Origin of the sequence: Gryllotalpicola koreensis (assembly GCF_039538185.1) — a bacterium.
In the GTDB taxonomy this organism is placed as follows: Bacteria; Actinomycetota; Actinomycetes; order Actinomycetales; family Microbacteriaceae; genus Gryllotalpicola; species Gryllotalpicola koreensis.
The window spans coordinates 227,120-340,699 of the sequence record NZ_BAABBW010000002.1; the positions used below are offsets into that span (position 1 = coordinate 227,120).

Genomic DNA, 113,580 nt, shown 5'->3' on the forward strand with positions numbered 1-113,580 from the left:
GCGCCGATCGCGGGCACCGCCGCGGCGATCATCCCGGCGAGCACGGCGTAGCCGAGGACCGCGGCATGCGCCCACCAGACCAGGTGGTAGCCGGCGTAGTGCCGAATGGTGCCGTCGGCGGTGAGCGCCAACCACGCCGACCCGGCCGCTATGCCGAGCCCGACGCCGATCGCACCGGCGACGGCCCCGACGATGGCGCCGGTGCATAGCATGAGGGCGAACAGCAGTCGCCGAGAAGCGCCGGTCGCCGCGACCACGGCCAGCGCGCGCTGCCGGGATCTTGCGCCGATGCTGAAGGCCGACCCTGCCAGCAGAGCGATGATGAACGCCACCAGGGCTGCGGCGAAGCCGAACTCCATCAGGTAGATGCCGGCGTTGAGCGTCCAGTCGCTGTCCGGCGGCCCGAAATGCGCGACGAGAGCTCGGGACCAGACGGTGACGCCGGCGTGATTGAAGCGGGCGGACTGCGCCCAGCTCACATCGACGTCGGGAAGGAAGAACCGCTCGTCCCGCAGGCTCGGCTGCGCGGTGGTGCCGTCATAGCTGCCCGTGGGCAGATACAGGGCGGCGCGCGACGAGGGCTGGCGGTGATCGGCGAGCACTCCGACGACCGTGAACGACCGGTTGACCGGCTGGGTGAGGTCAACGCTGTCGCCGAGACGTACGCCGAGCCTGTCGAGTGCGGCCTGTGTCGCCGTGATCTCCTGGGCCGTCCGAGGCGCCCGCCCCGCCGTGAGGTCGAAGAGGCCGTGGAATGAGCGGTCGGATGTCGGGCCGAGGGTGACCGGCAGGCTGAGCTGCCCGGCGCTCGACTGCACGCGGGCCGTCGAGTCCGCGATGCCGAGCACCCGGGTGCCCGGCGGCAGCAGCGTGTGCGGGTCGATCAGCTTCCCCGTGTCCGGGTGCAGCAGGTTTCCCTTGTCGTCGGTCGCGCCGTTGAGGTCGAGCAGGTCGAACTGGTACTGCCGTGCCGTGGGGTCGGGCGAGCGCACCACGGTCAGCACGCTCTGCGTCTGCCCGAGGCGGCTCACGATCGACTCGTGAACGGTGGGCAGCTGGCTCTGGAAACGCAGCACGAAGGCGGAGAGCCCGGCGACCGGGAGCGCGACGATCAGCACGATCAGCACCGCATGCCGCAGCGAGAGCGTGGTGCCGCGACGCGCCAGCTTGAATGCGACGGATGCCGCGCTCACAGGTGCCGCCCGGAGGCGGCGAGCAGCTGCTCAGGGGTGTCCCGGCGCACAGCGTCGGTGATCCGCCCATCGCGCAGGAAGACGATGCGGTCGGCCCAGGCGGCGTGGCGAGAGTCGTGGGTGACGAGGATGCCGCCTGCCCCGGCGTCGATGCGCCGACGCAGCATGCGCATCACGAGCTCGCCGGTCGTCGAGTCGAGCGCGCCCGTCGGCTCGTCGGCGAGGATCAGGCGGCGCTGCCCGACGATCGCCCGGGCGATCGCGACGCGCTGCTGCTGCCCTCCCGAGAGATCGTCGGGAAAGGCATCCGCCCGATCATCGAGCTCGACGGAGCGCAGCGCGTCATGCCCGGCCGAGCGCGCCTTGGTGCCGCGCCAGCCGTCGAGCTCGAGCGGCAGCGTCACGTTCTCGAGCGCGGTCAGCGACGGCACGAGGTTGAAGTCCTGGAACACGAAGCCGAGCGAGCGCCGGCGCAGCTGGGCGAGCCCGTGAACTGCGAGCGTCGACAGGTAGGTGCCGCCGACGATGACCTCACCCGCCGTCGGCGTCGTGAGGCCGCCCGCGATCGTGAGCAGCGTCGACTTGCCCGAGCCCGAGGCACCCATCACCGCGACCAGTTCGCCGGCATTCACCTCGAGATCGATGCCGGAGAGTGCGGTGACGGATGCCTCGCCCTTGCCGTACTGCATGGCGATGCCCTCCAGGCACAGCAGGGGAGTGCTCACGACTGCACCGCCTTCGCCGGGCGGCCGCGCTTCGGCACCTCGGTGTTGAGGGGCAGCGGCCCGGCCACGCCCGCGGCGACGGCGCGCGCCAGGCGGCCCTCCGCGTGGTCGAGCCAGCGCAGCTCGCCGTCGACCTGGAAGATCTGGGCGTCGACGAGCAGCAGGTACGCGAGATCCTCCGGCGACGTGGGCTCATCGATGGAGTCCTTGGTGCGGGTGAGGTCCCGCAGCAGCGCGAGCGCCGCCGTGCGCTGCACCTGGATGACATCGGCGAGCTCGACGCCGGGAAGGGTGGCAGCCACCGCCAGCTTGATCGCCAGTTCGTCACGTGCCGCGGTCTGGCGCTCGACGGGGGAGGAGAGCCAGCTCGCGACGGCCTCGTGCCCGGCATCCGTGATCTCGTAATAGGCGCGGCCCTCGCGGTCGCTCGCGCCCTTCGAGACGAGGCCGTCACGCTCAAGGCGCTCGAGGGTCTGGTAGATCTGGCCGACGTTGAGCGGCCAGGTGCCGCCGGTGCGCCGGTCGAACTCTGCACGAAGCTGATACCCGTAGCACGGGCCCTGATCGAGGATGGCGAGCAGGCTCTGACGAACTGACATGGAGTATGTATATACCGAGTAATTGCATACTGACAATGTCGACACGCGCGCCGCTCGAATTACGCGCTTGGAATTCGAAGCCGTGCTATGTGAGAATTCCCCTGTCGACATCGACGCCGTTCATCGGTCGGAGGGGAAGCCGCACCGGAACGAACGGAGGAGCGATGATGGCCACAACTGCACAGCCACAACCTTCGCTGGCCAGCGCTGCACGGGCCCGCGGGGTGCTTTTCGTGCACTCCTCACCGCGCGCGATCTGCCCGCATCTCGAGTGGGCGGTCGGCGGGGTGCTCGGTCGCGCCGTGAACTTCGAGTGGGCCCCGCAGCCTGTGCTGCGCGGCACCATGCGTGCTGAGTTCTACTGGGAGGGCGACCCCGGCACCGGCGCCGCCCTGGCGAGCGCGCTGCGCGGCTGGGACGACGTGCGCTACGAGATCACGCAGGATCCGACAGCCTCGACCGACGGCGCCCGCTACCTGCACACGCCGACGCTCGGCATCCACGTCGCGCAGACCGACACGGCAGGCAACATCGTCATCTCAGAGGACCGCATGCGCTACGCGATGGAGCTCGCGGGCAGCGACGCGCTCGCCCTGCACCGCGAGCTGCACGCGGCCCTCGGCCAACCGTGGGACGACGAGCTCGAGGCATTCCGGCACGCGAGCGATGACAACCCGGTGATCTGGCTGCACTCGTTCGCGGGGTGAGCCTGCGGTGTCTAGACCGTCTTGAACGCGACCACCGCGTTGTGCCCGCCGAAGCCGAAGGAGTTGCTCACGGCCGCGAGATCCCCGGCCGGCAGCTGGCGCGGCGACGTCACGACGTCGAGCGCGATGTCGGGGTCCTGGTTCTCGAGGTTGATCGTGGGCGGCGCCGTGCGCTCGTGCAGCGCCAGGACCGTGAACATGGCCTCGAGGGCGCCCGTGCCGCCGAGCAGGTGCCCGGTCGACGCCTTGGTCGCGGTGACCGCGATCTGGTCGAGGTGGTCGCCGAAGATCGCGCGCAGCGCCTTGTACTCGGCGATGTCGCCGACGCCGGTCGACGTGGCGTGCGCGTTCACGTGGACGATGTCGGATGCCGCGAGGCCGGCCTGCTCCAGCGCGATGTTCGTAGCGCGGGTGGCGCCGAGTCCCTCGGGGTCGGGCGCGGTGATGTGGTACGAGTCGCTCGTGATGCCGCCGCCGGCGACCTCGGCGTAGATCTTCGCGCCGCGCGCCTTCGCGTGCTCCTCGGTCTCGAGGATCAGCGCCGCGGCGCCCTCGCCCATGACGAATCCGTCACGGTCCCTGTCGTAGGGGCGCGAGGCGCGGGCCGGGTCGTCGTTGCGCTTCGAGAGCGCCTGCATGCTCGAGAAGGCCGCGACCGTGATGGGGTGGATGCAGGACTCCGAGCCGCCCGTGATGACGATGTCGGCGAGACCGGCCTGCAGGTGGTCGTACGCGTTGGCGAGCGACTCGGTGCTCGACGCGCAGGCCGAGACGACGGTGCGGGCTCCGGCCCGGGCGTTGAGGTTCATCGACACCGCGGCTGCCGGGCTGTTCGGCATGATCATCGGGACGGTCATGGGCAGCACGCGGCGCGGGCCGCGGTCGCGCAGGGTGTCCCACGCGTCGAGCAGCGTCCACACCCCGCCGATGCCGGTGGCCCAGTCGACGAGCAGGCGGTCGGGATCGAAGTCGGTCACGCCGGCATCCGCCCAGGCCTCACGTGCCGCGATCAGAGCGAACTGCGCAGCCGGGTCGAGGCGCTTCAGCTCGACGCGCTCCATGACCTCCTCGGGGCGCACCAGCGCCTCTGCCGCGAAGGTCACGGGGATCTCGTACTGCGCGACCCACTCGTGCGTGAAGCTGCGGGCGCCCGACTCGCCGGCGAGCAGCGCCTTCCAGGTGTCCTGAGCGGTGCCGCCGAGCGGCGTGGTCGCGCCGATTCCGGTGACGACGATCTTCTTCGGTCCCACGATGTTCCTTACTGCGTTGCTGACGAACTGCCCACCCCGCGCGGAGCGCAAACGACGACGCGGTCGACTCTGACGTCAGTCAGACGCCGACCGCGTGCGACGGAAAGGGTCAGGCTCCGGCCTTGACGATGTAGTCGACGGCGTCGCCGACGGTCTTGAGGTTCTTCACCTCGTCGTCGGGGATCTTCACGTCGAACTTGTCCTCGGCGTTGACCACGATCGTCATCATCGAGATCGAGTCGATGTCGAGGTCGTCGGTGAAGGACTTGTCCAGCTGAACGGAGTCGGTGGCGATGCCGGTCTCGTCATTGATCAGCTCGGCCAGGCCGGCGAGGACTTCTTCGGTGGACAGTGCCATGTGGATTCTCCTTGATGGTGTCGTGTGACCGCCCACAAGCTTAGTGAACGGCGCATTCCGTGCGTGGTAGGTCAGGCGCCTGCCGTGAGCTCGACCGCCGCGGCAAGGTCGTCCGGCGTCTTGATGGCGACGGCGGGCACACCCTTGAGACCGCGCTTGGCGAGCCCGACCAGGGCGCCGGCCGGGGCGAACTCGATGATGCCCGAGACGCCTGCTGCGGCGAACGCCTCCATGTCGAGGTCCCAGCGCACGGGGCTCGCGACCTGCCCGACGACGAGATCGAGGAACGCCGAGCCTGAGGCGACGGCTGAGCCGTCCTTGTTGGTCCAGAGCGTGATCGCCGGGTCGGCGGGGGAGTAGTCGGATGCCGCGGCGCGCAGCGTCTTGCGCGCGGGCGCCATGAAGCGGGTGTGGAACGCGCCGGCGACCTGCAGCGGGATCACCCGGGTGCCGCGCAGGGGCTCCTCGCTGAGCTTCGCGAGCGCGTCGAGCTCGCCGGCGACGACGATCTGGCCGCCGCCGTTGTAGTTGGCGGGCTCGAGGCCGAGGGCCGTGATGTGCTCGACCACCGCGTCGGGTTCGCCGCCGAGCACGGCGCTCATGCCGGTGGGGACCGCGGCGGCGGCATCCGCCATCGCGAGGGCGCGGGTGCGCACGAAGGCGAGCGCCTCTTCTTCGGTGAGCACGCCGGCGACGGCCGCGGCCGTGATCTCACCCACGGAGTGGCCTGCGACCGCGCCGATCTCGACGCCTTCCGCGCGCAGGGCGCGGGCCGTCAGGAGGCCTGCTGCGACGATGAGCGGCTGGGCGATCGCCGTGTCGCGGATCGTGTCGGCATCGCTCACCGTGCCGTGCGTGATGAGGTCGATGCCGATGGCGCTCGACCAACCCGCGACGACCTCGCGCGCGGCGGGGTCGGCGATCCAGGGCTCGAGGAAACCGGGGGTCTGGGAGCCCTGGCCGGGCGCGACGAAGACGATCACGTTGTCCATCCTTTCGGAAGACCTCGACCCGGTCTTGTGGAACAACCAGATCAAGAATCCCCGGATCCTTTGTCTGGGTTCTACTACCTCAGGCCCCTGCGGCGGCTGTTGCCATCGGGTTCGGCGATCGCGCCGATGATCAGCGCCGACTGCAGGATGAGCGCCTCTCGCGCCCCCGTCGCGTCCCAGCCGATCACGTCGCCGACGCGCTTGAGCCGGTAGCGCACGGTGTTCGGGTGCACGAACAGCTCGCGGGCGGTCGCCTCGAGGCTGCGGCCGTTGTCGAGGTAGCTCCACAGCGTGTTCAGCAGCTCGGGGGAATGCGCCTTGAGCGGCTGGTAGATGCGGTTGACCAGCGTCGAGCGGGCGAGCGGGTCGCCCGCGAAGGCGCGCTCGGGCAGCAGGTCGTCGGCGTGCACCGGCCGCGGGCAGTTGCGCCACGCCTTCGCGACGGCGAAGCCCGCGAGGGCGGCCTTGGCGCTCTTCGACGCGTCGACGATGCTCGGCACAGCATGGCCCAGTACGAGGAAGCCCTGGCCGAAGTTCGGCTCGAGCTGCGTCGCGATCTCGAGGAATCCGATGGGCGCTGGCGCGGTCGCGGCCTCATCGTCTTCCGCCTGGTGGGCAGGGCCCGCCCGGCCGATCACGACCACGAGCCGGCTGCCCTGGACGCCGATCAGAACGTCGGCCTTGAGGTGGCGCGCCGTGCGGCGGATCTGGTCGACGTCGAGCATGCGGGGCGCCGTGCCGACGAGCACGGAGACCTCGCCGCGGCCGTGCCAGCCGAGGGCGGCGATGCGGCTCGGCAGCTCGTCGTCGTACTCGCCGGTGAGGATCGAGTCGACGACGAGCGCCTCGAGCCGGGCATCCCACAGTCCGCGTGATTCTGCGGCCCGCGCGTACACGTCCGCGGAAGCGAACGCGATCTCGCGCGAGTAGATCAGGATCGCGTCGCGCACGAGCTCGCCGCCGTCTTTCGCGCGGTCCTCGACGACGGAGACGACCACGCGGATCAGCTGGAGCGTCTGCTGCAGGCTGATCGAGCGCAGCAGCTCACGCGGCGCGGCGCCGAACACATCGGAGGCGACCCAGGGTGTCGCCGTCGGGTCCTCGAACCACTGGATGAACGAGGTGATGCCGGCCTGGGCCACGAGCCCGACCGCCGAGCGGCGGCCGGGGGGCATTTCGCTGAACCAGGGGAGGGTGTCCTCCAGTCGCTTCAGCGTCGCGCTGGAGAGCTCGCCCGAGATCTTGCGGAGCCAGGCGAGCGTCTCGTCCTTGGTGCGGCGCGGCGCCACCCTAGGCGTCACCGCCGGCGTTGCCCGACGTCCCGGCGTTCACGTTGAACAGCTCGTAGCGCTGGATGGCCTGGAGCGGGGCCGACGGGTCGACCTTGCCTTCGGCGACCAGCTGCTCGAGGGTGCGGACGACGATCGAGTGGCTGTCGATGTAGAAGTACCGCCGGGCCGCCGCGCGCGTGTCCGAGAAGCCGAAGTCGTCGGCGCCGAGCGTCGCGAAGCGGTTCGGCACGAACTGGCGGATCTGGTCGGGCACCGCGTGGGTGAAGTCGGTGACGGCCACGATCGGGCCCTCGGCCTCGGCGAGCTTCGCCGTGACATAGGGCTTCCAGGCCGGCTCTTCGGGGTGCAGGAAGTTGTGCTCCTCGGCCTTGAGACCGTCGCGGCGCAGCTCGTTCCAGCTCGTCACCGACCACACGTCGGCCGAGACGCCCCACTCGTCGGCGAGGATCTGCTGCGCCTCGAGGGCCCAGGGCAGGGCGACGCCCGAGGCGAGGATCTGCGACTTCACGGCCTTGTCGGCGGGGCCGTCCTGAAGTTTGTAGATGCCCTTGACGACGCCGTCGACGTCGAGGTTCTCGGGCTCCGCAGGCTGCACGATCGGCTCGTTGTAGACCGTCAGGTAGTACATGACGTTCGGCTCGGGGTGTGTGCCGCCGTACATGCGCTCGAGGCCGGCGCGCACGATGTGGCCGATCTCGTAACCGTATGCCGGGTCATACGCGACCACGGCCGGGTTGGTCGCCGCGATCATCGGCGAGTGCCCGTCCATGTGCTGCGTGCCCTCGCCGGTCAGCGTGGTGCGGCCGGCGGTCGCGCCGATCAGGAAGCCGCGCGCCAGCTGGTCGCCCGCCGCCCACAACGCGTCGGCGGTGCGCTGGAATCCGAACATCGAGTAGAAGATGTAGACCGGGATGAACGGCTCGCCGTGCGTCGCGTAGGACGTGGCGAGGGCGGTGAACGCCGCCGTCGCTCCGGCCTCGTTGATGCCGACGTGGAACAGCTGGCCCTGCGGGCTCTCCTTGTAGGAGAGCAGCAGCTCGCGGTCGACCGAGGTGTAGTGCTGGCCGCGCGGGTTGTAGATCTTCGCGTTCGGGAAGAACGCGTCCATGCCGAAGGTGCGCGCCTCGTCGGGGATGACCGGCACGATGCGCGGGCCCCAGCTCTTGTCGCGCAGCAGGTCCTTCAGCAGGCGGACGAACGCCATCGTGGTGGCGACCTCCTGCTGGCCGGAACCGCGCTTCGCGATCGCGTAGGCCTTGTCGTCGGGCAGCTCGAGCTGGGTGTACTTCGAGCGACGCTCGGGCAGGAAGCCGCCGAGCGCCCGGCGGCGCTCGAGCAGATACTGGATGGCCTCGTCCTCGGGACCGGGGTTGTAGTAGGGCGGCAGCCAGTGATCGCCGTTGTTCAGCTGCTCGTCCGTCACGGGGATGTCGAGCGTGTCGCGGAAGAGCTTCAGGTCCTCGAGGGTCAGCTTCTTCATCTGGTGGGTCGCGTTGCGGCCCTCGAAGTGCGGCCCGAGGCCGTAGCCCTTGATGGTGTGCGCGAGGATGACCGTCGGCTGGCCCTTGTGCTCGACCGCAGCCTTGTAAGCCGCGTAGATCTTGCGGTAGTCGTGACCGCCGCGCTTGAGCGCCCAGATCTGGTCGTCGCTGTAGTCCTTGACGAGCTCGAGCGCGCGCGGGTCGCGGCCGAAGAAGTTCTCGCGCACATAGGCGCCGTTCTCGGCCTTGTAGGTCTGGAAGTCCCCATCGGGCGTGTTGTTGAACAGGTTCAGCAGCGCGCCGTCGGTGTCGCGGGCGATCAGGTCGTCCCACTCGCGGCCCCAGATCAGCTTGATGACATTCCAGCCGGCGCCACGGAAGAAGCTCTCGAGCTCCTGGATGATCTTGCCGTTGCCGCGCACCGGGCCGTCGAGACGCTGCAGGTTGCAGTTGACGACGAAGGTGAGGTTGTCGAGGCCCTCGTTGGCGGCGAGCTGAAGCGCACCGCGCGACTCGACCTCGTCCATCTCGCCGTCGCCGAGGAACGCCCAGACGTGCGAGTCGTTGTCCTTGATGCCGCGGTTCGCGATGTAGCGGTTGAAGGATGCCTGGTAGATCGCGTTGATCGGCCCGAGACCCATCGACACGGTCGGGAACTGCCAGAACTCGCTGAGCATGCGCGGGTGCGGGTAGGAGGGCAGGCCGTGCGGGGCGCGCGACTTCTCCTGCCGGAATCCGTCGAGGTCCTGCTCGGTCATGCGGCCCTCGAGGAACGCACGGGCATATGCGCCGGGGCTCGAGTGGCCCTGCAGGAACAGCTGGTCGCCGCCGGACGGGTGGTCCTGGCCGCGGAAGAAGTGGTTGAAGCCGACCTCCCACAGCGACGCGTAGGACGCGTAACTCGAGATGTGGCCGCCGACGCCGACGCCCGGGCGCTGCGCGCGGTGCACGGTGATCGCGGCGTTCCAGCGCAGCCAGCGGCGGTAGCGGCGCTCGAGCTCCTCATCGCCGGGGAAGTCGGGTTCGTCCTCGGCCGAGATGGTGTTGATGTAGTCGGTGGTGGGCACCTGGGGCACGCCGAGGTGGAGTTCCTTGGAGCGGCCGAGCAGGCTGATCATGATCTCGCGGGCGCGCTCGGGGCCCGCGCTCTTCACCAGTCCATCGAGGGAATCACGCCATTCGGCGGTCTCCTCGGGGTCCGAATCGACGGGAGTCACCGAATACGGATCCTGGTGGTTAACAGTCACTTCGACCTCTTCCTTGTGCCGGTCAGTACCTGTGTGGGGCGCAGCGTTGTCGGGTTGCGACACGGCACCGGCATTCAGCCTAGTAGTGCGCACGACATGCTGGCGCCCACCGGCGGGGCCGGGCATAGGCTTACGCGCATGGCGTTGGAGAACGACACCCAGGCCCCCGATTTCGAGCTTCCCAACCAGTTCGGCGAGCCTGTTCGCTTGAGTGATTTCCGCGGACGGAAAGCTGTGGCGCTCGTCTTCTTTCCGCTGGCCTTCTCGGGAACGTGCACCGGCGAGCTGTGCGAGCTGCGCGACAATCTGAGCCTCTTCGACGATGCGTCGGTCGAGCTGATCGGCATCTCGGTCGACTCGAAGTGGGCGCTGCGCGCCTGGGCGGAGACGCAGTGCTACGGATTCCAGCTGCTGGCCGACTTCTGGCCGCACGGCGCCGTCGCGAAGGACTACGGGGTGTTCCTCGCCGAGGCGGGCTTCGCCAACCGCGCGACCTTCGTCATCGACGAGCAGGGCGTGATCAGGGCGAGCTTCATCTCGGCCCCGGGGGAGGCCCGGCCGCTGGCCGCCTACCGCGCCGCGCTTGAGCAGCTGGCCGCGCGCCGCGCCCTGTCCTAGCCCACTAGCCCAGGCGCTCGAGCGCGTCGCTCAGGAAGGCGTCCCGCCTCTTCATCATCACCTCGCGGGTGAGGTCGGGGCGATCGATGGCCTCGATGGTCGTCTCGACGAACCACCCCAGATCCGGCGGTGTGTTGACGCCCGCCACGGCGTCCCAGTAGGCGACGTCCTGCGCGGGCTCTGCGGCTTCGCGCTCCCACCCGGCGAGGACGTGATCGGATGCCTCAGGCCCCCAGCTCAACGCGGCATCGAGGCGCAGCGACGCGAGGTCGACGCCCGCCGGTCCCCGGCCAGCGCAGTCCCAGTCGATGACCGCGACGATCTCACCGTCGCGCCAGAGTGTGTTGCCCGGCCACAGGTCGCCGTGCACGAGTCCGGTGGGGCTCTCCGGATGCATGCCATCGAGCCGCCGGGCCGCGCGCTCGAGAAGCGGGTGCGGTGACGCGGTGCGCAGCGCGTCGAAGTCGACGCCGTCGATGGGCCGTGACACGTGGGGCAGCTCGATGTCGCCGAGGTCCGCGCGGAAGATCACGGCAGCCATGGCGCCCAGCGCCTCGAGCCGCGCCGGGTCGGGCTCGACCGGCTGCGAGCTCGACCCGTCGATCCACTCGATGAGCAGCAGGGACTCCTCATCCGAGATACGCGAGCCGAGCACATCCGGCACCGGCACCCCGTGCTCGTCGGCGATCGGCATCGCGGTCTCGGCGCGTGCCTGCACCCGAGCCTCCGCAGCGGTGCCGACGCGCAGCACGGCTCGGCCGCCCGCAGACGCATCGCCCCAGCCGATCAGCCACGGCGAACCGCCGGCTTTGAGCGGTCTGATCTCGGTCACCGCATCGCCGCCGACGAGCTGGAGGACCCACATGAGCTGGTCCCGCGTCGGGCCGGCGCCTCGTGCACTGGCATCCGTCATGCCATCGACGCTACGCAAGGATGGAGGGATGAGCTACGACGCGCAGGAACGGATCACCGAATACACGGCCCGTCGCATCGAGCTCGTCACGAATGCCCGCTTCGAGGCGCTCGTCGCCGCCTTCGAGGGCGCGGTGCCGGAGTTGACGGATGCCGCGGCGCTCGCCCGCCTCGCCGAGGACGGCGACTGGCAGTCGTTCACCCGCGCTCTGGCGTGGGAGTCGCCGAGCGGCTTCGTGCGCGTGTGGTCGTCCCGGCCCGGCGAACTGCTGGCCGCGGCGGGCAGCGGCCGCCCGAGCGCGGTGTGGCTCATCGTCAACCATGCGATCGGCGCCCGGCTGTTCCGGCACGACCCGGCGACCGTGCTCTACAGCCCGCTGCGCCTCGAGGCGCACGCTGCGGCCGACGCGGGCACGGTGCTCGCCTTCGAGCTGCCGAGCGCTCGGCTGCGCAGCTTCGGAACCAACAAGGTCACCCAGGCCGGTGCCGAACTGGACCGGGCGCTGGGTGACCTTGTCGAGGACCTCGGATTCCCGAGGCCGGGTGCCTTGCGGCGCTAAGGGCTAGACCGCCTCTGCGATGGAGAAGCGGACGTTGCCCTGCTCGCTCACGTCGGCGTCGAGCACCTTGTCGTCGAGCGACAGTGCGGCGTTCGGCTCGAGGAAGACGCGCGCACCGCCCGCCTCCACGACGGTGTCGGCCTCGGCGGGCTGGGGAGCCACCTCGACGGCGTATTCACGGGACTCGGGCGCCGCCGCGCTGATGCGCAGCCCCGCCTCTTCACTGGTGCCCCCGCGCGAGGCGAGGGACTTGACCACGGTGCTGGCGTTCTCGGTCAGGGTGAGCATGGAGCTTCCTTCCGCTGGCGTTCAGGAGACAGCCACGTTTCCGCCTCTCGCGCTCTGCCTCAACCCCATTCGGGGGACATTGCGGAGATTGCCAGGTCGAGAATGGTTCACGATGACCGAACGGGATGAGATCGAACGGATGCTGCGCAGCCGGCTCTCGGAGCTCGAGTCGCGGGCATCCGCGCTCGATGACGCACTGGCCGCCCTCGGCGGCCTGCGCGATGCCAGCACCGACGACGAGCACGATCCCGACGGCGCTCCCGTCTCCGGCGAGTGGTCGCGGCTCACCGGCATCCGTCACGAGATCGAGGCGGAGATCGCGGCGACGAATGCCGCACTGACGCGCCTCGCCGCGGGAGGTTACGGCGTGTGCGCGAGGTGCGGGAGCCCCATCGCGCCGGCCCGCCTCGCGGCGAGGCCGACCGCGACGCTCTGCATCGCCTGCGCCGAGCTCGCCGGCCGTCGCCCGTAGAATCGAGCCGAGGGCCTTTAGCTCAGTTGGTAGAGCACTGCGTTTACACCGCAGGTGTCGTCGGTTCGAGCCCGGCAGGGCCCACCTCAGCGGGCAAGCAGGCGCTGCAGCCGCGCCTTCCTGCGGTTCTCGGCGACGATCCATACGAGGTCGACGTCGCTTGCGGCGCGGGTCTCGAGCTCGCGCCATTCGGCCAGGCCGCGCTCCGGCGCGGCCGCGATCGCGACGCTCCAGCAGTAGCCCAGTGCCTGCCGCAGGGTGCGCACGTCCTCGTGCCGGCGCTCGTCGAACGGCACCGCCTGCAGGCGGTCGGTCGCGCGCAGGCAGGCGTCGAGTGCGGCATCCGCCATCTCCGGCGTGCGCAGCAGACGCGGCTCGCAGATGCCCGCCACGGCGGCACGTACGACACGCGGGTGCCCTGCCAGGAATCCGTCGACCAGATCCCTCAGCAGCTCGGGCGACGCGTCGCCGATGCGCTGCAATGCCATCGCCGCGCCCTCGCGAACCCGCCAGTTGTCATCGGACGCGAGCTCGGTCAGACGCGCGAGCACCGCAGGATCGTCAGGACGCTCGACGTAGAGCCGCCCGAGGGCCGCGGCAGCGCACAGCCGTCGGAACTCGTCGGGGGAGCCGGTCAGCTGCCACACGATCTCCTCGGGCGCGACGTCCGCGAACGCGTCGACGAGGGTCAGATTCGCGCGCGGCCCCGGCAACCCCGAATTCTCATCGAGGTACTTGAGCAGGTGCAGTGGCTTGTGCCGCATCGACAGGAGGTCCTCCTGCGCATCGGTGCGGGCGGTCATGACGGGCTACTTGTTCGGAACGACGATGGTCGGCCCTTCGAGGTTGAGCACGACCGTGTGACTGACCGAACCGAGGAAGAAACGCTGGATGCCGCGCGACGAGCGCGTGCCGACGACGAGCAGCGAGCCGCGGGCCGCCTGGTCGAGCAGCCCCCACGGGGCGAGGCCGTGCACGAGCTTCTTGGTGATGACGAGCTCGGGCCAGTCCTCGGCGAACTGTGCCACCGACTCGTCGAGCACGTCCTGATGCACCTTCTGCAGCGACTCGAGGAAGCCGTCGTCCGGCGGCAGATAGGCGTCCTGCCACGGGGTAGGCTCCTGCCAGACGTGCACGATGACGAGCTCCTCGCCGCCGCGTGCGAGCGCGATGCGCGCCGCCACCCGCGCTGCGGCGAGTGATGCCGGCGTGCCATCGACGCCCACCACGACGCCCGTGCCGAGTTCGCTTTCACCATGGGGGATGAGCGCGACCGGCCCGTTCGCGCGCGCCGCGAGGCGGGCGCCGAAGGAGAACGCGTAGCGCAGCGACAGCCCGCGCCGCCGGTCGGTGCCGACCACGACGAGCTTCTCCGGGCTCGTGAGCCCCGCGAGCACCTGCGGAGGATCGCCCTCCACGATCCGGGTGGTGACGGTGATCGAGGGATGCTTCTTCTCGATCTCGCCTGCGACGGCCTCGGCGTCCCGTTGGATCTGCGCCCGCTGCTCGTCGTCGTAGCTCTTCTTCGCGTCCAGCACCGTCAGCAGCGTCAGCGGCGCGGCGAGCCGATCGATGCGCTGCAGCACCCACTCGAGCGCGGCGTCTGCCGACTCCGCGGGCTTCCAGCCCAGAACGACCTCATCTACCTCGTAAACGCGCTTCCCTGCGGCATCCGTCATGTCGTCACTCAACCGCCGTGCGCCTGCGTTCGTCAAGGTGTCTGAGATACTGAGGTCATGGTCGAAGCTGTGCTCTGGTCCGTCGTCGGTCTCATCGCCCTGGTGGGCACCGTGATCGGCATCGCCGCCGCCGTGTCGCTGGGCTCGTCCGCTTACCGCAAGTAGCTCACATACCGGTAGCGCAGGCCCTCCGGGCTTTCATGCCAGCCCGATTCCGGGTCGACGGATGCCTGCCGCCAGTCGTCGCCGATCGGGGGAGCGAACGCGTCGCCCGGTGCGTCGATGTCGACCTCGGTGACCTCGAGCCGGTCGGCGAGCCCGATCATCTGCGCGTAGATCTCGCCGCCCCCGATGCACCACAGCTGCTTCGCCGGGTCGGCGGCGGCCAGCGCCTGCTCGACCGAGCCGACGACGAGAGCCCCGGGCGCGTCGTACGCCGCGTTGCGCGTCACGACGATGTTGTCGCGCCCCGGCATCGGCCGGATGCGCGCGGGGAACGATTCCCATGTCTTGCGGCCCATGATGACCGTGCCGCCGAGGGTGAACTCCTTGAAGCGCCGCTGCTCGCCGGGGATGTGCCACGGGATGTCGCCCTCGCCGCCGATGACGCCCGTCGTGGTCTGCGCCCAGATCAGCGCGAGCGAAGTGCTCACACCGCGACCGCGGCGCGGATCGTCGGGTGGTGCTGGTAGCCGACGACCTCGAAGTCCTCGTAGGCGTAGTCGAAGATCGACTCCGGCTTCCGGTTCAGTTTCAGCGTCGGGTACGGGTACGGGTCGCGCGTCAGCTGCTCGGCGACCTGCTCGACGTGGTTGTCGTAGATGTGGCAGTCGCCGCCAGTCCACACGAAGTCGCCGAGCTCGAGGCCGGTCTGCTGGGCGACCAGGTGCGTGAGCAGCGCATAGCTCGCGATGTTGAACGGCACGCCGAGGAACAGGTCGGCGCTGCGCTGGTAGAGCTGGCAGCTCAGCTTGCCGTCGGCAACGTAGAACTGGAACAGCGCGTGGCACGGCATGAGCGCCATCTGGTCGAGCTCGCCGACGTTCCAGGCGCTCACGATGATGCGGCGCGAGTCGGGCGTGGTCTTCAGCTGCTCGATCACCTGGCTGATCTGGTCGATGTGACGGCCGTCAGGGGTGGGCCATGAGCGCCACTGCACCCCGTACACCGGGCCGAGCTCGCCTGCGGCATCCGCCCATTCGTCCCAGATGGTGACCCCGTTGTCGCGCAACCACTGCACATTGCTCTCGCCCCTGAGGAACCAGAGCAGCTCGTAGGCGATCGACTTGAAGTGCACGCGCTTCGTGGTGATGAGCGGGAAGCCCTCAGCGAGATCGAAGCGCAGCTGTCGCCCGAACACGCTGCGCGTGCCCGTTCCGGTGCGGTCGCTCTTGTGCGCTCCCGTCGCCATGACGTCGCGCAGCAGGTCTTCGTACGGAGTCTCGATCAGCGCACCCACGACACCAAGGTTACGGCGCAGGCGCGGCTGCGGGCGCGCGGGTTCCAAGGGAGTACGGATGCCCGGCCGATAGGCTGATCACGTGGAAAAAGGCGGCAATGGGGACGGCGTGTCGCGATCCGGCGACCCCGGCATGGGCGATGACCCGGAGGTCACCGCGATCACGCGACGCCTCGACCGCACCGGCGACACCCTGGGGGCGATGAACGAGCTCGAGCAGCTGCTCATCGAGCGCACGGGGCAGATCCCGGTCATCTCGCCGGAGCTGCTCGCCGCTCACTCGGCGCGCATCGAACGGACGGAGGCACTGCAGGCGTCAGCCGAGCCAGAGCAGGAACAGCCGTCAGACCCGGTCCTCATCGACTGGGCGCTGCCTGCCCGCGCCCCGCTCGACCCGGCGCCGGTCTTCGACCCTTGGGTCGACCCTGAAGCGATCGCCGCGGCGTTCGACGCCGACGCCGGCCAGGAATTCACCGACGTCTCGACGAAGGTCTTCGCCGTGTTCTCTGCCGAGCGGCTTGAGGCCGAGAGGTCAGAGCCCGAGCCTGCACCTGAGCCGCAACCGGTTCCGGTTCCTGCGCTCGAATCCGAGGACCTCGACGAGCTCGACGGCATCGACGACCTCGTCAGCGCCCCACCACCCCCGCCTGCCCCACTCGCCGCAGAGCCGCCGCCGAACGAGCCCGCGCCCGCGGAGGAGGAGCCCGCGCCGAAGCCGAAGCGCCGGTTCTGGCCGTTCGGCCGCCGCTAGGCTGGCAGGCATGCCGTACGCCCTCTCCGACGTGCTCGCCGTCACCGAGCGGCTCTGGCCGGCCGATGGCGCGGAGAGCTGGGATGCCCCCGGCCTCGTCGCCGGCGCCCCGGGCCAGAGCGTGTCGTCGATCCACCTCGTCGTCGACGCCGTCACCGAGTCCCTCGACGAGGCGATCGCAAGCGGCGCCGACCTGGTCATCGCTCATCACCCGCTTCTGCTGTTCGGGGTGAAGTCGGTCGCCGAGACGCACTACAAGGGCTCCGTGCTCGCGAAGCTGATCCGCTCGCAGACCGCCCTGCTTTCCGCCCACACGAACGCCGATGTCGTCGCCGACGGCACGAGCGCCGTCCTCGCGGAGCGGCTCGGGCTCGCCGGCATCCGCCCCATCGCCCCGTCGGCGGCGCCCGGCACCGGCATCGGCCGCGTCGGTGAACTGCCCGAAGCCGTCAGCCTCGGCCGTCTCGCCCGCACGCTGGCCGACGTGCTGCCGCCGACCGCAGGCGGCATCCGTGTCGCCGGCTCCTACGACCAGCCCGTGCGCACCGTCGCCGTCTGCGGGGGAGCGGGCGACTCGTTGCTCGCGCACCCCGAGGTGCTGGCCGCCGACGTCTACATCACCGCCGATCTGCGTCACCACCCCGCCTCGGAGGCCCGCGAGCAGCACCTGCTCGGCGCCGGCCCCGCCCTCATCGACGTGTCGCACTGGGCCAGCGAGTGGCTCTGGCTCGACACGGCGGCCGCCCAGCTGCGGCACGAGCTGCCCGAGGCATCCGTCACCGTCAGCGAAGTCCGGACGGACCCGTGGGACTTCGCGATCGTCCGCTGAGAAAAGAGATACATGAAAGCGTCCCCCGCGCATCAGAAGGAGCTGTTGCGCCTGCAGGAGCAGGACAACCGGTTGGCCCGCATCGCCCACAGCCTGAAGAATCTGCCGCAGGACAAGCAGCTCGACGAGCTGAAGCCGCAGGCGGAGCAGCTGAGGGCGCGCCTCGTCGAAGTGACGGGACGGCTTGAGGATGCCAAGGCCGAGCAGCAGCGCCTGGAGTCGGACGTCGCGGTGGTCGAGCAGCGCCTCGCGCGGGACGCCGAGCGTCTGCAGGTCTCGGTGTCGCCGAAGGACATCGAGGGCCTCGAGGCCGAGATCGCGTCGCTGAACCGTCGCCGTTCGACCCTCGAGGACGCCGAGCTCGAGGTGATGGAGCGCGCCGAGACCGCAGAGCAGGAACTCGCGGCGGTCAAGGCCGAGCAGGAGCAGCTGGCGGCATCCGTCGACTCGCTCACGACCGCGCGCGACGCCGAGATCGCCAGATTCCAGCGCGAGCGCGATGACGCGGCCGCCGACCGCATGGTGGTGGCGCAGGGGATTCCGCAGGAGCTGCTCGACCTCTACGAGCGGCAGCGCTCGCGCTACGGCGTCGGGGCCGCCGCAGTGCGCGGGGGAGTGAATCTCGGCACCAACCTCACCATCTCGCCGAGCGACCTCAACGCGGTGCGCGCCGCAGCGCCTGACGAGGTCATCATCGACAGCGACTCGGGAGCGATCCTCGTGAGGGACGAGAACTCGTAGAATCAGTCCCTAGGAATGGGTCGGCAAGACGGCCGCGTCAGTCCGGTGCTCGCATCGGCTGCCGAGGAACGTCCGGGCTCCGCAGAGCAGGGCGGTGGGTAACACCCACCCGGGGCAACCCGCGAGACAGTGCCACAGAGAACAGACCGCCGTGCGGCTGAGGTCGTGCGGTAAGGGTGAAACGGTGGGGTAAGAGCCCACCAGCGACCGGGGCGACCCGGCCGGCTCGGCAAACCTCGCCCGGAGCAAGGTCAGACAGGGGACCATGAGGCTGCTCGTCTCGTCCCCGGGTAGACCGCTGGAGCGGCACGGCAACGTGTCGCCGAGAGAGATGGCCGTCCAGGAATCCGCTTGATCGCGATTTCGAACAGAACCCGGCGTATCAGCCGGCCCATTCCGCCCGTTTCGCTCCGCGCTCTTCGGCCCTTTCGGAGCGGAACGGGGCGTCGCTTCTCGCGCATTCTCCGAACGGAGGACGGTGGAAGCGGTTCACCGCCCTGCGCTCCCCGCTGCGCGCTACGTCGACAACGATCCTCCGTTCGGAGAATGCGGCACACGCAACTCCAGGCCGGTGCAGAGACGAGCCTGCTCGAGCGCGTCCGCGAGCATCACCTGTGCCCGTGACGGCACGGGCTTGTGGTCGTGCACGGCCCTCGCCGCAGCCGCACGCGAGGGCAGCGGCCATCGAAGCGGAGCCCAGTGACGCGCCACTTCACGGCCATCGGCCACGGCGGCGAGCGTTCGACCGGCGTGGCGTGGCACTCTGACGTGCAGGCGCCCGTCCTGCGGGGCGTCAATTCCGTGGATCCGCAGCAGACTCACGCAGTCCAGAAGTCCGCCCACGCGAAGCGCATCGAGTTCGTCCTCCGTCAGGTGATTGCACGCCTGAAGTCCGCGCCGTACGCGGACGATGTCGCGGCTCAACTGATACACATCGACCACAGAGTGCTGGCCGTGAACGGATGCCACGAGCTGCGCCGTCGTGGCAACGTGTCCGAATTCGCAGAGAGTCAAAGCCATGCAGAGAGCATCGCGGAGGCACGACAGGCGCGTGCTCTGCTCTCCACAGGGCTACGCGTGCTTCTTTGCGGCGAGGGCTGCGGCGCCGAGGATGCCGGCGTTGTTGAGGAACTGCGCCGGGACCATCTCCGTCTCGATGTCCACGAACTCGCCCCATTCGTCGAAGTGCTTGCTGACGCCGCCGCCGACGATGAAGACGTCGGGGGAGAACAGCTTCTCGAGCGTGCGGTAGTACTTGGTGAGGCGCTTGCCCCAGCGCTCCCAGGAGAGGTCGTCACGCTCCTTCGCGGAGAACGCCGCCTTCGACTCCGCGTCGTGGCCGTCGATCTCGAGGTGGCCGAGCTCGGTGTTCGGCACCAGCATGCCGTCGACGATGAGCGCCGACCCGATGCCGGTGCCGAGGGTCGTCAGCATGACGACGCCCTTGCGGCCCTTCGCTGCGCCGTACTCCGTCTCGGCGAAGCCCGCGGCGTCGGCGTCGTTCACGAACAGGATCGGCCGGCCGATCGCCTGCTCGAAGAACTTCTCGGCCTCGAAGCCGATCCACTTCTTCGACACGTTCGCGGCTGACATCGTCTTGCCGTGTCGCACGACGGCCGGGAAGTCGACGCCGATCGGCAGTGACGGGTCCGCCTTGAGCTGCTCGAGGACCTTCTTGGTCGTCTCGACGATGTCGTCGGGCTTGCCGCCTTCGGGGGTGGGGAGCTTCACGCGGGGCGACACCAGGGCGCCGGTCGCGAGATCGACGATCCCGCCCTTGATGCCTGTTCCGCCGATGTCGATGCCGATCGCCGTGGTCGTCATGGCGACAGGTTATCGTGCGCCCGCGGCCCCTATGGAAGCGTCAGGACTTCCGCGCCGCGCTCGGTGACGACGAGGGTGTGCTCGAACTGGGCGGTGATCGACCTGTCGCGCGTCGTGACGGTCCAGTCGTCGTCCCACATGTCCCACGCGATGCCGCCGAGCGTGAGCATCGGCTCGATCGTGAACACCATGCCGGGCTCCATCACGGTGTCATAGAGGGGCGCGGAGTCGTAGTGGGGGATGATCAGCCCCGAATGGAACGACCGCCCGACACCGTGCCCCGTGAAGTCGCGCACCACGCCATAGCCGAAGCGCTTGGCATAAGCCTCGATCGCGCGGCCGATGACGTTCACCTGACGCCCGGGGGCCACGGCCTTGATGCCGCGGTTCAGCGCCTCGCGGGTGCGGTCGACGAGGTCGACGACCTCCTGCTTCGGCGTGCCGACCAGGAAGGTCTGGTTGCTGTCGCCGTGGAATCCGTTCTTATATGCCGTGATGTCGATGTTGACGATGTCGCCGTCCTCGAGAATGGTGTCGTCGGGGATGCCGTGGCAGATCACCTCGTTGAGCGACGAGCACAGCGACTTCGGGTAGCCGCGGTAGCCGAGCGTCGACGGGTAGGCGCCGTTGGCGACGAGGAACTCGTGACCGATGCGGTCGAGCTCGTCGGTCGTCACGCCCGGAACCGCATGTTGCCCGACCAGTTCGATCGCCTGCGCGGCGATGCGGCCGGACTCGCGGATGAGCGCGACCTCCTCCGCCGAGTAGATATCGCCCGCGGTGTTCTTCTCAGGCGACGGCTTCCCGACATATTCCGGTCGGGGAATGTCGGACGGAACCGGGCGGCGCGGGGAGATGCGGCCCGGGGTCAGGTGACCGGCGGAATCCTTGGGCATACGATCAAGCTTATGAGCGATGACGCGGTGCCCGACCTCGAGCACAAGTGGTGGTACAACGACAAGACCGGCGCCGTCGAGCAGGGCTTCGTCTCCCCTGCGTTGCAGCGCATCGGGCCGTTCGACACGAAGGAAGAGGCCGAGCACGCGCTCGAGAAGCTCCGCGAGAACAGCGCGAAGTGGGCGGAAGAGGACGCCGAAGAGGACTACTGACCTCGCCTCAGTAACTGTTCTCCGGCCCGGGGTAGACGCCGTTCTCGACATCGCCCTTCCATGCCACCGCCGCGTCGCGCAGGGTTTGGCCGATCTGCGCGTACTGCTTGACGAACTTCGGGATGCGGCCCTGCGTGAGCCCGGCCCAATCCGTCCAGACGAGCAGCTGGCCGTCACAGTGCGGCCCGGCGCCGACACTGATCGTCGGGATCGACAGCGCCGCGGTGACCTTCGCCGCGGCATCCGCCGGCACCATCTCGAGCACGACGGCGAAGGCGCCGGCCTCTTCGATCGCCTTCGCGTCGGCGAGCAGCTGCTCCTCACCGCTGCCTCGGCCCTGGATCACGTGGCCGCCGAGCTGGTGCTCGCTCTGCGGCGTGAAGCCGATGTGCGCCATCACCGGGATGCCCGCGTCGACGATGCGGCGGATCTGATCGGCCGATCGGATGCCGCCCTCGAGCTTCACGGCGTGCGCGCCGGTCTCCTTCATCATGCGGATCGCGGTGTGCACGGCATCCCTGGTGTTCGCCTCGTACGATCCGAACGGCATGTCCGCGATCACGAAGGCGCGGGTGACCGCCCCGGCCACGGCGCGTACGAGCGGAATGAGCTCGTCCACCGTGACCGGAAGGGTGGTGTCATAGCCGAAGACGTTGTTGCCGGCCGAGTCGCCGACGAGCAGGAAGTCGATACCTGCCTCGTCGAAGATGTGGGCGGTGAGCTGGTCGTAGCTCGTCAAGCCCGTGATCTTGATGCCGTTCTTCTTGGCGTTGAGGAAATGCCTGGTGCGGACGCGCTTGAGGTTCTGCGGTGCCCCGCCGTATGGCGCTTCTTCGCGCATGGCGGACGACCCGGAGTTCTCCTGTGTCATGGCGCCAGTCTAGGGAGCACCATCCACTAGCCTGAGGACAGAAGGGAAGGGGCCCAATGTCCATGGACAAGCAGCGGGACTTCGTACTGCGCACCATCGAGGAGCGCGGCGTCAAGTTCGTGCGCCTCTGGTTCACCGACGTCGTCGGCACGCTCAAGTCGGTCGCTCTCGCACCCGCCGAGGTCGAGGGAGCGTTCACGGAGGGCCTCGGCTTCGACGGCTCGGCGATCGAGGGGCTGACGCGCGCCTATGAATCCGATCTGCTCGCCCACCCTGACCCCACGACGTTCCAGATCCTGCCGTGGCGCGGCGAGATCGACCCGACCGCGCGCATGTTCTGCGACATCACGACGCCCGACGGCGAGCCCGCGGTCGCCGACCCGCGCAATGTGCTCAAGCGCACGCTAGAGAAGGCGGCCGAGGCCGGCTTCACCTTCTACACGCACCCCGAGATCGAGTTCTACCTGCTCAAGTCCGCGCGCTTCGGCGAGGGCGGCCCCGAGCCTGTCGACGCCGCCGGCTACTTCGACAACGTGCCGGGCGGCACCGCGCACGACTTCCGCCGCCGGGCGGTGCGCATGCTCGAGGACCTCGGCATCTCGGTCGAGTTCAGCCACCACGAGGCGGGCCCCGGCCAGAACGAGATCGATCTGCGCTACGCCGACGCGCTGACGATGGCCGACAACATCATGACGTTCCGCACGGTCGTCAAAGAGGTCGCGATCGAACAAGGCGTCTATGCCACCTTCATGCCGAAGCCGCTCGCCGGCCACCCCGGCAGCGGCATGCACACGCACATGTCGCTGTTCGAGGGCGACACGAACGCGTTCTACGAGGCAGGCGCGCAGTACCAGCTGTCGAAGACGGCGCGGAAGTTCATCGCGGGCCTGCTGCGGCACGCGCCCGAGATCAGCGCCGTCACCAACCAGTTCGTGAACTCGTACAAGCGGCTGTGGTCGGGCGATGAGGCGCCGAGCTATGTCAGCTGGGGCCACAACAACCGCTCGGCGCTCGTGCGCGTGCCGCTGTACAAGCCGAACAAGGGCCAGAGCGCACGCATCGAGTACCGCGCGATCGACTCCGCCGCGAACCCGTATCTCGCGTACTCGCTCATGCTCGCTGCCGGTCTCACGGGCATCCAGGAGGACTACGAGCTTCCGGAGGAGGCCACGGAGGACGTCTGGTCGCTGACGGATGCCGAGCGCAAGGCCCTCGGATACGAGGCGCTGCCCTCGAACCTCGACGAGGCGATCCGCCTCATGGAGAACTCCGAGCTGGTCGCAGAGACCCTCGGCGAGCAGGTCTTCGAGAACGTGCTGCGCAACAAGCGGCAGGAGTGGGTGGGCTACCGCGCCCAGGTCACCCCGTGGGAGCTGCGCTCGAACCTTGAGCTGCTCTAGATCCCTTCGGCCACCTGATTCATGCGCGTCCCCGAGCCGCTGTCGCTGACCGCGCTCGCGCGGGCAGGCTTCACCGAGCTCTCTGCGGCGCGCGAGCGCCTCATCGAGCTTCCGGAGCTGGTCGGCGTGCCGGCCGAGGCGACGCTGGCGCTGTTCCGTCGCGTCGCGGACCCCGATGCGGCACTCGACCGCCTGATCGCGATGGCACGACGGTCACCAGACCAGGTGCACGCGCATGTCTCCGACCCTGCCCGCGCCGTGCGGGTCGCACGCGTCGTCGGTGCCAGCGAGGGGCTGTTCGACTTCCTCATGCGCCACACGGCCGAGCTCGAGGCCCTCGACGCCCCCATGCGCGCGCTTCCGGGGCCCGAGGAACTGCGGGTGGACCTGCTCGAATCCGTCGGGGCCGATGCCCAGGCATCCGCGCCCATCGCCGCGCTCACCGAGGAGGAGGGTTGGTCGGCGTTCCGCCGACGCTATCGGCGTCGACTGCTGCAGCTCGCGAGCTTCGACCTGGAGCAGGCAGACCCGGTCGCGGGACTCGACGCAGTCGCCGCCTGCCTCTCCGACCTCGCAGGTGCCGCGATCGAGGCGTCGCTCGCCGTCGCGCGCGCCAGTGCGATCGGCACCGGCCCCGGGAAGTACCCACGCGAGCAGGTCGAAGCGACCCGGCTCGCCGTCATCGGCATGGGCAAGGCGGGCGCGCGCGAGCTCAACTACGTGAGCGACGTCGATGTCATCTTCGTCTCGGAGGGCGCGATCGATGTCGCGACCCGGCTCGCCGTGCTGACGATGAGGGGCACGGATGCCCCGGCGATAGAGCCCGGTCTGTGGCAGCTCGACGCGAACCTGCGCCCCGAGGGCAAGGACGGGGTGCTCGTGCGCTCGCTCGACTCTCACCTCGCCTATTACGAGCGCTGGGCGAAGACGTGGGAGTTCCAAGCCCTGCTCAAGGCGCGACCGCTCGCCGGCGACCTCGAGCTGGGCGGCCGCTACACCGCGGCGCTCCTGCCGCAGGTGTGGAACAGCTCGGAGCGCGACGGCTTCGTCGAGTCGGTGCAGCGCATGCGCGAGCGCGTCGTCGAGCACATCGTGCCGGAGGACGTCGATTGGGAGCTCAAGCTCGGCCCAGGCGGCCTGCGCGACATCGAGTTCACGGTGCAGCTGCTCCAGCTGGTGCACGGCCACGTGGACGCATCCGTTCACCAGTCCGCCACACTGCCCGCTCTCGCCGCGCTCGTCGCCGGCGGCTACGTCGGCCGCGGCGCCGGCGCCGAGTTCGCCGACGACTACCGCACGCTGCGCCTCATCGAGCATCGCGTGCAGCTCACCCGCCTGCGGCGCACGCACCTGATGCCACGCGACGAGGGCGCGCAGCGCACTCTCGCCCGCTCGACGGGGCTCGCACCGAGTGCGGCCGGCCTCGTTGAGCGGTGGGCCGACATCAAGCGGCGGGTGCGCGGTCTGCACGAGCAGCTGTTCTACCGCCCGCTGCTCTCCGCAGTGGCCGCCTTGCCCGCCGAGGACGTCATGATGGGCGCCAGGGCGCTGTCGCCGGAGCAGGCGCAGGCGCGTCTCGCCGCCATCGGGTTCCGCGACCCGCGCGGGGCGCTCGCGCACATCGGCGCGCTCACGGAGGGTGTCTCGCGTGCCGCGACCATCCAGCGCACCCTGCTGCCCGTCATGCTGCAGTGGTTCGCCGACGGCGCCGACCCCGACTACGGCCTGCTGACCTTCCGCCGACTCTCCGACGATCTCGGCGACTCGCACTGGTTCCTGCGGATGCTGCGCGACTCGTCCGGTGCCGCGCATCGCCTCACCCGGCTGCTCTCCGGCTCGCGCTTCGTCGGCGAGCTGCTCGGGTCGCTGCCCGAGGCCGTCGCATGGCTCGATTCCGACGACGAGCTGAAGCCGCGTTCCCGCGCGGTCATGGAGGAGGAGCGGGATGCCGTGCTCGGGCGGCACGAGGACGCGGCATCCGTCGCCAATGCCATGCTCTGGGCGCGTCGCCGCGGCGTGCTGCGGCTCGCGATCGGCGGCATCCTCGGCGTCACGAGCATCGAGGAGGTCGCACAGGGTCTCAGCGACATCACGGACGTGTTCCTGCAGACGCTGCTCGCCGCCGTGCGCCGCGAGCAGCGCGCGACCGAGCCGGAGGGCTTCGAGTTCGCCATCATCGCGATGGGCCGCTTCGGCGGCCGCGAGCTCGGCTTCGGCTCCGACGCCGACGTCATGTACGTCTTCCGCACCCCGGAGAGCACGCCCGCCGCGAGCCGCGCCGGGTTGCACATCGCCGCCGAGCTGAAGCGCCTCAGCGAGGACCCGCGGCTGCCGTTCGACCTCGATCTCGATCTGCGGCCGGAAGGCCGCAACGGACCGGTTGCGCGCTCGCTCGAGGCATACGCCGCCTACTACGCCCGCTGGTCGCTCACCTGGGAGGCGCAGGCGCTGCTGCGCGGACGCGGTGCCGCCGGTGACGCTGCGCTCATCGCCGACTTCGAGGCACTCGCCGATCGCACCAGGTATCCGGCGTCCATCGGCCCCGCCGAGGTGCGCGAGGTGCGGCGCATCAAGGCGCGTGTCGAATCCGAGCGCCTGCCGCAGGGCGCCGACCCGGCGCGCCATCTCAAGTTGGGGCGGGGCTCGCTCTCCGACGTCGAGTGGTTCGTGCAGCTCATCCAGCTGCAGAATGCGGCCCGCCTGCCGCAGCTGCGCACGACCTCGACGCTTGCCGCCCTGCAGGCCGAGGTCGAGGCGGGGCTCGTGAGCGAAGCGGATGCCGAGCTGCTGCGCACCGCATGGGTGTTCGCCTCCCGCGCCCGCAGCGCGATGACGCTCTGGACGGCGAAGACCTCCGACGTGCTGCCCTCGGACCGGGTGCAGCTCGACGGTGTGGCCCGGCTGATGGGCTACCCGCCGCGCTCGGCGAGCCGCCTCGAGGAGGACTACCTCGCCGTCACGCGGCGCGCCCGCAAGGTCTTCGAGCGCGGCTTCTACGAGGCCCCATAGCGAGAGGGCCCTCGCCGAAGCGAGGACCCTCTGCATGGCGTGCCGTCAGCAGATCAGACGCCGTAGTACAGCTCGTACTCGAACGGGTGCGGGCGCTGAGCGAGGGGCTTGAGCTCCTTCTCGCGCTTGTACTCGATCCACGTCTCGATGAGCTCCTCGGTGAACACGCCGCCCTTGGTGAGGAAGTCGTGGTCAGCCTCGAGCGCGTCGAGGACCTTGTCGAGCGAGCCGGGAACCTGCGGGATGAGCTTGGCCTCCTCGGGGGGGAGCTCGTAGAGATCCTTGTCAACCGGCTCGTGCGGCTCGATGCGGTTCTGGATTCCGTCGAGGCCCGCCATGAGCTGCGCGGCGAAGGCGAGGTACGGGTTGCCCGAGGCATCCGGCGCGCGGAACTCGATGCGCTTGGCCTTGGGGTTCGTGCCCGTGATCGGGATGCGGATGGCCGCCGAGCGGTTGCCCGCCGAGTAGACCAGGTTGACGGGGGCCTCGAAGCCGGGGACCAGGCGGTGGTACGAGTTCACCGTCGGGTTCGTGAAAGCGAGGATGGCCGGGGCGTGCGCGAGCAGGCCGCCGATGTACCAGCGCGCGATGTCAGACAGGCCGCCGTAGCCGGCCTCGTCATAGAACAGCGGCTGGCCGCCGTTCCACAGCGACTGGTGGGTGTGCATTCCCGAGCCGTTGTCGCCGAAGAGGGGCTTCGGCATGAAGGTGGCCGTCTTGCCCCACAGCTCTGCCGTGTTCTTGACGATGTACTTGAACTTCAGGATGTCGTCGGCGGCGTGCACCATCGTGTCGAAGCGGTAGTTGATCTCCGCCTGGCCGCCTGTGCCGACCTCGTGGTGCGCCCGCTCGAGGATGAGGCCGGCGTCGATCAGCTTGAGCGAGATGTCGTCGCGCAGGTCGGCCTGCTTGTCGACGGGGGAGACGGGGAAGTAGCCGCCCTTGTACGGGGTCTTGTTGCCCAGGTTGCCGCCCTCTTCGACGCGGCCGGAGTTCCAGGCGCCCTCCTCCGAGTCAACGTGGAAGAAGGAGCCGTTCTGCTTCACCTCGTAGCGCACGTCGTCGAAGATGTAGAACTCGGCCTCCGGGGCGAAGAACGCGGTGTCGGCGATGCCGGTCGACGCGAGGTACTTCTCGGCCTTCTTGGCGACCTGGCGCGGGTCCTTGGAGTAGATCTCACCGTTGCGCGGGTTGTAGATGTCGAAGACCAGGATGAGCGTCTTCTCGGCGCGGAACGGGTCGACGTACGCGGTCGTCACGTCGGGGATCAGCTGCATGTCGGACTCATGGATGTTCGCGAAACCACGAATCGACGAACCGTCGAAGAGCTGGCCGACGGTGAAGAACTCCTCGTCGACGGTTGACGCGGGGATGTTGAAGTGCTGCTGCACACCGGGGAGGTCGGTGAAGCGGATATCAAGGAATTTGACGTCTTCGTCCTTGATGAACTTCAGCACCTCGGATGAATCCTTGAACATTCAAACTCCAAAAGGCTGACGGGAAGGGCGCGAGCGCGACCTGTTTGCAGGGTATGGGCAGGCAGTTTCTCTGCAGTGACGCAAATGTTTCGGGCCTGTTACGTGGCAGGCTATCAGTCGCGAGTTCTTAGGATTGACCCGTGAGTTCACGAGTTACGGATGCTGCACCGAGCAACTTCCCGGGGGAGAGGCTCGGCCTTCCGGAGCACGGGAAGGGGTCCGTCGGCAGGTTCGGCCGCCGCCTCGCCGGCCTGTTCATCGACTGGATCATCGCGATGGCGGTCTCGTGGCTCGTCACCCGCCACTACGGCGGCCTCTACGTCTACCCGTTCTTCGCCGCGATCCAGATCCTGTCCATCTGGGCGTTGGGCGGTTCCATCGGGCACCGCATCGTCGGGTTGCGCCTCTCCGCCCTGCCGGGCACCCAGCCGGCGTTCTGGCGGCCGGTGGTGCGCAGCGTCCTGCTCGCGATCGTGATCCCGGCCCTTGCCTGGGACTCCGATCAGCGCGGCTTCCACGACAAGATCGCAGGAACCGTGCTACTGCGCCTTTAGCGCGCCGGTCCCCGCCCGGCGCGTCGCAGTCGGCCTTACGGGTCCATGCGTTCGCGGGCGAACAAGTCGCCCGCTCGTAGAGCGTGTCGCGACCCCGGCTACCGCGGCTGGCGCGGGGCGCGCACGCGGTTCGGGTCGACGCCCTTCGGGATCGGCAGCGGCGCCTGCAGCGAGGACAGGCGATTGTCGACGGCCTGCACCTCGGTCTTCGTCAACGACGGCTTGATCTTGGTGAGCGCGGAGGCCACCTTGCGCAGCGGCACCGAGTCGGCGTCAGGGCCGACGCTGATCGTCGTCACGGCGACGTTCGGCACGGTGCGGTTGATCTTGCGACGCTCCTCGTCGAGCATCCGCCCGGTCCGCGACTTGGGACCCTCGCTGATGAGCACGACACCGCCGCGGCCGACGGCACGATAGACGGCGTCACGGGTCTTGCTGTTGACCGCAACCGGCATCTCGCTGCCACGCCATCCGCGCTTGAGCGACGAGCGGAGCACGGCGCCCACCGCCCCCGGCTGGCCGTTGATCTGCGAATAGGCGGCGCCCTCCGCGCGGCGGCCCAGGACCACCGTGGCGAACAGCACGCCGCCGAGCACGCCGGCGACGATCCAGAGCACGGTCGAGATGATGCCGGTGCTCAGCACGAGCGCCAGAACGACGCCGACGACGACGGGCAGCAGGAAGGCGCCGATCATCAGCGGAAGCGCCTGCTTGTCGTACTTGCGGGTCATCTGGAAGACGTCCCACATCTGCCGGATGCGGCCCGGTTCCTTGGGCGTCTGAGCCGCGGCGGAGCTGTTCTGTGCCATAGCTAAAAGGGTACCTGAGACCGTCAGGCCGAAAGCTCGGAGAGAGCCTCTCTGGCCTGCGCCCAGAGCCGCCCTGCACGGTACGAGGAGCGCACCAGCGGGCCCGACATGACGCCGAGGAATCCGATCTCCCGTGCGGCCTGCTCGAAATCGACGAACTCCTCGGGCGTGACCCACCGCGCGACGGGCAGGTGCCGCGGACTGGGGCGCAGGTACTGGGTGATCGTGATCAGGTCGGTACCGGCGCTGTGCAGGTCCTCGAGGGCGTGCAGCACCTCGTCGGGCTCCTCGCCCATGCCGAGGATGAGGTTCGACTTTGTGATCATGCCCGCGTTCTTCGCCTGCGTCAGCACGTCGAGCGAGCGCTCGTAGCGGAACGCGGGGCGGATGCGCTTGAAGATGCGCGGCACGGTCTCGACGTTGTGCGCGAACACCTCGGGCTGGGCGTTGAACACCTCGTTCAGGTGCCGAGGGTTCCCCGAGAAGTCGGGCACGAGGATCTCGACGCCGACGCCCGGCGCCTGGCGGTGGATCTCGCGGATCGTCTCGGCGTAGAGCCACGACCCCTCGTCGTCCAGGTCGTCGCGCGCGACGCCGGTGACGGTCGCGTAGCGCAGCTCCATCTGGGCGACGGATTCCGCGACCCGGCGCGGCTCGTCGCGGTCGTAGTCGGCCGGCTTGCCCGTGTCGATCTGGCAGAAGTCGCAGCGGCGGGTGCAGGCGGAGCCGCCGATGAGGAAGGTCGCCTCGCGGTCCTCCCAGCACTCGAAGATGTTGGGGCAGCCAGCCTCCTGGCAGACCGTGTGCAGCTGCTCGCTCTTCACGAGGTTCTGCAGTTGGCGGTACTCGGGGCCCATCTTGGCCCTGGTCTTGATCCAGTCGGGCTTCTTCTCGATGGGGGTCTGCGCGTTGCGCACCTCGAGGCGCAGCAGCCGGCGGCCGCCGGTGTCGTGCGCCGGGCCGCCGCCGTTGGAGATGTTGGTGATGGTCACGCGGGCACCGCCCCCTCGGTGGCGGGCGCGAAGATCCGGTCGAAGACGCGGGTGAGCACCGGAACGACCTCCTCCGGTGTGACGGTGCGGTCGCCGAGCTCGCGGGTGATCGTGGTAACTCCGGCGTCGCGGATGCCGCACGCGACGATCTGCTCGTAGGCATCGAGGCTGTTCGAGCAGTTCAGGGCGAAGCCGTGCATGGTGACGCCCTCGGCGACGCGCAGGCCGATGGCGCCGATCTTGGCGTCGGAAGCCGGTTCGCCGGTATCCGTCGTCTGGCTCACCCAGACCCCGCTGCGGCCCTCGACGCGATGCCCCTCGACACCGAACTCCGCAATGACGTCGATCATCAGCTGCTCAAGGCGGCGGACGAACGCGACCACGTCGACGGGCTCTGCGAGGCGCATGATCGGGTAGCCGACCAGCTGGCCGGGCCCGTGCCAGGTGATCTTGCCCCCGCGATCGACGTCGATCACGGGGGTTCCGTCGGTGGGCCGCTCGGAGGCCTCTGTGCGTTTGCCCGCGGTGAAAACAGACGGGTGCTCGAGGAGCAGGAGCGTATCGGGCGCCGACCCGCGAACGACGGCGGCGTGAGTCTCACGCTGCAGTTCGAGGGCTTCGAGGTACGGCACGGAATTGGCGCTTAGTCCCGTGACGCGGTACTCGATCATGTCGAAGGGTTTCCCTACGTCGGTGGTTTGAAGTTGTGGGGCCAGCCTACGTCACCGTGCGTTCTCGCCCAGCACCGGCCGGACAGCGGCAGAGTTGTCCACATTCGCCGGGTCGAGCGGGTCGGCGCGCCCGGCGAGGTGACGAAGATGGTCGGCATGACGGATGCTTGGGCCGCGCGCGCCGCCGCGCTCATCGCCGCGGAATCCGAGCACCTGCCGCGCGTCCTCGATGTGACGGTGCTCGGGGAACGGCGGGAGCTCGTGCTCGATGAGCCCGCGGGACCCCGTCTCGGCGAGCTTCTGACGCAGCGGCGGCGGCTTCCGGCGGGCGAGGGTGTGACGATCGTGATCGGCGCCGCCCGGGCGGTCGCCGCGCTGCACGCGGCGGGCTTCTGCGGGGTCTCCCTCAGCGACGACGAACTGCGCTTCGACGAGCTCGGCACGCCGATGGTGCTCGGACTCGACCGTGCGCGTGAGATCGTGTCCGCCGGCGCACAGGGCCCGGCGGACGACTGGCGCGAAGTCGCCGCGCTCGCCGACCGGCTCGGGCTCGTCGCGCATGGGCGCGCAGCAGGTGCGCTGGGGCCGGCGCAGCTCGGGCTCGGGCTGGCACTGGCGACCTTGACCGCGGGGGAGACCGCGCAGAGCCTCGACCGCCTCGAGACGGCGCTGTTCGAACTCGCCGAGCCGCAGGCCGTCCAGCTCGCCGGCTCGGCCGAGACCGTTCGCGAGCGCGTAATGCCACCACTGGCCGAGCGCCGTTCGGCCGCCGCTCACCGCCGCCCGAGCGGGTCCGCCTTGATCGAGGCCTTCGACGCCGGGCCTGCCGCCCTGATCGCCGGGCCGCTCGGCGAGGTGCGGGCGCGCGTCGCCGGTCTCGCCGGCAGGCTGCACGGGCGCGGGCGGCTGCTGCTCGTCGCAGGTGCGGCGGCGGCCGTGCTGACGGTCGCCGCGGTGGTGCTCATGCCGAGCGGGGCGCCTCGCGACCCCGACCCCGTCAGCGTCGCGACCGCTCCGGCCGTTGCGGGGACCACGGCGCGGGCCACCCCGACGCCGACCGGCGGGCCGGTGCTCTCAGGCGACGACCCGGTGGCCGCGGCATCCGTTCTGCTCGGTCAGCGCGACGGATGCCTCGCGCTGAGCACCGCCGAGAAGGCCGGCTGTCTCGCGCGGGTCGCCGACGGGCAGGCATCCGCCCTCGATCTGCCTGCGCGCCCGCTCGCCGGGCTCGCGCCGTCTCTGCTGGAGCGCACGGGGGACTCAGCGCTCATCGCGCTCACCCCGGAAACCCCAGGAACGGCACCGGCCTCGGCCCTGCTGATGAGGACCGAGGCCGGTTGGAGGCTGAGACAGCTCTATGAGAACTAAATCCCCAGGTCGCCCTCGAACGCCGCCTGCTCGAGACGGGCCTTGACGGCGCCGAGGTAACGGGCCGCGTCGGCTCCCGCGATCGTGCGGTGGTCGTACGACAGCGCGAGGTACACGATCGAGCGGATCGCGATGACGTCCTGGCCGTCGACCGTGATCACCGTCGGCTCCTTGACGACGATGCCCGTTCCGAGGATCGCCGACTGCGGCAGGAACACGACAGGCGTGTCGAACAGGGCGCCGCGCGAGCCGGTGTTGGTCAGCGTGAAAGTGCCGCCGGCGAGCTCGTCCGGCTTCAGCTTGTTCTCACGGGTGCGGCCCGCGAGGTCGGCGATCTGAGCGGCGAGGCCCGCGATGTCGAGCGAACTCGCGTCCTTGATGACCGGGGTGAGCAGGCCGCGATCGGTGTCGACGGCGATCGCGAGGTTCTCGGTGGCGGGGTAGGTGATGGTCTCGCCGTCGAAGGTCGAGTTGATGATCGGGTAGACCTGCAGTGCCTCGAGTGCTGCCTTCGCGAAGAACGGCAGGAACGAGAGCTTGTTGCCGGTCTTGGTCTGGAAGTCGGCCTTCACCCTGTCGCGCAGGGCGGCCACCTTGGTGACGTCGACCTTCACGACCGTGGTGAGCTGGGCCGTCTGCTGCATCGACTCGACCGCGCGCTGCGACATGACCTTCGTGAGGCGCGATGCCGCGGCGCTCGTGCCGCGCAGCGGCGAGACCTCAAGAGGCGCCGGAGCGGCCGGCGCGGCAGCGGCCGGCGCGGCGCCGCCCGAGGCGGCGTTGAGCACGTCCTCCTTGCGGATGCGACCGCCGACACCGGTGCCCGAGATGGAATTCAGGTCGACACCCTGCTCGCTCGCGATCTTGCGGACGATCGGCGTGACGTAGCCGCCACCGGCGTGGGAGCCGGTAGCCGACGCCGCGGGAGCGGCCGCTGCAGCGGGCTGAGGCACGGGAGCGGGGGCCGCGGCCTGGGCCGCAGGGGCGGGAGCCGCGACGGGCGCGGGCTGAGCCGCGGGCGCGGGCTCAGGAGCGGCGGCGGGCTCCGGTGCGGGCGCGGGGGCCGCAGGAGCAGGCTCGGGGGCGGGTGCAGGCTCCGCGACAGGCGCCGGCTCGGGTGCGGCGACAGGCTCGGGCTCGGCCGCGGGGGCAGGCTCGGCCTCTGCAGGGGCGGCGGCGCCACTGCCGTCGCCGATGGTCACGAGTGCCGTGCCGACCTCGACCGTCTCGTCCTCCTGAACGAGGATCGCCTCGATGACGCCGGCGACCGGCGAGGGGATCTCGGTGTCGACCTTGTCGGTCGAGACCTCCAGCAGGGGCTCGTCGACTTCGACGCGGTCGCCGACGTTCTTGAGCCAGCGGGTAACCGTGCCTTCTGTAACACTCTCGCCGAGCGCCGGGAGGCTGACGGATTCGCTCATGTGACTGTCTCCTTAGACCTTCAGTTCAGAACTAGCTTATTGCCAAGTGCCTGGCTCACAGCGCGTGCAGCGGCTTGCCTGCGAGCTTCAGGAATGCCTCGCCGAGTGCCTCGTTCTGCGTCGGATGGGCGTGGATGAAGGGCGCCACGTCCTCAGGGTGGGCCTCCCAGCCGACGGCGAGCTGCGCTTCGCCGATCAGCTCGCCGACGCGCGCGCCGAGCAGGTGCATGCCGACAACGGGGCCGTCCGCGAGGCGCACGACCTTGACCACGCCGCCCGTGCCGAGGATCTCGCTGCGCGCGTTCCCGGCGAGGCTGTACTCGTACGACGAGACCGCGTCGACGGAATCCTCACCGTACTTCGCGACCGCCGCAGCCTCGGTCAGCCCGACCGACGCCACCTCTGGCGCGCAGTACGCGATCCGCGGCACGAGCAGGTCGTCGACGGCGAGCGGGGCGAGGCCCGCGATCTCCTCTGCCACGAAGACGCCCTGCTGGAAGCCGCGGTGGGCGAGCTGCGGGCCGGCGACGATGTCGCCGACGGCGTACACGCCAGGCACGGTGGTCTGCAGCCGCTCGTCCGTGACGACGAAGCCGCGGTCGAGCTGCACGCCGGCCTCTTCCAGCCCCAGCCCGGCCGTCACGGGGGCGCGCCCCACGGCGACGAGCAGCAGCTCGGCCTCGACGCCGTCGCCGTTCTCGAGGGTGAGCCGCACTCCGGCATCCGTCTGCTCGACGCCGCGCAGCGGCACGCCGAGCCGGAAGTCGATCTCGCGGCGGCGGAACGCGCGCTCGAGGCCCTTGCTGATCGCCTCGTCCTCGGCCGGGAGCAGGTGCGGCAGCGCCTCGACGATCGTCACCTCGGCGCCGAGCGAGCGCCACAGGCTCGCGAACTCGACGCCGATCACGCCACCGCCGAGAACCGCGACCGTGGCAGGGATGCTGGAGAGACGCAGCGCCTCGTCGCTCGTGACGATCCGGCCGCCGATCTGCACGCCGGGCAGCGTGCGCGCCGTCGCGCCGGTGGCGAGCACGACGTTCGCGCCGGTGTAGCTGTCGTCGCCGACGGCGACCGTCGTGGGGGAGACGAGGCGCCCTTCGCCGGTGACGACCGTGATGCCGCGGGCCCGGATCAGGCTCTCGAGCCCCTTGAACTTGCGTGCCACGACGCCGTCGCGATACGCGCCGAGCCGCTCGGGGTCGACGCCCTCGAAGCTGAGCAGCACGCCGTGCTTCTCGGCCGAGCGGGCAGAATCAGCCACCTCGGCGCTGTGCAGCAGCGCCTTCGTCGGAATGCAGCCGCGATGCAGGCAGGTGCCGCCGAGCTTGTCCTTCTCGATAAGGGCGACCCGCGAGCCCAATTCCGCGGCGCGCAATGCTGCCGCGTAGCCCCCGCTGCCGCCGCCGAGGACGACGAGATCGAAGGTGTGGTCTGCCACGCTCCCGACCCTAGCCCGCGGCGGGCTCGGTCACGGCGAGCCGTTCCGCGTGGCGCAGCAGCAGGCGCACGGCGACGCCGGTGCCGCCCTTCCCGGTGAAGCCATAGGCGCCGCCCTTGTTCTCCTCCGAGCCGGCGATGTCGAGGTGCGCCCACGGGATGCGCGGGCCGCCGTCACCGTCGCCCGTGCCGACGAACTCCCGCAGGAAGACCCCGGCGAGCAGCATGCCGCCGGCCGGCACGCCGGGGTTCGCGTTGGCGATGTCGGCGATGGTCGAGCTGATCGTCGCCCGCAGCTCGTCGGGCAGGGGCATCGGCCACAGGGGCTCGCCCGCCTCGGCGGCGGCGGTTCGCAGCCCGTCGACGAGCTCGTCGTCACCCATGACGGCCGAGTAGCGCGTGCCGAGGGCGACGACTTTCGCGCCCGTCAGGGTGGCGATGTCGATGATCTGGTCGGGCTGTTCCTCGCTCGCGGCGACGAGCCCATCCGCCATGACGAGCCGGCCCTCCGCATCGGTGTTCAGCACCTCGACGGTCTTGCCGCCGCGGATGCGCAGCACGTCGCCGGGGCGGATCGCGGTGCCCGACGGCATGTTCTCGGCGAGGCACAGCCACGCCGTCACGCGCACGGGCAGTTCGAGCTCGGCGACCGCGCGCAGCACGGCGAGGGCCACCGCCGCACCCGTCATGTCGCCCTTCATGCCGATCATGCCGGTCGGCGGCTTGAGCGACAGGCCGCCCGAGTCGAAGGTGATGCCCTTTCCGACGAGCGCGAGATGCTGCGTCGCGCCGACGGGCGCATAGCTCAGCTTCGCGAGGCGCGGCGGCCGGCTCGAGCCCTGGCCGACGCCGAGGATGCCGCCGAAGCCCTCGTCGGCGAGCTCCTGCTCGTCCCACACCCGGACCTCGACGGGCAGGTGGCCGACGGCCTCGCGCGCGGCGTGCACGAAGGTCTCCGGGTAGAGGTCGAGGGGCGGCTGGTTGAAGAGGTCCTTGACGAGGGCCACCGCGTCGGCCTCGATGCAGGCGCGGGCGACAGCGGCCGCGGCATCCGTCTCACCGCTCACCACCTGGATGCGCCCGACCGGCGCCTTCTGAGACGCCTTCGGCGAGCGGTAGGCGTCGTACGAGTACGCGCCGAGCGCCGCACCGGTCAGCACGGGGGCGAGCAGTCCGTCATCGGCGGTCAGGGCGAGGGCGACGGATGCCGCACCCGCGAGCTGCCTCACCGCCGATCCGGCCGCCGCCCGCAGGCTGTCGACGGTGACGCCCGTGCCGACGCCGATGACGGCTACCGCGCGGCCGTCGACGACCAGCCGGGCCAGCTCGTCGGCCCCGCCGCCGAAGCCGATCAGCGGCAGCTGAGCGGTGGTCGCCTCGGCGAGCTCCGGAGCGAGTTCGGGGGCGACGAGGGCAGGGGCGGGCTTGTCGGACGTCGCGGCGAACACCAGGATCTCGGCGTCGGCTGCGGCCACCTCAGGAACGATCGTGAGCTCAGCTGCGGTCATGCGAAAACCCTATCGGCGCGGGCCGAGCGCACCTGTTCGCTCTGGGCATGACCGGGTGCCAGGGGGCGTGCGCACCCCGCGCCTACAGTTGAAGAATGCGCAACCCCCGCGAACTGTACGAGCTCACCGCCGCAGCCATGGACGTGCCGGCCGGGTTGCCGCTGATCGCCGGCCTGACGGGGTTCGCCGACGCCGGCAGCACGGTCTCGCAGCTGGGCGCGTACCTGCTCGAGAACCTGCCGCATCATGAGCTGCTCGCGCAGTTCGACAACGACATCCTGCTCGACTACCGGGCCCGGCGTCCCACCTTCACCTTCGAGCACGACCACCTCGAGGACTACCGGCCGCCGAAGCTCGCCCTGTACCTCATCGATGACGAGGTCGGGCGCCCGTTCCTCTTCCTGCAGGGCTACGAGCCCGACTTCGAGTGGGAGGCGTTCAGCGCGGCCGTCGTCGGCCTGATCGAGACGCTCGAGGTGTCCAGCACCACGTGGGTGCACGCGATCCCGATGCCCGTGCCGCACACGCGCCCGCTCGCGCTGACCGTGAGCGGCAACAACACCGAGCTGATCGAGCAGCTCTCGGTGTGGCGGCCGCGCACTCAGGCGCCCGCCACGGCGATGCACCTGATCGAGTTCCGGCTCACCGAGCGGCAGCACCTGACCACCGGTCTCGTCGTCCTGGTTCCCCACTACCTCGGCGACACCGAGTACCCGGCCGCCCTGATCGCGGCGCTGCAGGGCATCTCTGCCTCGACCGGTCTCGTGTTCCCCACCGACTTCCTGCGCGACGACGACCGCGACTTCATCGCGAACATCAACGAGCAGGTGCAGGGCAACGCCGAGCTCCAGCGGCTCGTCGGCGCCCTCGAGGAGCGTCACGACACGTATATGCAGGACAACCCCGTGAAGCGGGGGATGGGGGATGCCGGCAGCCTGCCCACCGCCGACGAGATCGCCGCCGAGCTGGAGCAGTTCCTGGCGCACCAGCGCCGTCATGGGCAGGACGACTCAGGCGATAGCCTTGACTGAGTGAGCCGCCGCGGAGCCCTGGTCTATGCGACCGGGCTCGTCGCGTATCTGGTGGCGATCACGCAGCGCACCACGATCGGCGTCGCCGGGGTCAGCGCGACCGAGCGGTTCCATGCGAACGCCGCGATCCTGTCGATGCTCGCGGTGCTGCAGCTCGTGGTCTACGCCGGAGCGCAGATCCCCTTCGGGGTGCTGCTCGACCGGCTGGGGCCGCGGCGCATGATGATCGGCGGCCTCAGCGTGATGGCGATCGGGCAGATCGTCGTCGCGCTGTCGCCGAACGTCGTTGACGCGATCGTCGGCCGCGTGCTCGTCGGCGCGGGCGACGCGACCATCTTCCTCTCGGTCATCCGGCTCGTGAGCTCCTGGTTCCCCGGCCCGCGCGTTCCCATCGCCGTGCAGTGGCTGAGCAACGCGGGTCAGCTCGGCCAGGTGCTCTCGGCCGTGCCGTTCGCAGCGCTCCTGCATGAGCAGGGGTGGACGCCCGCGTTCCTCGCGGCCGCGGGCTTCGTGGTGCTCGGCATCGTGCTCGTGATCGTCCTGGTCGTCGATCGCCCGGCCGATGCGCAGGAGGGGCCGAGGCCCGAGAGCTGGACCCAGTCCCTGCGGCAGCTGGGGGAGAGCCTGCGGCGACCGGGCACCCAGCTCGGCTTCTGGTCGCACTTCGTCACGATGAGCCCGATGACGATGTTCACCCTGATGTGGGGCCTGCCGTATCTGGTCTTCGGTCTCGGCTACCCGCGCTCCCAGGCATCCGTTCTCCTGATCGTGCCCGTGATCGCCGGGATGATCGTCGGCCCCGTGCTGGGCGTGCTCACCGGCCGCCACCCGCTGCGGCGCTCCAACATCGTCCTGTTCGTCGTCGCGGCGATGGCCTTGATCTGGGCCGTCATGCTGCTCTGGCCGGGCAAGCCGCCGTTCGCGGTGGTCGTCACGATGCTCGTGATCGTGGGAATCGGCGGGCCCGGCTCGGCGATCGGCTTCGACTTCGCCCGCACCTCCAACCCGCTGCACGCCCTCGGGTCGGCGAACGGCGTCGTGAACGTCGGCGGCTTCAGCGCGAGCTTCGTGATGATCTACGTCGTCGGCTCGCTGCTCGACCTCGCGAACTCGCACTTCGGGCAGCCGCTGTATTCGCTCGCCTCGTTCCGCGTCGCATTCCTCGTGGTGTTCGTGATCCTGGCCGTCGGGCTGGTCGGCGTCGTGCGCGCCAGGCGCAGAACACGCGCGCGGATGCTGGACGAGGAGGGAATACGCGTGGCCCCGATCTGGGTTGCATTCAATGACGCATGGGCTCGTCGAAAGGCTGCGCGAGGCTGACGCTCGCCACCGCGGGCCTGTGTCATACTTGAACTTCAGGACCCGTTCATGTTCGCGGGGCGCCAGCTGAATGACAGCGACGCCGTCACCACCCGGACTTGACATGGGCCTTTGTAATGTCCGCGAAACGGACGGAAGGTGACGACCATGGCTGCTACGAAGACTGCCGAGCCCGAGACCACCGAGACTGCCACGAAGAAGAAGCCCGCCGCGAAGACCGCAGCCACCGCGAAGAAGACCTCGACCGCGAAGTCCGCCGGCGCCGCAAAGCGCACCAGCACGAAGAAGGCTGCGGCGAACGACGAGGCCGAGAACGAGGAAGAGCTCGACGAGGAGCTCGACGAGGGCGAGGTCGCCGACACCGAGACCGCCGAGGCGGCGCCTGCTGCCGAGGAAGGCGAGGACTCGGAGGAGACCGAGGAGTCCGAAGAGAAGCCGGCCGCTCCCGAGATGACCGAGCCGCTGCCCACGGGCGCGATCGTGCTGCGCGCCGCCGACGAGGACGACGACGTCCCCGTCTACTCGACCACGATCACCGGCGCCACGGCCGACCCGGTGAAGGACTACCTCAAGCAGATCGGCAAGGTCGCGCTGCTCAACGCCGAGCAGGAGGTCGAGCTCGCGATGCGCATCGAGGCCGGCCTGTTCGCCGAGGAGAAGCTCTCGCACATGGACGATAAGGAGAAGCGCACCCAGCTGGGTCGCGAGCTCTCCTGGGTCGCCCGTGACGGCCAGCGCGCCAAGAGCCACCTGCTGGGCGCGAACCTGCGCCTCGTCGTCTCGCTCGCCAAGCGCTACACAGGCCGCGGCATGCAGTTCCTCGACCTCATCCAGGAAGGCAACCTGGGTCTCATCCGCGCCGTGGAGAAGTTCGACTACACCAAGGGCTTCAAGTTCTCGACATATGCCACCTGGTGGATCCGTCAGGCGATCACCCGCGCCATGGCCGACCAGGCCCGCACCATCCGCATCCCGGTGCACATGGTCGAGGTCATCAACAAGCTCGCCCGCGTGCAGCGCCAGATGCTGCAGGACCTGGGCCGCGAGCCCACGCCGGAGGAGCTGAGCCGCGAGCTCGACATGACCCCTGAGAAGGTCGTCGAGGTGCAGAAGTACGGCCGCGAGCCCATCTCGCTGCACACGCCCCTCGGCGAGGACGGCGACAGCGAGTTCGGTGACCTCATCGAGGACACCGAGGCGGTCGTCCCGGCCGACGCGGTGGGCTTCACGATGCTGCAGAAGCAACTCGAGAGCCTGCTCGACTCGCTCTCCGAGCGCGAGGCGGGCGTGATCCGCATGCGCTTCGGCCTCGGCGACGGCCAGCCGAAGACGCTCGACCAGATCGGCGACACCTTCGGCGTGACGCGCGAGCGCATCCGTCAGATCGAGTCCAAGACCATGGCCAAACTGCGTCACCCCTCGCGGTCGCAGTCGCTGCGCGACTACCTGGAGTAGACACAACGGATGGAACTCTTCGCGAACGAGGGCAAGCAGATCGACGTCGTCGTGAACGGCGTCAGCTACCCCCGGCACACGATCAAGACCCGCTTCATCACGCCGAACGAGTCGTATCTCGGCCTCATCGAGCAGTACGTGCTGCCGCACTTCGAGCGCGGCGACGTGCTGTTCTCCGCGTCGAAGATCGTGTCGATCGCGAGCGGTAACGTCATCGACCCCGACACCATTAAGGTCACTCCGCTCGCGCGCTGGCTGTCGTCCAAGGTCGATGCCGACCTGCAGAAGGGCGCAGGGGTGGGCGTTCCGCTCAAGATGCAGTACGCGATCGACACGGTCGGCGTGCCCCGCATCCTGCTCGGCGCCGCCGCGGCCGTGATCGGCAAGGTCATCTTCCGCCGGAAGGGCTGGTTCTACGTCGTCACGGGCCCGAAGGTCGTGGGCATCGACGGCCTGGGCGACGACTACGGCGACCCCGACGAGTTCCACCGCCAGGGCATCCCGCTGCCCGACAACGCGCAGGAGCTCTCCGACGAGGTGCTCGTCAAGCTCGGCATCCCGCTCGTCATCACCGACATCAACGACTTCGGCGGCAGCATCCTCGCCATCTCCAAGTCGCTGCTGGCGCAGAAGACGAAGAACGAGCTGCACGACCTCGTGCGCGACAACCCCTTCGGCCAGGGCCACCAGCAGACCCCGTTCGTGCTGGTCAAGGGAGTGTTTGCATGAGCGCGAGGGATGCCTTTGCATTCCTCGTCGGCAAGGCAGCGCTGACCGGCCTGCGCGCGATCGGCCGGCCCGGCTACCACATTCCGGGCGCCCTGGCCTATCGCATCTCGCCGTCGGTGCTGCAGTACATCCGCAAGCCGGCCGAGGTCGTCTTCATCACGGGCACCAACGGGAAGTCCACGACGACCTCGCTCGTGCAGCAGGTGCTCGCCGCCTCGGGCAAGAAGGTGGCGTACAACACCGAGTCGAACAACCAGCCGGGCATCGTCGCGAGCCTGCTGCGCTACACGAGCGTCTTCAACCGCTCGAAGGCCGACGTGCTCGTGCTCGAGGTCGCCGAAGAGGCGCTCTCGAAGATCGTGCCCGTCATCCACCCGCAGCACCTGCTGCTCACCAACGTCCAGAAGGACGTGCCGCAGGTCAACCAGAGCCCCAACTACATCCGCGACCGCATCTCCGAGATCATCACCGCCGACATGGCGCTGATCGTCAACAACGACGACCCCGACGTCTCGTCGATCGGCGCGAAGTGGCAGAACGTGCGCAGCTACGGCATCGCCCGGAATCCGTACACGCTCGAACCCGAGACCGGCCGCTACGCCATTGCGCGCCCGTGCCCGGTCTGCTCGGGCAAGCTCGTCTTCGACTCCCTCAACATGCCGAGCATCGGGCGCTTCCACTGCACGAAATGCGGCTTCGCGTCGAAGCCCGTGCCCGACTACCAGGCCGACGGCTTCGACCTCGAGGCGGGAACGATCACCATCGGCGGCCGTGACTTCCCGATGCACTACAAGGCGGCGCATTTCGCCTACGACTACCTGCTCGCGTACGCCTACGCCACGGAGCTCGGGATCTCCGCCGAGGTGATCGCGCGCGCCTTCGACTCCTTCGTCAACATCCAGGGGCGCCTCGAGGACATCGCGACGGCAGGCAAGACCGTGCACTACGCGCGCTTCAAGCAGGAGACGCCCGACACGCTCGCGCTCGCGATCGAGAACATCCGTCGCGACCCGAAACCCAAGACCGTGATCGCCGCGCTCAACATCGTCGAGAACGCGTGGGGCCCCGCCACCGCGAACACCGCGTACGGCTTCGACGTCGACTTCTCGCGCCTCGCCGACGCGAACGTGGAGAAGTTCCTCTGCGTGGGCCACGTCGTCGCCTACGACACCGCGAACATCCTGCGCTACGCGGGCGTGCCGCGCGAGAAGCTCGTCGTGCTCGACACCGATGACCCCGCCGAGATCGCGAAGCTGCTGCGCGCCGAGACCTCGAAGGACGTCTACCTGCTGACGTGGCTGCACCACTACCAGGACATCCGGAAGGCGATGAGCAATGAATGACACCGCCCGCCCGACCTTGACCGTGAACTGGATGTTCCCCGACCAGCTCTGGCTGAACGGCGACCGCGGCAACCTCATGGCCCTCGACCGCCTGGGGGAGCAGCTCGGCTTCGACGTCGTGCTCAACCGCATCGAAGACGTCTCGCAGCCGATTCCCGCCGACCTCGCGGTCTTCGGCTCGGGCGACCTCGACGTGCTGACGGCGCTCGCGGCCGACGGCGAGGCGCTGCGCTCTTTCCTGGCATCCGTTCGCCGCATCGTCGTCTTCGGCACGACCATCGCCCTGTTCACCCGCACCACCGCACGGGTGACCCATCCGGGCTTCAACGGGCTCGGGCTGCTGCCGGCCGATGCGGTCGAGCGGCCGACCGACGGCCATGTGTACGGTGATGATTTCCTGATCGAGTACGCGCCGGGCACCGCCCACCCCGTCGCCGCCGGCATCTACGTCAAGACGATCGCAGTGACGACGGATGCCGGGGTGGAGCCGTTCGCGAAGGTGCTGTTCGGCCTCGACAACACGGCGAAGCTGACGAACACCGGCTTCGACGGCGCCCGCCACGACAAGCTCGTGTGGACGAACCTGCTCGGCCCCGCCTTCGTGCGCAACCCGTGGCTCGCCCGCTCGCTCGTGGAGGAGCTGCTCGGGCCGCTGCCGGGGGACCTCGAGGGCGAATGGGACCTCGAGAAGGCATCCCTCGACGCCGTCCGGAAGTTCATCGCGGCCAAGTAGCGCCGAACAGGACAGAACAGAGAAGGGGCCAGGCTTCCGCCTGGCCCCTCACGTCTCTTCCGGTGGCTTACGCGCGCGTGTCCTCGAGGAGTCGTGCCGACTCGTCGTGCCAGCTCTCGGCGATCGCCTCGAGCTTCTGCTGGTGCTTCTTCGCGTGGTGCGCACAGAACAGCAGCTCGGTGCCGTTCACCGTGGCGCGCACATACGCCTGAGCGCCACATGCGTCACAGCGGTCGGCCGCGGTCAGCTGCGGCTCTGCCCGGAGGTCGTCGGTCGGTGTGGTGTTGAGCGACATTACGAGTACCTCCTACGTATCGAACCGCTTGTCGTTGTACCCAGTGAAACACGCTCTGCTGACAATTCCTGCCTTGAGCCGCGCATTTCGCTCGCGGCGTACGGCGGCCCCGACAGGGTGTCGTCAGTCTGATGGGTCATGCGGTTCGTAGTCTTGAACACGTGGGAAGTGCCGATTATTCTGCGAGACACCTGTCCGTCCTCGAGGGCCTCGAGGCGGTGCGCAAGCGCCCGGGCATGTACATCGGCTCGACCGACGAGCGCGGCCTCATGCACTGCCTGTGGGAGATCATCGACAACTCCGTCGACGAGGCGCTCGCGGGGCACGGCGACGAGATCGAGGTCGTGCTGCACCCGGACGACAGCGTAGAGGTGCGTGATCGCGCGCGCGGCATCCCGGTCGACATCGAGCCCAAGACCGGGCTCTCGGGCGTCGAGGTCGTCTTCACGAAGCTGCACGCGGGCGGCAAGTTCGGCGGAGGTTCCTACTCTGCCTCAGGCGGCTTGCACGGCGTCGGCGCCTCGGTGGTGAACGCGCTGAGCGAGCGCCTCGACGTCGAGGTCGACCGCGACGGCAAGACCTGGGCGATGAGCTTCCACCGCGGCGAGCCGGGCGTCTTCGACGACAAAGGCAAGCCGCCGACCCCCGACGCGCCGTTCACGCCCTTCGTCAAGAACAGCGAGCTGCGCGTCGCGGGCAAGGTCGCGAAGGGCAAGACGGGTACCCGCATCCGTTATTGGGCCGACCGGCAGATCTTCGCACCGCAAGCCTCCTTCCAGCCTGACGGGCTCATCGCCCGCGCCCGCCAGACCGCGTTCCTCGTTCCGGGGCTGCGCATCGTCATCGACGACCGGCGCAGCGCGGAGGGGGAGAAGGCGGAGTTCCACTTCGACGGCGGCATCTCGCAGTTCGCCGACTACCTCGCGCCCGACGCGGCGGTCACCGATACCTGGCGCATCACCGGCGAGGGGCACTTCACCGAGACGGTCCCGGTGCTGGGCGAGAACGGCAACATGGTGCCGACCGAGGTCAAGCGCACGTGCGAGGTCGACATCGCGATGCGCTGGGGAACCGGCTACGAGACCGTGATGAAGAGCTTCGTCAACATCATCGCGACGCCGAAGGGCGGCAGCCACCAGACCGGCTTCGAGCAGGGGCTGATGAAGTTCTTCCGCGCCCAATTCGAGCAGAACGCGCGCCGCCTCAAGATCTCCGCCAACGAGAAGCTCGAGAAGGACGACCTGCTCGCCGGCCTGACCGCCGTGCTCACCGTGCGCCTGCCCGAGCCGCAGTTCGAGGGCCAGACGAAGGAGGTGCTCGGCACTCCTGCCGTGCGCAACATCGTCGCCAATGTGCTCGCCAAGGGACTCGGCGAGCGGTTCGGCTCCACCAAGCGGGACGACAAGGCGCAGGCATCCGTTCTGCTCGACAAGCTCGTCGCCGAGATGAAGTCGCGCATCTCCGCGCGCGCCCATAAGGAGACGCAGCGCCGCAAGAACGCGCTGGAGTCGTCGACGCTGCCTGCGAAACTGGTCGACTGCCGCTCGACGGACGTCGCGCAGACCGAGCTGTTCATCGTCGAGGGCGACTCGGCCCTCGGCACGGCGCGGCGCGGGCGCGACAGCGAGTACCAGGCGCTGCTGCCGATCCGCGGGAAGATCCTCAACGTGCAGCGGGCATCCATCTCGGACATGCTGTCGAACGCCGAGTGCGCGGCCATCATCCAGGTGATCGGCGCGGGCTCAGGCCGCACCTTCGACCTCGACGCGGCGCGCTATGGCAAGGTCATCATCATGTCAGACGCCGACGTCGACGGCGCGCACATCCGCACCCTGCTGCTGACGCTGTTCTTCCGCTACATGCGGCCGATGGTCGAGCAGGGGCGCGTGTTCGCCGCCGTGCCGCCGCTGCACCGGGTGCAGACCGTGGGCCGCGGCTCGCGCGCGTCGGAGACGATCTACACCTACTCCGAGAAGGAGCTGCACGCCGTGCTCGCCGACCTCAAGAAGCGCAACATCGGGTGGAAAGACCCGATCCAGCGCTACAAGGGGCTAGGCGAGATGGACGCCGACCAGCTCGCATCGACGACGATGGACCGGGCGCATCGGATGCTGCGCCGCGTGCGCGTCTCGGACGCCGAGCAGGCCGCGAAGGTGTTCGAGATGCTCATGGGCAACGAGGTCGCGCCTCGCAAGGAGTTCATCATCGCGGGCTCCGACCAGCTCTCCCGCGACCGTATCGACGCGTAGGCGCCGTTCCTTCGGGAAGGGACTCGGCGCTCGCGTCGGCATGTCGCGCACGACACGCCGGGAGCGTGTCGAAATCCCTTCCCTTAGAAGAGCGCTTCGGGGTCGGACGCCTCTCCAGCCGAAACCGGCAGCCGCTCAGCCCCCACCGCCGCGCCGACGCTCGCCACGACGTTGTCGAGCGGGACACCGCTCGCGTCGCGCTTCGCGAGCGTCTCGGGCAGCTCGCGCGCCGCGCCGTCGGAGGCCACCGCGCGCGCAGGCTGCGGGCCGACCCAGGCGAGCGAGAGCATGCCCTCGCCCTTGAGGAACGCGTGCGCGCGCACGCCGCCGGTCGCGCGCCCCTTGCCCGGGAACTCGCCGAAGGCGGACACCTTGCCGCGGCCGGGGTCGGTGCCGGGCAACGTCGCGAGCGGCACCGAGACCGTGACGACGACGTTCTCTGCAGCGGGGTCGACGACGAAGAATCCGATCGCCTTCGCCTCTGCGCCGAGGTTGATCCCTGCCATGCCGCCCGCCGCCGCACCCTGAGGGCGCACGGCGGAGGCGGAGAAGTGCAGCAGCTGGGCGTCCGACGCGACGAAGACGAGCTCGCGGTCGTCCGCCGCATGGGCGACGCCGACGAGCTCGTCGCCGGCCTTGAGACCGATGATCTCGACGTCGGGCCGGTTCGGCCAGCTGCCCGGCGCGACCCGCTTCACGACGCCCTGCGCGGTGCCGAGGGCGATCGGCGCGGCGTCCGCAGCGAGCGACACGAGGCCGAGCACGCGCTCGCTCTTGCCGAGTCCTCCGAGGTATTCCGCGATGCGCGCGCCCGCCGCCAGGTGGATCGAGTTCACCGGCACGACCGGCAGGTCGACGGGGGAGAAGCGGATGAGGCGGCCGTGGTTCGTGACGGCGCCGATCTCGGCCCGTGCGGTCGTCACGAGGGTCGACAGGAGCGCGTCGTGCTTCGAGCGGCGCGGCGCCAGCGCGGGTGCCGGCGCGCCCTCTGCCAGGTCGACGCGCACGGTGCGGCCGGTCGTCGACAGGTAGACGAGGGCGGGGGAGTCCGCGATCTCGAGTGCGGGGCCCGAGAAGGTCGCTGACTTCTTCGAGCCGACCGCGGCGATCGAGGGCTTCGCCTCGGTGAGCAGGGTGCGACGCGGGGTGCCGAAGCGCTCTGCGACGTCATCGAGCTCATCGGCGACGACGCCGCGGATGCGGGCCGGCGACGCGAGGATCGCCTCGAGCTCGGCGATCTCGGCCTCCAGCTGGGCCTTCTCGGTCTCGAGCTCGATGCGGCTGAACTTGGTGAGCCGCCTGAGGCGCAGCTCGAGGATGTACTCGGCCTGCAGCTGGGACAGGTCGAAGACGCTCTGCAGGCGGGCGGATGCCTCGGCGGAGTCGTCAGAGGTCCTGATGACCTGGATCACCTCGTCGATGTCGAGGATCGCGATCAGCAGGCCCTCGACGAGGTGCAGGCGCTCCTGTCGGCGCGCCAGGCGGAAGCGGGAGCGCCGGGTGACGACCTCGATGCGGTGGTCTAGATAGACGCGCAGCAGCTCGCGCAGGCCGAGGGTCTGCGGACCGCCGTCGACGAGGGCGACGTTGTTGATCGCGAAGCCGTCTTCGAGCGGCGTGTGCTTGTAGAGCTGCTCGAGCACCGCCTCGGGGTTGAACCCCGTCTTGATGCCGATGACGAGGCGCAGGCCGTGCTGCCGGTCGGTGAGGTCGGTGACGTCGGAGATGCCCTGCAGCTTCTTGCTGCTGACGCCGTCCTTGATGCGGTCGATGACCTTCTCGGGGCCGACGAGATAGGGCAGCTCGGTGATGACGAGGCCCGTCTTGCGGGCCGTGATCTGCTCGACCCGCACCTTGGCGCGGGTGCGGAAGGTGCCGCGGCCGCTCTCATAGGCCTCGCGGATGCCGGCGAGGCCGACGATCGTGCCACCGCCCGGCAGGTCGGGGCCGGGAACGTAGGCCATGAGGTCGTCGAGCGAGGCATCCGGATTCTCCAGCAGATGCTTCGCGGCCCCCACGACCTCGATCAGGTTGTGCGGCGCCATGTTGGTCGCCATGCCGACCGCGATGCCGCTCGCCCCGTTGACGAGCAGGTTGGGGATCGCCGAGGGGAGCACGGCGGGCTCCTGCTGCGACGAGTCGTAGTTCGGCTGGAAGTCGACGGTGTCCTCGTCGATGTCGGCCGTCATCTCGAGGGAGACGGCCGCGAGCCGCGCCTCCGTGTATCGCGCGGCGGCCGGCCCGTCATCGAGCGAGCCGAAATTGCCGTGGCCGTCGATGAGCGGCACCCGCAGCGTGAAGTCCTGCGCCATGCGCACGAGCGCGTCGTAGATCGCGCCGTCGCCGTGCGGGTGCAGCTTGCCCATCACCTCGCCGGTGACACGCGCGGACTTCACGTGGCCGCGATCGGGGCGCAGCCCCATCTCGCTCATCATGTAGAGGATGCGGCGCTGCACGGGCTTGAGCCCGTCACGCGCATCGGGCAGCGCGCGGGCGTAGATGACCGAGTAGGCGTACTCCAGATACGAGCCCTGCATCTCGGTCGAGACGTCGACGTCTTCGATCCGTTCCACAATGTCGGCGGGGGGAGTGCGATCTGCTGGGCTCATCTGCTCTTTCTGCGTCTCTGGCACACTGAAAGCCATGGCGACTCTACCGAACGCGTATTCGCAATCCGTGAGCCTCGCCGCCGTCCTCGCGAGTTGCTTCGCGGCCGTCGAGCGCGGCGCTCCGCAACTGCCGCTGCCTGCCGTCGACGCCGCTGTCGTGGTGCTCGCCGATGGCCTCGGAGCCCTGCCGCTCAAAGCCCGCGCGGGCCACGCGCGCACGATCGCGCCTCGGCTGAACCGCACGACGACGATCGAGAGCGGATTCCCGACGACGACGGCCGCCGCCCTGGCGACCCTCTGCACCGGCGCCTATCCCGGGCAGCACGGCATCACGGGCTACGAGGTCGTCGACCCCGTCGCCGACCGCGTGTTCAACCACCTGAGCGGGTGGCGCTCAGGCCCGGACCCCGTCGTGTGGCAGCGGGTGCCCACCCTGTTCGAGACGCACGCCGCCGCAGGCATCCGCTCATATCTCGTCGGCAACGGCCGCTATGCGAGCACGCGGCTCACGCAGGCCGTGCACCGCGGCGCGGAATACCTTCCCGCTCGCTCGATCGCCGATCGGATGTCCGCCGCGATCTCGCTCGCCCGCGCTGGTCGCGCGGTGGTGTTCGTCTACGTTCCCGAGCTCGACATGGCGGCCCACCAGTACGGCTGGCAGTCGCCGGAGTGGACGGCGGCCCTCGAGGAGCTGGACGCCGGCATGGCACAGCTCGAGCGCGGCCTCGGCAGGAACCACGGCGCTCTGCTCACGGCGGATCACGGCATGGTCGACATCGCTCCTGCCGGCAAGATCTTCTTCGATCGCGAGCCGGAGCTCGTCGCCGGGGTGCGGCACGTCGCGGGCGATTACCGCTGCGTGCAGCTGCACCTCGAGCCGGGCGCCAGTGCTGGCGATGTCGAGCGACTCGCACAGCTGTGGCACGAGGCCGAGGGCGACCGCGCCTGGATCGCGACGAGGGACGAGGCGATCGCCGCGGGCTGGTTCGGCCCCGACGGTGTGGACGACGAGGTCCTGCCGCGCATCGGCGACATGCTCGTCGCCGCACGCGCGCAGATCGCCTACTACGACGCCCGCAGCACCAACGAGGGCAACTGGTCGATGGTGGGCCAGCACGGCTCGTTCAGTCCCGACGAGGTCAGGGTGCCGCTGATCGGTTTCGGAGCGTTCGCCGCCTAGCGTCAGGCCGAGGTGTCGTCGTCCCCGCGCGCGCCGAAGACGATCTCGTCCCAGCTGGGCATCGACGCGCGGCCGCGCTTCGACGAGCCGCGCACGCCGACCGGGCCGGTCTCGCGCGGCGCGAAGCCGCCCGCGGTCACCGCGATGGGGCCGGAGGGGTGCTCGTCATGCGTCTGGGGCGCCTCGGCTCCGTCTTCGGGTGCCGGCAGCTCGAGCTCGATGGGCTGCGAGTCGCGGGCGGACGCCTCACGCTCACCGCGGCGACGGCGCAGCGCCTCGAGCAGGTCGGCCGTGTTGTGCACGTCGCGGGCCTGGTCGTCGGTGGCGCGCTTGATCGCGCCTGCCGGGATCGTGGGGGCGTGCGACTGCGCCGGCACGGCGGGCGCAGCGGCCGCGGGGGCGGCTTCGGGCCGGCGGGGCTCGACGAACTCGAACTGACCGGAGTCGAAGCGCGATTCGTCCGGCTCGAGGGGAACGGCGCGCAGCCGCGGGATCAAGCCGGCGGGCGGCAGCTCGCCGTGCTGCGACAGCGTGCTCGCCTCGGCGTTGGCCGGCGCGAGATGCGCCTTGCGGGGCTCGTACGTCCAGCGGGCGTCGTGCTCGATGTCGTCGGCGGTGAAGGTGAGCTTGACGACCCATCCGGTCTCGTCCTCGCGCCAGCTCGCCCACCGCTCGCCGCTCGCGCCGAGCGCCGCGAGGCGGTCTCGGATGGCGGTGCCGAAGGTCGCGTTCTCGCTGAGCACGTCGACGTCGGCAGCGATGCGCACCGGCACCGCGAGCGCCTGGGCGACGATGTGCTCGCGCTCGGCGATGATCGGGCCTTCGAAGCGCTGCACGTACTCGAGGGACGCCCCTGTCAGCTCGGCGACGTCCTCAGCCGACAGCCCGCCCCTGATATGCGCCTGGATCTCGCGCGGCGAGATGCGCACCCCGGTGTCCTGCTGTTCGACCTTCAGGCGGCGCAGCTTGGTGAGCGCGACCTCGTCGATCGCAATGCGGTATCGATCGCCGTCGTTGCTCGCGGCGATCATGGCGCCTTCCTCGACGCCGATGACCTTCAATTCCTGCATGAGATCTTCGCCTTCCCCAGCCTCCGGGACTTCGTCAGGATGCCATGCGGAACAGGCGCCGCCCGGGAATAACGCGGGCGTGCCGCGAGTTTCCCCGGGCAGCGTCGGGGTACTACTCGAATCGGTTTGATAATCCCCGATGCGTGATGCAGAATATCGCCGCCGATCATGCTGGTCGGCGGGCAATTTCAGAAGTGGATGGGCATGGCAACCGATTACGACGCGCCAAGGAAGAACGACGACGAATCCGAATCGATCGAGGCGCTGAAGGAGCGGGTTCCGGACAAGACGTCCGCCGTCATCGACGAGGACCCCGACAACCCGGGCAGCTTCGAACTCCAAGGCGCCGACCTCTCCGACATGGACCTCGACGTCGTGGTGCTGCCCCCGCAGGCTGACGAGTTCACGTGCGTCAGCTGCTTCCTCGTGAAGCACCGCTCGCAGCTGGACCACGAGACGAAGCTCGGTCCTGTTTGCATCGAGTGCGCTGCGTAAGTACGCACCCCGAAGATGGACATCGCCCCCGGAATCCCCGGGGGCTTTTCCATGCCTACTTCTCGCCGTTGAGAACGGATGCCAACTCGTGCGGTCGCCGCGTCGACACGATCCAGTACGGCACGGGGTCCGCGGCGTCCAGGATCGGCACCTTGACGATGGGCAGCGAGCCGCGCAGCAACAGCCAGGCGCGCGCGTCGAGTCGCCGGCCGCGCTCGAGGCTCGCCTCGGCGCCGCTGAACGACTCGACACGGCCGATGTACTCGCGCTCGATGTTCGCCCGCCCCGCCCGGAACTCCTCGCTCGTCACCTCGAGCACGGGGGAGAAGCCGATCAGGAGCGCGACGATCACCCCGTACATCACGATCGCGAGGACGATGCCGACGGTCCGGTTGATCGGCCAGAAGATGCCGAGGCACGCCGGCATGATCAGGGCGGTGGCCACGAACAACCAGGGGGCGGCGTACAGCCGCTCGCGGAACAGCGTCATGATGCCATCCCACCACGAGAAGCCCTGCAAGCTTTCTGCACTAACCTCGTCACCGTGACTGAGACCGTCGACGTGCCCATCGTCGCGCCCGCCGCTCCCGTCTATGCCCACCCCGGCGATGCCGGCGCGGACCTCGTGTCGACGGAGGCCGTCCGCATCGAGCCCGGCCGGCGGGTCACCGTCGGCACCGGTGTCGCGGTGGCGCTGCCGGAGGGCTACGCCGGCTTCGTGGTTCCGCGCAGCGGCCTGGCCGCACGCCACGGCATCACGATCGTCAACGCACCGGGAACCGTGGACGCCGGTTATCGGGGCGAGATCAAGGTCACCCTGCTGAACACGGACTCATCGGAGCCCTACGACGTCGCCGTCGGCGACCGCATCGCCCAGCTCGTGCTCGTACCGGTAGCCCGGGCAGTATTCCTCCCCGTCGACGCGCTGCCCGACAGCGTGCGCGGCACGGGTGGTTTCGGGTCGACGGGGTACTCGAACGAGCAAGCCGGCGAACAGACACAGACCACTACGGGAGAGCGCGCGTGAGCGACATCGATCCGATCGAATACGAGAAGTCCTTCCCGGAGGACCGCGACACCGAGGGCCCTCTCGACGATGCCGAGGCCAACCCGGTGCGGCCGTACATCGACCTCGGCGGCGTCAAGGTGCTGCCGCGCGAGGGACTGCACCTGCGCCTCGAGATCGAGGAGGAGAGCCAGCGGGTCGTCGCCGTCAGCCTCGACTACGCCGGCTCGACCCTGCAGGTCCAGCCGTTCGCCTCGCCGCGCTCGAGCGGCCTGTGGCACGAGATCCGCGGCCAGATCGCCGAGCAGGTGACGGCGCAGGGCGGCCGCGTGACCGAGCGCGACGGCGTGTTCGGGCCGGAACTCGTCGCCGAGGTGCCCGTCGCCGGCGGCGTCCCCGGCGAGACCCGCATCGCGCGCTTCATCGGCGTCGACGGCCCGCGCTGGTTCCTGCGCGGCGTGATCTCCGGCGACGGCGCGATCAAGCCCGAGGCCGGCGAGGCCATTGAGGACCTGTTCCGCAGCATCGTGGTCGTGCGCGGCTCCGTGCCGATGCCGCCGCGCGACCTCATCCCCCTCAAGATGCCGCCCACGCCGGCCGCCCCGAGCGCGTGATGACCGACGCCGACGAGCCGAAGGGCGAGAAGGACGCCCCGGCCGACGACGCCCTGAGCAGGACCCTCGGCGCTGCGGCCGCCAAGAACACCGGGCTCGGAGCGCTCGCGAGCGAGCAGGCGCCGAGCGGCGACGCCCTGCTCAAGGCGATGGGCGGTGTGCGCGGGGTCTGCGAGGCCGTGCTGCCGGGCCTCGCCTTCATCGTGCTCTACACGGTGCTCATCACGCCGCTGCCCGACTCCGCAGTGCCGGTCGCGCTGGGGGCATCCGTTCTCATCGCCCTCGTCTTCACGGTCTGGCGTGTGATCGCCAAAGAGAACGTGACCCAGGCCGTCGCCGGGCTGATCGGCGTCGGCGCGAGCGCGATCCTCGCGATCGCGACGAACCGCCCCGTGAACAACTTCGCGCTCGGGCTCGGCATCGACGCCCTCTACGGCGTCGCGTTCCTCGTGTCGGTGCTGGTGCGCTGGCCGATCATCGGCATCGCCGTCGGCTATCTGTACGGCGAGGGCGTCGCCTGGCGGAAGCACCGCGCGACCTACCGCGTGGCGGTGATCTCGACGCTGCTGTGGCTCGCGCTCTTCGTCGCCCGGCTCGTCGTGCAGGTGCCGCTGTTCCTTGCGGGCAACACCGCCGCCCTCGCCATCGCGCATCTCGTCATGGGCGTGCCGCTCTACGTGCCCGTGCTGCTCGTCACCTGGCTGTTGGTGCGCGACGTGTACGCTCGCAAAAACGACCAGCAGGCGTAGCGGCGCTGCTACAGTTATCTCGACGTCAAGATAAATTCATCAGATCGCCAAGGAGGCCGACCCCGTGTCAGCAGTCAACAGCTTCGGCGCGAAATCCACGCTCTCGGTCGGGGGCACCGACTACGAGATCTTTCGTGTCGACAGCGTAACCGGGTACGAGAAACTCCCGTTCAGCCTCAAGATCCTGCTTGAGAACCTGCTTCGCACCGAAGACGGCGCGAACGTCACGGCCGAGCAGATCACGGCCCTCGGCAGCTGGGTTCCAACGGCGGAGCCCGACACCGAGATCCAGTTCACGCCCGCCCGCGTCGTCATGCAGGACTTCACCGGCGTGCCCTGCATCGTCGACCTCGCCACCATGCGCGAAGCGGTCGCGGCCCTCGGCGGCGACCCGAAGAAGATCAACCCGCTCGCACCGGCCGAGCTCGTCATCGACCACTCCGTCATCGCCGACCTGTTCGGCCAGGCGGACGCGTTCGAGCGCAACGTCGAGATCGAGTACGAGCGCAACGGCGAGCGGTACCAGTTCCTGCGCTGGGGCCAGACGGCCTTCGACGACTTCAAGGTCGTGCCGCCCGGCACCGGCATCGTGCACCAGGTGAACATCGAACACCTCGCCCGGGTCACCTACACCCGCGAGGTCGGCGGCGTGCTGCGCGCCTACCCCGACACGCTCGTCGGCACCGACTCGCACACCACCATGGTCAACGGCCTCGGCGTGCTGGGCTGGGGCGTCGGCGGCATCGAGGCGGAGGCCGCCATGCTCGGCCAGCCCGTCTCGATGCTCATCCCCAAGGTGGTCGGCTTCAAGCTGACCGGCTCGATCCCGACCGGCGTGACCGCGACCGACGTCGTGCTCACGATCACCGACCTGCTGCGCAAGCACGGCGTCGTGGGCAAGTTCGTCGAGTTCTACGGCGAGGGCGTCGGCGCCGTGCCGCTCGCGAACCGCGCCACGATCGGCAACATGAGCCCCGAGTTCGGCTCGACCGCCGCGATCTTCCCGATCGACGACGTGACGCTCGACTACCTGCGTCTCACCGGCCGCCCCGAGGAGCAGGTCGCCCTCGTCGAGGCGTACTCGAAGCAGCAGCACCTCTGGCACGACCCGTCGCACGAGGCCGAGTACTCGGAGTACCTCGAGCTCGACCTGTCGACCGTCGTGCCCTCGATCGCCGGCCCGAAGCGCCCGCAGGACCGCATCGTGCTGTCCGACGCGAAGTCGCAGTTCGAGAAGGACCTGCCGAACTACGCGGACGCCCTCGATGAGACGGATGTCGACGAGGCCGTGGCCGAGACCTTCCCGGCCTCAGACCCGATCGCGGTCGGCGCGAGCGCCCGCAACGGCGAGGCGCACCACCACACGAGCCACGCGCCGGCGGTGGTCTCCAAGCCCTCGAAGGTGACGCTGGCCGACGGCACGAGCTACACGCTCGACCACGGCGCCGTCACGATCGCGGCGATCACCTCGTGCACCAACACCTCGAACCCGTCGGTGATGCTCGCCGCTGGCCTGCTGGCCCGCAACGCGGTCAAGAAGGGCCTCAAGGCGAAGCCGTGGGTCAAGACCACGCTGGCTCCCGGCTCGCGCGTCGTCACCGAGTACTACGAGAAGGCCGGCCTCACGCAGGACCTCGAGGACCTCGGCTTCTACACGGTCGGCTACGGCTGCACCACGTGCATCGGCAACTCCGGCCCGCTCATCGACGAGGTGTCGCAGGCCGTCAACGACAACGACCTCGCCGTCACCGCGGTGCTCTCCGGCAACCGCAACTTCGAGGGCCGCATCAACCCCGACGTGAAGATGAACTACCTCGCCTCGCCGCCGCTGGTCGTGGCGTACGCGCTGGCCGGGTCGATGAACTTCGACTTCGAGAACGACGCACTGGGCACGGATGCCGAGGGCAACGCCGTCTTCCTCAAGGACATCTGGCCCTCCGCCGACGAGGTGCAGTCGACGATCGACTCATCGATCAACAACGAGATGTTCACCCGCCAGTACGCCTCGGTGTTCGAGGGCGACGACCGCTGGAAGAACCTGCCCACCCCGACCGGCGACGTGTTCGAGTGGGACAGCGAGTCGACCTACGTCCGCAAGCCACCGTACTTCGAGGGCATGACGCTCGAGACGAGCCCCGTCGCCGACATCGCCGGCGCCCGCGTGCTCGCCAAGCTGGGCGACTCGGTCACGACCGACCACATCAGCCCCGCCGGCTCGATCAAGAAGGACTCGCCCGCCGGCCGGTACCTCGACGCCCACGGCGTCGAGTACAAGGACTTCAACTCCTACGGCTCGCGCCGCGGGAACCACGAGGTCATGATCCGCGGCACCTTCGCGAACATCCGGCTCAAGAACCAGCTGCTGGACGGCGTCGAGGGCGGCTACACCCGCGACTTCACGCAGCCTGACGGGCCGCAGTCGTTCATCTACGACGCCTCCGAGAACTACAAGAAGGCCGGCACCCCGCTCGTCATCTTCGGCGGCAAGGAGTACGGCTCGGGCTCGAGCCGCGACTGGGCGGCCAAGGGCACCAACCTGCTCGGCGTCAAGGCGGTCATCACCGAGAGCTTCGAGCGCATCCACCGCTCGAACCTCATCGGCATGGGCGTCGTCCCGCTGCAGTTCCCGGCTGGCGAGTCGGCCGACTCGCTGGGCCTCGACGGCACCGAGGTCGTCTCGATCACGGGCCTGACCCAGCTGAACGAGGGCACCACGCCGAAGACGGTGCACGTCACCGCCGAGCCGAGCGAGCACTCGCCCGCCGGCAAGCAGACCGTCGAGTTCGACGCGGTCGTCCGCATCGACACGCCCGGTGAGGCCGACTACTACCGCAACGGGGGCATCCTGCAGTACGTCCTCCGGAGCCTCGTCTAGCACAAGGGATCGCGCCGCGGTACCGCACGATGCGTGCAGGTGCCGCGGCGTAACCTTTCTTACGATGTCTCTTCTCGACCAGATCCGCAGCCCGCGAGACCTCGACGGTCTGACCGACGAGGAGCTCGTCCGGCTGGCTGCCGAGGTCCGAGAGTTCTTGATCGAGAACGTCTCGAAGACCGGCGGTCACCTCGGCCCGAACCTCGGCGTCGTCGAGCTCACGATCGCGATCCACCGCGTCTTCGAGAGCCCGAAGGACCCGATCGTCTTCGACACGGGCCACCAGTCCTATGTGCACAAGCTGCTCACGGGGCGCCGCGACTTCAGCCGTCTGCGCCAGCGCGGCGGCCTCGCCGGGTACCCGCAGCGCGAGGAATCCGTTCACGACATCGTCGAGTCCTCGCACGCCTCCAGCTCGCTGTCGTGGGCCGACGGCATCAGCCGCGCCTTCACCGTCACCGGCCAGACGGGCCGCCACGTGATCGCCGTCGTCGGCGACGGTGCGCTCACGGGCGGTATGACGTGGGAGGCGCTCAACAACATCACCGACGACAACGACCGCAACCTGGTCATCGTCGTCAACGACAACGGCCGCTCCTACGCGCCCACCATCGGCGGCATGGCGCGCTTCCTCAACGGCGTGCGCACGCAGAAAACGTACCGCGACCTGTACCTCAAGTCGCGCAGCGCGGCCGGCAGGCTCGGTACGCCCGGCTCGGCGCTGTACAGCGGCATGCGCGGCGCGATGCACGGATTCCTCTCGCGGGTCACCGGCAATGAGCAGCTCTACTCGAACCTCGACATCAAATACATCGGGCCGGTCAACGGGCACGACATCGCGGCGATGGAAGAGGCGCTGCGCCAGGCGAAGAACTACGGCGCCCCGGTGATCGTGCACGCGATCACCCAGAAGGGCCGCGGCTACCAGCCCGCGCTCGACGATGAGGCCGACCAGTTCCACGCCGTCGGGCAGATCGACCCGTCGACGGGGCTCTCGCTCGCCGAGGCGGCCAGCACGCCGTCGTGGCCGTCGGTGTTCGCCGACGAGCTGCTGACGCTTGCCGAGCGCGACCCGAAGATCGTCGGCATCACCGCCGCCATGGAGCGCTCCGTGGGCCTGCACAAGCTGGCGGAGCGGTTCCCCGAGCGCGTGCACGACGTCGGCATCGCCGAGCAGCACGCCGTGACGTCGGCCGCCGGCCTTGCCTTCGGTGGCCTGCACCCCGTCGTCGCGCTCTACGCGACGTTCATGAACCGCGCCTTCGACCAGGCTCTGATGGATGTCGCCCTGCACCGAGCCGGTGTCACCTTCGTGCTGCCCAGCTCGGGCATCACCGGGCCGGACGGGCCGAGCCACCACGGCATGTGGGATCTCGCGCTGCTTCAGCTCATCCCCGGAATCCGGCTCGCCGCGCCGCGCGACGCCGCGCGCCTGCGCGAGGAGCTCGCCGAGGCCGTCGCCGTGCAGAACGGGCCGACCGTCGTGCGCTTCCCGAAGGGGAACGTGGGGGAGGACATCCCGGCCCTGCGGCGCCTTTCCGACGGCGTCGATGTCTTGCGCGAGTCCGAGCGCAAAGACGTGCTCTTCGTCGGTGTCGGGCCCTTTGCACGGTTGGCGTTGCAGGCAGCAGAGCTGCTGGAGGCTCAGGGCATCGGTGCGACCGTTGTCGACCCGCGCTGGGTCGTTCCCGTGCCGAAGAGCATCGTCGAGCTCTCCGCCGAGTACCGCATCGTCATCAGCCTCGAGGACGGCATCCGCGTCGGCGGCGTCGGAACCCGGCTGCGACAGGACCTGCGCGCCGCGGGAATCGACACCGCCGTCGACGAGCTGGGTCTGCCCGATGAGTTCATCGCGCACGCGACGCGCGACCAGATCCTGACGGATGCCGGGCTGACCCCCCAGCGCATCGCCCGCGACGTCGTCGCGCAGGTGCTCGGCAGCAAGGTGCCCCGGGCCCGTGCCGCAGAGGACACAGACACCGGGGCACTCGAGCGCCGCAGCTGAGGGCTAGCCGACCAGCTCGGCCTGCTTCGCGCGGGTCTCTGCCCCCACGATGCGCGGGGTGTGGAAGGTGCCGCCGAAGACGCGCTCGCTCGCACCCACGCGGTCCAGGTACGGGGTCAGGCCGCCCATCTGGAACGGGTAGCCCGCGCCGAGGATGAGCGCGAGGTCGATGTCCTCGGGGGCCGAGACGACGCCCTCCTCGAGCATCCGATGCACCTCGTCGGCGAAGCCGTCCTGCACCGCCTGCAGCACCTGCTCCTTGGTGTGCGGCTTGCCGCCCGGGTTCAGGTTCGATTTGACGATGCGCTCGGCGTCCTTGCTGATGCCCTTGACCTTGCCCTTCGCGTCCTTCTCGAGCAGCTGCCCCGCATCGGCCACCCGGTGCAGGTTCTCGGAGCGGTAGAAGCGATCGGGCCAGGCGGCGTGGTGCGTGTCGAGCACGTGCGCGCCCACCTTGAGCCCGACCAGGTCGAGCAGCACCGACGGCGGCATCGGCAGGCCGAGCGGCGCGAGCGCCTCGTCCACGACCTCGAACGGCGTGCCGTCGTCGACGGCGCGCATGGCCTCGCCGAGGACCTTGGCGAGCACGCGGTTCACGACGAATCCGGTGGAGTCGGTCGTGATGATCGCGTTCTTCTTGAGGTTCTTCGCGACCGCCATGGCCGTCGCGAGCGTCGTCTCGTTCGTCTTCGGCGCGTTCACGACTTCGATCAGCGGCATGACGGCGACCGGGTTGAAGAAGTGGAAGCCGACGAGCCGCTCGGGGTGCTCAAGCTTGGCGCCGATCGCGTCGACCGACAGCGACGAGGTGTTCGTCGCGAACACCGCCTCGGGCGAGACGATCTTCTCGAACTCGGCGAACACGTCCTGCTTGACGGACAGCTCCTCGAAGACGGCCTCGATCACCCAGTCGCAGTCGGCGTACTGGCTGCGGTCGGTCGTGCCCGAGATGAGCCCCTTGAGCTTGTTGTGCTGGTCGGGGTTCACGCGCCCCTTGTCGGCGAGCTTCTGCAGCTCGTCATGGATGTAGGCGAGGCCCTTGTCGACGCGCTCCTGGTCGAGGTCGGTGATGACCACCGGCACCTCGAGGCGCCGCAGGAAGAGCAGAGCGAACTGGCTCGCCATGAGTCCCGCCCCGATGACGCCGACCTTGCCGACCTTCTTCGCGAGCGACTTGTCGGGGGCGCCGACGGGGCGCTTGGCCCGGTGCTGCACGAGGTTGAAGGCATAGATGGATGCCGCGAACTGGTCGCCGGAGATGAGATCGGCCAGCGCCTCGTCCTCGCGAGCGAAGCCGGCCTCGATGTCGCCGTCCTTCGCCTTCGAGAGCAGCTCGAGGGCTGCGTATGGCGACGTGGGCACGGTTCCGATGCTGCTCTCGAGCGTGTTCCGGGCGATCTTGATCGCAGCGGGCCACTTGACCGTGCGCTCGATGCGGCCCGGCTGGTTCGGGCGCTCGACCTTGATCTTCCCGTTGAGCACGCCGTCGGCCCACGTGAAGGAGTCCTCGAGATAGTTGACAGGATCGATGATCGCGTCGAACATGCCGAGCTTGTAGCCGTCGGGCGCGCTCAGCATCCGATTCATCTTGAGCGGGTTCTCGATGACGACCTTGAGCGCGTTCTCGATGCCGATCAGGTTCGGCAGCAGGGTCGCGCCGCCCCAGCCGGGGATGATCCCGAGGAAGACCTCGGGCAGGGCGATCGCCGGTGCCGATGAGTCCACCGTGCGGTACGTCGAGTTCAGCGCGATCTCGACGCCGCCGCCGAGCGCGAGGCCGTTGACGAAGGCGAAAGACGGCACGCCGAGCTTGCCGATCTTGAGGTAGGTGGCGTGACCGAGCTGCGCGAGCAGCTTCGCGGCGTCGCGGCTGGGGATCTCGTTGACCTTGCTGAGGTCGGCCCCGGCCGCGAGGATGAACGGCTTGCCGGTGATGCCGACGGCATCGATCTCGCCGGCCGCCGCGCGCTGCGCGAGCTCGTCGAGCACATTGCCGAGCTCGACGAGGGTCGCGGGACCGAGCGTGTTGGGGCGGGTGTGGTCGCGGCCGTTGTCGAGCGTGATGAGCGCAAGCTTCTTGCCGCTCGGCAGCGGGATGTCCTTGACGTACGAGTGGGTGATGACCTCGTCCTCCGTGAACTGCAGCAGCGGGGAGAAGTCGATCTTCGAGTAGTCGGTCATTTACTTGACTCCGTTCCAGTTCGGGTTCTCCCAGATGACCGAGCCGCCCTGGCCGAGGCCGACGCACATGGCGGTCAGGCCGTAGCGCACCTCGGGGTGCTCGGCGAACTGGCGGGCGAGCTGCATCATGAGGCGGGGGCCGGATGCCGCGAGCGGATGCCCGATCGCGATGGCGCCGCCCCACAGGTTCACGCGGGGGTCGTCGTCATCGATGCCGAAGTGGTCGAGGAACGAGAGCACCTGCACGCTGAACGCCTCGTTCAGCTCGAACAGGCCGATGTCCTCGATCGTGAGGCCGGCCTTCTTCAAGGCCTTCTCGGTGCTCGGCACGGGGCCGAGGCCCATGACCTCGGGCTCGACGCCTGCGAAGGCGAAGTTCACGAGCCGCATCTTCGGCGTCAGGCCGTACTTCTCGACGGCCTCGCCGCTCGCGACGAGCGACATCGTCGCGCCGTCGGTGAGCGGGGAGGAGTTGCCGGCCGTCACCTTGCCGTGCGGGCGGAACGGGGTCTTCAGGGTGGCGAGCCCTTCCATCGTGGTGCCGGGGCGGCGCCCCTCGTCCTCGGTGGCGAGGCCCCAGCCCGCCTCGCTGCGCAGCGCGACCGGAACGAGGTCCGGCTGGATCCTGCCGGCCTGGTAGGCGGCCTCGACCTTCTGCTGGCTGCGCATGCCGTAGTAGTCGCTGCGCTCCTTGGTCAGCTCGGGAAAGCGGTCATGCAGGCGCTCGGCCGTGTTGCCCATGAACAGCGCGTCCTGGGCGACGAGCTTCTCGGTGAGGAACCGCGGGTTCGGGTCGGCGCCGAGGCCCATCGGGTGCCGCCCCATGTGCTCGACGCCGCCGGCGAGGGCGACGTCGTACGAGCCGAAGCCGATGGCGGAGGCCATCGTGGTGACGCTCGTCATACCGCCCGCGCACATGCGGTCGATGGCGAAGCCGGGGACCGACTTCGGCAGGCCGGCGAGGATCGCCGCGGTACGGCCGAGCGTCAGGCCTTGGTCGCCCTGCTGGGTGGTCGCGGCGATGGCGACGTCATCGATGACGTCCTTCGGCAGGCTGGGATTGCGCTCCAGCAGGCCGACGATCGTCTTCACGACCAGGTCGTCCGCACGGGTTCCCCAGTACATCCCCTTCTCGCCTGCGCGCCCGAAGGGCGTTCTGGCGCCGTCGACGAAATACACCTCGGCTGTCATGGCCACACTGCCTTTCCAAGTTCGTGGATACTCCCTGATCCTAGGAATCCACGCGCTCCGCCGCGGGAATCGGCTGTCGGAATCTACGAAGCGCTTTCCTCAGCCTCCGCCGCAGACTGTTCGGCCTCCACAAACGCGGCGGCGATGAGCGGAGCGGTCGCCTCGATCTGCCACGGGCGGGCGCCGCCGCCGGCGAGCTGCGCGGCGATGGACCCGGCGTTGATCTCTGCCGGCGGCTCCCAGGCGGCCCGGCGCAGCAGCTCGGGGGTGAGCACGTTCTCCACGGGGATCTCGTGCTCCTCGGCATAGGCGAGAACCCGTTCGCGGGCGAGCCGGTAGCGGGCATCCGCCTCGGGGTTGCGGTCGGCCCAGGCGCGCACGGGCGGCACATGCTCGCCCGACGGCCGTGACACAGGCAGGTCGTCAGTGGTGCGCCCGAGCTCGATGGCGTTCCACCAGCGGTCGATCTCGCTGCGGCTTGCGCGGCCTGTGAACTCCTTGAGCCCGGCGAGCTCGCGCTTGGAAGCGGGCATCGCCTTCGCGACGGCGGTGAGCGCGCCGTCGGGCACCAGCCTGCCCGGCGCCGTGTCCCTCTCGCGTGCCAGCTCGTCGCGGGCGAGCCAGAGCTCGCGGGCGACGGCGAGATTGCGCACCCCGCGGACCGAGTGGATGCCGGAGAGCCGGCGCCACGGCTCGGCGCGCGGCGCCTTCGCCTCCTTGACCAGCTCGCCGTGGAACTCCTGCCGGGCGATCTCGGTCTTCCCTGCGGAGATCAGCAGCTTCTCGACCTCGTCGCGCAGGTCGACGAGCAGCTCCACGTCGAGGGCGGCATACGTCAGCCACGACTGGGGGAGCGGGCGGGTCGACCAGTCCGCGGCCGAGTGCTCCTTCGCGAGGTGGATGCCGAGCAGGCTCTCGGTGAGCGGCCCGAGGCCGACCCGCGGCAGCCCCAGCAGGCGCGCCGCGAGCTCGGTGTCGAAGATGTCGACGGGGTCGAGGCCGACGTCGCGCAGGCAGGCGAGATCCTGACTGGCGGCGTGCAGCACCCATTCCTCGCCGACGATCGCGTCCTGCAGCGCGGTGAGCTCGTGCCCGACCTCCGCCTCGAGGGCGATCGGGTCGAAGAGGAACACCCCTGAGCCCCTGCGGAACACCTGGATCAGATAGGCGCGCTGCGAGTACCGGAATCCGCTCGCCCGCTCCGCATCGACCGCGACGGGACCCGACCCGGCTGCAAGAGCCGCCACCGCCGCCTCGTACTCCGCTGCGGTGGCGGTCACCGCGTATTCGACAGCTTCGTTCGTCACAGTCTCGTTCGTATCAGGCACGCTTGCTCTTGGCCTTACGTAGCGAGAGTACGCTCACACCCTCCGCCGTCGGGGGGATGCCTGCCAGCATGCACACCAGGTCGCCCCACGCCTCGACGTGCGTGCCGAGGTCGAGGTCGGTCGGGGTCCACGAGGCGCGCAGCTCGATCTGGGCGCCGTCGCCCTGCGCCGCCAGCTGCCCGAAGCCCGTCGAGATGATCTTCGTCGCCGTGCCGGATGCCGAGTGGTAGCCGGCACGCCGCGACTCGAGTGCGTCGACGAGCCACGACCAGGTGACGTCGGCGAGGAAGGGGTCCAGGCCGATGTCGGTCTCGAGCGGCGCCTGCGCGAAGCACACGACGCGGAAGCTGCCGCCCCATTCCTCGGAGCCGGCGGGGTCGTGCAGCAGCACGAAGCGCCCCGTGCCCAGCTCGGAGTCGACGCCGTGCCGCTCGGGGGTCACGTCCGCGGCGAGCGCGAACGACTCCGGGGCGAGCTGACCGGGCGCGCTGATCGGCGTCAGCTGCAGATCTGGCCGGATGACGGCTTGCTTGATGGAATCCAACGCGGCGGTGAACTCAGCCGAAGCCCCGCGCCCGGACGGTGTGGACGACACAGCATGAACATTAGAGTTCTAGGTGAGGGTCCGCGAACAGGCACGCCGCGCGAAGGGGGTCGAGATGGCCGGTTGGCGCAGGCGCGTCGGCTATCCGCTGGTGTTCGGAGCCGTGGGGGCCGCGACGTTCGCGGTCGTGGCCGGCGCGTCATCGGTGCTGATCGCGCGCAAGGTGCTGACGCCGCCGCGCCGCCGCGATGAGGACGTCATCGTGCGGGCCGTCGCGCCCGACGCATCCGTCATCACCCTGTCGCCGACGCCGGAGACGCTGCTGCGCGGCAATTACAGCTTCTGGTTCGACAAGGATGCCGGGCATGCGCGCCTCGGGCCGATCCTGTCGCGCAGCGGGGTGTCGGTGACGCGGCGCGTCGAGCGCGTGAGCTTCGGCGACCTGACCAAGGCGAAGCGCGGCCGCATCAGCGGCTGGTGGTACGTGCGCCCCGAGGAGCTCGGTCTGCCGGTCAAGTCGATCGGCATCGACACCGACGGGGGAGTCGCACCCGCCTGGCGCTTCAACGGCCCGAAGGGCGACGACGGGGTGCGCAGCGGCAAGTGGGCCATCCACGTGCACGGCCGCGGCACTCAGCGGCAGGAGTGCCTGCGCGCCGTCCCCGCGTTCCGCGAGCACGGCTGGACGAGCCTCGTCATCTCCTACCGCAACGACGGCGACGGGCCCCGCAGCGACGACGGCCGCTACGGCCTCGGCTCGACCGAGTGGCGCGACGTCGAGGCGGCGATCGAGTACGCCGTCGCGCACGGCGCCACCGACATCGTCATCATGGGCTGGTCGATGGGCGGCGCGATCACCCTGCAGGCGATCACCCGCTCGCTGCACGCCGAGCTGATCCGCGGCGTCGTTCTCGACTCGCCCGTCATCGACTGGGTCGATACCCTGCGCTACCAGGCGGGCGAGCTGCATGTGCCCGACCCGATCACCGAGAGCGCGCTCAAGCTGCTGGACGCCCCGTGGGGCGGCCACCTGACCGGGGCATCCGCACCGATTGGGCTGCCCGAGCTCGACTTCGTGCAGCGTGCCGACGTACTGACAAAGCCGATCCTGCTGCTGCACAGCGACGACGACGGCTACGTGCCGGCCTACGCCTCACGTGCCCTGGCGGCGCGGCGCCCCGACATCGTGACCTTCGTGCGCTTCACCAGAGCGCGCCATACCAAGCTGTGGAATTTCGACCAGAAGAAGTGGACGAAGGCGATCAGCAGGTGGCTCGACCAGCTCGAGGTCGGCGACGGGACGCCTACGCCGCCCGACGCTTAGCGGTGACCTGGTGCTTCGTGCGCCCCAGTAGCGCAGCCATTCCGCGCAGCCGCAGCGGCGACACCGCCTGGGCCAGCCCGATCGTCTGCGGGTAGTCGTCCGGCACGGCGAGCACCTCCGCCGAGGTGAGCCCGGCGAGCCCCTGAACGAGGATCGACGCGAAGCCGCGCGTCGTCGGCGACTCCTTCGGCGCCGTCACGAACAGGTGCACCACATCGTCGTCGTCGATCTCGACGAACAGAAAGACCGGGCTCTGGCACTCGACGACCTGCTCGAAGAGATCGGGGTGGTCCCGATACCTCTCGGGCAGCTCCGGCAGCTCGTTCGAGAACTCGAGCAGCAGCTGCAGCCGCTCGGGCTGCGAGAGCGCGAGGAACTCCTCGCGGATCTCAGCGAGCGCGTCAGGAAGAGTGGTTTCAGGCATCCGCACCGAGCTTAATCGGCACGCGCACCGCCGAACCCCACTCCGTCCACGAGCCGTCGTAGTTCTTGACGTTCTCGAAACCGAGCAGGTGGGTGAGCACGAACCAGGTGTGGCTCGACCGCTCGCCGATGCGGCAGTAGGCGATGACGTCATCGCCCGGCTTCAGGCCAGCGCCGTCGAGGTAGACCTCCTCGAGCTCGGCGCGCGACTTGAACGTCGCGTCCGGCGCGGCGGCCTTGGCCCACGGCACGGATGCCGCGGACGGGATGTGCCCGGGCCGCAGCGCGCCCTCGGTCGGATAGCCGGGGATCTCGGTGCGCTCGCCCGTGTACTCCTCGAAGCTGCGCACGTCGATGAGCGGGCCGCGCCCGAGATGGGCGAGCACGTCCTCTTTGAAGGCGCGCACGGCCGAGTCGTCGCGCGTGACGACGGGGTAGTCGACGGATGCCACGGCCGGGGCATCCGTCGTCAGCTCCCGCCCCTCGGCGATCCACTTGTCGCGGCCGCCGTCGAGCAGCCGCACGTCCTCGTGGCCGAACAGCGTGAACACCCAGAGCGCGTACGCCGCCCACCAGTTGTTCTTGTCGCCGTAGATGACGACCGTCGAGTCGCGGGCGATGCCCTTCGATCCCAGCACCCGCGCGAAGCCCTCCCCGTCGATGTAGTCGCGCACCACCGGGTCGTTGAGGTCGGTGTGCCAATCGATCTTCACCGCCCCGGGGATGTGCCCGGTCTCGTACAGCAGCACGTCCTCATCGGATTCCACGACGACCAGCCCGGGTTCGCCGAGGTGTTCCGCGAGCCACTGCGTCGACACGAGGCGCTCGGGGTGGGCGTAGGCGGCGAACTTCTCGTACGGGTCTGCCTGGACGGTCATCGTGCTCTCCTTGATTAGGCTTGGCCTGACGTTCCCAACGCTAGGCGCGTGTGTGCCATGCCGCATCGGCCGCGGGTAAGACTTCGACATCTGACGAGTACGAATGACGACCGATGCCCTCGGCACCACCCCGCTGACCAGCCTGACGCAGCTCGCTCCCACCATCACGGGGGAGCAGCTGCTCGCGAGCCTGACGCCGCCCGCGCAGTTCGCCGGCGCGAGCTTCGACAACTACCGGCCGGATCCCGACTACCCGTCGCAGCAGCAGGCCGTCGACGTCCTGCGCGAGTTCGGTGCGGCGGCCGGCGTGCAGAAGACCGGTGGATTCCTTGGCTTCGGCCGCCGGAAGAAGCCGGCGGACGGCGGGCCGAAGCCGGGCGTCTACCTCGACGGCGGCTTCGGCGTCGGCAAGACGCACCTGCTCGCAGCGCTCTGGCACCAAGCATCCGGTCGCAAGCTGTTCGGCACCTTCATCGAGTACACGGCCCTTGTCGGCGCGCTCGGCTACGCGAAGACCGTCGAGCTGCTCACAGGCTCCTCGCTCATCTGCATCGACGAGTTCGAGCTCGACGACCCGGGCGACACGATGATGATGACCCGCCTGATCGGCGACCTCGTCGCCGGCGGCACGCGCTTCGCCGCGACCAGCAACACGCCGCCGAACGCGCTCGGCGAGGGCCGCTTCGCGGCGAGCGACTTCCTGCGCGAGATCCACGCGATGTCGGGCAACTTCACGACGCTGCGCATCGACGGGCTCGACTTCCGCCGGCGCGCGACGAGCGGAGAGGCGATCGTGACGGATGCCGCAGCCGTGACCGCCGCCGTCGAGGCGGTGCGCGCGGCCGGGCGCGTGGCCACCCGCGACGACTTCACGGCCTTCGTCGACCACCTCGCCACGGTGCACCCGTCGCGCTACCTGCTGATGGTCGACGGCATCGACCTGATCGCCTTCGACGACGTCGTGCAGCTGCACGACCAGATGCAGGCGCTGCGGCTCGTCGCCTTCATCGACCGTGCGTACGACGCCGAGCTGCCCATCGTCGCGTCGGGCACGCCCCTCTCCGCGGTGTTCGACGAGGCGATGCTCGGCGGCGGCTTCCAGAAGAAGTACCTGCGCTCCATCTCGCGCATGATCGCCCTCACCGCGGCCGCCCCCTCGAACGGGGGCTGACGCTGAACGGATTGCCACCGCGCTCCCGGTAGCCGGAAACACGATGTTTACACATCGCTTTTCACCGTAACCGCGCCGAAACACACTTCGATAAGGCGTGAAACCTCTTCTCGCGAAACTGGCCGAGTCCTAGCAACCCGAAGAGAGAGGTACCAGACGTCATGTCGGTTCTCGCTACAGCGACGACGGACGCGATCACCAACAACCTGAATTCCCTGTGGTTGATGGTCGCCGCCGCCCTCGTGCTCATCATGACGCCTGGCGTCGCCTTCTTCTACGGCGGCATGGTCCGCGCGAAGTCCGTCATCAACATGATGATGATGAGCTTCGGCGCCATCGCGCTCGTCTCCGTGCTGTGGGTCATCTACGGCTACTCGATGTCCTTCTCGTCAGGCGACGGCTGGCTCATCCCGCACGTGCTCGCCAACCCCTTCCACGACTTCCTGCTGACCAACGAGATCCACTTCAAGGGCGGCACCGAGCTCGGCCTGCAGAGCCTCGACGTGCACGGCCTCGCCTTCGCGGGCTTCCAGGCCACCTTCGCGATCATCACCGTCGCGCTGATCTCGGGCGCCATCGCCGACCGCGCGAAGTTCGGCGCGTGGATGGTCTTCGCCGGCATCTGGGTCACCGTCGTGTACTTCCCGGTCGCGAGCTGGGTCTTCAACTTCACCGCAGGCGGCAGCACCGACGGCGGCTGGGGGCAGCACGGCTACTCCGACGGCGGCTGGTCCGTCTGGGGTCTCGGCGTGAACGACTTCGCCGGTGGAACCGCGGTCCACATCAACGCCGGTGCGGCCGGTCTCGCCCTCGCGCTCGTGCTCGGCAAGCGCGTCGGCTTCGCGAAGGGCATGGCCAAGCCGCACAACGTGCCGCTCACCCTGCTCGGCGCCTCGCTGCTGTGGTTCGGCTGGTTCGGCTTCAACGCCGGCTCGGAGGGCGCCGTCGACGGCATCTCCGCCCTCGCCTGGGTCAACACCCTCGCAGCCCCGGCGGCGGCCACCATCGGCTGGCTGATCACCGAGAAGATCAAGGACGGCAAGCCCACCTCGATCGGCGCCGCCTCGGGCGCGGTCGCCGGCCTCGTCGCCATCACCCCGGCCTGTAACATCCTCGCGCCGGGCTGGGGCATCGTCCTCGGTCTGATCACCGGCGCCATCTGCTGCCTCGCGATCGAGCTCAAGTGGCGCCTCGGCTTCGACGACTCGCTCGACGTGGTCGGTGTCCACCTGGTCGGCGGTATCGTCGGTACCCTCTACATCGGCTTCTTCGGCAACGGCATCGGCCTCATCGACACCGGCTCGTTCTACCAGCTCGGCGCCCAGGCCATCGGCGCCTTCGCCGTCGCGATCTACTCCTTCGTGCTCGCCTACGTCATCGGCTGGATCATCCAGAAGACGATGGGCTTCCGCATCACGAGCGAGGACGAGAGCGCCGGCGTCGACACGGTGGTCCACGGCGAGGAGAGCTACTCGCTCGACCCCGCAGCGGTCTGATCGCACCCCGCACCAACTGCATCCCCGAAAGGGCCGCCGGTTCGCCGGCGGCCCTTTTCGTTCACCGCGTGGTACGGATGCCGCGACCGTTGTTCACACGACACGAACGCTGACGCCACCTCGGGGCAACCCGCGCTCGCGACTCTGGCCGCGTGCAGAAGGTGTCTCGGCGCACGGCCCTAATCGGCGGGGCCGGTGTCCTCGCACTCGTCCCCGGCGCCCTTGCCATCGACTTCGGAGCACGCATCCCGCCCTCGTCGCGTCCGGCGGCGCACCGCCCGGTCCGCGCAGGCGGGACGACACTCGAAGCGGCCGCGGCGCCCCAGCACGCCGGCTCCTACCGCCGTCTCGCCGCCGGCCCGGGGTATGCGCCGCTGCTGCGCGAGGAGCTCGCCTCCCGGGCATCCGCCGCCGCCTCGCTCACGCCGCTCGCGGCGATCGTGCAGCTGACGGACCTGCACATCGTCGACGCGCAGTCGCCCGCGCGCTTCGAGATGTTCGCCGCGCACAACGGATCGGCGTTCCGCCCGCAGGAGGCGCTCGGAACGCATGGTGCCGCCCGGCTCATCGCGCGCATCAACGAGGTCGGCGCGGGACCGTTCACCGGCCGGGCGCTCGACGCTGCCGTGTCGACCGGCGACAACACCGACAACGGTGAGACGCTCGAGCTCGACTGGTATCTCGCCGCGCTCAGCGGCGGGGCGATCGTGGCGAACTCCGGCTCGCGCACGGTGTGGGAGGGCGCCCAAAGCTCGGGCAACGCCGACTGGTACAACCCCGAGCTCAGCGTCGCCGACGTCTACAAGAGCGCCGGATTCCCCGCGCTGCCCGGCTTCTTCGGCCGGGTGGCCGCGGCGCACACGAGCCCCGGGCTCGGCATCCCCTGGTACGCCGTCTTCGGCAACCACGACGACTCGGTGTGCGGCTCGCTGTCGAACCTGCACGCCGCGTGGGACGACGTGTACGTCGGCGACGTGAAGTTCACGGGATTCACGACGGATGCCGCGAACGCGGCCGTGCGCACGCTGTGGACCAGCTCGGCCAGCACCCGCGCGGCGCGCGCGGCCGTGCAGGAGCTGACCGTGCTGCCGGCGCTCGAGCGGCGGTGGACGGTGACGCCGGACGCGCGCCGCAAGCCGTTCAGCAAGGCGGAGTACCTCGCCGCGCACCTCGCGCCGGAGAACACCGGGGCGGGCCCGGTCGGGCACGGCTTCAGTCCGGACGACCTCGCGGCCGGGCGCACGTACTACACGGCGCAGCTGGCGCCGGGCGTGCTCGCCGTCTCGCTCGACTCGACCACCCCGGCCGGCCTCGCGCACGGCTCGATCTCGGACGCGCAGTTCCGCTGGCTGGAGGAGACCCTGGCCGCCCACCCCGACGAGTACGTCATCGTGTTCAGCCATCACACGAGCGGGTCCATGGACAACCCGCTGCCCGACCCCGACGACCCCGAGGCGGCGCGGCACAGCGGCGCCGAGGTGAAGGCGCTGCTGCATCGGCATCCCCCGGTCGTCGCCTGGGTCAACGGGCACGTGCACGCCAATCGCATCACGCCGCACCGGGGCGCGGACGCACAGCATTCGTTCTGGGAGATCACGACGGCGAGCCACATCGACTTCCCGCAGCAGGCGCGCATCATCGAGCTCGCGCGCAGCGGCGCCGGCCTGCTGTCGATCTTCACGACGCTGATCGAGTCGGATGCGCCGTACCAGGCCGGCTACGACGACGGCTCGCAGCTCGCGCTCGCCTCGCTCTACCGCGAGCTGTCCTTCAACGACCCGCACCGCGCGCCCGGGCACGAGGGCGCACCCGCCGATCGGAACACCGAGCTGCTCCTCGCCGACCCGCTCGCGTGAAGGCTCAGCCGGCCTTGCGCTCGAGCGTCCAGCCGCCGTCGCCGAGCGTGTACACGAGCCGGTTGCTCGGGCCCTCCGTGTCGCCGCGCCAGAACGCGATGCGCCGCGGGGTGAGCGCGTAGCCGGCCCAGGTGGCGGGCGGCTCGAGGGGCTGCCCGGGGTGGGCGGCGTCGAAGGCCGCCCAGGCGGCGCGCCGTTCTGCGACCGGTCGCGCGGCGAGCTCATCGGTGTTCAGCCAGGCGAGCAGCTGCAGCGCCCTCGTGCGCGTCGGGTACACGGCGGCCGCCTCCGCGGGCGTCTCGGCCTCGACATCGCCGGTGACGACGAGCTGCCGCGCGTGCTCGGGCCACACGAGCACGGCGGTCGCCCGCGGCTCGGCCGCCAGTTCGGCCGCCTTGCGGCTGCGCGCCTCGGTGTGGAAGTGCAGCCGCGTGCCGTCGAAGGCCGACAGCAGCACATTGCGCGCGTTCGGGTAGCCGTCGAGGCCGGCGGTCGCGAACACCATGAGCGGCTTCACGGGGTCGGTGGGCGAGGGCAGCCAGGAGCCCATCAGGGCGAGGGGATCCTCCGGCGCGGCATCCGTCTCGTCCTGATCGCGACCGAAGGTGCCCGGGATCGTCACCGTGCCGCCATGGGGTCGAAGCGCGCGATCTCGGCGAGCGATGCCGCGGCCTGGTCGACGGATGCCTGCCACAGCGCCGCCCCGAACTCCGCGGAGGCGTGCCGGGGGTCGCCCACGACGCCCGGCGTGCCGAAGTCGTTCGACAGCCAACCGAAGCTCACCGGGCCGCCGTTGAAGCGGATGTACTCGAACTCGGCGAGGTGCGGCGGCGCCCAATTGTCGACCCCGGCGAGGTCGACGAGCTCGGGCCGCAGGTGCATGACCATCGAGGTCTCGGCCGCGCCGCCGTGGATGCCGAGGCCGTGCTCGTCGCGATCCTCGCCGCCCGGCGCTGGCGCGCGGGTGAGCGTCGGCATCAGGAAGGTCTTCAGCCCGTAGCGCTTGCGCACCTCGCGCAGCACGACCTGCAGCAGCGCCGTGTTGCCGCCGTGGCCGTTGGCATAGACGAGCGTTCCCGCGCCCATCAGCGAAACAGCGCGACCGACCTGCACGAAGGTCTCGAACGCCGTCTCGGAATCGAGCCAGACCGTGCCAGGGGCCCAGCTGTGCTCGTCCGACTTGGTGTACGCGATGGTCGGCAGCTGCCACACGTCGAGCCCGTCGGCGGCGGCCCGCTCGACCGCGGCGGTCGCGATCTCGTCCGCCATGAGCGCGTCGGTGATCAGGGGCAGGTGCGGGCCGTGGTGCTCGATCGCCCCCATCGGCTGGACGACGATGGTGCCGGGGCCGAAGGAGCCGGCGACAGCGGGGCCGGAGAGCTCGGCGATCTTCCGGGTCACTTGCCGAGCCCGCCCGTCAGCAGGCCGGCGGGGGCGCCGAGGTGGCCGGGGTTCAGCAGGCCGTCCGGGTCGGTGCGCTCCTTCAGCGCGGTGAGCTCTTCGACGCCGTGGTCGACGTAGTACTGGTGCGGGCTGTGCACGCGCACGCCGAGCTCCTGCAGCTTGGGATACCCGGCGTAGACGTCGTCGGCCCCGGTGTACTCGGCGGCCAGCATCCCGATGGGGAAGCGGTGGCCGGCCTCGATGTGCAGCATGCCGCCAGGGTAGACCGCGTGTACCTCGTCGATGCGGTCGATGAGCGCCTCGCCGGCGACCTCGACGTGGAAGTACACCTTGTCCGGTGAGTTCTTCTTGAGCCACCAGATCGGGTGGTTGTACGAGAGCATCGACACCTTGACCGTCTGGGCAGCGCCCTCGCGCACGTCGGTCACGCGCCCGCCGTTCGCGGAGATGATGACGGATGCCTCATCGAGCGTCGCCGCGTCGAGGATCGCGCGCAGCGACGACGCCCCCTTCACGATCGCCGGGTCGTCGGGCAGCTTCGCCGAGATGAACGGCAGGTCGGCGCTCACCAGCCGCGGCTGCGGCGACATGCCGTACAGCGCGCGCAGAGCGGCCTGCGCCCCCTCGAAGGTCTCGAACGCCGCGTACACCGCGCGCCAGTCCTGCAGCGGCTCGAGCCCGACGGTCGCGCGGACGATGACGCCCGCGGTCCCGTAGGTGTGCACGAAGGTCTGCGCCTCTTCCCCTTCGACGTGCACGATGGTCGGCTCGGCGGCGGGCAGGGCGACGTCGAGCGCCGTGACGAAACCCTCCCAATTCGAGCCGTGCACGATGGTCCCCGTTCCGCCGGAGCCACCGGAGAGGAATCCGCCGATCGTCGACTGCGCCGTGGACGGGTACATCCAGAGCTGCTGACCGGCGGCATTCGCCGCCTGCTCCGTGAGGATCATGGGCGCGCCGGCCTCTGCGGTGATCCAGCCGTCGCCCACCTCGACGACGGCCCTGGCTCGACTCGTGTCGAGCACCAGGCCGCCGTCGAGGGGGATGCCCTGCCCGTAGTTCCCCGTGCCCTTGCCCCGCGTCGTCACCGGGACGCCGTGGCGGGTCGCCGCGGCGAGCACCGCGGCGATCTGCTCGGCGGAGCCGGGGTAGGCGACGAGATCGGCGAGGCCGAGGGGCAGCTGCTCGACGAGGATGGGACTCATCAGCGCCTCGTCGACGGACGCGCGCTCGCGGGTCCTGAGGTCGGCGCTGACGCCGCGTTCGCCGAGCAGCTCGGTGAGCTCGAGACGCAGCGCCTCGATGGCGTCGGGGAGGGTGGGCATGAGTGGTACTCCTTACCAGCCGAGGCTGATCTTCTTGTCGAGGAACTCGTTGGTGTAGAGGTCGGACGGCGTGAGGCCCGCCTTCACGTGCCCGCCGGTGGCGGTGAAGATCGGCGTGGCGATCTTCACGAAGTCTGCGACCCGGGTCTCGTCGAGGTCGCCGACGTAGCCGTCGCTGCCGTCCGTCGCGATCTTGAGCGCCTTCATCTGCTTCACGGCGAAGGCGCCGACGTTCGCGTCGTAGGTCCAGCCGTTGTTGTACTTCTGCACGAGCTGGTCGATCAGGTCATTGGTCGCCGTCGGGTTCTTCAGGTAGTCGACATCGGCCTGCTGCATGATCGGCACGAGCTTCTTGAGGCACGGCGTCAGCTTCTCGAGGTCGCCGGTGCGCACCGACATCGTCTCGGGGTAGGGCGACCAGCCGGTGTCGGCGATCAGCTGATATTTGACGGGCTTGCCCCAGGCCGACACCTCGTTCTCGTAGATGTACGGCTCTGCGGTCGCGAAGCCCTGCTGCGCGTCCTTGCCCTGGGCGGTGACGAACTTCGACGGGGTGCCGTCGTAGCTGCCGTCGAGGGTGGCCTTCGGCAGGTAGCCGGCCTCGGTCAGGTAGTCCATGTACGCGGCGCCGTTGAAGTAGCGCACCACGCCGCCGTCCTTGTCGAGGGCGGCTCCGAGCTGCTTGATGGTCTTGACCTTCGGATATTTGGCCGGGTCCCACATGATGATCATGGGCGACTTGTCGTTCTCGGCGAAGACCGCCGTGGTGGGCAGGCTGCCCGAGAACTCGACGGCCTCGTCGGTGGAGACGTAGCCGATCGTGATCGAGGTGTCCTGGTACATCTGAGCGCTGACCGTCGAGTATCCGATGGCGGGGCCTCCCGCGCGGATCTCGAGCTTGACGCCGGTCGGCTTGCCGTTCGCGTACAGATCGCCCGTGACGCTCTTCTTGTCGGCGTCGATCGTCGGGTTCGGTCCGAGCATCTGGTACAGGTGGCCGTGGTCGGCCTCCGGATTCCAGTCGGTCTGGGCGACGACCGTCGCGGGGCAGACGCCGGAGAGGTCGACCGCCGGGCCGCTGGCCGCAGCCGGTTTCGCCGTGTCGGTCGAGCTCGCGGTGCTCGACGAGCCGCTCGAACAGCCGACGAGCGTGAGGGCGGATGCCGAGAGCACGGCGGCCGCGATCACGAGACGCTTCTTGGTGCGCATTGATTGCTCCGTTTCGCAGGGGTGTGTGGTGCAGGAGTGCGGTGCGTGGTGGTGCGGGGAGAAGGTCAGTTGAAGTCGTACCAACGGCCGACGGCGAGGCGCCCGATGAGGCCGAAGAGCAGGAACACGACGACGCCGAGCAGCGAGGCGATGATGATCGTCGCGTAGAGCTCCGGCCCCTGCAGGCGCGAGGCGGTCACCTGGATGAGGACACCGAGCCCCGGCTGGCCCCGCTGGAAGAACTGGTCGCCGACGATCGCGCCGATGACGGCAAGACCGGCCGAGGTGCGCAGGCCGACGAAGATCGAAGGCAGCGCGCCGGGGATCTGCAGTTTCGCCAGGCGCGTCAGCCGCCCCGCGCCCTGCAGCTGGAAGAGCTCGCGCTGCGCCTTGTCGCTCGCCTGCAGGCCGAACAGCGTGTTCGACACCATCGGGAAGAGGGCGATCATCACGGTGACGATCACACGGCTCAGGAACTCGTAGCCGAACAGGGCGCCGATGAGCGGCACGAGGGCGAGGATCGGGACGCACTGCAGCATCACCGCGTAGGGGTAGAGCGCATTCTCGAGCCCCTTCGCCTGCGCCATCAGCATCGCCCAGACGACGCCGATCACGATCGCGACGCCGAGACCCGTCAGGGTGACGACCGTGGTGCGGCCGAGCGCCTGCCAGAGCTGCGCGTCGAAGGTCGTCGGGGTGCCGTTCGGCAGCGTGTCGTGGAACATCGCCCTCAGCACGAGGTGCGGGTACGGCACGAGGAAGGCGAGATGGCGGACCCGGTCGTAGTAGTTCGCGACGCCGTACCACGCAGCGACGAACAGGACGAAGACGACGAGGGGCTGCCACCAGGAGAGGCGGCGGCGCCTCCGGCGCAGCCGGGGAACGGCGACGGCGGCGCGGCTCTCGGCCACCTGCTGAAGTGTCGCGGTCACTTGTGGCCCTCCCTGAGTGCGTGCGAGACCTCGCCGACCAGCTCGGCGAACTCTGGAGTGAATCGGATGTCTGGGTCGCGCGGCATCGGGAAGGGGACGTCGAAACGGCGGACGACCGTGCCCGGCCGCCCCGACATGACCACGACCTTCGTCGAGAGGTACACCGCCTCTGACACCGAGTGCGTGATGAACAGCCCGGCGAAGCGCTGCTCGACGAAGAGCCGCAGCAGCTCGTCGTTGAGGCGCTCGCGGGTGATCTCGTCGAGCGCGCCGAAGGGCTCGTCGAACAGGAAGAGCTCGGGGTCGAGGGTGAGCGAGCGCGCGAGGGACGTGCGCATGCGCATGCCGCCGGAGAGCTGCTTCGGCAGGTGCCGCTCGAAGCCGGTGAGGCCGACGAGCTCGATCGCCTGCTTCGCCTTCTCCTTCCGCAGCTGCTTGGGCTGCTTGTTCAGCTCGGCGAGCAGCTCGACATTGTCCGCGACGCTGCGCCACGGCAGCAGGGTCGCGTCCTGGAAGACATAGCCGATGCGCCGCGTCCGCACCGAGGCAGTTCCGGCGCTCGCGGTCTCGAGCCCTGACGCGATGCGCAGCAGCGTCGATTTGCCGCAGCCGGAGGGCCCGACGACGGAGACGAACTCGCCGCGGTCGACGGTCAGGTCGACCTCGTGCAGGGCGACGGTGCCGTCGGGGAACGTCATGGCGACGTCGGAGAAGTCGAGCAGCGTCGTGCCGGTCTGAGCCGGCGCAGGGGCGGTTGTGCTCACGGATTCCTCGTTCTCGAAGGGTCAGGCGGTGGGAGCGAGCTCGCTCGCGGGGGTGAACGGTGTGGTGGCCGGCGTGCCGGGCTGTGCGACCGAGCGGGTGACCTCGGTCATCGCGACCACGTGCCCGGCATGGATGACGATGCGGTCGGCGGGCGCGTTCGCGATGACGTCGATCAGACCGGTGCCGCGCACCGCGAGGAAGTCGGCGGCGGCGCCCACCCTCGCTCCGGCATCCGGAAGCCCCATCACGCTGCGCGCGCCGTCACTCACCAGGTGGTAGGCCTCGGCCGCGGTGAGGTGCCCGGCCGTGATCAGCAGCGACGCCGTCTCCAGCGCATCGGAGCGCCCGACCGGGTTGAACGGGTCGCGCACGTTATCGGCGCCTGCGGCGACGCGAACGCCCGCGTCGATCAGCGGCCTCAGGGCCGTGAGCCCGCGCGGGGTCGAGACCGGGTGCTGCCAGCCCTGCAGGTAGAGGTTCGTGATGGGCAGGGAGATGACGCCGAGGTCGGCGGCCTTGACCTCGGCGATCACCTCGGCGAGACGCTGCGGGTCGAGAGTGCCGAGCCGCACGCAGTGGCCGGCGGAGTACTGCCGGTCGCGCGGCCAGTCGCGCACGGCCCGGGCGTAGCGCTCGATCGTCAGCGGGCCGTCGAGGCTCTCGTCGGTGTGCAGGTCGACGCCGATCCCGCGGCGCTCGGCGATCGCGAGCAGCCGGTCGAGGTCGCGCTCGGGGTCGTCCGCGAGGTGCGGGGCGCCGCCCACGAGGTCGAAGCCGAGGTCGAGCACCGCCTCGACGTGCTCGTCGGGGGAGAGGTGGCCGGCGAGTGCGACGAGCTCGATGTCCATGAGGCCGCGCAGCTCGTCGCGCACCGCGATCAGCGCGCGGGCGCCGCGCAGCGCCTGCTCGGTCGTGGCCGTCCCGTGCGAGCTCAGCACGTCGACGTGCGTGCGCACGGCGGTGATGCCGGAGGCGAGCATCGCGAGCGCCTGCTCTCGGGCGCGATCGGCGATCGACGCGACGGTCATGTCGTGGGCGTAGGCGACCCACGACTCGATCGCCGAGCCGAGGTCGCCGAGAGGCGGCTGGATGAGGTCGAAGCTCAGCGCCTTGTCGAGGTGCGCGTGCGGCTCGGCGGGGGCGGTGAGCAGGACGAAGCCGGTGAGATCGAGGACATCGGATGCCTCGGTCGGCGTGCCCGCGAACGTGCCGGCCGGCGCGACCGCTGTGACGACCCCGTCGGCCAGCGCGACGTCGACTCGCGCGCCGCTCTCGAGCACGGCGCCCGTCAGCAGGGCGACAGGGCGGGGCAGCGGTGCGGTCACATGGGCCTCCATCCAGGACACACGTCGTCACGGCGACGTAATGTTGATGTCATCAACATTGGGAAGATGATGTCGACGCTAGGGACGCTGCGTTTCCCGCGGATTACGCGGCGGTTGCTCTTTGTAAAGACAGGCCGGTGGACCCTGGCGGCCGCCGATTCCGTGCTGAAGTGAGGACTTGTGACGACTGAGCTGACGGCATCGCGCCGCTCCGACGACGGCGGCCGCGTGATCGACGAGCAGGCGCTGCGCATCGGGCAGCGCATCCGCGCCCTGCGGCGGGCTGGCTCGCTCACGCTGATGCAGCTCGCCGAGCGCACCGAGCTGTCGCACTCCTTCCTCAGTCAGCTGGAACGCGGGCACGCGCGCCCCAGCATGGTGTCGCTCGAGCGCATCGCCCGCGCCCTCGGCACGACCCAGGTCGAGTTGCTCGCCGCCGGCTCGTCGCACCAGCACCACCCCGACGACCCGAGCCCCGACATCATGCGCGCGGACGAGGGGGCGCGCGGCCCGTTCTCCGCGGGGGAGGCCCGCCTGCTCGTGCACGGCGCGAACGCCTTCGCCTTCGAGCCGATGGAGTGGGTGGGCTCGAACACCGACCCCGGCCCCTACTACGAGCACCCTGAGGACGAGTTCGTCTACGTACTGACGGGTCGCGTGCTGCTCGACCTCGAGGCGGGCGGCACGGCCGAGCTCGCGGTCGGCGACTCCGCGTACTTCCGCGGTGGCACGCGCCACCGCTGGTGCTCGCCGGACGGCATCGAGTACCGCATGATCGTGGTCAAACAGGCCTCTGTGCTGACGGCGGACCCGCAATGACCGCCGCGGAGCCGGAATTCGACGTCGTGCTGCTCGCCGCGTCGCGGGTGGCTGAGAACGTGCTCGAGCTCGAGCTGGGCGCGCACGACGGCAGCCCGCTGCCGGACTGGCAGCCAGGAGCGCACGTCGATCTGCTGCTCGCCCCGGGCCTCGAGCGGCAGTACTCGCTGATCGGCCCGGCCGGCGACGGGCGCTGGCGCCTCGCCGTGCTCCGCGAGCGGGCGGGCCGGGGCGGCTCGGCCCTCGTGCACGACACGCTCGCCGTCGGCGACCGGCTGCGTGCCCGCGCCCCCCGCAACCACTTCGCGCTCGCCGAGCGCGGCCCCGCCCTGTTCATCGCCGGCGGCATCGGCATCACGCCGTTCCTTCCGATGATCGCCGCCGCCGAGGCCGCAGGCCTGGAGTGGCAGCTGCACTACGCGGGCCGCAGCAGGGCGGCGATGGCGTATGCCGAGGAGCTCGCCGCCCGGCATCCGTCGCGCGTGTCTCTCCACATCAGCGACGAGGGGACGCGCCTCGACGCGGCGCAGCTGCTCGCCGACGCCGCGGAGGCGCAGGTGTACTGCTGCGGCCCGGCGCGCCTTCTGGATGCCGTCGAAGCGGCGGCCTCGGCCGCCGGCCTGCCGCCTGCCTCCGTGCACGTCGAGCGCTTCGAGCCGAAGGCGCACGGTTCCGAGGCGAACACGGCATTCGAGGTCGAGCTGGAGTTCTCGGGCCTCACCCTGACCGTGCCACCCGACAAGTCCATCCTCGAGACCGCGGACGAGGCGGGTGTGCTGGTGCTGTCCTCCTGCCGCGAAGGCACCTGCGGCACCTGCGAGACGCACCTCGTCTCCGGCGAGGTCGACCACCGCGACTCCGTGCTCAGCCCGGGGGAGCAGGCGGAGAACCGCACGATGATGATCTGCGTCTCGCGCGCGGCACCCGGCTGCCCGCGCCTCGTGCTCGAGCTGTAGAGCCGCTAGGGGATCTCGGTGCCATCGAGGGGCGCACCCGTGAAGGCGGAGAGCCGTTCGAGCCCGGCCTCCGCGACGAGCCGCGCCGCGAGCGGGCGGGCCCGGGCGACGGCCTCCGCCGGGTCGACGTTCACGACGTCGAAGTCGGCGACGCTCGGCGCACCATCCACCCAGACGTCCTTCACCTCGCGCGAGCCGGCGACGAACACGATCGCCTGATACGGGTCGTGCACGACCCCGATGGTGGGCGACTCGCCGTCGAAGACGACGAGGTCCGCCTTCTTGCCCGGCTCGAGCGAGCCGATCGCGTCGTCCATGCGCAGCGCGCGGGCGCCGCCGATCGTCGCCAGCTCGAACGCCTCGCGGGCGCTCATCGCCGTGGCCTGCAGGTCGCGGATGCGAGCGAGCAGCGGTGCCGTCTTCATCGCCTGCAGGAAGTCCTGCGCGTCGTTCGACGCGGCGCCGTCCACGCCGATGCCCACATCGACCCCGAGCGCGCGCAGCTCGGCGACCGGCGCGACGCCGCTCGCGAGGATCGCGTTGGCGACGGGGTTGTGCGCGACGCCGACGCCATGCTCGGCGAGCAGCTCGCGGTCGGCACGGTCGACCCAGACGCAGTGCGCGGCGAGCGTCGGCGCGGCGAACAGTCCCTCGGCGGCGCAGTACCCGACCGCCGTGCGGCCGGTGCGCTGCAGGGTCGCCGTGACCTCCTCGCGCACCTCGTGCAGGTGGATGTGCACGCCGTGCCCGCCCGACCGCGCGTAGTCGACTGAGCGGGCGAACGACTCCGGCGTCGTCCGCCCGACCGCTGCGATTCCGACGCGGAAGGTCGAGAGGGAGCTCGCCGCGCACGCCTCGCGCAGGGCGTCCCACTCGTCGACGATCGGCTGCATATCGAACTCCCGGTCGGCGTCGCCCGAGCCGAACGCGAGCACGCCGCGCAGCCCGAGCTCGTCGAGCGCCCTCACCACGCCGGGCGTGATCGGCCCATCGGGGTCGGGGTCCGAGCAGAACATGTCGTTCGCCGTGGTCACCCCCGACCGCAGCAGCTGGATGCCCTGCAGCATCGTGCCCGCGTACGCCTTCTCGGCGTCCATCGTCGGGTTCACCGGGGTGATGAGCTTGTGCAGCCACTCCCACAGCGTGTACTGCGAGCCGATGCCTGTGATCAGCCCCTCGCTGAAGTGGCCGTGCGCATTGACGAAGCCGGGGGCGACGAGGTCGTGCGGTCCGCCGCGCTCTACGGCATCCGGATGCCCGGCCTTGAGCGCCGCATACTCGCCGACCGCCGCGATCCGGTCGCCGTCGACCAGCACCGCGCCGTCGCGAATCGCGGCGGGCACGCCCGAGGCGGCGGCCGCCGAGGTCAGCACCCACCCTCCGCGGATCAGGGTGGGCGTGGTCGGGCGCTGCGCTGAGGTCATGACGGCGAGCGTCCCACCCTCGTGTCACGCCCCTGTTACACGCCGCTGGTAGAACGACCGCATGCTCACCATCACCGGCGCGCGGCGCATCCTGATCGGTCCGGGCGAGGAACGCGACGGCGATCTCGTGCTCGAGGACGGGCAGACGGATGCCACCACGATCGACGCCTCGGGCTGCGTGGTCACCCCCGGCCTCGTCAACGCGCACCACCACCTGCTGCAGAGCGCGTTCCGCACCCTGCCCGGCACGCGCGGCGTCCCCATGGCCGAGTGGCTGCCGGCCATGGCCGCCGCGTACGGCCGCGCCGGTCACGACCCCGAGCTGTACGGCGCCGCCGCCGCGATCGGCGTGGCCGAGGGGCTGCTCTGCGGCGTCACCGCCGTCGCCGACCATCACCTCAACTGGCCCCACGGTGCGCCGATCGCGCAGACGGTCGAGTTGGCCGCCGCCACCGCCTCCGCGGCTCGCGCGCTCGGCGGCCGGCTGGTCTTCGTGCGCGGCTCGGCGCGGGACGACGCCGGCTGGGCCGCCGCCTCGGCCGAGGCGATCGTCGCGGCGCTGCTGCCCGGCCTCGAACCGGACGCCGGCGGAGTGAGCGCCGACGGCATGCTGCAGCTCGCGGTCGGCCCGGCCGGGGTGCACTCCGATGCGCGGGAGACGTTCGAGGCTCTGGCATCCGTCGCCCGCCGCCATGGCCTGCGCCGCCGCACCCAGGCGAACGAGCAGGTCGACACGGCGATCGCGCTCGAGCGCTACGGCGCGCGCCCGCTCGACCTGCTCGCGGAATGGGGCTGGCTGGAACCAGGTGTCACGATCGCCCATCTCTGCGATGTCACGCCCGAGGAGATCGCCCGGCTCGCCGACGCCGGCGTGACCGCGACGCATGCGCCGGGCTGTGACGTGCCGATGGGTTGGGGGATTGCGCCCGTCGCGCAGCTCATCGCCGCGGGCGTCCCGGTCGGGCTCGGTACGAGCGGCGGCGGCAGCAACGACGCGGGGCACCTGCTCGCCGACGCGCGGCTCGCCATGCAGGTCTCCGCGCTCGTCGGACCGCAGCTGCCCGCCCGCACCGTGCTCGGCATGGCGACCAGCGGCTCGGCAACCGGCCTCGGACGGCCGGAGCTCGGCCACCTGGGCGCCGGATCCGCCGGGGACGCCTGCGTCTGGGACGTCTCCGGCGTGGCGGACGCCGGCGTCGACGACCCGATCGCCGGGCTGCTGTGGGCCTCGCCCGGGCGCCACCCGCGCGACGTGATCGTCGGCGGCCGCCCCGTCGTGCGCGACTACCGGCTGGTGAACGCCGATGAGCGCGAGCTCGCGGCACGGCTGAGTGCTCGGCTCGCCCGAAGCTGACGCCGCCTAGGCTCGAGCCGTGACCGCCGCCCGCATCTTCGTGCTCGTCTGGGGCGCCCTCGCCGTCAGCTGGGGCCTCTTCCTGATCATCCGGCGCAACTGGCTCTCGGAGCTCGCGCGCGAGCTCAAGCAGCAGAACGGCATGCGCATCGCGTTCGGCTCGCAGTCCCCCGTGTGGATGCTCGCGGGCGGCATCATCTTCCTCGTCGCGGGACTCGCCAGCCTCACAATCCTGGCGGCCACCGCGCTCGGCTGATGGCGAGCACGAGCGAACGGTCGCGCACTCCACGCTCTGCGCTGCTCGGGGTGGGCGTCCTTCTGGTGGTGGCGGGCTTGGCGCTCGGCGTGGGGCTGGAAGCCGACACGCGCCTGCTCGCGATCGATCGGCGCTGGTCCGACTGGATCGTCTCGACGCAGGGTCCCGTCGGTCACGCGATCGCCCTCGCTTTCGATCAGCTCGGCGGCGGGGTCCTCGGCGTCGTCGTGGTGCCGGTGGCGATCGCGGTCGCGCTGCTCGTGCGGCGCCGCTATCGCGCTGTCGTCGTGTTCCTCACCGCCTCGATCGCGAGCGCCCTGCTCGTGCAGCTCATGAAGCACCTGTTCGCGCGAGAGCGCCCGGGGCACATGATCGTGACCTCCGACTTCGGCTCGTACCCCTCTGGGCATACGGCCAACGCGGCGACCGCGGCGGCGGTGCTCGTCCTCTTCGTGCCGCGCGTGTGGACGGGAGCGGTCGCGCTCGCCTATGTGCTCGTCATGGCCGTCTGCCGCACCTACGTCGGCGCGCACTGGTTCACGGACACTGCGGGGGGAGCGCTCGTCGGCGTCGGCGTCGCGCTGGTCGTCTTCGCCGTCGCCGCCCGGGTCACGCGCGGAGCTTCTCCGCCAGCCGAGCCGCCAGCGCCGACTTCGCCCGAGGCCACTCGTCTGCAGTGATCGAGAACATCGCCGTGTCGCGCAGTCGATCCATTTCGCCGGGCACCGCCGACGGCTGCCAGCTGCGCAGCACGCCCTCGAAGCTCGCGCCGACGGCGGCGATGCCGGCGCGGGAGCGCGCGTTGCGGGCATCCGTCTTCAACTCCACGCGCCGCGCGCCCAGCGTCTCGAATGCATGCGTGAACAGCAGCAGCTTGGATGCCGAGTTGAACGCCCGGCCCTGGGCGCCCGGCACCAGCCAGGTGTGACCGACCTCGACCGCCATGAGCACGCTGCGGCCCGGCCAGTCGCGCGCGTTCGCGAACGCGGTGTGGCCGATGAGCTCGCCGCTCTTCGCGTCGAACTGCGCGAACGGCTGATGGTTGCCGGCAGCGGCAAGCGCGAGCTGGGCTGCGATGTAGCCGTCGACGGATTCCGGGGTCGGAACCGTCGTCAGCCCGAAACTCGAGCGGTCGACCGCCAGCGCCGTGCGCATCGCGCTTGCGTGAGCTGCGGCGAGGGGCTCGAGGCGGACGACGGCATCGGCGAGCACGACGGGGGAGAGGTCCATGAGTCGAACATAGCCAACAAAAAATCCCCTGATCGATCAGGGGATTCTCGTTTACGTGGGCGATGCCGGACTCGAACCGACGACCTCTTCCGTGTGAAGGCGCTCGGATGGCCAGTTCCCTTGATTCTTCGGGGCCACGGGGTGCCTCTGAGTCCTCTGAAACCGTCCTCGGGGTGATTTTGGGGTGAGCGGTTCAGCGCCCGATCGAGGGCGGCTGGCGGCCGCCCAAATGCTCTGAGCCGAGACCGAACGATTCCGGTGGGGAGAGCTTGGATCGGCGCTCTTCCAGTGCCTCTGCCAAGCGCGAGTCACCGCGCGGCGCAGTCACTTGGGCGACTCGGATTCCGGCGGCGCGCTCGACGACGTCCTGGAGGATGTATCGGTGCTTCGGCAGGAGGCGTCCTGCCGGGTAGGTGCTCGTCAGCAGTTCGATGCCTTGCTCGGCTGTGGTGTAGCCGAGGCGGACAAACAGGGTCGCGGCGTCGTCCAGGTCGCGTTCGTCACGGGAGGCATGCAGCTTCATCGCCAGCAGGTACTCAGGCGAGGCGACCTGCACCAGCAGAGACCCAGACTCGAACACGGTGGCTGGGTGCTCGTCCTGGCCGGGCAGGAACCCCTTCGCGGCATCGTTGAGCCAGTCAGGCTCCAGCCCGTGCTCGGAGGCGATCGCCTCCGCGGCATGGCGGACCTCCGGGGCGGGAACGAACAGTGCGTCGACGTCCCGGGTGAGGCGGCCGGGCTCGTAGGCGAGTGCCATCGCCGCCCCGCCCACGACGAAGAGCTGTGCCCGTGCGCCGCTTGCGGCGAGCCGGTCGGAGAGTTCCTGGAGCAGGGCGCGCACGCCCGCGGCGTCGAGTTCCGCGCCGCGTTCGTTCATGCCCGATCCAGGGACCTTCCGGTGATGAAGATGCCGCGCTGACGGAACGCGCGCGGGCTGTCCTGTTCAGCCTCGGCGTGGAAGATCGCCGGCACGGCCGGGAACCATTCGATCGTGCGGCGTGCTGGGTCTAGCGCCCAGGCCGGCACTTGCCAGTCGTCCCGCTCAGCGAGGTGGTCGGCGAGCGCGGCGAAGGCGGCGTCGAGCTGCTGAGAGCCGGTCGGGGCGGGCTCGCCTGCGAACACCTTGGAGGCCAGGGCCGTCCCACCGCGGCGCAGGGTCGAGGTGTAGTCGTCGAGGGTCTGGAGGATGCCGAAGCGCCAGCCCGTCTCGACGGTATCTCCAGCGGCCAGGAGCGCGGCACAGCGGGCCGCGTTGTCGGTGGCGGTGTGGCGCACACCGACGCCCACGCCCGGCACGACGGCAGAGGCGGTCTGAGCGCGCTCGAGCAGCGCACCAATCGACAGCACTTCACCCTGGAACATCATGACCGCCTCCTTCCCTCGGCGTCCATTCTCCCAGAGCCGTCGCCGAAAGTCCCGAGCTGCGTCCTACAGGCTCGGCCCGCTCCCGCGGTCGGGTCCGCTCCGCTCTTGGCCGGGCTGCTGCGGCGAAAGACGCCCGAGGCGGGCGGCGCGGGCGTCCATAGCGGCCTGGGCCTGTTCGGCAGCGGCGTGTTCGGCTTCGGCCCTCGCGGCGCGCTGCCGGACGAGCTTGGCGGCTTCGCTGAGTGGGAGGGCCTCGAGCTGGGCGAGGTCGGTGCGGTCGCGGTCTGCCTGCTGGCGGAGTTTCGTGGCACCGCGGGCGAGCGTGCTCGGCGTCGTCCCGGCGAGTACGCGCCGGTGCAGCGCGTCAGCTTCGCGGCGGTGCTGTTCGGCGAGCTGCTGCCGTTCGCGCTGCGCCTGGGCCGCGTGCTGTGCGGCTTCGCTGACGCGGAGGTCACGGTCTGCGATGGTCTCGGCTACCGCCGTGGCCCATTCGGAGACATCGGCTTTAGTGCTCGGGAGCTGAGCCCAGCGCGCCCGCACGGTTGCCTCGATGTCGTGGAGCGCGGCGGTCGTCTCCGTGAGGGCACGGGTGGTGGTCCGTTTGCGGAGGCGCCCGGCGCTGGCCTGCGCATCGGCCGCCTGGGCCACCCGTCCCCGGGCTGCGAGATACGCGGCCCCGTCTGTGCTGGCCTGCTCGATGAGCGGGGCGGCGACCGCGGCACGGATCTCGATGATCGCCTGTTCGGCGGCCTCGACGTGCTGGCGCTGTTCGGCGCGTTCGGCCTGGTGCCGGGCGATCTGACGCTCGAGACGCGCGAGTGCTTCCTCCCACACGCTCGCCCGCGTGTCGGCGCGTTCGATCCGTTCACGCAGCCGGGTGCGCTCCACGTTCACCAGGGCGACCGGCCCGTCCGTGATAAGGCCGGCGACCCCTGCGGTGGCGCGGGCGGTGGCCTCGGCAAGTCCGCGGTCGGCGCGGTCGCGTTCCAGCGCGGCGACGAACTGGGTTCGGGCGTCCTCGAGGTCGGCGGCAACGAGGTGCAGCCGGTTGGCGCCGGTGCCTCGGGTGAGGCCGACGTAGACGCTGGCGGCGTCCATCGCCTCCGACAGCAGCGTGTCGGACTCGGGCACAGTGGTCCCCTGGGCGCCGTAGGCGGTAGCCACGTAGGCCAGGTGCGCATGCTCGGCCACATACGCGGCAGGCAGGTGGAGACTGCCGTGGTGCTTCCGGCGGCTGTCGGCGTCGCGGACCCAGAGGCTGCCATCCTCACCGACCTGCTGCACGATCCAGGTCTGCCGGTTGGCAACGCCGAGCTCCGCGTCGTTGCGGCGGGTCTGGATCAGGTCGCCCGCGCTGATGCTCGACCCATCGGATCCTGCCACGGTGCGGGTGTCGTCGACCAAGCCCTCCCTGACCCGGTGCTCCCGGATCAGCTCGTTCATCTCGCGGGCCTCGTCGTTGGTCGCCGTCGTGATCGCCGCCCCATCCTTGCGGCTGCGGGCGATGGCATCGCGGGCGGTGTCGTCATCCTCGTGGATGCGAATGAGTCCGAGGGCGTTCAGTCGGTCGAACAGCTCTGCGGGGTTTCGACCCTCGCGCAGATCGAGGGTGAGCTGGGCGTAGGTGCGGTCAGTGAAGCGGTGCAGGCTCGTCAAGTCGTACCCGCGCGGGACGAGGGCGGCGGCGATGTCCAGGACACCGCCCCTGCCGACGGCGGCAAGCTGCGCCCGGTCACCGACCAGCGCGAGGCTCGCGCCGGCTTCGTCTGCGATGGTCAGCAAGGCGAGCGCGGTGTCTTGGTCGAGCATGCCTGCCTCGTCGACCACCACCCGCTCGCCGGCCGTGAGGCGAGCGTTCTGGGAGGGGCCGCGGTAGGTGATGCCGGTCTGCGGGTCGGTATCGCCGGGGCTGAGACGGGTCCAGACGCCGTCGTCGTTCCACCGGAACCCGTGCGCGTGCACGAGGGCCGCGACCGAGTCAGTCGGCACACCAAGCTCTTGGGCTGCGACGTCGGCGGCCTTCTTCGTCGGCGTCATCACCCGCACCCGCCGCCCCTGTTGCCCGGCGGTGCGGATCGCGGCGCCGAGCATGGTCGTCTTGCCCGCGCCGGCCGCACCCTCGACCACGACCAACGGAGCGGGTCCGGCGACCGCGGCAGCGGCGTTCGCCTGCTCCGGGTCCAGTGCCACGTCGGTGATGCGCGGGGTTGCGCCCTCGGCGCGCTCGGCGATGCGGGCGGCGAGGCGATCGCGCAACTCGGTCTCCACCGCCACGACATGCAGCGTCGTCAGGTGCGCGACATGCTCCGGCGCCGGCGCACCCGGCGGCAGCACCGAGAGGCAATCGTCGGCGGCCAGCTTCGTGGTGATGCGCACGAACTCGCGCAGCTCGGCCGGGGTTGCACACACCCCGGCCTCGGTCATCAGGCGCGTGACCTGCTCTTGCACGTCGTGCACCGTCCATGCCGATGCGGCGGCCGCGCAATGATCCAACGCCCGCGAAGCGACGTCCTGCACCATCAGGTCATCCAGCGAGACAGCCTGTCGCACGATCGCGCGCGGCAGGTCCGGGGTGTAGCCGGCATCGTGCAACTCACGCAACCAGCCCGCTTCGCTGCCGAGCTGCGACGGCTTCTTCGAGGGGCGCTCGTGGTCCCACGCCTTCGCCTGCAACCGGGCCCGCACCACCGGCCCTGGCTCAACGCCTGGGTGCGATGCTTCCCATTCGGCCTCGAACATGGCGAGGTTGCGGGCGACCTGCGCACCGCGCTTGGACATGACCGCGTTCCACGGCGTCAGCTCCGCAACTTCCCCGGTGACCGGGTCGAGGGTCAGGCCGCGCGTGTCGAGCACCGCGGCGAGCTGCGAATGTGCCGCGATAGTCGCGGTGCCCAGTGCGCGGATTGCGCCCTGCTGCTTGAACAACGCAGCCGTGTCCAAGCCGCGCCAGGCACCGGCCGCCCAGACGCGGGTGCCGATCTGGAAATGGATATGCCGATGCGGGTCCCCGGCGCGGGAGGTCTTGTGCGAGACCGCGACCGTTTCAAGCTGCTCGATCGGCACGACCTCCTGCGCATCCCGCGGACCGACACGGGTCACGGAATGCTGACCGAGCCAAGACCGGATCTCCGACACCGCGTCCCGCTGCGCCAAGTCGAGTGCCTCGGAGACCTCTGGGTGCAGCGCGGCGGCGACCGACAAGGACTTCGGGACGTTCACGACCATCTCCGCGAACCGCGGCGACCCTCGCCGACCATCTCCAGGCAGACGCGGAGTGCCCATCGACTCACCCGTCAGCGGATTCGTCCAGTCCACCCACTGCGCGTACTCGTCCGCCGTCAGGCCCAGCTCGCCGATCACCTCGCCTCGGCCGTCGAACGCGATGAATTCCGCGAGCGCGGTACCGCCCTCCAGGTAATACTCGTCCGCTCGCGAGCGATCCGACTCCAAGTAGCGGCGCGCGTCGGTCCCGAAGCCCCGGAACAGGATCACACCGCCATGCATCGCCCGAACTCCCTAACTCATGTAGTGGCAACTACCGCAGGTAGCATACGTCCATTCATCATTAATGAACCAGGGTGCGCTTTAGGCGAATGGGCGCTTTCAGAGGAATCCGAAGACTCCGTCGCCCCAGACGGCGCGCGAAGATGCGTCGAGGTCTTCTGCCTCCTGATCGAGGTGCCCAATGACCAGAGAGGCACGCCGGGCGTCGACGGGCCGCCAGTTCGGTGCCCCCTCGACATCAGGCGACTGCCCCCGAAGGAACGCGCCCCACCTGGCTTGAGTGCGCACGGAGACCCGGCGCGCGACGCGGGTGCGCCCCAACTCCGAAGCGGGGCCGAGATTGCCCCACACATACGGCAGTTCGGAGCCGTGCGTTGCCCCTAGTCCGGTCATCCGCAGCAGCGGGGCGACGTGGTCGAATCGGTACAGCCAGGTGTCAGCGATGGCCGCATGTCCTTCGGCGATCCACATGGTCGGCAGGCAGAAGGCGAGATCGCGCGCGATGTCAAGGCCGCTGCGGCGCCCGGACGATGCGTAGGCCCGCAGGATATGTTCCACACCGGGAAGCTGCGCCTCCGGTTGCTCGTCGCGCAGCTCGTCGACCATGCGCCGGAGTTGTGCCGTGGTGATCGGCAGGATGGGCGATCGCATGAGGCGGAAGATCGACGCCTCGTCCCGATTGGTCCCGACGATGAGAGGGACCGGCGCACCTCCGCCGCGGCTGAGCACCCTGATCGGCGCCTCGGGCAGCAGCTCGCCGTCGATGACGGGAGCGAACGCTAACCTGCCCGGTGCAGCGGCGGGAACCTCGGAGTACAGCCCCGACGACGCCTCGAGGATCCTCTGCGCGGGGATGTCCCGCAGAGACGACGCATCCCGCGGTTCGAGGCCGAGGCGACGAACGAATCGGGCGGCGACCGCGGCCGCCCGTTCGGTTCCATACATGCTCGCCGCCGGCGCCGACTGCATGATGGCTCGCGCGAAGAGACCGCGTGCCGAACCGCACGTCAGCAGAGCACCGATGATCGCCGCGCCGGATGACTCGCCGGCGACCGTCACGCGAGCGGCATCGCCGCCGAAGGCGGCGATGTTGTCCCGCACCCAGCGGAGCGCGAGAAGGACGTCCCGCATGCCGAGATTGCCGTCGAAGCCAGCGCCACCGTCAAGCGAGCTCAGCTCCAGAAATCCGAAGGCCCCGAGCCGATAGTTCAGGGTGACCACGATGGCGCCTTGGGCGGCGGCGAATCGGCAGCCGTCGTAGAGCGGCTGACTTCCCGAGCCGAGTGCGTAGGCGCCGCCGTGGATCCAGACCATCACGGGCAGCGGCTCGCCCTCGTGACCGGCCGGTCGCCACACGTTGAGGAAGAGGCAGTCCTCATCCAGACGCACGCCGTCACCCAGCCGGATCACTCGATTCGGACTTTGCAGTGCAGCGGCGCCGAAACGGACCGTATCGGCCGAGATCGGCGCGGCCGGGCGCGGAGCGCACCAGCGCAACTCTCCCGTCGGCGCCTGGGCGTAACGGATGCCCTTCCAGAATTCCACATCGCCGCTCCGGCGACCGCGGAACTCTCCGGCGGCGCAATGAACCTCCGGCCCCGGCGCCATGCGCGGTCGAGCATTGGAGATCATGAACTCGCCTTTAGCAACCTTCGGACGATCTGTGCGGGTGAGGGCGCCGGCACGGAGGCGTCGATCGCACAGGCCATGATCGTCTGCTCCAGCTCGTCCCGATCATGCTCGTCAAGCCGATGATGCCCGGCGCGTAGTGCTGTCTCGAGCGCGCTGAGCCCATCGACTGCGTCCTCCAGGGCGACGGCGACGGGCAACGCCGCCTCTCCACCCGCACGGCCGGGTGACGGGTCGGCGGCCACGGCAGCCGCCGCGGCACGGGACTCGTGCGCCGCCCGATAGGCGTCTTCGCGCAGCCGAGGGAGCTCCTCCGCGAGTTTCTCGGTGGTCGCGATCACCCGCAGATAGGCGACGGCGGCGCGGGCTGTTGCGGCGAAGTGCGCTTCGACGGGCAGCGAGCGTCGCCCGGGCCAGAACAGGTATCCGAACACGAGCGCGATCGCGCAGCCGATCGCAGTGTCGCCGAGGCGCAGTGCCGGCAGCACGGCATCTGGTGCCGCGAAGCACGAGCTGAGCAGAGCAGAGGTCGTGATCCCGACGACGCTCAGCGCATAGAGTCGCGGAGCGAGCAGCACCGCGAAGCCGATCGCGCACGCGGCCACCGGCACGAGATGCCACCCGGAAACGAGAAAGAACAGCGTGATCGCCGCGACGAGCGCGCCGCCGAGGGTGCCGGCGATGCGGTTGACGGTGCGGGCGAACACCGAGCCGTACTCGGTGCGGACGACGACGGCCACCGTCAACGGAAGCCAATACGAATGACCGACATGGTGCAGCAGACCCGCGGCCAGGGTCGCGAGCGTCATGCACCACGCCAGTCGGGCGCCGGCGAGAAGCAGCGCGCGCGGCCCGACCCGTCTCAGAGTCGCGAGCATGCTCCGACCCCACGGGGTCATGACCGGCGGCGCGCCCGCACGAGCGCCTGAGGGTCGGCCGTCGCGCACCCGACGGCCTTCCGCGCGAAGCTCGCTCGCCGCACCCGGCGCCGGAGCGGCGCCGCTCGCGTGGTGGGTCGCGGCATCGAGCGCGGCGTGCTGCGCGGCGGCCAGTTCGACCAGGATCTCCGGCCGGCGGCGTGGTGGCGCGAGCCGATAGCCGAGCACGGACGCCCGCGCGACAGCGCTGCACGAGGCGAGGGCGGCGCGGCGCTGATGCGCGTCCGCTGTCCCGACCGCGTCGAGCAGATCCGCGGACGCGCGGAAGACCTCCGCGATCGCCCGACGCTCGAGCACTTGGGTGCCCACCGCCCATGGCAGCAGCGCGGGGACTGCGACCGCCGTTGTGCCCAGCAGGTACCAGAGCACCTGTTGCCACCACGGCATCATCAGGCCGCTGAACTGCCCGAATGCGACCCCGACCACCGCCATCAGCGAGCCGGCCGTGAACAGCGGCCCGATCGCACCGGCGATCCCGGAGGCGAAGGCCACGACGGCGGCGACCGCGATCTTTCCCGCGAGGCCGCCGGGCAGAGAACCGAGACCGAGGCCCACGGTCGCACCGAGCGCCTGAGCGGCGAGCGCGAGCGCGCGAGCCCGGTGGACGCCGGCGGTGACGAACACCGCTGCGCAGGCCGCGCCGAAGTACATCATTCCCAGGGCGGCCGGGTCGTCGAGCAGGAACCCGAGCACCGCGCAGGCCAGAACGGCGACGACGGTGCGCACGGCGGGAAGCACCGCGAAGGGCCGCGAGGCGGGAATCAGCGTGCGCCGCGCCGCCGATGCGAGGGAGCGCGGCCCGGGCATCCGCGCCTTCATGCCCGCTCCTCGCCTGCGAGAAGCACGGCTCCGTAGACGACTGCGGCGAGCGCCGCCGCGTAGCCGAGGAGGTGACCGGCCGTCACTGGGACGATCTCGTGAACGAGCAGCGCCCCCAGGGCGACGGCGATGACAGGATCGGCGGCGAGGTTCGCTGGAAAGGCCGCAGCTAGCGGGCCCGCACGGAAGGCGAGCTGGGTCAGCGCGATGCTGAGACCGCCCAGCACGATGAGCGCGATCAGTGGCACGAGACCGTCCGGGCCGGCGAAGCCGGTGATGCCGGCTCGTGCCCATGTTGCGGCGCAGGCATCGATCAGCACAGCCACCAGTCCGAACCAGCATCCGGCGACCCCGCCGAACACGGCGGCCCTGACAGCGGGACGCGCCCGCAGCACGAGCGCAACCAGGGCTCCGCCGAGGGCCAACGAGACGGCCGCCGCGGTGAGAACCACGGCGGGCTGAGCGGGCCTGGCATCCGCCGGTCGCCCGATGAGGAGGAAGAAGGCAATCAGTCCGGCGAGCATCCACACACAACCCAGATAGTCCCGTGACCTCGGTCGCGGGCCGCCTAGCGCTCGGGAGAACGGCAGCGAGATCGGAAGGGCCAGCACGAGGATCGGCTGCACCAGCACCACGGGGCCGGCCGCGAGTGCCGTGATCTGCAGCACCATCCCGAGGGTGTCACCACCCATCCCGAGCAACCAGCGCGGAGAGCGCAGCAGATCCCGCCAGCTCGTCCTCGCCTGGGCCGACCGCCCGTCGTGGCCGCGCATCGCGGCGTGCTGAGCGGCACTCGACGCACCGTACGCGGCCGCGGAGGCGAGGGCGCAGAGCAGCGAGACGATCACCAGCACGAGCGCCACCCGAACCGTGCGGACGATGCGGGGGAGGCCGATCGGCCGAGGATCCGCTCAACCGGACGACCGTCTGATCGGCCGAGGGGCCGGCTGCACGAGACGGCCGACAGTGGACTCACCGGCCCGGGAGAGCCCCAGACCGAGGACCGAAGGAGAACATCATGACCACCAGCATCAACCCCACCACCCGTACGGGCCGCAGCGGCCGCACCCTCAAGGTCGTCGCGGCCGTCGCGGCCGGTCTCGGCATCGTGGGTGCCATGGCCGCCTCGGGCATCGCGATCGCCGACGACGGCAGCGTCTCGGGCTACCACGCCTCTGCCCAGGTCAGTCCCGCTCAGAGCCGCACCGGCACGGGAACGGCGACCACAGGGCAGCCCGCATCGCAGGGCGGTTCCGTCGCCCCCCAGCACCCCGCCGTGCCTGCCGCCGTGCCCAGCGCCGCCGTGGCGAGCTTGCAGCGCGAGCTCGGGCAGCTCAACTACTACGAGGGCCCGGATGACGGGCTCACGGGGCCCCAGACCCAGCAGGCCATCAAGGACCTCCAGCGCGTGGCGGGCCTGCCCCAGACCGGGGTGATGGACCCGGCCACCGACAGCGCCCTCATCCACCAGCTGACCTTCGGCAACAGCCAGATGGGGGGCGGCGCCTGAGCCGTCCAGACCCTGCCGGGTCCGAAGACGCCCGTCCCCCCGATACCATGGGCCCCGGCGCCCCAGAGCACCGACCGAGGTGAGGAGAGACGACGGATGTCGACGAAGAGCCAGCCGGTCACCGTGGTCGTCGTCGACGACCACCCCTTCTTCCGCGACGGCGTCACGCGCGGGCTCAACAACAGCGGATACATCCGGGTCGTCGGCGAGGCCGGGGACGGGCGTGAGGGGCTCGAGCTGATCGAACGCGAACACCCCGACGTGGCGCTGGTCGACTACCAGATGCCTGAGCTCGACGGCATGGCCGTCGTGCATGCGGTGGTTCGCGACGGGCTGCCGACGCGCGTGCTGCTGCTCTCCGCCGTGACCGACAGCGCGATCGTGTACCGCGCGCTCGAGGAGGGCGCGAGCGGCTACCTCTCGAAGGACGCGCCGCGGGCCGAGATCGTCGACGCGGTTCTCAAGGCCGCGAAGGGGATCCCGGTCGTGCCGTCCGAGATCGCTGCCGGACTCGTCGGCCAGATCCGGATGCGCGCCCAGTCGGCGGGTCCGGTGCTCAGCGAGCGCGAGACCCAGGTGCTGCGCGGTTTCGCCCGTGGCTTGTCCATCCCGCAGCTGGCCGAGGAGCTGTTCCTGGGCCAGAGCACGGTCAAGACGCACACGCAGCGCCTCTACGAGAAGCTCGGCGTCTCCGATCGGGCGGCCGCAGTCGCGGAGGCGATGCGCCGGGGCCTGCTCGACTAGCGCGACGCACTCGCGACCGACGCTCGCAGAACCGGCGCTCATGTCAGCGGCACCGTGATCGTCACGGTCGTTCCGCGCGGGCGACCTTCGCGGATGACGAGCTCGCCCGAGGCCGCGGCCACTCGCGTCTGAAGCGACGCCAGCCCGATGTGGCCCTCGGCGAGCCGGGCCTGCCGGGCCGTCTCGCTCAAACCGATTCCGTCGTCGCTCACGACAAGCGCCGCACGGCCGCCTCGGCCGCTCAACGACACCGTGACGGATGCCGCCCGTGCGTGCTTCGTCACATTGGCGAGCAGCTCGCGCGCACAGCCGTAGAGCAGGGCGTCCCACGGTGTGGGGGCCTCGGGCCAGTCATCCGTCCCGACGGCGACGCGAAGCCCGCCTCGGGCAGCAACACCGTCCCCGAGCTCGTGCAGTGCGCGCGCCAGACCAGCCTGCTGCAGCACCGCGGGATGCAGCCGGCTGACGGTCTCGCGCAGCAGCCCGCTCGACTCGATGAGCGCGTGATCGATCCGCGCGAGCGCGGCCGGGTCGCCGCCGCGCACGTCGTCCAGATCCATCCGGGCTGCCAGCACATACTGGAGCGCCCCGTCGTGCAACTGCTCGGCGAGGGCCGTCCGCTCACGTGCCTCGAGTCCCATCAGCTCGCCGAGCAGAGCGGTGCGCTGCTGCGCCAGCTGCCCGATCGTCACCACGCGGGACAGTTGCACGCGGGACAGCCCGACACAGGCGGCGCTGACCGCGGCGACAGCGAAGGAGCGCAGCAGCACCGAACCCCACGGCTCGGTGTTCGGCGCCTTCGTCGCGATGCTCGCCGCCAGGTAGGCGAAGGTCGCCGCCCCGGCGACGACGGCGCAGACGCCTGGCCGCAGCTGGTTCGCCGCGAGGACCGGGATCACGAAGAATCCGTTCACGAGCAGATCGGCGGTCCAGGTGATCTCATCCGAGGCACCGGCGACGAGGGTGAGCGCCGACAGTGCGGCCACGTCCACGACGAGCGCGAACCACATCCGGCGCACCGGCCCGAGGCCGCCTCGGCGGGTCCAGAGCGCGAGCGCGATCGTCCAGCACGCGTATCCGACGACGATGGCGACGGCCACGGACTGCCCCCGCACCGGGGGGACGAAGATGATCGCGAGGGCCATGAACGCGAACAGGAGCACGCGGAGCACGAACTGCACGCGGATGCCCCGGTAGGCGTGCCGGATCAGGATCGCGGACAGCTCGGGGCTCTCCAGGAGTCGGCGCGCGTCGGCGAGACGCGGGTCGGCCGCGGAGACCGGCCGAGGTTCTGCGGCGAGGGATTGGGCGTTCACACGGGGCCTTTCCGGGTGCGAGGACGTGCGGAACCGCTCCGGCCGACGGATCCCGGGCCGGAGACGGCAGTTAAGGTCTACTCGCCCGAGCGGACGCCGCCACTGGGGACATCCCCTAGCGTCTCGTGCCGTCTCGACGACGGCCAGGCCGGCGCATCCGGCGGGAGAAGTCCTGGGGGTTTCCCCCAGTGGCCCGCGGCGGCGACGCCCGTAGACAGGAGGGGGTCGCTTTGCCCGGCCGCTTTCCCCGCCCCTGTCGTAGAGGAGTCGAGTCCCATGCCTGAGTCACTGTCGCTGGTGTCCGGCCCCGTGCCGGCGCTGGCACTGGTCGCGGCGATCGCCGCCGTGCTCGGCTCCGTCGCGTGGTGGCGTCGCGCAGTCCTGCGCAGACAACTGCTGGTGGCCGTGCCGTCCGCCGCCGCCGCGACCGCCGTGCTCGCCCTCCTCGCTCAGGGCTTCGGGGTGGCAGCCCTCGGCGTTCCGGCCTCTTTCTACGTCTGGACCGGGCTCGTCCTTCTCGCGCTGGCCCTCGGTGCCGTCGGCTGGCGGCGGGTCGGCGGCGGCCAGCGCGCCGTCGCGATCCTCGCAGTGATGCTCACCGCGCTGTCGGCCGGCCTGCGGATCAACATGCAGTACCAGTACCTGCCGACCGTCGGCGCCCTGTTCGGCGCCGACGCGCAGCACGAGACCACCGAGCGCGCGCTGAGCAGGATGCGGGGCGGGGGAGCGCAGGACGCCAAGCTCGGCTACACGCTGCAGCTCGCGATCCCCGGTGCGAAGTCGGGCTTCGCGGCGCGGAACGCTTACGTCTGGCTGCCGCCCGCGTGGTTCTCGGATCCGAGCGCGAAGCTGCCCGTGATCGAGCTGCTTCCTGGCGTGCCCGGCGGCCCTGTCGATTGGACGCGGAGTGCCGCGGCCGACCAGACGGCGCAGGCCTTCGCCGACACCCACCACGGCCTCGCGCCGATCCTGGTGATGCCGGACGCGACCGGCTCCGAGCTCGCGGACACGGAGTGCGTGAACAGCCCGCGCGGCAACGCGGAGACCTATCTGACCGAAGACGTCCCCGCCTTCGTCGAGAAGAGGTTCGGCGCCGCGAGCGACGCGAAGTCGTGGGCGGTCGGCGGTCTCTCCGCGGGCGGAAGCTGCGCGATCATGCTCGCGCTGCGGCACCCGGATCGCTATTCGGCCTTCGCCGACTACTCCGGCCTCGCCGGCCCCACCGTGGGCGACGCGATGGAGCCCGCCCAGACGACGCAGGAGCTGTTCGGGGGCTCCGCCGCGGAGTACCGGGCGCACCAGCCGGAGAACCTGCTGCGCACGACCCGGTTCCCGGGGATGGGCGGCTGGTTCGAGGTCGGCTCGGCGGATCCGGGCCCCTTGGCCGCTCAGCGGCTGTTGGCGCCCCTGGCCACGTCCGCGGGTATCACCACCTGCACGGCCGTGATCCCCGACGGGACCCACGACTTCGACACCTGGACGCAGGCCTTCCGCGATTCGCTGCCCTGGCTGGCCTCGCGCCTGGGCCTCACCGCGGCGCCGGCGCCGGGGCGCGCAGACGAGGCGCACGCCGAGCCGCCGCACACCGACCCGGCGAGCGCCGCCCCGGTCAGCTGCTCCTAGCGCAGCGGCCGACGATCTGGAGGAATACAAGCTATGGACGAACAGGATCGCGACCCCGCACTCGCGGCGCCGATCGCGTACCGCTTCGACGCCGACCACCACGCGAGCGAGGTGCTGGCCACGTGGGCCGCGCTCGTCGCCGGCGAGCGCGGCGACGAACCGGTGAGATGCGCGGGCCGGCTCATGCTGATCCGCCGTCACGGCGGACTCGTCTTCGGGGTTCTTCAGGACCGCACCGCGCGGATCCAGCTCTTCGTCGACCGCGGAGCCGTCGGCGAGGAGCTCTACGCACGCTTCGACGCGCTGCGACGCGGTGACTGGATCGGCGTGCGGGGCCCGGTCATGCGCACAGACCGCGGCGAGCTGTCGATCGCGGTGGACGAGCTGACACTGCTCGGCCATGCCACGCGCCGGCCGCCCGACAAGGACAAGGCCTTCGACGACATCGAGGCCAGGTCGCGCCACCGGTATCTCGACCTGATGGTCAACGAGCGGACGCGCGAGACCTTCCGCGTCCGTCGCGCCGTGATCGACAGCATCCGCGATGGGCTGCGCGAGCGCGGCTTCTGGGAGGTCGAGGGGCCGATCCTCCAGTCGATCCAGGGCGGGGCGACCGCGCGGCCGTTCATCACCCACCACAACGCCCTCGACCTGGACATGTATCTGCGCATCGCGCTCGAGCTCCATCTCAAGCGACTCGTCGTCGGAGGCATGGAGCGCGTGTTCGAGCTCTCCCGCGTCTTCCGCAACGAGGGCATCGACGTTCGCCATAACCCCGAGTTCACGATGCTCGAGGCCTACCAGGCCTTCGCGGACTACGGCGACATGATGGAGCTCGTCGAGGGCCTCGTCGTCTCCGCCGCCCGGGCCGCACTCGGCGAGGATCTCGTCGTCACGGTCGGCGACCGCCGCATCGACCTGACGCCGCCGTGGCCGCGGATCACCCTCGATGAGCTCATCCGCACCCGTCTCGGCGTCAGCATGGACCCGACGATGCCGGTCGCCGAGGCCCGTGCGATCCTGGACCGGCTCGGTGTCCAGTGGGAGCCGGACTGGGGATCCGGCAAGCTCATGAAGCAGGTGGTGGACGAGCGGATCCAGCACGAGATCGTCGAGCCCGTCTTCTGCGTCGACTACCCGGAGGAGGTCTCGCCCCTCGCCCGTCGGCACCGCAGTCGGCCGGGCTATGTCGAGCGCTTCGAGCTCATGGTCGCCGGCTTCGAGCTGTGCAACGCTTACAGCGAGCAGAACGACCCGGTCGCCCAGCTGGCCGCCTTCGAGGCCGAGGCGCGCGCCAAGGCCCAGGGCGACCCCGAGGCCGGCGACATCGACGAGGACTATGTGCAGGCGCTGGAATACGGACTGCCTGCGACCGGCGGCATCGGCATCGGCATCGACCGGCTCGTCATGCTGCTCTCGGGCGCAGGCAACATCCGCGAGGTGATCCTCTTCCCCACCCTCCGTCCGGCTGACGGCGGACGCGCCCTCGGCCCGGGGCATCCGCTCGGACTCGGTCGTCTGGCGGATCGGAGCGAGCTTGCCGTAGCCGCACCGGCCGAGGAGCCGGCTGCGGCGCCCCTCGGCGGGGGGCTCGGTGCAGCCGCGTCTGCGCCGCAAGTCGACGCCCCATCCTCCGCCCGCGCCGCGCCGCCCTCCCGCCGGCCGGTGCTCGTACTGGCCTGGCTGACGCTGCTCGGCGGGGTGATCCAGCTGCTGCCGCTCGTCCCGGTGCTGCACTCGCGTCTCCAGGCCGATCCCCTCGGGCCGCTGTGGTTCCGCGTCACCGGCCATCTGGTGTCCACGCTGCTCGGCCTCCTCCTGATCCTCCTGGCGGGGCAGCTGGCGCGCGCGAAGCGCAGGGCGTGGCAGCTGAGCCTGATCCTCTTCGGGATGGGCGCGGCCGTCAACGCGCTGAAAGGACCGCATCCGGTGTCGCTCGCCTATTGCCTCGTGATGCTCGGCGCACTGCTGGCCTATGACTCCCGCTTCCGTGGTCGCTCCGACCCGCCGTCGCTGCTGCGTCTGCTGCGGCTGGCGCCGCTGTACGTCGCCGCCGTGCTGGTCTTCGGCTTCGTCACGCTCGCCCTCGGACGTCATGAGCTCAGCACCCCGCTGACCTTCGCCGGCGGCCTGGAAACGATCGTGAGGGGTCTCGTCGGGCTGCCGGGTCCGTACGACTACGCGCGCCCCTTCTTCGACGCGTACTTTCGAGGGACTCTGCTCGCTCTCGGCGTGGCGGGCGCTCTCGGCGCCGCTTTCCTGCTGTTCCGCCCCTTCCAGGCGCGCCAGCCGCACTCCGCGCAGAGCTGGGAGCGTGCCAGTCGGCTGGTTCACGACTACGGTTCGGACACCCTGGCGTACTTCGCCCTGCGGCCCGACAAGAGCTTCTTCTTCGGCTCGGACGGTGAGGCGTTCGTTGCTTACACCTACCTGGGTGGCTACGCGCTCGTGTCGGGGGACCCGATCGGGGCGGATGCCTCGGTCGATCGGCTCCTGGATGAGTTCCTCGCCTTCTGCGACGGCCGCTCGTGGAAGGTCGCGTTCCTCGCCGCACGCGGCTCGGAGGCGCGCCGCTATGCGGCCCGGGGCCTGCACATCTTCTATCTCGGCGACGAGGCGATCGTCGAGTGCAGGCGGTTCAGCCTCGAGGGTCCGGGCATGAAAGGCATCCGTGCCGCCGTCAACCGGGTCGGACGCACTCATCGCTTCCAGCTCCTGCGCGAGTCGCAGGCCTCGCCGCAACTCGTCGCCGCGCTGAACGGGATCAGCGCTCGTTGGCGGGGAAAGGCGCCGGAGCGCGGATTCACGATGTCACTGAGCCAGGACGTCGAGGGCAACGGCCGCAACCCGGAGTTCCTGCTCTGCGTCGCCCGCGATGAGGACGATCGGCCGAGTGGGTTCCTGCGTCTGGTCCCCGCGTACGGGGAGGACTTCGGCTACACCCTCGACCTGATGCGGCATCTGCCCGACGCGCCCAACGGCATGACCGAGTTCCTCATCGCGGGCGCCGCGGAGGCGCTGCGCGCAGAGGGTATCGACCGGCTGTCGATGAACTTCGCCATGTGGGGGCGGCTCTACTCAGACGACGTGCGGTACTCGCCCGCCAAGTGGCTGGCCAAGCGCGCCGTCGACGTGCTGAACCCGTTCTTCCAGATCAAGTCGCTCCACGACTTCAACGAGAAGTTCTCGCCGCGCTGGCTCTCTCGCGTGCTCGTGTTCCAGGAGCCCACCGACCTGCCTCAGGTGGGGCTGCTCTACGCGGGCGCCGAGGGGTTCCTGTCCATCCCGGTGGTGGGCGAGCTGTTCGTGCCGCGCGCCGTCGGGGAGGAAGATGCGACGGCCTGACACGGGGTCGACGTCGTAGGGCGGGTACCAGCCCAGACCGCCGGGGTCTGCGATGGCCATGGCCTCCAGATAACGCTCGGCGGCGCGCCTGACGGCGCGGCCGATGCGGGCTCGGGAGAAGAAACTGCGGTTCATGACGGCCTCCTCAGGGTCATGCTCGATGGGGACGCGTCCAGAGTCGCCCCGTGCCGGGTGCCGTGCCGTCGGGCGAATGGGGGAACGGGCGGATGAGACGGCGTGGGCCGTTCAGCCGACGTCAGTACCCCCCGAAGGGGGGAAGAAGTGCGTCGCGACGGTCCCGCTAGGACCGGGATTGAGCCAGGATCGACCTCATGGCGCGGAGCGAGGCGGCAGGGCCGCGGTGATGGCGGGTCAGCCGGACGCCGTCGGCTTCGTCGGGCGCGACGAAGAGCTGGCGCGCATTCACGCCGCGGCCGCCGCTGCGCTGTCCGGGCAGGCCCGTCTGGTGTGGATCGAGGGGCCGGCCGGCGCCGGAAAGACCGCACTGCTCGACCGGGCGGTCGGCGAGCTGACGGATGCCTTCGCCGTGGTGCGCGCGGAGGCCGACGAGCTCTCCGCCGAGTTCCCCCTCTCCGTCGCCCGTCAGCTCTCTCCCATCGAGGCGTCCGACGCGCTCGGCGCCGGGCTCCAGCTGCTCGAGGGCATCGTCGAGCTGCAACGGCAGGGGCCGCTCGTGCTCGTGGTCGAGGATCTGCATTGGGCGGACGCGCCGTCGCGCGAGGCGATCCTCGTCGCCGTCCGGCGTCTCGGTCAGGATCAGGTGCTCACGATCGTCACGAGCCGGCCGGAGAATCCGGACGTCGACGGCTGGGAACGGCTGCGGCTCGACGCGCGACGCTGCGAGCCGATCCGGGTCGGCCCGCTGACCGTCACGGATGTGATCGAGCTCGCGTCGGGGGTGACGACGCTCTCGACGGCGGCGGCCGAGCGGCTGCACCGTCACACCGCGGGTCATGCCCTCTACCTGCGCACGCTGCTCTCCGAGCTGCGCCCCGACCAACTGGCCGCGAGTGAGGGCGAGTTGCCCGCGCCGCGTTCCCTCGCGGCGACGACCGCTGCGCGCCTGGCCGAGCTGCCTGTCGAAGCGCAATCTCTGGCGCTCGCTCTCGCTGTCATCGGGCGCCCTGTGAAGCTCGCCATCGCCGCGCGGGTGGGCGGCGTCGAGCAGCCGACCGCGGCCCTCGAGCACCTGCTCGAGACAGGGCTCTTCGCGTGGCGCCACGGCGACACCGGATCCGTCGTCGGCTTCGCCCACCCGCTGCTGCGCGCCGCGGTCTATGCCGATCTGCCGCCGCTGCGCCGCCAGCGCCTGCATCTGGCTGCCGCGGCCGCGCTCGGGGCGGCCGACGGCCTGGCGCACCGCGTCGCGGCCGTCGACGGGGTGGACGACGCGCTCGCGGACGAGCTGGTGGCCGAGGCCGAGCGCGAACGCTCGGTCGATGCGGCGGGCTCCGCCGCGCGCCTCCTGCTGTGGGCCTCGGGGGTGCGCTCACCCGGGCCCGCCGCCGACCGACACCTCACCGACGCGGTCCGTCTTCTCTTCCACGACGGCCAGCTAGCACGCGCAGCCGAGCTGCGCCCCGAGGTCGAGACCAGCGGACCGAGCCCCGCGCGCAGCCTGGTGCTCGGCACCCTGGACTGGGAGGCCGGCGACACCGCCGCCGCGGAGGCCGAGCTGCGCGCCGCAGCCGAGTCGACCGCTCCGGGCTTCGCGGCGGAGGCGACCGAGGCGAACGTGCTTCTCGCCCGCCTGCTCGCGCTCCAGGGACGGGGCCCCGAGGCGATCGTCGCCGCGGAGCGCGCGCTCAGCACGCCGGGGCTGCCGACCCGGCTCGAACACCTGGCCTGGCTGGGGTCCGCCCTCGGGGTGCTGATGCGCGACGGCGGCCCGGCCAGCGTCGCCCACCTCTCGACTCGGCTGCCGCAGCCGGCACCGGAGGTCCCTGCCGACGAGGTCGACCTGCTCGTCGCTCGCGGCGCGATCAACTACTTCGCCGCCCGCCCCGCCGCGGCGAGCGCCGACCTTCGCGCGGCGATCGCCTTGATCCGCGCCGGCGCGCCTGCGGCCGAGCTGCACCGCGCCCACTACCAGCTCGCCCAATCCCTCGTGCTCACGGGCGATTGGGACGAGGCGACCATCCACGCCCGCACGGCGCTGGAAATCGTGCAGGACCAGCGGCTGGTCTCGTTGCGGGTGCAGGCGCACTGCGTGCTCGCCTCGCTCGCGGGGCTGCGCGGCCAGTGGACCGAGGCGGACGAGCAACTGCGCCTGGCGGCCGACGGCGCCGCTCCCGGCCGGGTGCTCGAGGCGCTCATGACACCGATGATCACGCGCGCGACCATCGCCCGCGCCCGCGGCGACTGGGCCGAGGCCCTCCGCGCCTTCGAGCCTCTGCTCGGCGTGGCCGCGACGCGTTCGGGCGTCCGTCTGCCGATGGGCACCTCATTGGAGTGGTGGTCGATGGTCGTGAGCGCGGCGATCGAGCTGGGCGACTTCGACGAGGCGGCTCGCCAGCTCGAGCTGTTCGACCGGGCCGCCGCTGAGCGCGGGATCGACCTGTCCGTCCAGCTGCTCGGACTGCGTGGGCGGCTGCTGGCCGCGCGGCCCGGCGCGACGCTGACGGACGCCGAGAACGCCATCGGCCTCCTCCGCCAGGCGATCGCGCAGGAGACGCAGGAGACGCCGGTGCTGACGCGCATCGAGCTTCACCGCTGGCTCGGCCGCCTGCTGATCGCACGCGGTGGCCGTCGCGAAGGTCTCGACGAGCTGCGTGTCGCGCATCGGCGGCTGTCCGAGCTCGGCGCCGGACCCGAGCTCGCCCGCGTCTCCGCCGAGCTCGAGGCGGCCGGGGCAGACCCGGGCGTCCCGACGGTCTCGCCGCTCTCGGCCCTCACCGAGCGCGAGACGGATGTCGCGGCCCTGGTCATCCGCGGGATGACCAACCGGGAGGTCGCGGGCGAGCTGTACGTGACCGAGAAGGCAGTCGAGTACCACCTCGGCAACGTCTACGCGAAACTCGGGCTGCACTCCCGGCGCGAGCTGCGCGCCCTGGCGCACTCGACCTAGCGCTCGCCGCCATGCCCCCGGTCCGCGCTCTCCCTGTCGGCGTCGGCCGGGAAGCTTAGGGGCCACCCCTAGGGCGTCGGATCGCCGCCGGGCGCACGCTTCTGCCATGGACATCGTGCTGACCGTGACGGTCTCCGCCGACGGACGGCTCACCGGGACCGCCGCGCGCGCCGACGCGCCGACCGCGCCCCTCGCCTTCTCCGGGAACCTCGAGCTCCTGGCCACCCTCGAGCGGCTGTGCGTCGCCGCCGACCCGGCGGGGGCAGGCGCATGACCGCCGACGAGTCCGGCACGAGGGACCGCGCGGGCGGGCGGGCGCACCCCGGTGCCAAGAAGGTCTTCGGCGTGTGGTCCCTCGGGATCTTCACCTTCAGCTTCCTCGCCAACGTCAACACGGCGCCCCAGCTCGCGACCTTCGGCCTGGGCTCGATCCTGCTGATCCTCGGGGCGATCGTGCTGTTCCTGGTCCCCACGGCGATGGCCTCGGCCGAGCTGGGAGCGCGGCGTTCCCCCGTGCGGGCGGCATCTACGAATGGGTCCGCCTCGCCTTCGGCGAGACCTGGGGCTTCATCGTGATCTGGATCGAGTGGGCGAGCTTCGTGGTCGCGTGGCCCGGCATCATGGGCACGATCACGCTTGAGGCCGCGTTCGCCATCGACCCGTCGCTCCGCCACGACATCGCCTTCCTCATCCTGACCGTCGTCGTCGTGACCTGGCTCGCCGCGTTCCTCGCCCTGCGGGGAATGCGGCTGGCGAACGCGCTGACCTGGTTCGCCGTCGGCTGCGGAGTGGTCGTCCCGACCCTTCTCGTGTGCGCGGCGGCGATCGGATGGCTCGTGAGCGGGCATCCGATCGCCATGTCCACCGCGCCGGGCTCCCTGCTGCCGCGGCTGCACGGCGGCGACGCCGCGTTCCTCTCGGGGGCGCTGCTGATGTTCATGGGCATCGAGATCTCTGCGGTCCACGCGCCGGACATCCGCCATCCCGGCCGCACCGTCCCGCGCGCCAACGCGATCGCGGTCGGGCTGTGCCTGCTGCTGACGATCCCGCTCACCCTCGCCCTCGCGGTCGTCCTGCCCGGTACGAAGATCGACATCGTCACCGGCGTGCTCCAGGCCTCCCGCACCGCGATGGACGCCCTTCATGCCGGCTGGCTCGTGCCCGTGCTCGCAGCGATGCTGGTGCTCGGGCTCGCCGCGGCCATGGTGCAGATCCTGGGCGGTCCCTCACGGGGGCTGATGGTCGCCGCACGCGACACCGGCCTGCTGCCGCCGCTCCTTCAGCGACAGAACCGCGCCGGGATGCCGGTCTCGCTGATCCTGCTGCAGGCGGCCCTCAGCTCGGTGCTCGCGCTCGGGTATCACCTTCTCGGCTCGGTACAGAACGCCTGGTTCATGTTCGTCCTCATCCAGACCAACATGTCGCTGCTGCTGTATGCGCTGATGTTCGGCGCGCTCATCCGGCTCCGACACACCCAGCCCAACGCGAAGCGCCCGTACCTGATCCCCGGTGGCCGCATCGGGTTGGCCGCCGTCTGCGCGGCGGGCGGAGCGGTCTGCCTGTTCGGGCTGCTGCTCTCCCTCTTCCCCACCTCGAACGCCTCGGGCATACCGCTGTGGGCGTACGAGGTCGCACTCGTCGGCGGGACCGTGGTCTTCACGGCGCTGCCGCTCGCACTCCGGGCCCTGCGGAGGAAATCCTGGACGGTCGCGGCCGACGCCGCCGTCCTCCGATCGGTGGACGGCTGATTCGTCCGATCCACCACCCGAACGGCCGACGGGCGCAGCCGCCGACCGGTACCAAGCTGATTCACCAGAACGACACTTCTCAGGAGGAATGAGTCACATGAGCGCCACCACCGTCATCTCGATCATCGCCATCGCCGCACTGATCGGATACGCCCTCTACCGCCAGACCCGCACCAGCCAGGTCACCCGCGGCGGCCGCTACAAGATGGCCATCATCTACGGCATCATCGGCGTCTGCCTGGGCGTCAACATCAGCCACAACCCCGCCGCGCTCGGCCTCACCGCGATCAGCCTGGCGGCCAGCGCCGGCGTGGGCGTGCTTCGTGCCCAGCGGACGCGCCTGTGGCGTGACGACGAGGGCCGCGTGTTCACGCGCGGCACCCGCACCACGGCCGGCCTGTTCCTGGCGCTCATCGCATTCAAGGTCGCCCTCGGGACCTTCGCCTACTTCGTCCACGTGCCCTACGACGCCAATGTCGGAGAGGTGATGGTGATGCTCGCGCTCATGCTCGCGGTGCAGGCCACGATCGTCTGGCGCCGGATCGAGCGCCTCGGCTGGGCTCCCGCCCCGCGGGCGCACGGCGGCCAGGACGCGCCCGTCGCCGCCCAGGCGGCCCCCACCTTCGTCGGCAGTGCCACGGCCGCCTCCGCCGGTCGCGCGACGAACGCGGAGACCGTCAAGTGAGCGGGGCCGCGGCCTCCCTGCTCGCCGCCCGCACCGCCGGGCCCGTCTGGGACCGCTCGGACGCCGACCGGGTCGGCTACGACGCCGGGCGGAGCGGGTTCAACCTTGCGCTGGACCACCGCCCCGAGCTCGTCCTCGCCGCCGAGGCACCCGGCGACCTCGCCGCGGGCATCCGTTTCGCCGCTGAACAGGGCCTGACGGTCGAGCTTCAGGCGACCGGGCACGGCGCCCACCGCGCCCTGGACGGCGGGCTGCTGATCACGACACGGGCGCTCACCGGCGTGTCGGTCGACCCGGAGCATCGCATGGCGCGGATCTCAGCCGGCGCCACCTCGGCCGACGTCCTCGCCGCGACCACACCGTACGGGCTGACTGCTCCGGTGGGCTCCGCCGCGACCGTCGGCTACGTCTCATACAGCCTCGGCGGGGGTGTGGGAATGCTCGGGCGCGCCCATGGCTACGCCGCCGACCACATCCGCGCGCTCCACGTGGTGACCGCGGACGGGCGCGAGCTCACCGTCACCGCACAGCAACACCCCCAGCTGTTCTGGGGGCTGCGCGGAGGCGGTGGCAATCTGGCGGCGGTCACTGCGATCGACGTCGAGCTGGTCCCGCTGCGCGGGCTCTACGGAGGCGGCCTTTTCTTCGACGGCGAGCACTCCGTCGAGCTCGTCGAGGCCTTCCGCTCCTGCATCGCCGTGGCGCCGCGCGAGCTGAGCCTGTCGATCGCGTTCCTCCGCTTCCCCGCCGTGCCCGCAGTGCCCGAGCCGCTGCGCGGTCGGCGCTGCGGCCATGTGCGGGTCGCCTACCTCGGCGGCGCCGAGCACTGCGAGCGGCTCGTCGCCCCGTTGCGCGCTCTGGCCCCTTTCCTCGACACGGTCCGGATGATGCCGGTGGCCGAGCTCGCGAGCATCCACGCCGACCCCAGGAATCCGATGCCCGTCAACACCGAGAGTGTCGCGCTGCATGGCCTGCAGCCTCTCGATCGGCTACCTGCGCTGCTCGACCCGGAGGCGCACTTCGTGCTTGAGGTGCGCCACCTGGGCGGAGCGCTTGTGGACCAGGCCGAGAGTCCGAACGCTGTCGGCCACCGTTCGGCAGAGTTGAACCTCTTCACCTCGGCCTACCCGGGCGCCGACCCGGTTGCGGCCGCGGAGGCGCAGCGGCGGCTCATCGCCGGGCTGACGGCCTTCAGCGTCGGCGGACCACTCCGCAACTTCCTGCCGAGCAGTCACGCGGACGCCTCGTCGTGCTATGAGCCGGGTCTCGCTGTCGCGCTCGCCCGGCTCATGTCCCTTTGGGATCCGAGCGGAGTCTTCGCCCACGCACCGGCGGTGACGGCGCCCCTAAGCGCGTCCGCGCCCCGAGACCGTCCGCACGCCGACCCGGCTAGCGCGCTCGCCGACCGATGATCAGTCCCGGACTCCGAAGAGGCCGTAGCCGTGCCTGCTGAGCACGTCGTAGGCGTCTCCGAAGGTCTCGGGCTCGGGCGCGCCCGGCTCGTATCGTGCCAGGAGCAGGCCGAGCAGCCCCTTGGCGGGCGCGGTGAGCGGCCGGCGCCGTTCCGTGTCGGAGGGCGGCTGCGTCGAGGCCTCCGGGTTCTTCGGCACGTAGGGCCGCGGCACGTCCGGCCAGAGCTGGGGCTGCCGGGGGTTCTTCAGGTTGATGGCGTTCTGGATGCCGCGGGCGTGCGCGTCGCGATGCGTGAGGGGTGCGAGGCCGTGCTGCTGGGTGACGGTGTGCACGAGCGAGGCGTGGTCCATGGGCTCGTTGACCACCGTGCCCTGCTGCGTGTAGGCGGAGACCACGACGGTGGGCACCCGGCCGCCGAGCCGGTCGAAGGCGAAGCCCATCTCGCCGGCCTCCGGTCTCCCGGAAGGCGGGGTCGCCTTTGGCGGCGGGACATGGTCGTACAGGCCGCCGTGCTCGTCGAAGGTCACCAGCAGCACGGTGTTGATCGCGTTCGACCCTTGAGGCGAGGCGCCCGAGCGGACCGCGTCGTACACCTCGGCCAGCAGCGCCTCGGCGGCCCGCACATCGGACAGCGCACTGTCATAGGCGGGCTGGCCCGCCACGTCGACGACGCGCGGCCGGTTCTCGGGAGGGTGCATGTCGTTGTGGTCGAACACCATGCGCGGCTCGATGAAGGCGTAGTCCGGCAGGTTCCCCGTCCGGGCGTCCTCCGCGAACTGCTCCATGCTGCGGAAGTTCGTCTTCCAGTACCGCTCGATGGACGGCGCGTGCAGGAACCCGGTCAGGGACACCACCTGCCGGGCGTCGTAGTACACCCGCCAGCTCTTGCCCGCGTCCTCGAGCCGGTTGAAGATCGTCGGCACCCCCGGTGCGTCCAGCCACTTCTTCGGACCCGTGCCGTACCCGTTCGTCACGAAGCCGTGCGAGGTGCTGGCGTGGAAGAAGGAGCGGTTGCAGAAGGTCTGGGACGGCACCGCGCAGTGCCAGTGGTCGTACACGGCGAAGCCCGCGGCGAGGGCGGAGAACACCGGCAGCATCTCGGGCGAGAAGCCGCCCATCACCTGCGAGTACTCCGCGACGGTGGGCTCCTCGCCGCGTTCCGCCCGGTAGTTGAGGACGTAGTCGTGGACGAAGCCGGACATCGAGGGGTGGTCGGTGTCCTCCGGGGCGTTCCACGGCGCGTGGAATCCGTTGTGGCCGAAGTCGGCGTTGCCGTCGGGGGCGACGACGCCAAACCACTGCGTGTTGACATGCGGGTAGAACTCGCCGGGGTCCGGGTCGGGAGCGGACATGACATCGTCGGTCGAGCCCTCGTACACATGCGCGGCGACCACCGTGCCGTCCGGCGCGACGTTCTCGTGCCGCCCGTGCTGCAGGCCCTCGAAGCGCTGGCCCGGGCGCAGCCCGCCATCGGCGTACAGCCGGCCGAGGATGTGGTCGAAGCTGCGGTTCTCGAACATCAGGACCACGATGTGATCGAAACCCGGCTCCCGCCTGGCGGGCAGCGGGGTGAAGCCGTAGCCCTCCTCGCCACGGCGACGCCGGTCCGCGATCTCGACGCCCACTCCCACGGCGGCGCCGCCGACGGCCGCCCCCGCAGCCCCGATGCCCGCACGCTGCAAGAACTCCCGCCGCGACGGCGAGCGGTCATCAGGATCATCCGCCACCCGCGCTCCTTCAGACACCTGAGACGGCCCACGAAAAGACGCATCCGCCGTCAGCCTCCCCCGCGACACCCCCGGTGTCAATTTCGCGCGGATTCCCAAGCAGGCCCAGCCAGGAGACGGAGACAAGGAGAAGACAGATGAGTGTCATGGATGGCAAGGAAGGAACCCCGTGGCGGTCGCCTGGGCGGATCGCGCTCGGCGACCCGGAGCGACACGGCTGGTGGTGGAAGACACTGATGGTGGGCTGGGTCCTCTGGCTCGCGACGATCACCGTCACCGTGCTGACCGGCAATCCCAATCTCGTGCCGACGTTGATCCTGCTCGGCAGCTTCCTGGTCCCTTTCTGCGTCGTGCTGTTCGCGGTCGAGCGTCTGCGCGGCAACGTGACGGCGCTCCAGCTCATCCTGGCGTTCTTCGTCAGCGGGGTCGCCGGCGTGCTCGGCGCGTCCTTGCTTGAGGCGAATCTGCAGCAGAGCCTCTGGCTCTACGGCCTCGTCGGTCTGATCGAGGAGTTCGTCAAGGGATGCATCCTCGTCGTGCTCGGCTGGCGGCTCACGCCGAAGTCCGCGTCACAGGGGGCGCTGCTCGGCGCCACGGTCGGTGCCGGGTTCGCGGCGTTCGAGTCGGCCGGCTACGCCTTCAACGCCGCCCTCGGCACGCACGGCATCGACCTCGCGGCATTGCTGCGGACCGAGGTCATCCGCGCTCTTCTCGCCCCCGTCGGACACATCCTCTGGACTGCGATCATCGGCGCCGCGCTGTTCGGGATCGCCGGGCGGCGGGCACGACCGGACGACCCCGGCTACACCTGGTCGATTTGGGTCGCTGTCGCCTATCTCGGCGCTGCCGTGCTGCACGCGCTCTGGGACTCGATGAGCAGCATCGCCTCGCTGCTCGCGCTGCTCGCGACCGGCAACACGGCACAGTTGCTGCAATACGGATTCCTGCTTCGGCGCGATGCGGATGCGGTGCAGTCCCTCTCGAGCGTGCTCTACGTGTGCGGGCTGATCGTGGTATCGCTCGCCGGGGTGGTCACCCTGTGGGCGGTCATCCGCCACTATCGCCCCCGAATGCGACGCGGACGGACCTGAGGCACCCTCGCGCTCGCCGCCCCGATCGGAGGAGCGCGCATCATCCGCTGCATCCACCGATTGGACGACCTCGCCGGCATCGGCCGACAGCGACGCTTGATGTCAGAGGCCAGCCGAGCCTCACATCCCATCGAGAAGGAGCATTCCCATGATCGCCACCATCGCCACCCACGTCGCTGCCGTAGCCGTCGCCGCCGCCATCGGAGGTACCTCGCTGACCGGAGCAGGCGCCACCGGACTCGGCGACATCCACCCCACCGTCGTCGACAAGGGCTGGTTCTCAGTCCAGGAGACGATCACCAACAACACCAACGTCGACTGGACCTTCAACGCGCAGAACACGAGCGAGGGCCTCGACAACCACTGGCAGCAGCGTCCCCAGCAGGTGCTGAAGGCGCACACCAGCGAGGTGGTGTCCGACTACACCGATGACGGCGTGGACGGCGAATCCCTGCAGGTCGCGTACACGATGCCGAACGGCGACTACGTCGTGTCCCTGTACCAGGCGAGCATGAGCGAACTGCCCGAGTTCGACCCGACCTTCACAGGCGTCTTCACCGCCAACCCCGTCAACACCTACCCCCCGCAGGACAAGGCGTACACCGTGACGGACAACCCAGGCTCGGGATACCGCACCGACGCCTCGTTCGCCGTCAGCGCGGTCTCGTAGCCGAATGCCTTTCGAGTGTCCGCCCGACTCTGCGCAGTGCGCGTGCCGGGCGGACGCCGGCCGTTCTGCGCCAGCCTCAGTCAATGGGAGAACGTTCAAATATGAACAACACCCCCGTCTTTCATCACATCGGAAGGCCTGTCCCCGTGGAAGAACTGGAATCCGACCCGCGTGCGCGCTATAGCCCGCTCTATCGCATGTACACGTTGGATCTCCCGAACGAGCTCTCACTGCATATTCAGTTGCACGCCTTCCGCGAAGAATCCGGACTGCACGAACGCATCCGCACCGAAAGCCACGTGGCTTTCAAGGTCGAGGACATTGAGACCGCGCTTCGAGGCGAGGAAATACTGATGCCGCTGTATGAGCCGTTCGACGGCTATCGCTGTGCGATCGTCGCTGTCAATCACCAACTGATCGAGCTCATCGAGACCGGCCTGTCCGATGAGCAGATCTGGGGAGAGGCGATCTTCCGCGGTGGAGTCCTATACCCTCCGCGGATCTCAATTGATTGTCCCTCCGCCAACGCCGGCCATGTGCTCGCATCATCCGCCAATCGGACGGGGGTGGGCTCAATCGGTGCCTCGGCCGATCGGATGACAGGCCGATGCGCGGGCACGGTCGAAGGTGGAGTGCATCGGGAACCGGGTTGGCCGTTTCCCTCACTAAGGAGAATCTCATGAACACGAAAACCCGGCTCGCCACCCTCGTCATCGCCGCGACCGCTGCCGTGGCGCTTTGCGGCGCGGCCACTCCGGCGAACGCCGCCAGGCCCGCCCCCGAAGCACGGCCGCGCACCGCCGTCGTCGAGAACGGCGGATGCTCATCGAGCTACACGCAGGGCTGGACGAGCGTCGACATGGTGATCACGAACACCACCGATTTCACCTTGAACTTCGATCCCGACCTCAGCGGCCCGAGCACCGGCCACTGGCACGAGCGACCCGCCAGCACGCTCGGGCCCGGGCAGTGTGAGGTGGTCAACGCCTACGCCTCCACCGACATCCACGTGTTCAACCTCAATGTTGTCTACTCCACAGCATGGGGCGACTACATGCCATTCCAGGGGGTCGCGAACGCCACCAACTCGGTCTACAACGAAGCGGTCTTTCAGAACGTGCCGGAATACCATGAAAACAGTTACTACTGGAGCGGAGCCGTCGACACGCGCTACAGCATCAGCCAGGCCACCCCCGAGGTGGGCATGCTGCACACTCACTTCGACCTGCAACTCTCCTGACGTCAGGCACCGTCCGCGAGCCGTGGCAGCGACTCGCCCGCGAAGAACCCATGCGCCCGATCACACGCGAACGCGCGTACCAGCCCTTCGGACTTCAACCAATCGCCAGCGCCAGCGCACTCACACGTCAAAGACGTCACTGCGAGCTGCAGCCTGAACATCGCTACAGCGCGTAGGGCGGCTCTCTCGGCCCCCGACTCGCGAGCACTGGTCCTCCGCCTTGAAGCTGCCCATCTCCTGTTCCCTGCAGCGACGTAACTCGACGCGATTCTCTAGGAACGGACTGCCGTTCTGCCCCGCATTCTCGGGCCTAAACGCCGGTTCGTGACGTTGAGCGCGAAGCGGTCGAGGACAGTTCAACTCCCTCGGGTGTACGTGGTTCGGACGTTATCCGGCGCGTCCGCGTCGTCCGGGCGGTAGCAGTCCCTTGTGGCGGGCTCGGGCGACCCAGCCTTGTGCGGTGGACAGCGGCACGTTGCTGAGGCGCGCCATCGTCGCGGTCGGGTTCGGATCGCCGTCATTGGCGAGGCGACTGTGCTGCAGGGCGACCAGCTCGTAGAAGTCGGAAGTGCGTTTGGGGTCGCCGAGCGGCTGCATGACCTCGGAGGAGCGCAATGTGCGGCCGCTCGGGAGCGTCATTCGGCCGTCCTGGAAGTTGCTGGTGCCGGTGACGGCGAATTGGCGGCGGTTGATCGCGGCTTCGATTTTGGAGGTTGGCAGTTCGCGCAGGATGGGGCTCGCGACCGGGTCGCCGGCCCATTCGGGTAGGTAGGTGATGCCGCTGATGCGGATTTCACCCATCGGGTGCTGGTCGAGGAGATATTGGCGCTGTAGGCGCAGCAGGACGCGGGTGCTCGTCTCGATGTGCTGGATGAGGTACCAGCGGCCTTCGTCGACGCGGTTGTGGCTCGTGGTGAGCTTGCGGTCCAGGCGCGGCGCGCTGTCGACCCAGAGGGTGTAACGCAGCGCGGCATCGATCTCGGCGCTGTCGCGCTCAGGGTCAATGGGCGACGGGTCGGGCATCTGCCAGCCGGCCGGCAGATCGGCCGGGACTAGCAGCTCGACGTCCTCCAGGTCAGTGGCCATGCCCAGAGTGTATCGACACCTGAGAGTTTCCTCACGCACTAGCCACTACGCCAGTACGGTCGTATAGTGGCGTATCTGCCAATGCGTGAGGTGATGCCATGAGCGATGTGACGACCGCTGCCGAGGACCGCCTGCTGCGGACCGAGGACGTGGCGAAGTGGCTGTCGGTCTCGAAGTCGACGCTGGTGCGTTGGCGGCAGTCGGGGGAGGGGCCGACGGTGTATTGGCTCGCCGAGGGAGTGCCGCGCTACCGCGCCGCGGACGTCGAGACCTGGCTGGCCGCACG

General features: G+C 70.0%; 102 protein-coding genes, 1 tRNA gene, 1 other RNA gene and 1 pseudogene (2 of these 105 only partly in view). 52 read left to right on the forward strand and 53 right to left on the reverse strand.

Going from position 1 to position 113,580, the window contains the following annotated elements; translation table 11 throughout:
• The 3 genes in view from ABD708_RS06035 to ABD708_RS06045 are tightly spaced (each overlapping or abutting the next) and all read right to left on the reverse strand, a layout consistent with a single transcriptional unit that may run on beyond the window.
• Positions 1–1,193, reverse strand: the 5' portion of a protein-coding gene (locus tag ABD708_RS06035) for an FtsX-like permease family protein (protein ID WP_344752391.1). 1,609 nt of this gene lie to the left of the window's left edge; 1,193 of the gene's 2,802 nt are visible here — the first part of the coding sequence; its start codon is at positions 1,191–1,193; its stop codon lies beyond the left edge, outside the window.
• Positions 1,190–1,918: an ABC transporter ATP-binding protein gene (locus ABD708_RS06040; RefSeq protein ID WP_344752392.1), complete on the reverse strand. Its 729-nt coding sequence runs from the start codon at positions 1,916–1,918 to the stop codon at positions 1,190–1,192. The genes ABD708_RS06035 and ABD708_RS06040 overlap by 4 nt, the downstream gene beginning before the upstream one ends.
• Complete coding sequence (locus tag ABD708_RS06045) at positions 1,915–2,517, reverse strand: PadR family transcriptional regulator (RefSeq protein WP_344752393.1); 603 nt, start codon at positions 2,515–2,517, stop codon at positions 1,915–1,917. Before ABD708_RS06045 ends, ABD708_RS06040 begins: the two co-directional genes overlap by 4 nt.
• 167 nt (positions 2,518–2,684) lie before the next feature.
• Here ABD708_RS06045 and ABD708_RS06050 point away from each other — a divergent pair, with 167 nt between their 5' ends.
• The gene (locus ABD708_RS06050; protein WP_344752394.1) at positions 2,685–3,224 is read left to right on the forward strand and encodes a DUF3145 domain-containing protein; all 540 of its coding nucleotides are present in this window, start codon (positions 2,685–2,687) and stop codon (positions 3,222–3,224) included.
• Positions 3,225–3,235: 11 nt separating this feature from the next.
• Here ABD708_RS06050 and ABD708_RS06055 read toward each other — a convergent pair whose 3' ends face one another.
• The 5 genes from ABD708_RS06055 to aceE form a co-directional block, all read right to left on the reverse strand.
• Positions 3,236–4,477: a beta-ketoacyl-[acyl-carrier-protein] synthase family protein gene (locus tag ABD708_RS06055; RefSeq protein ID WP_344753359.1), complete on the reverse strand. Its 1,242-nt coding sequence runs from the start codon at positions 4,475–4,477 to the stop codon at positions 3,236–3,238.
• A 106-nt stretch (positions 4,478–4,583) separates the two neighbouring features.
• Entirely contained in the window at positions 4,584–4,832 is a 249-nt protein-coding gene (locus ABD708_RS06060; RefSeq protein WP_344752395.1) for an acyl carrier protein, read from the reverse strand.
• Positions 4,833–4,903: 71 nt separating this feature from the next.
• Positions 4,904–5,815 carry an ACP S-malonyltransferase gene (locus ABD708_RS06065; protein ID WP_344752396.1) on the reverse strand — a complete coding sequence of 304 codons (912 nt, stop codon included), beginning with the start codon at positions 5,813–5,815 and terminating at the stop codon, positions 4,904–4,906.
• An 83-nt stretch (positions 5,816–5,898) separates the two neighbouring features.
• Entirely contained in the window at positions 5,899–7,125 is a 1,227-nt protein-coding gene (locus ABD708_RS06070) for a PucR family transcriptional regulator (protein ID WP_344752397.1), read from the reverse strand.
• A complete protein-coding gene (aceE, locus tag ABD708_RS06075; RefSeq protein WP_344752398.1) occupies positions 7,115–9,844 on the reverse strand; it encodes a pyruvate dehydrogenase (acetyl-transferring), homodimeric type in 2,730 nt (909 codons plus the stop codon). Before aceE ends, ABD708_RS06070 begins: the two co-directional genes overlap by 11 nt.
• Before the next feature lie 138 nt (positions 9,845–9,982).
• Here aceE and ABD708_RS06080 point away from each other — a divergent pair, with 138 nt between their 5' ends.
• Complete coding sequence (locus ABD708_RS06080; RefSeq protein WP_344752399.1) at positions 9,983–10,462, forward strand: peroxiredoxin; 480 nt, start codon at positions 9,983–9,985, stop codon at positions 10,460–10,462.
• Between the two features lie 4 nt (positions 10,463–10,466).
• Here the strand turns inward: ABD708_RS06080 and ABD708_RS06085 are convergent, their stop codons facing one another.
• Complete coding sequence (locus ABD708_RS06085; RefSeq protein ID WP_344752400.1) at positions 10,467–11,375, reverse strand: phosphotransferase enzyme family protein; 909 nt, start codon at positions 11,373–11,375, stop codon at positions 10,467–10,469.
• Between the two features lie 28 nt (positions 11,376–11,403).
• Here ABD708_RS06085 and ABD708_RS06090 point away from each other — a divergent pair, with 28 nt between their 5' ends.
• Positions 11,404–11,934 carry a hypothetical protein gene (locus ABD708_RS06090; RefSeq protein WP_344752401.1) on the forward strand — a complete coding sequence of 177 codons (531 nt, stop codon included), beginning with the start codon at positions 11,404–11,406 and terminating at the stop codon, positions 11,932–11,934.
• 3 nt (positions 11,935–11,937) lie between these two features.
• Here ABD708_RS06090 and ABD708_RS06095 read toward each other — a convergent pair whose 3' ends face one another.
• Entirely contained in the window at positions 11,938–12,222 is a 285-nt protein-coding gene (locus tag ABD708_RS06095; protein WP_344752402.1) for a Fe-S cluster assembly protein HesB, read from the reverse strand.
• 112 nt (positions 12,223–12,334) lie between these two features.
• On the opposite strand from ABD708_RS06095, the gene ABD708_RS06100 reads away from it, so the two are divergent.
• Together ABD708_RS06100 and ABD708_RS06105 are read left to right on the forward strand one after the other, a co-directional pair.
• Entirely contained in the window at positions 12,335–12,694 is a 360-nt protein-coding gene (locus tag ABD708_RS06100; RefSeq protein ID WP_344752403.1) for a TraR/DksA family transcriptional regulator, read from the forward strand.
• A gap of 11 nt (positions 12,695–12,705) precedes the next feature.
• Positions 12,706–12,778, forward strand: a tRNA-Val gene (locus ABD708_RS06105).
• A 2-nt stretch (positions 12,779–12,780) separates the two neighbouring features.
• On the opposite strand, the gene ABD708_RS06110 is transcribed toward ABD708_RS06105, so the two are convergent.
• From ABD708_RS06110 to ABD708_RS06125, 4 genes are all read right to left on the reverse strand, one after another.
• Complete coding sequence (locus ABD708_RS06110; RefSeq protein WP_344752404.1) at positions 12,781–13,497, reverse strand: HEAT repeat domain-containing protein; 717 nt, start codon at positions 13,495–13,497, stop codon at positions 12,781–12,783.
• Between the two features lie 6 nt (positions 13,498–13,503).
• The gene (locus tag ABD708_RS06115) at positions 13,504–14,373 is read right to left on the reverse strand and encodes a universal stress protein (RefSeq protein ID WP_344752405.1); all 870 of its coding nucleotides are present in this window, start codon (positions 14,371–14,373) and stop codon (positions 13,504–13,506) included.
• A gap of 152 nt (positions 14,374–14,525) precedes the next feature.
• The gene (locus ABD708_RS06120) at positions 14,526–15,026 is read right to left on the reverse strand and encodes a dihydrofolate reductase (protein WP_344752406.1); all 501 of its coding nucleotides are present in this window, start codon (positions 15,024–15,026) and stop codon (positions 14,526–14,528) included.
• The gene (locus tag ABD708_RS06125; protein WP_344753361.1) at positions 15,023–15,784 is read right to left on the reverse strand and encodes a thymidylate synthase; all 762 of its coding nucleotides are present in this window, start codon (positions 15,782–15,784) and stop codon (positions 15,023–15,025) included. Before ABD708_RS06125 ends, ABD708_RS06120 begins: the two co-directional genes overlap by 4 nt.
• A 157-nt stretch (positions 15,785–15,941) precedes the next feature.
• Between ABD708_RS06125 and ABD708_RS06130 the strand changes: the two genes are divergently transcribed.
• From ABD708_RS06130 to rnpB, 4 genes are all read left to right on the forward strand, one after another.
• On the forward strand, positions 15,942–16,583 hold the full coding sequence (locus ABD708_RS06130) for a hypothetical protein (RefSeq protein WP_344752407.1): 642 nt from the start codon (positions 15,942–15,944) through the stop codon (positions 16,581–16,583).
• A gap of 10 nt (positions 16,584–16,593) precedes the next feature.
• Positions 16,594–17,412 (forward strand): Nif3-like dinuclear metal center hexameric protein, encoded by an 819-nt coding sequence (locus tag ABD708_RS06135; protein ID WP_344752408.1) that lies wholly within the window; start codon positions 16,594–16,596, stop codon positions 17,410–17,412.
• Between the two features lie 12 nt (positions 17,413–17,424).
• Positions 17,425–18,153 carry a zinc ribbon domain-containing protein gene (locus ABD708_RS06140; RefSeq protein WP_344752409.1) on the forward strand — a complete coding sequence of 243 codons (729 nt, stop codon included), beginning with the start codon at positions 17,425–17,427 and terminating at the stop codon, positions 18,151–18,153.
• Positions 18,154–18,169: 16 nt separating this feature from the next.
• An RNA gene (gene rnpB / locus ABD708_RS06145) (RNase P RNA component class A) lies at positions 18,170–18,551 on the forward strand.
• Between the two features lie 118 nt (positions 18,552–18,669).
• On the opposite strand, the gene ABD708_RS06150 is transcribed toward rnpB, so the two are convergent.
• From ABD708_RS06150 to map, 3 genes are read right to left on the reverse strand one after another with little or no spacing between them, the layout of a single operon-like run.
• Positions 18,670–19,173, reverse strand: a complete 504-nt coding sequence (locus ABD708_RS06150; RefSeq protein ID WP_344752410.1) for a hypothetical protein — start codon at positions 19,171–19,173, stop codon at positions 18,670–18,672.
• 51 nt (positions 19,174–19,224) lie between these two features.
• The gene (ppgK, locus tag ABD708_RS06155; protein ID WP_344752411.1) at positions 19,225–19,977 is read right to left on the reverse strand and encodes a polyphosphate--glucose phosphotransferase; all 753 of its coding nucleotides are present in this window, start codon (positions 19,975–19,977) and stop codon (positions 19,225–19,227) included.
• Positions 19,978–20,006: 29 nt separating this feature from the next.
• Positions 20,007–20,873 carry a type I methionyl aminopeptidase gene (gene map / locus ABD708_RS06160; protein WP_344752412.1) on the reverse strand — a complete coding sequence of 289 codons (867 nt, stop codon included), beginning with the start codon at positions 20,871–20,873 and terminating at the stop codon, positions 20,007–20,009.
• Positions 20,874–20,885: 12 nt separating this feature from the next.
• Between map and ABD708_RS06165 the strand changes: the two genes are divergently transcribed.
• Entirely contained in the window at positions 20,886–21,086 is a 201-nt protein-coding gene (locus ABD708_RS06165) for an SPOR domain-containing protein (RefSeq protein ID WP_344752413.1), read from the forward strand.
• Positions 21,087–21,093: 7 nt separating this feature from the next.
• Here the strand turns inward: ABD708_RS06165 and panB are convergent, their stop codons facing one another.
• Positions 21,094–21,927 (reverse strand): 3-methyl-2-oxobutanoate hydroxymethyltransferase, encoded by an 834-nt coding sequence (panB, locus tag ABD708_RS06170; RefSeq protein WP_344753363.1) that lies wholly within the window; start codon positions 21,925–21,927, stop codon positions 21,094–21,096.
• Between the two features lie 92 nt (positions 21,928–22,019).
• Between panB and glnA (ABD708_RS06175) the strand changes: the two genes are divergently transcribed.
• Positions 22,020–23,357 (forward strand): type I glutamate--ammonia ligase, encoded by a 1,338-nt coding sequence (gene glnA, locus ABD708_RS06175; protein WP_344752414.1) that lies wholly within the window; start codon positions 22,020–22,022, stop codon positions 23,355–23,357.
• Between the two features lie 21 nt (positions 23,358–23,378).
• On the forward strand, positions 23,379–26,366 hold the full coding sequence (locus ABD708_RS06180; protein WP_344752415.1) for a bifunctional [glutamine synthetase] adenylyltransferase/[glutamine synthetase]-adenylyl-L-tyrosine phosphorylase: 2,988 nt from the start codon (positions 23,379–23,381) through the stop codon (positions 26,364–26,366).
• A 53-nt stretch (positions 26,367–26,419) separates the two neighbouring features.
• Here ABD708_RS06180 and glnA (ABD708_RS06185) read toward each other — a convergent pair whose 3' ends face one another.
• A complete protein-coding gene (gene glnA, locus ABD708_RS06185; RefSeq protein WP_344752416.1) occupies positions 26,420–27,844 on the reverse strand; it encodes a type I glutamate--ammonia ligase in 1,425 nt (474 codons plus the stop codon).
• Between the two features lie 140 nt (positions 27,845–27,984).
• Here glnA (ABD708_RS06185) and ABD708_RS06190 point away from each other — a divergent pair, with 140 nt between their 5' ends.
• The gene (locus ABD708_RS06190; protein WP_344752417.1) at positions 27,985–28,398 is read left to right on the forward strand and encodes an RDD family protein; all 414 of its coding nucleotides are present in this window, start codon (positions 27,985–27,987) and stop codon (positions 28,396–28,398) included.
• Positions 28,399–28,496: 98 nt separating this feature from the next.
• On the opposite strand, the gene ABD708_RS06195 is transcribed toward ABD708_RS06190, so the two are convergent.
• The 3 genes and pseudogenes from ABD708_RS06195 to lipB form a co-directional block, all read right to left on the reverse strand.
• Positions 28,497–29,207 (reverse strand): DUF4191 domain-containing protein, encoded by a 711-nt coding sequence (locus ABD708_RS06195; RefSeq protein WP_344752418.1) that lies wholly within the window; start codon positions 29,205–29,207, stop codon positions 28,497–28,499.
• 44 nt (positions 29,208–29,251) lie between these two features.
• Positions 29,252–30,184, reverse strand: a pseudogene (gene lipA / locus ABD708_RS06200) (lipoyl synthase); the annotation flags it as partial.
• An 11-nt stretch (positions 30,185–30,195) separates the two neighbouring features.
• Positions 30,196–30,870, reverse strand: a complete 675-nt coding sequence (lipB, locus tag ABD708_RS06205) for a lipoyl(octanoyl) transferase LipB (RefSeq protein WP_344752419.1) — start codon at positions 30,868–30,870, stop codon at positions 30,196–30,198.
• A 156-nt stretch (positions 30,871–31,026) separates the two neighbouring features.
• On the opposite strand from lipB, the gene ABD708_RS06210 reads away from it, so the two are divergent.
• On the forward strand, positions 31,027–32,238 hold the full coding sequence (locus ABD708_RS06210) for a hypothetical protein (protein WP_344752420.1): 1,212 nt from the start codon (positions 31,027–31,029) through the stop codon (positions 32,236–32,238).
• Here the strand turns inward: ABD708_RS06210 and sucB are convergent.
• The 3 genes from sucB to ABD708_RS06225 are packed head-to-tail and all read right to left on the reverse strand — an operon-like array spanning position 32,235 to position 36,604.
• Entirely contained in the window at positions 32,235–33,659 is a 1,425-nt protein-coding gene (sucB, locus tag ABD708_RS06215; RefSeq protein ID WP_344752421.1) for a 2-oxoglutarate dehydrogenase, E2 component, dihydrolipoamide succinyltransferase, read from the reverse strand. The two genes, ABD708_RS06210 and sucB, sit on opposite strands and share 4 nt — an antisense overlap.
• A gap of 55 nt (positions 33,660–33,714) precedes the next feature.
• On the reverse strand, positions 33,715–35,097 hold the full coding sequence (gene lpdA, locus ABD708_RS06220) for a dihydrolipoyl dehydrogenase (protein WP_344752422.1): 1,383 nt from the start codon (positions 35,095–35,097) through the stop codon (positions 33,715–33,717).
• 10 nt (positions 35,098–35,107) lie between these two features.
• Complete coding sequence (locus tag ABD708_RS06225) at positions 35,108–36,604, reverse strand: leucyl aminopeptidase (protein WP_344752423.1); 1,497 nt, start codon at positions 36,602–36,604, stop codon at positions 35,108–35,110.
• Between the two features lie 95 nt (positions 36,605–36,699).
• Here ABD708_RS06225 and ABD708_RS06230 point away from each other — a divergent pair, with 95 nt between their 5' ends.
• The 6 genes from ABD708_RS06230 (at position 36,700) to ABD708_RS06255 (ending at position 43,215) form a co-directional block, all read left to right on the forward strand.
• Positions 36,700–37,635 carry a proteasome assembly chaperone family protein gene (locus tag ABD708_RS06230; RefSeq protein WP_344752424.1) on the forward strand — a complete coding sequence of 312 codons (936 nt, stop codon included), beginning with the start codon at positions 36,700–36,702 and terminating at the stop codon, positions 37,633–37,635.
• Entirely contained in the window at positions 37,636–38,955 is a 1,320-nt protein-coding gene (locus ABD708_RS06235) for an MFS transporter (protein ID WP_344752425.1), read from the forward strand.
• 147 nt (positions 38,956–39,102) lie between these two features.
• A complete protein-coding gene (locus ABD708_RS06240) occupies positions 39,103–40,410 on the forward strand; it encodes an RNA polymerase sigma factor (protein WP_344752426.1) in 1,308 nt (435 codons plus the stop codon).
• A 9-nt stretch (positions 40,411–40,419) separates the two neighbouring features.
• Positions 40,420–41,139, forward strand: coding sequence for a hypothetical protein (locus ABD708_RS06245; RefSeq protein ID WP_344752427.1), 720 nt, complete (start codon positions 40,420–40,422; stop codon positions 41,137–41,139).
• Positions 41,136–42,482: a MurT ligase domain-containing protein gene (locus ABD708_RS06250; RefSeq protein ID WP_344752428.1), complete on the forward strand. Its 1,347-nt coding sequence runs from the start codon at positions 41,136–41,138 to the stop codon at positions 42,480–42,482. Before ABD708_RS06245 ends, ABD708_RS06250 begins: the two co-directional genes overlap by 4 nt.
• Entirely contained in the window at positions 42,475–43,215 is a 741-nt protein-coding gene (locus ABD708_RS06255; RefSeq protein WP_344752429.1) for a hypothetical protein, read from the forward strand. The genes ABD708_RS06250 and ABD708_RS06255 overlap by 8 nt, the downstream gene beginning before the upstream one ends.
• A gap of 67 nt (positions 43,216–43,282) precedes the next feature.
• On the opposite strand, the gene ABD708_RS06260 is transcribed toward ABD708_RS06255, so the two are convergent.
• Positions 43,283–43,510, reverse strand: coding sequence for a DUF7455 domain-containing protein (locus ABD708_RS06260; RefSeq protein WP_344752430.1), 228 nt, complete (start codon positions 43,508–43,510; stop codon positions 43,283–43,285).
• 161 nt (positions 43,511–43,671) lie between these two features.
• Here ABD708_RS06260 and ABD708_RS06265 point away from each other — a divergent pair, with 161 nt between their 5' ends.
• Positions 43,672–45,759, forward strand: coding sequence for a DNA gyrase/topoisomerase IV subunit B (locus ABD708_RS06265; RefSeq protein ID WP_344752431.1), 2,088 nt, complete (start codon positions 43,672–43,674; stop codon positions 45,757–45,759).
• 83 nt (positions 45,760–45,842) lie between these two features.
• Here the strand turns inward: ABD708_RS06265 and ABD708_RS06270 are convergent, their stop codons facing one another.
• The gene (locus tag ABD708_RS06270) at positions 45,843–48,368 is read right to left on the reverse strand and encodes a DNA gyrase/topoisomerase IV subunit A (RefSeq protein WP_344752432.1); all 2,526 of its coding nucleotides are present in this window, start codon (positions 48,366–48,368) and stop codon (positions 45,843–45,845) included.
• A gap of 34 nt (positions 48,369–48,402) precedes the next feature.
• Between ABD708_RS06270 and ABD708_RS06275 the strand changes: the two genes are divergently transcribed.
• Positions 48,403–49,548 carry an alkaline phosphatase family protein gene (locus ABD708_RS06275; RefSeq protein WP_344752433.1) on the forward strand — a complete coding sequence of 382 codons (1,146 nt, stop codon included), beginning with the start codon at positions 48,403–48,405 and terminating at the stop codon, positions 49,546–49,548.
• A 2-nt stretch (positions 49,549–49,550) separates the two neighbouring features.
• On the opposite strand, the gene sepH is transcribed toward ABD708_RS06275, so the two are convergent.
• Positions 49,551–50,618 (reverse strand): septation protein SepH, encoded by a 1,068-nt coding sequence (sepH, locus tag ABD708_RS06280; protein WP_344752434.1) that lies wholly within the window; start codon positions 50,616–50,618, stop codon positions 49,551–49,553.
• A gap of 204 nt (positions 50,619–50,822) precedes the next feature.
• Between sepH and ABD708_RS06285 the strand changes: the two genes are divergently transcribed.
• Positions 50,823–51,113: a DUF4193 domain-containing protein gene (locus ABD708_RS06285; protein ID WP_344752435.1), complete on the forward strand. Its 291-nt coding sequence runs from the start codon at positions 50,823–50,825 to the stop codon at positions 51,111–51,113.
• Between the two features lie 55 nt (positions 51,114–51,168).
• Here the strand turns inward: ABD708_RS06285 and ABD708_RS06290 are convergent, their stop codons facing one another.
• Positions 51,169–51,603 carry a DUF3093 domain-containing protein gene (locus ABD708_RS06290; RefSeq protein ID WP_344752436.1) on the reverse strand — a complete coding sequence of 145 codons (435 nt, stop codon included), beginning with the start codon at positions 51,601–51,603 and terminating at the stop codon, positions 51,169–51,171.
• Between the two features lie 54 nt (positions 51,604–51,657).
• On the opposite strand from ABD708_RS06290, the gene dut reads away from it, so the two are divergent.
• From dut to dxs, 5 genes are all read left to right on the forward strand, one after another.
• On the forward strand, positions 51,658–52,140 hold the full coding sequence (gene dut / locus ABD708_RS06295) for a dUTP diphosphatase (protein WP_344752437.1): 483 nt from the start codon (positions 51,658–51,660) through the stop codon (positions 52,138–52,140).
• On the forward strand, positions 52,137–52,733 hold the full coding sequence (locus tag ABD708_RS06300; protein WP_344752438.1) for a DUF3710 domain-containing protein: 597 nt from the start codon (positions 52,137–52,139) through the stop codon (positions 52,731–52,733). The genes dut and ABD708_RS06300 overlap by 4 nt, the downstream gene beginning before the upstream one ends.
• Positions 52,733–53,482 carry a DUF3159 domain-containing protein gene (locus ABD708_RS06305; RefSeq protein ID WP_344752439.1) on the forward strand — a complete coding sequence of 250 codons (750 nt, stop codon included), beginning with the start codon at positions 52,733–52,735 and terminating at the stop codon, positions 53,480–53,482. The genes ABD708_RS06300 and ABD708_RS06305 overlap by 1 nt, the downstream gene beginning before the upstream one ends.
• A 64-nt stretch (positions 53,483–53,546) precedes the next feature.
• Positions 53,547–56,357: an aconitate hydratase AcnA gene (gene acnA / locus ABD708_RS06310; RefSeq protein ID WP_344752440.1), complete on the forward strand. Its 2,811-nt coding sequence runs from the start codon at positions 53,547–53,549 to the stop codon at positions 56,355–56,357.
• 64 nt (positions 56,358–56,421) lie between these two features.
• A complete protein-coding gene (gene dxs / locus ABD708_RS06315) occupies positions 56,422–58,362 on the forward strand; it encodes a 1-deoxy-D-xylulose-5-phosphate synthase (protein WP_344752441.1) in 1,941 nt (646 codons plus the stop codon).
• 3 nt (positions 58,363–58,365) lie between these two features.
• On the opposite strand, the gene ABD708_RS06320 is transcribed toward dxs, so the two are convergent.
• The 4 genes from ABD708_RS06320 to ABD708_RS06335 all read right to left on the reverse strand — a co-directional run bounded on the left by ABD708_RS06320 (position 58,366) and on the right by ABD708_RS06335 (position 63,657).
• The gene (locus ABD708_RS06320; RefSeq protein WP_344752442.1) at positions 58,366–60,543 is read right to left on the reverse strand and encodes a 3-hydroxyacyl-CoA dehydrogenase NAD-binding domain-containing protein; all 2,178 of its coding nucleotides are present in this window, start codon (positions 60,541–60,543) and stop codon (positions 58,366–58,368) included.
• Positions 60,544–61,734: a thiolase family protein gene (locus ABD708_RS06325; RefSeq protein ID WP_425553252.1), complete on the reverse strand. Its 1,191-nt coding sequence runs from the start codon at positions 61,732–61,734 to the stop codon at positions 60,544–60,546. It abuts the gene before it with no gap.
• 83 nt (positions 61,735–61,817) lie between these two features.
• On the reverse strand, positions 61,818–63,041 hold the full coding sequence (locus tag ABD708_RS06330) for an HRDC domain-containing protein (protein ID WP_344752444.1): 1,224 nt from the start codon (positions 63,039–63,041) through the stop codon (positions 61,818–61,820).
• Between the two features lie 13 nt (positions 63,042–63,054).
• The gene (locus tag ABD708_RS06335; RefSeq protein WP_344752445.1) at positions 63,055–63,657 is read right to left on the reverse strand and encodes a DUF3000 domain-containing protein; all 603 of its coding nucleotides are present in this window, start codon (positions 63,655–63,657) and stop codon (positions 63,055–63,057) included.
• Positions 63,658–63,721: 64 nt separating this feature from the next.
• On the opposite strand from ABD708_RS06335, the gene ABD708_RS06340 reads away from it, so the two are divergent.
• On the forward strand, positions 63,722–64,930 hold the full coding sequence (locus tag ABD708_RS06340; RefSeq protein ID WP_344752446.1) for an alpha/beta hydrolase family protein: 1,209 nt from the start codon (positions 63,722–63,724) through the stop codon (positions 64,928–64,930).
• Here ABD708_RS06340 and ABD708_RS06345 read toward each other — a convergent pair.
• Both ABD708_RS06345 and ABD708_RS06350 read right to left on the reverse strand, forming a co-directional pair.
• On the reverse strand, positions 64,911–65,354 hold the full coding sequence (locus tag ABD708_RS06345) for a SufE family protein (protein ID WP_344752447.1): 444 nt from the start codon (positions 65,352–65,354) through the stop codon (positions 64,911–64,913). The genes ABD708_RS06340 and ABD708_RS06345 overlap by 20 nt on opposite strands.
• The gene (locus tag ABD708_RS06350) at positions 65,347–66,231 is read right to left on the reverse strand and encodes a sulfurtransferase (protein WP_344752448.1); all 885 of its coding nucleotides are present in this window, start codon (positions 66,229–66,231) and stop codon (positions 65,347–65,349) included. Before ABD708_RS06350 ends, ABD708_RS06345 begins: the two co-directional genes overlap by 8 nt.
• Before the next feature lie 103 nt (positions 66,232–66,334).
• Here ABD708_RS06350 and zapE point away from each other — a divergent pair, with 103 nt between their 5' ends.
• The 3 genes from zapE to ABD708_RS06365 all read left to right on the forward strand — a co-directional run bounded on the left by zapE (position 66,335) and on the right by ABD708_RS06365 (position 70,754).
• Entirely contained in the window at positions 66,335–67,402 is a 1,068-nt protein-coding gene (gene zapE, locus ABD708_RS06355; RefSeq protein WP_344752449.1) for a cell division protein ZapE, read from the forward strand.
• Positions 67,403–67,626: 224 nt separating this feature from the next.
• Positions 67,627–68,898 carry an ammonium transporter gene (locus ABD708_RS06360; RefSeq protein ID WP_425553261.1) on the forward strand — a complete coding sequence of 424 codons (1,272 nt, stop codon included), beginning with the start codon at positions 67,627–67,629 and terminating at the stop codon, positions 68,896–68,898.
• 152 nt (positions 68,899–69,050) lie between these two features.
• Complete coding sequence (locus ABD708_RS06365) at positions 69,051–70,754, forward strand: TIGR03767 family metallophosphoesterase (protein WP_344752451.1); 1,704 nt, start codon at positions 69,051–69,053, stop codon at positions 70,752–70,754.
• A 4-nt stretch (positions 70,755–70,758) separates the two neighbouring features.
• Here the strand turns inward: ABD708_RS06365 and ABD708_RS06370 are convergent, their stop codons facing one another.
• The 7 genes from ABD708_RS06370 to ABD708_RS06400 form a co-directional block, all read right to left on the reverse strand.
• Entirely contained in the window at positions 70,759–71,376 is a 618-nt protein-coding gene (locus ABD708_RS06370; protein ID WP_344752452.1) for a pyridoxamine 5'-phosphate oxidase family protein, read from the reverse strand.
• Entirely contained in the window at positions 71,373–72,155 is a 783-nt protein-coding gene (locus tag ABD708_RS06375; protein WP_344752453.1) for a creatininase family protein, read from the reverse strand. The genes ABD708_RS06370 and ABD708_RS06375 overlap by 4 nt, the downstream gene beginning before the upstream one ends.
• Complete coding sequence (locus ABD708_RS06380) at positions 72,152–73,483, reverse strand: FAD-binding oxidoreductase (RefSeq protein WP_344752454.1); 1,332 nt, start codon at positions 73,481–73,483, stop codon at positions 72,152–72,154. The genes ABD708_RS06375 and ABD708_RS06380 overlap by 4 nt, the downstream gene beginning before the upstream one ends.
• A 12-nt stretch (positions 73,484–73,495) precedes the next feature.
• A complete protein-coding gene (locus tag ABD708_RS06385; RefSeq protein WP_344752456.1) occupies positions 73,496–74,692 on the reverse strand; it encodes an ABC transporter substrate-binding protein in 1,197 nt (398 codons plus the stop codon).
• 65 nt (positions 74,693–74,757) lie between these two features.
• Positions 74,758–75,624 carry an ABC transporter permease gene (locus tag ABD708_RS06390; protein WP_344752458.1) on the reverse strand — a complete coding sequence of 289 codons (867 nt, stop codon included), beginning with the start codon at positions 75,622–75,624 and terminating at the stop codon, positions 74,758–74,760.
• Positions 75,621–76,388 carry an ABC transporter ATP-binding protein gene (locus ABD708_RS06395; RefSeq protein WP_344752460.1) on the reverse strand — a complete coding sequence of 256 codons (768 nt, stop codon included), beginning with the start codon at positions 76,386–76,388 and terminating at the stop codon, positions 75,621–75,623. Before ABD708_RS06395 ends, ABD708_RS06390 begins: the two co-directional genes overlap by 4 nt.
• A gap of 21 nt (positions 76,389–76,409) precedes the next feature.
• Positions 76,410–77,714, reverse strand: a complete 1,305-nt coding sequence (locus ABD708_RS06400) for an amidohydrolase family protein (protein WP_344752462.1) — start codon at positions 77,712–77,714, stop codon at positions 76,410–76,412.
• A 180-nt stretch (positions 77,715–77,894) separates the two neighbouring features.
• Here ABD708_RS06400 and ABD708_RS06405 point away from each other — a divergent pair, with 180 nt between their 5' ends.
• Positions 77,895–78,533 carry a helix-turn-helix domain-containing protein gene (locus ABD708_RS06405; protein WP_344752464.1) on the forward strand — a complete coding sequence of 213 codons (639 nt, stop codon included), beginning with the start codon at positions 77,895–77,897 and terminating at the stop codon, positions 78,531–78,533.
• Entirely contained in the window at positions 78,530–79,489 is a 960-nt protein-coding gene (locus tag ABD708_RS06410; RefSeq protein ID WP_344752466.1) for a PDR/VanB family oxidoreductase, read from the forward strand. Before ABD708_RS06405 ends, ABD708_RS06410 begins: the two co-directional genes overlap by 4 nt.
• A 5-nt stretch (positions 79,490–79,494) precedes the next feature.
• On the opposite strand, the gene ABD708_RS06415 is transcribed toward ABD708_RS06410, so the two are convergent.
• Positions 79,495–80,913 (reverse strand): amidohydrolase family protein, encoded by a 1,419-nt coding sequence (locus ABD708_RS06415; protein ID WP_344752468.1) that lies wholly within the window; start codon positions 80,911–80,913, stop codon positions 79,495–79,497.
• Between the two features lie 61 nt (positions 80,914–80,974).
• Here ABD708_RS06415 and ABD708_RS06420 point away from each other — a divergent pair, with 61 nt between their 5' ends.
• From ABD708_RS06420 to ABD708_RS06430, 3 genes are read left to right on the forward strand one after another with little or no spacing between them, the layout of a single operon-like run.
• The gene (locus ABD708_RS06420; RefSeq protein WP_344752469.1) at positions 80,975–82,267 is read left to right on the forward strand and encodes an amidohydrolase family protein; all 1,293 of its coding nucleotides are present in this window, start codon (positions 80,975–80,977) and stop codon (positions 82,265–82,267) included.
• A 19-nt stretch (positions 82,268–82,286) separates the two neighbouring features.
• Complete coding sequence (locus tag ABD708_RS06425; protein WP_344752471.1) at positions 82,287–82,523, forward strand: hypothetical protein; 237 nt, start codon at positions 82,287–82,289, stop codon at positions 82,521–82,523.
• Positions 82,523–83,203 (forward strand): phosphatase PAP2 family protein, encoded by a 681-nt coding sequence (locus ABD708_RS06430; protein ID WP_344752473.1) that lies wholly within the window; start codon positions 82,523–82,525, stop codon positions 83,201–83,203. The genes ABD708_RS06425 and ABD708_RS06430 overlap by 1 nt, the downstream gene beginning before the upstream one ends.
• On the opposite strand, the gene ABD708_RS06435 is transcribed toward ABD708_RS06430, so the two are convergent.
• From ABD708_RS06435 to ABD708_RS06465, 7 genes are all read right to left on the reverse strand, one after another.
• Positions 83,133–83,753, reverse strand: coding sequence for a GNAT family N-acetyltransferase (locus tag ABD708_RS06435; RefSeq protein ID WP_344752474.1), 621 nt, complete (start codon positions 83,751–83,753; stop codon positions 83,133–83,135). The genes ABD708_RS06430 and ABD708_RS06435 overlap by 71 nt on opposite strands.
• A gap of 193 nt (positions 83,754–83,946) precedes the next feature.
• Complete coding sequence (locus ABD708_RS06440; RefSeq protein WP_344752475.1) at positions 83,947–84,630, reverse strand: hypothetical protein; 684 nt, start codon at positions 84,628–84,630, stop codon at positions 83,947–83,949.
• Positions 84,627–85,118, reverse strand: coding sequence for a hypothetical protein (locus tag ABD708_RS06445; RefSeq protein WP_344752476.1), 492 nt, complete (start codon positions 85,116–85,118; stop codon positions 84,627–84,629). The genes ABD708_RS06440 and ABD708_RS06445 overlap by 4 nt, the downstream gene beginning before the upstream one ends.
• Positions 85,119–85,181: 63 nt before the next feature.
• Positions 85,182–88,610 (reverse strand): MobF family relaxase, encoded by a 3,429-nt coding sequence (mobF, locus tag ABD708_RS06450; RefSeq protein WP_344752478.1) that lies wholly within the window; start codon positions 88,608–88,610, stop codon positions 85,182–85,184.
• A gap of 111 nt (positions 88,611–88,721) precedes the next feature.
• A complete protein-coding gene (locus tag ABD708_RS06455) occupies positions 88,722–90,254 on the reverse strand; it encodes a carboxylesterase/lipase family protein (protein WP_344752480.1) in 1,533 nt (510 codons plus the stop codon).
• The gene (locus ABD708_RS06460) at positions 90,251–92,008 is read right to left on the reverse strand and encodes an FUSC family protein (RefSeq protein WP_344752482.1); all 1,758 of its coding nucleotides are present in this window, start codon (positions 92,006–92,008) and stop codon (positions 90,251–90,253) included. The genes ABD708_RS06455 and ABD708_RS06460 overlap by 4 nt, the downstream gene beginning before the upstream one ends.
• The gene (locus ABD708_RS06465) at positions 92,005–92,871 is read right to left on the reverse strand and encodes a DMT family transporter (RefSeq protein WP_344752484.1); all 867 of its coding nucleotides are present in this window, start codon (positions 92,869–92,871) and stop codon (positions 92,005–92,007) included. The genes ABD708_RS06460 and ABD708_RS06465 overlap by 4 nt, the downstream gene beginning before the upstream one ends.
• 155 nt (positions 92,872–93,026) lie before the next feature.
• On the opposite strand from ABD708_RS06465, the gene ABD708_RS06470 reads away from it, so the two are divergent.
• On the forward strand, positions 93,027–93,518 hold the full coding sequence (locus tag ABD708_RS06470) for a peptidoglycan-binding domain-containing protein (protein ID WP_344752486.1): 492 nt from the start codon (positions 93,027–93,029) through the stop codon (positions 93,516–93,518).
• Positions 93,519–93,614: 96 nt separating this feature from the next.
• Positions 93,615–94,262, forward strand: coding sequence for a response regulator (locus ABD708_RS06475; RefSeq protein WP_344752488.1), 648 nt, complete (start codon positions 93,615–93,617; stop codon positions 94,260–94,262).
• Positions 94,263–94,300: 38 nt separating this feature from the next.
• Here ABD708_RS06475 and ABD708_RS06480 read toward each other — a convergent pair whose 3' ends face one another.
• On the reverse strand, positions 94,301–95,578 hold the full coding sequence (locus tag ABD708_RS06480) for a sensor histidine kinase (RefSeq protein WP_344752490.1): 1,278 nt from the start codon (positions 95,576–95,578) through the stop codon (positions 94,301–94,303).
• Positions 95,579–95,854: 276 nt separating this feature from the next.
• Between ABD708_RS06480 and ABD708_RS06485 the strand changes: the two genes are divergently transcribed.
• The 8 genes from ABD708_RS06485 (at position 95,855) to ABD708_RS06520 (ending at position 107,479) form a co-directional block, all read left to right on the forward strand.
• Positions 95,855–97,201 carry an alpha/beta hydrolase gene (locus ABD708_RS06485; RefSeq protein WP_344752492.1) on the forward strand — a complete coding sequence of 449 codons (1,347 nt, stop codon included), beginning with the start codon at positions 95,855–95,857 and terminating at the stop codon, positions 97,199–97,201.
• Between the two features lie 33 nt (positions 97,202–97,234).
• Positions 97,235–100,546, forward strand: a complete 3,312-nt coding sequence (gene lysS, locus ABD708_RS06490; protein WP_344752494.1) for a lysine--tRNA ligase — start codon at positions 97,235–97,237, stop codon at positions 100,544–100,546.
• A gap of 364 nt (positions 100,547–100,910) precedes the next feature.
• Positions 100,911–103,634, forward strand: a complete 2,724-nt coding sequence (locus tag ABD708_RS06495; protein WP_344752496.1) for an AAA family ATPase — start codon at positions 100,911–100,913, stop codon at positions 103,632–103,634.
• Between the two features lie 106 nt (positions 103,635–103,740).
• Positions 103,741–103,908 (forward strand): hypothetical protein, encoded by a 168-nt coding sequence (locus tag ABD708_RS06500; protein ID WP_344752498.1) that lies wholly within the window; start codon positions 103,741–103,743, stop codon positions 103,906–103,908.
• On the forward strand, positions 103,905–104,210 hold the full coding sequence (locus ABD708_RS06505; protein WP_344753399.1) for a hypothetical protein: 306 nt from the start codon (positions 103,905–103,907) through the stop codon (positions 104,208–104,210). Before ABD708_RS06500 ends, ABD708_RS06505 begins: the two co-directional genes overlap by 4 nt.
• Positions 104,159–105,382, forward strand: coding sequence for an APC family permease (locus ABD708_RS06510; protein ID WP_344753367.1), 1,224 nt, complete (start codon positions 104,159–104,161; stop codon positions 105,380–105,382). The genes ABD708_RS06505 and ABD708_RS06510 overlap by 52 nt, the downstream gene beginning before the upstream one ends.
• A 97-nt stretch (positions 105,383–105,479) precedes the next feature.
• Positions 105,480–106,067: a CcdC protein domain-containing protein gene (locus ABD708_RS06515; RefSeq protein ID WP_344752500.1), complete on the forward strand. Its 588-nt coding sequence runs from the start codon at positions 105,480–105,482 to the stop codon at positions 106,065–106,067.
• The gene (locus tag ABD708_RS06520) at positions 106,064–107,479 is read left to right on the forward strand and encodes an FAD-binding oxidoreductase (RefSeq protein WP_344752502.1); all 1,416 of its coding nucleotides are present in this window, start codon (positions 106,064–106,066) and stop codon (positions 107,477–107,479) included. Before ABD708_RS06515 ends, ABD708_RS06520 begins: the two co-directional genes overlap by 4 nt.
• On the opposite strand, the gene ABD708_RS06525 is transcribed toward ABD708_RS06520, so the two are convergent.
• Positions 107,480–109,207 (reverse strand): alkaline phosphatase family protein, encoded by a 1,728-nt coding sequence (locus ABD708_RS06525; RefSeq protein WP_344752504.1) that lies wholly within the window; start codon positions 109,205–109,207, stop codon positions 107,480–107,482.
• A gap of 137 nt (positions 109,208–109,344) precedes the next feature.
• Here ABD708_RS06525 and ABD708_RS06530 point away from each other — a divergent pair, with 137 nt between their 5' ends.
• The 4 genes from ABD708_RS06530 (at position 109,345) to ABD708_RS06545 (ending at position 112,208) form a co-directional block, all read left to right on the forward strand.
• The gene (locus tag ABD708_RS06530; protein ID WP_344752506.1) at positions 109,345–110,298 is read left to right on the forward strand and encodes a PrsW family intramembrane metalloprotease; all 954 of its coding nucleotides are present in this window, start codon (positions 109,345–109,347) and stop codon (positions 110,296–110,298) included.
• A 148-nt stretch (positions 110,299–110,446) separates the two neighbouring features.
• Positions 110,447–110,968 carry a hypothetical protein gene (locus ABD708_RS06535; RefSeq protein ID WP_344752508.1) on the forward strand — a complete coding sequence of 174 codons (522 nt, stop codon included), beginning with the start codon at positions 110,447–110,449 and terminating at the stop codon, positions 110,966–110,968.
• 101 nt (positions 110,969–111,069) lie between these two features.
• Positions 111,070–111,651 carry a hypothetical protein gene (locus ABD708_RS06540; RefSeq protein WP_344752510.1) on the forward strand — a complete coding sequence of 194 codons (582 nt, stop codon included), beginning with the start codon at positions 111,070–111,072 and terminating at the stop codon, positions 111,649–111,651.
• Positions 111,648–112,208: a hypothetical protein gene (locus tag ABD708_RS06545; protein WP_344752512.1), complete on the forward strand. Its 561-nt coding sequence runs from the start codon at positions 111,648–111,650 to the stop codon at positions 112,206–112,208. The genes ABD708_RS06540 and ABD708_RS06545 overlap by 4 nt, the downstream gene beginning before the upstream one ends.
• A 387-nt stretch (positions 112,209–112,595) precedes the next feature.
• Here ABD708_RS06545 and ABD708_RS06550 read toward each other — a convergent pair whose 3' ends face one another.
• Positions 112,596–113,294, reverse strand: coding sequence for a hypothetical protein (locus ABD708_RS06550; protein ID WP_344752514.1), 699 nt, complete (start codon positions 113,292–113,294; stop codon positions 112,596–112,598).
• Between the two features lie 98 nt (positions 113,295–113,392).
• Between ABD708_RS06550 and ABD708_RS06555 the strand changes: the two genes are divergently transcribed.
• A protein-coding gene (locus ABD708_RS06555; RefSeq protein WP_344752516.1) for a helix-turn-helix transcriptional regulator crosses the window boundary here: on the forward strand, positions 113,393–113,580 show its 5' portion. The gene runs 64 nt beyond the window's last position; 188 of the gene's 252 nt are visible here — the first part of the coding sequence; its start codon is at positions 113,393–113,395; its stop codon lies off the right edge, out of view.

Coding starts and splice junctions, on each gene's coding strand:
- ABD708_RS06045 (WP_344752393.1), bottom strand. CDS start 2,517: ATGTCAGTTCGTCAGAGCCTGCTCGCCATCCTCGATCAGGGCCCGTGC.
- ABD708_RS06050 (WP_344752394.1), top strand. CDS start 2,685: ATGGCCACAACTGCACAGCCACAACCTTCGCTGGCCAGCGCTGCACGG.
- ABD708_RS06060 (WP_344752395.1), bottom strand. CDS start 4,832: ATGGCACTGTCCACCGAAGAAGTCCTCGCCGGCCTGGCCGAGCTGATC.
- ABD708_RS06080 (WP_344752399.1), top strand. CDS start 9,983: ATGGCGTTGGAGAACGACACCCAGGCCCCCGATTTCGAGCTTCCCAAC.
- ABD708_RS06085 (WP_344752400.1), bottom strand. CDS start 11,375: ATGACGGATGCCAGTGCACGAGGCGCCGGCCCGACGCGGGACCAGCTC.
- ABD708_RS06090 (WP_344752401.1), top strand. CDS start 11,404: ATGAGCTACGACGCGCAGGAACGGATCACCGAATACACGGCCCGTCGC.
- ABD708_RS06095 (WP_344752402.1), bottom strand. CDS start 12,222: ATGCTCACCCTGACCGAGAACGCCAGCACCGTGGTCAAGTCCCTCGCC.
- ABD708_RS06100 (WP_344752403.1), top strand. CDS start 12,335: ATGACCGAACGGGATGAGATCGAACGGATGCTGCGCAGCCGGCTCTCG.
- ABD708_RS06110 (WP_344752404.1), bottom strand. CDS start 13,497: ATGACCGCCCGCACCGATGCGCAGGAGGACCTCCTGTCGATGCGGCAC.
- ABD708_RS06115 (WP_344752405.1), bottom strand. CDS start 14,373: ATGACGGATGCCGCAGGGAAGCGCGTTTACGAGGTAGATGAGGTCGTT.
- ABD708_RS06125 (WP_344753361.1), bottom strand. CDS start 15,784: ATGGCGACGGGAGCGCACAAGAGCGACCGCACCGGAACGGGCACGCGC.
- ABD708_RS06135 (WP_344752408.1), top strand. CDS start 16,594: ATGCCGTACGCCCTCTCCGACGTGCTCGCCGTCACCGAGCGGCTCTGG.
- ABD708_RS06140 (WP_344752409.1), top strand. CDS start 17,425: ATGAAAGCGTCCCCCGCGCATCAGAAGGAGCTGTTGCGCCTGCAGGAG.
- ABD708_RS06150 (WP_344752410.1), bottom strand. CDS start 19,173: ATGGCTTTGACTCTCTGCGAATTCGGACACGTTGCCACGACGGCGCAG.
- ppgK (WP_344752411.1), bottom strand. CDS start 19,977: ATGACGACCACGGCGATCGGCATCGACATCGGCGGAACAGGCATCAAG.
- map (WP_344752412.1), bottom strand. CDS start 20,873: ATGCCCAAGGATTCCGCCGGTCACCTGACCCCGGGCCGCATCTCCCCG.
- ABD708_RS06165 (WP_344752413.1), top strand. CDS start 20,886: ATGAGCGATGACGCGGTGCCCGACCTCGAGCACAAGTGGTGGTACAAC.
- panB (WP_344753363.1), bottom strand. CDS start 21,927: ATGCGCGAAGAAGCGCCATACGGCGGGGCACCGCAGAACCTCAAGCGC.
- glnA (WP_344752414.1), top strand. CDS start 22,020: ATGGACAAGCAGCGGGACTTCGTACTGCGCACCATCGAGGAGCGCGGC.
- ABD708_RS06180 (WP_344752415.1), top strand. CDS start 23,379: ATGCGCGTCCCCGAGCCGCTGTCGCTGACCGCGCTCGCGCGGGCAGGC.
- glnA (WP_344752416.1), bottom strand. CDS start 27,844: ATGTTCAAGGATTCATCCGAGGTGCTGAAGTTCATCAAGGACGAAGAC.
- ABD708_RS06195 (WP_344752418.1), bottom strand. CDS start 29,207: ATGGCACAGAACAGCTCCGCCGCGGCTCAGACGCCCAAGGAACCGGGC.
- lipB (WP_344752419.1), bottom strand. CDS start 30,870: ATGATCGAGTACCGCGTCACGGGACTAAGCGCCAATTCCGTGCCGTAC.
- ABD708_RS06210 (WP_344752420.1), top strand. CDS start 31,027: ATGACGGATGCTTGGGCCGCGCGCGCCGCCGCGCTCATCGCCGCGGAA.
- sucB (WP_344752421.1), bottom strand. CDS start 33,659: ATGAGCGAATCCGTCAGCCTCCCGGCGCTCGGCGAGAGTGTTACAGAA.
- ABD708_RS06225 (WP_344752423.1), bottom strand. CDS start 36,604: ATGACCGCAGCTGAGCTCACGATCGTTCCTGAGGTGGCCGCAGCCGAC.
- ABD708_RS06230 (WP_344752424.1), top strand. CDS start 36,700: ATGCGCAACCCCCGCGAACTGTACGAGCTCACCGCCGCAGCCATGGAC.
- ABD708_RS06240 (WP_344752426.1), top strand. CDS start 39,103: ATGGCTGCTACGAAGACTGCCGAGCCCGAGACCACCGAGACTGCCACG.
- ABD708_RS06245 (WP_344752427.1), top strand. CDS start 40,420: ATGGAACTCTTCGCGAACGAGGGCAAGCAGATCGACGTCGTCGTGAAC.
- ABD708_RS06250 (WP_344752428.1), top strand. CDS start 41,136: ATGAGCGCGAGGGATGCCTTTGCATTCCTCGTCGGCAAGGCAGCGCTG.
- ABD708_RS06255 (WP_344752429.1), top strand. CDS start 42,475: ATGAATGACACCGCCCGCCCGACCTTGACCGTGAACTGGATGTTCCCC.
- ABD708_RS06260 (WP_344752430.1), bottom strand. CDS start 43,510: ATGTCGCTCAACACCACACCGACCGACGACCTCCGGGCAGAGCCGCAG.
- ABD708_RS06270 (WP_344752432.1), bottom strand. CDS start 48,368: ATGAGCCCAGCAGATCGCACTCCCCCCGCCGACATTGTGGAACGGATC.
- ABD708_RS06275 (WP_344752433.1), top strand. CDS start 48,403: ATGGCGACTCTACCGAACGCGTATTCGCAATCCGTGAGCCTCGCCGCC.
- sepH (WP_344752434.1), bottom strand. CDS start 50,618: ATGCAGGAATTGAAGGTCATCGGCGTCGAGGAAGGCGCCATGATCGCC.
- ABD708_RS06285 (WP_344752435.1), top strand. CDS start 50,823: ATGGCAACCGATTACGACGCGCCAAGGAAGAACGACGACGAATCCGAA.
- ABD708_RS06290 (WP_344752436.1), bottom strand. CDS start 51,603: ATGACGCTGTTCCGCGAGCGGCTGTACGCCGCCCCCTGGTTGTTCGTG.
- ABD708_RS06305 (WP_344752439.1), top strand. CDS start 52,733: ATGACCGACGCCGACGAGCCGAAGGGCGAGAAGGACGCCCCGGCCGAC.
- dxs (WP_344752441.1), top strand. CDS start 56,422: ATGTCTCTTCTCGACCAGATCCGCAGCCCGCGAGACCTCGACGGTCTG.
- ABD708_RS06320 (WP_344752442.1), bottom strand. CDS start 60,543: ATGACCGACTACTCGAAGATCGACTTCTCCCCGCTGCTGCAGTTCACG.
- ABD708_RS06325 (WP_425553252.1), bottom strand. CDS start 61,734: ATGACAGCCGAGGTGTATTTCGTCGACGGCGCCAGAACGCCCTTCGGG.
- ABD708_RS06340 (WP_344752446.1), top strand. CDS start 63,722: ATGGCCGGTTGGCGCAGGCGCGTCGGCTATCCGCTGGTGTTCGGAGCC.
- ABD708_RS06345 (WP_344752447.1), bottom strand. CDS start 65,354: ATGCCTGAAACCACTCTTCCTGACGCGCTCGCTGAGATCCGCGAGGAG.
- ABD708_RS06350 (WP_344752448.1), bottom strand. CDS start 66,231: ATGACCGTCCAGGCAGACCCGTACGAGAAGTTCGCCGCCTACGCCCAC.
- zapE (WP_344752449.1), top strand. CDS start 66,335: ATGACGACCGATGCCCTCGGCACCACCCCGCTGACCAGCCTGACGCAG.
- ABD708_RS06360 (WP_425553261.1), top strand. CDS start 67,627: ATGGTCGCCGCCGCCCTCGTGCTCATCATGACGCCTGGCGTCGCCTTC.
- ABD708_RS06380 (WP_344752454.1), bottom strand. CDS start 73,483: ATGCCCACCCTCCCCGACGCCATCGAGGCGCTGCGTCTCGAGCTCACC.
- ABD708_RS06385 (WP_344752456.1), bottom strand. CDS start 74,692: ATGCGCACCAAGAAGCGTCTCGTGATCGCGGCCGCCGTGCTCTCGGCA.
- ABD708_RS06410 (WP_344752466.1), top strand. CDS start 78,530: ATGACCGCCGCGGAGCCGGAATTCGACGTCGTGCTGCTCGCCGCGTCG.
- ABD708_RS06415 (WP_344752468.1), bottom strand. CDS start 80,913: ATGACCTCAGCGCAGCGCCCGACCACGCCCACCCTGATCCGCGGAGGG.
- ABD708_RS06420 (WP_344752469.1), top strand. CDS start 80,975: ATGCTCACCATCACCGGCGCGCGGCGCATCCTGATCGGTCCGGGCGAG.
- ABD708_RS06430 (WP_344752473.1), top strand. CDS start 82,523: ATGGCGAGCACGAGCGAACGGTCGCGCACTCCACGCTCTGCGCTGCTC.
- ABD708_RS06435 (WP_344752474.1), bottom strand. CDS start 83,753: ATGGACCTCTCCCCCGTCGTGCTCGCCGATGCCGTCGTCCGCCTCGAG.
- ABD708_RS06440 (WP_344752475.1), bottom strand. CDS start 84,630: ATGAACGAACGCGGCGCGGAACTCGACGCCGCGGGCGTGCGCGCCCTG.
- ABD708_RS06445 (WP_344752476.1), bottom strand. CDS start 85,118: ATGATGTTCCAGGGTGAAGTGCTGTCGATTGGTGCGCTGCTCGAGCGC.
- ABD708_RS06455 (WP_344752480.1), bottom strand. CDS start 90,254: ATGATCTCCAATGCTCGACCGCGCATGGCGCCGGGGCCGGAGGTTCAT.
- ABD708_RS06460 (WP_344752482.1), bottom strand. CDS start 92,008: ATGAAGGCGCGGATGCCCGGGCCGCGCTCCCTCGCATCGGCGGCGCGG.
- ABD708_RS06470 (WP_344752486.1), top strand. CDS start 93,027: ATGACCACCAGCATCAACCCCACCACCCGTACGGGCCGCAGCGGCCGC.
- ABD708_RS06475 (WP_344752488.1), top strand. CDS start 93,615: ATGTCGACGAAGAGCCAGCCGGTCACCGTGGTCGTCGTCGACGACCAC.
- ABD708_RS06485 (WP_344752492.1), top strand. CDS start 95,855: ATGCCTGAGTCACTGTCGCTGGTGTCCGGCCCCGTGCCGGCGCTGGCA.
- lysS (WP_344752494.1), top strand. CDS start 97,235: ATGGACGAACAGGATCGCGACCCCGCACTCGCGGCGCCGATCGCGTAC.
- ABD708_RS06495 (WP_344752496.1), top strand. CDS start 100,911: ATGGCGGGTCAGCCGGACGCCGTCGGCTTCGTCGGGCGCGACGAAGAG.
- ABD708_RS06500 (WP_344752498.1), top strand. CDS start 103,741: ATGGACATCGTGCTGACCGTGACGGTCTCCGCCGACGGACGGCTCACC.
- ABD708_RS06505 (WP_344753399.1), top strand. CDS start 103,905: ATGACCGCCGACGAGTCCGGCACGAGGGACCGCGCGGGCGGGCGGGCG.
- ABD708_RS06515 (WP_344752500.1), top strand. CDS start 105,480: ATGAGCGCCACCACCGTCATCTCGATCATCGCCATCGCCGCACTGATC.
- ABD708_RS06530 (WP_344752506.1), top strand. CDS start 109,345: ATGAGTGTCATGGATGGCAAGGAAGGAACCCCGTGGCGGTCGCCTGGG.
- ABD708_RS06535 (WP_344752508.1), top strand. CDS start 110,447: ATGATCGCCACCATCGCCACCCACGTCGCTGCCGTAGCCGTCGCCGCC.
- ABD708_RS06540 (WP_344752510.1), top strand. CDS start 111,070: ATGAACAACACCCCCGTCTTTCATCACATCGGAAGGCCTGTCCCCGTG.
- ABD708_RS06545 (WP_344752512.1), top strand. CDS start 111,648: ATGAACACGAAAACCCGGCTCGCCACCCTCGTCATCGCCGCGACCGCT.
- ABD708_RS06550 (WP_344752514.1), bottom strand. CDS start 113,294: ATGGCCACTGACCTGGAGGACGTCGAGCTGCTAGTCCCGGCCGATCTG.